Source organism: Leeuwenhoekiella sp. H156, assembly GCF_052218455.1.
Classification (GTDB): domain Bacteria; phylum Bacteroidota; class Bacteroidia; order Flavobacteriales; family Flavobacteriaceae; genus Leeuwenhoekiella; species Leeuwenhoekiella parthenopeia.
Genome location: NZ_CP197499.1, coordinates 1253187 through 1368529, shown reverse-complemented (window position 1 = coordinate 1368529; position 115343 = coordinate 1253187). Strand labels below are relative to the sequence as shown.

The window sequence follows — 115343 nt, the reverse complement described above, 5'->3', positions numbered from 1 at the left end:
AATAGAACTTAATGGTGTGCCCGGATCAAATCAACTTTTAAAACGGCTAATCCGGGCAAAAGCCTGGAAATAAGTCTCCCGGCTTTCCGTTTTACAGGTTGAAGTTTTAAATATAGTGGTAATTGTGTAAACAACACTTATTTTAAACCGGATGCGTAGTGCATCGCTTTTGGTTTTTATGTGCTAAGGTTTATCGAGTATAAACTTTTGACTAAAGCCGAAAGGATCAAAATCCCAAAGCAGCGGTAAAGCAAAATAAACCATTGCAGTAAGCAAAACGATTGAGATCAGATTCATCCACAATCCCGATTTTACCATGTCGGGGATGCGTAAGTATCCCGAGCCGAAAACCACCGCATTGGGCGGCGTTGCTACCGGAAGCATAAACGCACAGGAAGCCGCAACCGTGGTTGCAACCAGCAGCATATAGGGGTTTAAATCGAGTTTCAGGGCTATGGGGGCTAAAATAGGCAACAACATCGCCGTGGTCGCGAGATTTGAGGTGAGTTCGGTAATAAAGTTTACGCAGAAGATCACGATAAAAACCAGCAGTAAAAGCGGCAGGGTATCGAGCAGGGTGATTTTAACGCCAAACCATTCGGCGAGTCCGGTGACTTCAAATCCCGATGCAAGTGCCATCCCTCCGCCAAAAAGCAGAATGATACCCCAGGGCAATTTTACGGCCTCCTTCCAGTTAAGGATGCGTTTTCCCGGTTCGCCTGCACTTAGCGTAAACAGGGTAATCCCGGCAATCATTGCGATGATGGTGTCGTCAATTCCGGGCAGAAATTCTTCGAGTATAAACGAGCGGGAAACCCAGCAGAATGCGGTGATGATAAAAACCGAAAGCACCATTTTTTCCTCGCGTTTCATAGGGCCCAGTTCTGTGAGCAGGTTTTGAATTTCGGCCTTACCTCCCGGAAACTCCTTTTGCTCAAACCGGAACGCTATGTTTACCAGATAATACCAGGACACCAGAAGTAACATGATAGAAATAGGCAGACCGAAGCTAAGCCACTTTAAAAACGAGATTTCAATACCGTAAACCTCCTGAATATAGCCGGCAAAAACCAGATTGGGAGGCGTGCCAATCAGGGTTGCGATACCGCCTATGGAAGCGCTGTAAGCAATACTCAGCATCAGGGCTTTCCCAAAGATCTTATGCTCGTTTGCTATCGTAGCGGGGTTGTCTTTTAATTGCGAAACGATAGACATGCCTATGGGCAGCATCATCACCGAAGTGGCAGTGTTGGATATCCACATCGATAAAAAGGCTGTCGCAACCATAAAACCCAGAATGATTTTTTTAACGTTGGTCCCAATTAGCCTGATGATGTGCAGGGCGATGCGTTTGTGCAGGTTCCATTTTTCAATGGCGATGGCGAGCATAAACCCACCCATATACAGAAAGATGTATTTGTGACCGTAAGACGCGGTGGTGGTAGAGAGATCGAGAGCTCCCGTAAGCGGAAAGAGAACGATGGGCAGCAATGCGGTAACAGCAATAGGCACAGCCTCGGTCACCCACCATAAGGCGATCCAGATGGTGGCACACAAGACATCATAGGCAGCCTGCGGCATACCTTCGGGTGCTCCCAAAAGCTGAAGGATTACAAAAAGCAGCGGACCTGCGATTAAAAAAATACGCGTATCGAGTTTCACGAAATTCAGATTTTAGATGCTTGGGTTTTTGACAACTTCAGCATTTTTCAGATTTGAAAAATACTCATAATTATTAGGTTATGAACGTAGTAGCTTCAGTCCTGTGAAGTTGATTATTTTTTACGAAATCGATTTATTACGGGTTGAAATTCAGTTTTTTGCGAATTATTTAAACGTAAAACATACCTGTATCTGACTTCGCTTTTTTAAGAAATTGTTACCAAAATCCTTTCGCCCATTTAAAATAGGTTTAGTTAACATCAGATTTAAAATGCGCCAACAGACTTTCGGGTCTTTCTTCAGGGCTTTTAAACACTTGAATTTAAATCGTATGTATGTCCTACATAAAACACTTAAATCCTGTCATTCCACCTTCGTAAAAGGTTTTAGCAGCCTTATAAGTTTAACGCAGCGGTAACCTTCCCGTAAATTTCTTCTGTAAAGATTGTGATTATTTAGCGGTCAGAATCGTGGTCCTGTAAAATAATATGTCAAACAAATCCACAAAAAAAGCGCAGCTGCTACCAACAACTGCGCACTCAATTATTAAGCATTGTCCAATCAATAACTTAAACATGAATTTTAAAATTAAGACTATTCGGTCTAAAAGTATGGGTGTTTTCGCTTCACTTATACTTTTGTCCCCTACACTTGAAGCGAAATCCACTTTTGGAGCTTCGTTACCGGCAACACCTGCCTTCACTGCGACCGCACAACAGTCAATTTCCGGTACGGTGACAGACAATAACGGAGTACTGCTGCCCGGTGCTACCGTAAAAGTACAGGGCACGACGCGTGGCGTCACCACAGATTTTGACGGAAATTTTACGATTGACGCCCAGGAAGGCGAGGTTTTGGAAATTTCCTATGTAGGTTTTCAAACCCGAACGGTGACGGTGGGTGCGCAAACCCAATACAGCATTCAGCTAGAAGCAGACACCTCAGAGCTTGATGAGGTGGTGATCATTGGTTACGGGACTCAAAAACGATCTGACCTTACCGGCGCGGTGAGTTCGGTGACTTCTGAAGAGTTTAACCAGGGTGTGGTTTCTAACCCCGGTAACCTGTTACAGGGTAAAGTGGCCGGTCTTAATGTGACCAATGCCAGTGGTGAGCCCGGTGCCGGTCAGGATATCGTAATCAGAGGGGTGGGAACCCTGCGTTCCGGTACTTCCCCGCTTTATGTGATAGACGGTTTTGTACTGGATAACTCTTCAAACGGAGTGCCTACAAACCCGCTTAACTTCATCAACTCTCAGGATATCGAATCGATAAATGTGCTTAAGGACGCTTCGGCTTCTGCGATTTACGGTTCGCGTGCTGCAAACGGGGTGGTAGTCATCACGACCAAAAAAGGTAAGGAAGGCCGTACCCAGATGAATTTTTCGGCCAGTACGGCAATCGCTACTTTGGCCAATAAAATCAATGTGTTTTCGGCAGACGAGTTTAGACGCGTGGTACAGGAAATCGACGGCAGTCTTAACGATAACGGGGCAGATACCGACTGGCAGGATGAGCTTACCCGCACTGCGATAAGTAACGACATCAACTTCTCGATGAGCGGCGGTACTGCCAAAACTTCGTATTTCACCTCTTTAGGTGTTAACGATCAGGAAGGTATTTTAAACAACAGCGGCTTAAAGCGTTATTCGGCACGGGCCAATGTTTCTCAAAACGGACTTAACGACCGTCTTAAGGTAGACATCAATCTAAGCGCCACCCGTACCGAGTATAACCGCCCCAATATTAACAACGCGGTAAGCAATATGCTCAGCCTGAATCCAACTACACCGGCCTATACAGACGGGGAGCCTACGGTTTTTGGGACGGGTCTGAATCCGCTTACTTTTGAGCGCATCTACGGAGATTATGCTACCAATAACCGGATGATCGCAAACATTTCACCTTCGCTTGAGATCCTTGAAGGGCTTACCTACAAACTCAATCTGGGGGTTGATTACTCCAAGACCGATCGCGATGTACAGTACATTCCGTACGCCGAAGATCCTGATTTCCGTTTGGGTTCTGTCAATTCGACCTTTACCGTAAACGAAAACCAACTCGTTGAAAACACCTTAAATTACACTAAGGAGTTTGGAGATCACGGTTTGAGCCTTCTTGCCGGTCATTCCTATCAAAAATTCTTTATCCACGCCAAGGGGTATTATATTGAAGATTTCCCGGATAACGGCATCGAGCCCCGCTATCAGTTGGGCGAGGGTAAAGGCGAGCAAAGCCAGTATTCTAACGCGACCAAAAACGAACTGCAATCCTTCTTCGGAAGAATCAACTACGATTTTGCAGACAAGTATTTGGTTACTGCCACCCTGCGTTCAGACGGTTCTACCAAGTTTGGAGACAACAACAGGTATGCGATCTTTCCTTCGGTTGCTTTGGGATGGAATATCTTCAAAGAAGAGTTTATGGCAGACAGCGGCATCAACAATCTGAAGCTGCGTGCCAGCTGGGGTAAATCGGGGAATCAGGAAATCCCATCGAAACAAACGCGTTTGAGTTATGGCGAAAGCTTTGCAGATGATGATATCTACCCGCTTAACGATGGCGTGGTCAACCGCGACGACTACAACTACGGTCTTGTTTTTGCCCGTACCGCAAACCCCGATCTGCGCTGGGAAGAAACCGCACAGACGAATATCGGTTTAGACTTCGGCTTTCTAGACTATGCCCTTTCGGGATCGGTAGATTATTTCGCTAAAGAAACCACCGATGTATTGCTGTATTTCTCTACTCAGGATCCTATTGATGAAGTAGGCTTCAAGTGGCAAAACATCCCCGGAATGAAAATCAAAAACAGCGGTATCGAAGTAGCTTTAGACTACCAAAGTGACCGCAGCCGGGACTTTTCGTTCAATATTGGCGGAAACTTCTCGTATATCAAAAACAAGATCGAAGATTCGCCTTTTACCATCGTGACTACCGGTACTGCCAGCGGTTCGGGGCAAACGGGGGCTACCATTAACGGGTACATCAACGGTGAGCCTATAGGGAATTTCTATATGCGCGAGTTTTTGGGTATTGACGAAGACGGCTTTAATATTTTTAGAGATGTTAACGGTGACGGCCAGATTGATGACAGCGACCGCGTTTCTGCCGGAAGCTCTATACCAGACCTGATTTATGCGTTTTACTTCAAATTCAACTACAAGAATTTTGATTTGGCACTCAACTTCAACGGGGTGAGCGGGAATGAAGTGTATAACCATACCCGTATGAATCTGTTCAATAAAACCCAAATTTCAAATTCGCTGAACACGACAGATCAGGCTATAGAATTCCCTAACGAAGACCCGAATAATTCAAACACCGTGTCTACCCGTTATCTGGAAGATGGTAGTTTCTTAAGACTGAACAACGCCACCCTGGCTTACAATCTGCAACCGGAGGTTTTAGGTCTTGAAAACTGGTTTCAAAACCTGCGTCTTTCGGTGACCGGGCAAAACCTGTTTGTACTTACAGACTACACCGGCTTTGACCCCGAGATCAACACCGGTTCGTCTTCTGATGCCAAGTCTTTTGGTATTGATTACTTCACCTATCCCAGAGCACGCACGGTTGTGTTTGGGCTAAATGTTTCCTTCTAATTTTAAAACTGAATAGTTATGAATTTCCATATAAGAACCCTTTTTGTTGGTCTTAGCGCGCTACTGTTGTGGAATTGCACCGACCTTGAAGAAGAAATCATTGACGAATCCCTTACCGGAACAGACGGTCTTACCGAGCCCATCACCGGTTCGCTGTCTGCCGCTTACGGAATATTACCCAGCACCTTTAGACACACGCGGTATTTTGGGCTGCAGGAAATCGCTTCAGACGAGGCTATATTACCACCGCGTACCGGTTTGGGCGGTACCCAATGGGCAGATAACGATACCTATACCACCACACACCGCCACCTCATTTCGGCAGGAAATGATCTGGTAAGCAGCTCGTGGAGTTATCTTACCACGGCTTTGTTCAGAACCGTTGCAGCTATAGACGTGTTGAAGCCATTGGCTGAAGCCGGTGATGCCGAGGCTGTTCAGGCGCTGGCAGAAATGCGTGCGCTGCGTGCGTATGAGAATATGCTGTTTTTAGACAGCTGGGGGCTTGCCTTCCAAAAAGAAGCGACTTCAGAAACTTCTGTGGTCCTGCGCGGTGCAGATGCGGTTGACTATATAGAAGCCGAATTTTTAGCGTCTTTAGAACACATCAATACCGATAAAGCTCCGGGCCGAATGTCTCAGGCTGCGGTACACGGTTTTCTGGCAAAATTATACCTGAACGCTGCGGTTTACCGCGATCCCTACGGCACACCCAATTTTACCGATGCCGATATGAACAATGTGATTACCTATACCGATAAGGTGATCAACTCGGGCAGCTTTGCCTTATCTCCGGAATATTTTGACCTGTTTAATGATGAAAACCACGATAATGCCGAACTTATTTTTGCATTAGACCTTCGTGGTGTCCTGAGCAGTGATCACAACCGCTGGGCATACTGGTCTATGTCGGGTTCCTTATTCCCAAGACCGGGCGATAAATATCTGAGTATGGACGGTACCGACGGTCCTGCTGCCACGCCCGATTTCTACCAGACCTGGGTAGATGCTTACGGTTCGGTTGACCCTGCAGATGCTGATGCCCGTTTTTATCAAAAGAACGCGCAGGTACCGGCAGCGCTTGAAGATATTTCGGGTCTTACCCCGTATTTCAGAGATACCCTGGGCCTAAAAACCGATAAGGATCATTATTTCCTGGCAGGTTCCGATTTTGAAATCGACCGTGGAATCATTCGCGGTACGATGTGGGCGCCTCGTAAAGAGAAGTTCAGATCGGGCGATTTTATGACCGGTTCAGACGGTTCGGGAGAGACCAAATACCGTATTTATCCCCTGGCTGAAGCGCGTGAGAACGGTTCAGATCTTGAGGATATCGTGTATTATGTTGACCATACACTCGACATCAGCATTCAGAATACCAACAGCTACGCCGGTGGTTACCGCTTCGCGAAATGGCAGTTTTCAAAGACTTCTCCTGACGGAAACAACTACAGTGATGTAGATCTTGTGTTACTGCGTCTGGCAGATGTATATCTGATGCGTGCCGAAGCCAAATTGCGCAAGGGCGACAACGGCGGTGCGCTGGCCGATGTAAATTTTGTACGAGCTTCCCGTACGGCAAGACCTGATCAGACACCGAAACCCTGGACGTCGATCACGCTTGAAACGCTTTTTAGAGAACGCGGTTTTGAGTTTTACTGGGAAATGTCGAGACGTACAGACCAGATTCGTTTTGGTAAATACGAGGACACCTGGACCTCAAAAACCGATGCCGATGTAAAACACCGTCTGTTCCCAATTCCACAGACTGCGATTGACGGAGCTTCAAACACCCCCGGCTATCTGGAACAGAATGAAGGCTATTAACTAAATAATATGTAGTACATTTAGTTTTGAAGACGGCAGGGAGTGATCCTTGCCGTTTCAAATTTTAAAAAATACCGAATGATGAATTGTATTAAAAAAAGTATGGCTGTGCTGAGCGCAGTTTTGGTAAATGCCTGTGCAGTAACGGTTAGTGCCCAGGAAAAACAAACCGAAGAACCCCTGAGTGTGATTTTAATGATTGGCGACGGGATGGGAATTCCACAGGTGTCGAGCGCCTTTTATTTTGGTGAGGAGACTCCCAATTTTGAGCGTTTTGAAGAAATAGGCCTGCACAAATCCTATTCTACCAGTCATTTAATTACCGACTCGGCAGCCGGTGCAACGGCCTTTTCCACAGGGCAAAAAACTTACAAACGCGCGATTGGGGTTTCAAAAGACACGATTCCGCAGGAAACTATTTTAGAAAAACTGAAAAACGAAGGCTATCAAACCGGACTCATCTCCCTGACTTCGATTACGCACGCGACCCCGGCGTCTTTTTACGCACACGTAAAAGACCGGGATTTACACGAGGAAATCGCTGAGCAGCTCGCAACAGCAGATGTAGATTTTTTAGCGGGTGGAGGCCGCAAATTCTTCAGTCAGCGCGCCGATGGTAAAAACCTGTTCAATACGATATTGGAGCGTAATTACAATCTGGATACCCTTAAACTGGGCAATTCAAAAGCCGGAATGCGCAACGCCTTTATTATTGAAGATGAAGGGCTTCCATCTAAATTAGAGGGGCGTGGTGATTTCTTGAAAGAGGCCAGTCTTGAGGCACTGGAGTATTTTGGCAAAGCCGAAAAACCTTTTTTCCTCATGATTGAAGGTTCGTACATCGACTGGGGCGGTCACGATAGGAACCCCGAAATGATGATCAGCGAGGTGGCCGATTTTGATAAGACTCTGGGTGCGGTGCTCGATTATGTGGAAAGCCATCCCAATACCCTGCTTGTAGTCACTGCCGATCACGAGACCGGCGGAGCCAGCATTGGCAAGTACTATGAGCTGGATGCGGAAACCGGAAAGAAAACCGAAATCCCCGAAAAAGTAGCTGTGTATTTTATCACCGATCAGCACAGTGGCGAACTCATCCCTGTTTTTGCGAAAGGAAGGGGAGCCGAAAACTTTAAAGGGATCTATCAAAACTCCGCGATTTACCACAAAATTTTAAAAGCTATAAACGCTCGTTAAACCCATTGTCAGTCTGAGCTCGTCGAAGACGATTGGATTAGTCTGCATTTCGACAGGCTCAATGAAAACCTTAAAATTTATTTTTGTGAAAAAGCTATTTTTTCTGTGTGTGCTTTTCGTCTTTAGCGGAAGTTATGCACAGCGTGAAACCCCGTATCAGGTGCACGCGCACAACGATTATGCACAGGAGTTTCCGTTTTGGGGAGCTTATGTGGGTGGCGCGGCAAGCATCGAAGCAGATGTGTTCTTAAAGGAAAACAGGCTTTACGTTACGCACAGCGAGGCCGAAATTCTTCCGGAAAACACGCTGGAACGTTTGTATTTAGAACCTTTAGCCGAACTGGCACGCACCGGTGACCTGCGAAAGCTTCAGTTGCTTATCGATATCAAATCTGCTACCGAACCTACGCTGAAGGCTTTGGTACAACTCCTTGAAAATTACCCGGCGCTTACGCAGTCTGAAAATCTGGAGTTGGTGATTTCGGGAAATCGACCGCAACCGGAAGATTACGGGAAGTACCCTGATTTTATTCAGTTTGATCACCAAAATACAGATGATTTAAAAAGCATCGACCTGAGTAACGTCGCACTCGTGAGTGTAAATTTCAAAAACTATTCGGTGTGGAATGGTCTGGGGCGTATGGTCGCTGCAGATTTACAACGGGTAGAAGCCGTTATCAATACCGCGCACGCTGCCGGAAAACCGGTGCGCTTCTGGGCAAGTCCCGATACCAAAACAGCCTGGGCTACTTTGGCAAATCTGGGAGTAGACTACATCAATACCGACACACCCGCCCGGGCTACCGATTTTTTGAATCAGTTAAAGCCGAATACCTATACCAATACCGGACAGGTTGAGGTTTACAAACCTGCTTTTGATTTTGATTACAATGCCCGTCCCCAAAACGTGATTTTACTTATAGGGGATGGTAACGGGCTGACACAGATTACTTCGGCGCAAATCGCAAATGGAGGATCGCTGAGCTTAACCCAATTGACTGATATCGGGTTTTCAAAGACGGCCTCTGCAGATGATTTGGTAACCGATTCTGCCGCAGGTGGTACCGCGATGGCGACCGGTCAAAAAACACATAACCGCGCGATAGGCGTGGACTCCTATGACCAAGCCCTGCAAAACATCACCGAAATACTCTCACTTCGGGGCTTTAATACGGGTTTGATAAGTACAGATGCTATTGACGGCGCGACACCGGCATCTTTTTATGCGCATCGTGCTGAGCGGGATGACTCAGAGGGTATTTTAGCCGATTTGAAAGCGAGCAGGATCAACTTCTTTATGGCAGGCGGCAAGGCAAAAGCCGATCGTATTTCAGCGGCATTTACGATTAAAAGTCTCGACTCGTTTACTGATTTGACTGAAAAAACCGCCGTTTTTCTGGGCGAAAGCAAAGTACCCTCGATAGCCAACGGGCGTGGGGAGTTGTTTCCGCAGAGTTTGACCCGGGCACTTTCGGTACTCAAGGCTGCCGAAAAGCCCTTCTTCCTGATGGCCGAAGCTGCTCAAATAGACAGCAACGGGCATACCAATAACGCCGCCGGAATTATTCAGGAAATGCTTGATTTTGATGTTGCCATCGCAAGGGCATTACAATTTGCAGACACCCATAAAAACACGCTGGTGGTGATTACGGCAGATCACGAGACTTCAGGTTTTGGCATAATGGGGGGAGACCTCGATCAAAAAACCGTGCGTGGCGATTTCCTTTCAACAGATCACAGTGGAGTTATGGTACCGGTTTTCGCCTATGGTCCGGGCGCGCAATTATTCCGCGGGGTATATGAAAACGCCGAAATTTTTCAGCGTATTCTGGAAGCGCTTGAGCTAAAACCCTAAAAAAGGTGGCGGTCTAAAAAGCAGGGCGTGTCCTCTTGAGCCTGTCGAACTATTTTCAACTTACTGATTATTAAAATCGGTTTCGACAGGCTCAACCTGACAACTCAAGTTATTAAGACTTTTTAGACAGCCTCCTCTCATTTTTAAGAATTCCGGTTAAGCCATCACCGCTTGTTCCGGTTTTGAATTTTTAGCTGAAAGAGATTTTTCTACCGTTTTCCAGTCTAATCCTTTCGCGTAGCGGAAAACTTCCTCATTTTGCTGCGGATCAATTACCAGCAGGTGAATCCATTTGTTATCGAGCAGGCTCTTCAGCTGTGGGTTGTCGATAAGAATCTGCGATACCCGCGATACCGGCGCCTGTATCACTACCGAAAGCCGAAGGGGTAAGTGGTACAACTCATCATCTGAACTAAAGAGCGACTGCAGGGGTAAACCTACTTTCAGGTCGCCGCCGTTGCCCTGTACGACTCCAAATTTTCCGGTGATGTTGTGCGTGATTTTAGAACCGCCACCATACTGCTCGTTGTCTACCGCAGAGAAGTAGTAGTGGTTGTTGATCCACTGCGTTACCGTCATCGGGCCTTTCATAATAGCTTCAAGGGCTTTGCCTTCGGCATCGCTTTTCCAGTCGTAGGAGTGCAGGAAGCACTGCCCGTCCAGATCCATATTTTGGGTAAGTGCACGTGGTCCTACTATAAAGCCTGCATTTTTAGAGAGGCCCCATTCCGGGCGGGTCTCACTCCAGTTATTGGCTTTTTTGAATGCCTTGAGATTGGTATTGCCTGCAGTTTGAAAGCTTTCGGCATTGGCTGTTTGCTGCGCCTTTTTCAAACTCGCTTTTAAAGACTCCAGTTGAGCCTGCCGGGCTTTGGTGAAGGCACTGTCAAACAAGACAATCGCATTGGTGGTGGTGTTGTGCTCGGCACCTACAAACAGCGTGTCCTGTGGGATTTCAATCCCGTGCTGCTCTTTTAACTGCCGCTGTACCTCGGGCAGGTTGGCCAGAGCAGCCAGCATACGCGCGTTATGTCTGCCGGGGCTGGCTGCGCAGGCGCCACAATCAAGACTGGAGCTAAAGGGATTGTTGGCCGAGTGGCTTCCGTGACCGGCAAAAACAACCACTGGTGCAAAAGTCTTCCAGCCCATCAGGTCAAAGGCACCTTTAACAATCGCTGTTTTTTCAGCCAGACTGATGTTTAAAACAGGCTCATCTGCGTGTGCATTTTTGTGCATATCGGGTTCGCAGCAGGATTCCAGGTCATTTGCCCGTTGCTCCTTTCCTTTATAGATGCTCGCAGGAAACAAGGTGCGTCCCATTAGGGCGATTCCGTAGAAAACACCAGATCCTTCCACGAAACCAAAGGCAGAAGGCAGCATGTTTTTCATCCGTTTAAAGGCATAGTCTTTAAAGTTTTTCAAGCGGTTTTTCTGCTCGTATTTTTTGAAGGCCGCCTGTTCTTCTTCCCGGGGTTTTTCGGTAACCGTATAAGCCGATTCTACGATGGGAGGGCAGGCTTTACGGGTGATGCCGTCGCGGGTACTTTCATAATCCATCGCGATACCGAAGAAACCGGCGTAGCCAAAAGTCTCATAGTTACCCTGAGCCTCGATATTGCGGCGTATGGCTTCTGAGCGGGTGTCAATACAAAATACCAGTTGGGCATCGGGGCGTGCGTTTGCTTCTTTTCGCTCTGCGGAAATACCACTTTTTTCGAGCTTGCTCAGCAGATTTTTCTGCCAGCTTTCTTCCCAGGCTTTGAGCCACAGGTATTGCAGTTGCTGGGCTTCACTTTCTTTTTTTTGACGGGCAATATCCACAAAAAACGGAAGGTTTAAGCGGTCGCAGGTCCAGAGGCGTACCGCCAGATATTCTTCCAGACTTATGGGGTATTCCTGCTGCCAGTCGGTCGCTGCCTGCACCCGTTGTCTGATGTAGCCCGTCCAGCCGGGTAATGCGGCCAGATGACGTGTAAAAATCTCTTCCTGCTCTTCAGGGCTGTATTCCTGCAACAGGTTTTCAAGGGTTTCTTCCGGGGTTTTGGGAATGTCTTTGAGACTTACTCTTCCGATTTCGGTGTCGTAAATGGCGAGATACCTCCAGGCGGTATAAAAACCTTCGGTTTTAAAGGGCATAGACCATTCGGCCAGACCTTCATCCAGGAAGGCAGCAAGCCATTTTACCATAACCCGGTCCAGCTCCTGGTGTGCATTTGCTGAGATTTCGGGCTTTTGGGCTTCTAAAAAGTTCAGATAATGGTCCGGTGTTTCGGTAAAGCCTTCTTTTTTAAGAGCAGCTTTTAAAAGTTTCGCATCAATTGCTCCGTTTTTCCAGGCTTTACGTAGTGCTTTTACACCCGGAAATGCCTGTGCAGAGCGGTATTCTCCTGCTAAAAGTCCGGCTTTTCTAAAACTCATATCCTCATATCCCGTAAGCGGGTTTGAAGCTACAAAGGTGTAGAGCGGCCAGGTGTTGCCAACCGTGCGGGCGGCTTTAGTGATGGTATGGGCCAGTTGTGGATTCATAATTATTTTGATTTAGAAAGGAGAATTGTTTTTTTATAGGGCTGTGTGAGGTTGAGCAGCTTTACGTATAGCCAGGGCAATCTGTGGTACAGTCCCAGTTTCATCGCAAAAAAGCCAATGAGGAAAATAATACCAAAGATGATCTGTGGCCACGAAAGCGGCAGAGCCTGCTCGGGTCTGGGCAGATCGCGCATCAGGAAGGTGATGCCGTTATAGATGAGCGCGTAGGCCCCAATTCCAAGAAAAAACAGCACCGGCGGAATGAATGTTTTTTGAAGGGTGCTCAGGCTTTGTTCCTTAACAATATTGTAGGTTGCCTGGCCTACGGTGATGGCAACAATAAGGGTTAAGAACACGCTGCTGTTGAGGTTAAGACCTTTACCGGTGAGTACAGCAAAGAGCATAGCTCCCAGAATTCCGTAGATAGAGACCACGACGGCCTGCAACGGCTTGATGTGCAAATGTGCCGGTTTTTCGGGTTTGGTTTGCGCGATTTCTTCTCCTGAAGATAAAAACAGGTAGGCCTTGTAAAAACCGTGCAGGATGAGGTGGGCTATAGCCGCGTTGAAAAAACCGAGACCACACTGCATAATCATAAAGCCCATTTGCGCGATGGTAGAGCAGGCCAGTTTTTGTTTAACGTGTACCTGAAGCAGCTTGGCAAACTGCGCGATGATCGCGGTAAGACCGCCTATGATAAACAGGAGCGTAAGTGTGTTTGATGCGAAAAGTACTGTGGCAAAAAGTGTGAGTAAAATACCCGAACCGTTTACAAAACCCGCGTGCATCAACGCCGAAGCCGGTGTAGGCGCGGTCATCGCACTCATCAGCCAGCGGTGAAAAGGGTAAATCGCAGACTGTACCAAAGCGGCAAGAATGATAAGCAAAGCTGCCGGAAGGGTGACGTATTTAGGTAAGCTGGCCATACTGGCTGAAAGACCTGTAAGGCTTTGTTCACCGGTGTACAGCGCCAGTCCTACCACGGCAAGGCCCAAAAATAAGCTGCCCGTAAGAAAATAACTCAGGGTAAACCGGGAAGCTGCGCGAGCTTCTGCCCAGTCCCTGTCAATGCCTATTAAACGCGACATTAAAACCCCCATAAGCAGCCAGCTTGTCAGCAATAAGCCCAGGTGGTTAGAGACTACCAGAAGCATAACGGTTGCCGTAAAGACAAAAGTAAGCCCCATAAAGCGGCCGTGGTATCGGAAACCTTTGAGGTAGTTTGCGGCATAGGTGCTTACGACGGCTCCAAAAAACGTGACCGTAGTCCAGATCAGGAGGCTAAAATGGTTAAAGATGATAAAATCACCAGCTTTGAGCAGCAAAGGCTGGTTTGCCATAAAGATAAGGCCTGCTAGATTGGCGATAAATAACAGCCATAAAAGGATGCTTACCAGACGGCCAATCCCATTGCTTTTTACTGCAGCAGCACCGGAGTCCTGTTTAAGCGAGTGTGTATGTGTTGCGTATTGCGTATTCATCTTCAGGAGTTAATTGATTTTTGAGCAGTTTCACCGGTTGGGTTTGCTGATTTTGCAAATTTGATAAGTACAGCCAGTATCGTAATTCCGGTGGCGAGGGTAAGTTTTTCAAGGATAACCGGGTTTTTTATAAACTCATCTGCAAGGCTTGGGACAAGCAGCAGAAGTATAAAAATCACGGTCTGGAGGAAGGTTAAGATTTTCATCAAATCAATTTCGGGAGGCTGTTAAAGCAATGTAATTTTAATAGCGCCATCTACTTTAAGGCGGGTATTGGTCTGAGCAAGTTTTTTGAAGGTTTGCTGAGCTTTCGCTTTTTCGGCTTCCAAAGCCTCGATACGCGCATTGATTTTATCGGTATTGATGGTGTGATCTTTTTCCCAGATCTGTAGTTTTCTGATTTTGTGGAAGTTGATTTTTTCGTCAAGCAAATTCATAATCACGGTAGAAGCTTCAGCCGGACTAAATTCGCCGTCGATGAGCTGGAAGGTTTCGGTTTTGTTTGAAGTAAGGGCGTTGTTCTCGGTTTTCATAATGCAGTTGCGTTTAAATTCGGTTACAAAGTTGAAACATCTAAGGCATAAATTTTTATTTATATTTGTTATCGAATACATTAAAATTATTTATGAACTACACTTTGCATCAGCTTCAGATCTTTCAAAAAATCGCAGAATTGAAGAGTATTACCAAGGCTTCAGAAGAGTTGCATCTCACGCAACCCGCTGTGTCTATTCAGCTTAAGAATTTTCAGGAGCAATTTCCCATTCCGCTTACCGAGGTGGTGGGCAGGCAGTTGTACGTGACTGAATTTGGGATGGAAATTGCCCGGACGGCTTCAAAAATTTTAAGGGAAGTAGAGGCAATAAACTACAAAACGCGGGCATTTCAGGGCGAACTTTCGGGCAGATTGACCATTTCGGTGGCTTCTACGGGCAAGTATGTGATGCCTTATTTTCTGTCCGGCTTTCTGCGAAAGCATCCCGGTGTCGATTTGGTTATGGATGTGACCAATAAATCGCTGGTAGTTGAAAGTCTGGAGCGCAATGCGGTAGATTTTGCCCTGGTCTCGGTACTTCCTGAAAAACTGAAGGTAAATACGGTAAGGCTGATGCCAAACAGTCTGTATTATGTGGCGGGCAGCACGATGAACCTGAGCGTCACCACACCCAAAAAGGTGCTCTTCGAAAAGGTGCCGATTATCTCGCGGGAGGCGGGGTCGGCCACCCGGGCTGCGATGGAACATTTTATAGCCCAGCGCAAGTACACGGTAAAAAAGACGATGGAGCTTACCTCAAACGAGGCGGTCAAACAAGCGGTTCTTGCCGGTCTGGGCTGTTCGATTATGCCAATCATTGGATTGCGTAACGAACTGAAAAGCCAGAAACTGAAAATCATTCCGGTAAAGGGCTTACCCATCAACACCTATTGGAATCTGGTCTGGTTGCAGGCTAAAAACCTGTCGCCCATAGCCAAAGCTTTTGTGGAATATCTGGAAGCCGAAAAGGAGGGCATTATTGCAGAGCATTTTGAGTATCTGGAATAGGAGGGGCTAAAAACCCTACCACCGCAGCATAAACCCCGTTCCTCTTTCGGCAGTGCTCAGCAGCTGAGCTTTACCCTTATGCCAGGTCAGGATATGCTTGCTGATATTCAGGCCTATTCCCCTTCTTCAAAATAGAACCGGCGTTACATCTATTTAAAGGCAGAATTCCCAATCAAAAAAAGTATCTTGGAGTTGTTGGTTTTTTTCAAATGTACCTATGCAAAACAATATTAAATATTTAAAACTGCTTTCTGAGCAGTATCCCAATACAGCCGCGGTGGCAAAAGAGGTTGTCTTACTTGAGGCCCTGCTTTCGCTGCCCAAAAGCCCCGAATTGTTTATAAGCGACATACACGGGGAGCACGAGTCTTTTCGGCATATGCTTAAGAATGCATCCGGTCGTATTCGGCACGAACTTTTGACGCTTTTTGAGGACGAACTCACCGAAGATTCCCTGCGCAGTCTGGCTACCTTGATTTATTATCCGCAGGAAAAACTGGATATTTTGAAATCCAAAAATTCGGATCTCGAAGAATTTTACACAATCGCGGTAAAACGCCTGTTGAAAGTCGCGCATCGGTTTACCGCAATTTATACCACACGCAAACTGGATCTGTTGTTACCGGTAAATTATAAAGTAGTGATTCGTGAACTGCTTGACGGGGAATCTGCCCCGGAACAGAAATTTGCTTACCGTCAAAATTTGTTGCGCTCCATCATCGCGATTGGTGAGGGTGATCAATTGATTATTGCCCTTGCAGAATTCATACAGCGGCTGGCTATTGCAAAAATACACGTGATCGGTGATATCTATGACCGCGGTCCCGGTGCAGAACAGGTTATGGACAGTCTCATCGCATACCATTCGGTAGATATACAATGGGGCAATCACGACATTGTATGGATGGGTGCAGCATCGGGTTCCCGCGCCTGTATGGCAAACGTGATCAGGCTTTCGCTACGATATGGCAACACCCAAACTCTGGAGAATGGGTATGGCATCAATTTGTTGCCTCTGGCGTCGTTTGCACTTGAACATTACCGCGATGATAGCAGCCTGGCTTTTAATCCGAAAGTTGCTCCTGAGGATTTGCTTAACGAAAGTGAGGGCTGGCTCAATCGCATTATGCATAAAGCCATCAGTATTATTCAGTTTAAGCTGGAAGAGCAACTGATAAGCAGAAGACCGGAATTGCGGATGGAACACCGTAAAATGCTCGAATGTATAGATTTCTCTAAAAATGAACTCACAGTTGAAGGTGAAACCTATGCGATGAAAGATGATTTCTTTCCTACTATCGATCCGGAAAATCCTACCGGGCTTTCCAAGGGGGAGCAGGAGCTTATGCAGCAACTTGCCGAATCCTTTGAACAGAGTGTACGTCTTCAGGAACACGTACAGTTCTTATACGAAAAGGGAAGTATGTACCACATTGCAAATGATTGCCTGTTGTTTCACGGGTGCATTCCTATAGACAAAGACGGCAATCTGGCTGCAATAGAACTTTTGGGTAAAAAAAGAACTGGCCGGGAGTACATGGATTTTTTAGATAAACTTGCCCGCGAGGCCTATTCCGGGGTTTCAGGAACACGCGAAAACGAACTGGCAAAAGACATGATGTGGTATCTCTGGGCAGGACCGGACTCCCCTTTATTCGGGAAAGATAAAATGGCCACTTTTGAGCGGTATTTTGTGACCGATGAAAAGCTGCATAAAGAAACCAAGAGTCCGTATTACCAGTACAGGGATTTGCCTGAAACAGCCGATAAAATCCTTAAGAATTTTGGCCTTGATCCTGCAAACAGCCTCATCATAAACGGTCATGTGCCTGTGGCTGTCAAAAAAGGGGAGAGTCCGGTCAAAGCGGAAGGTAAATTACTGGTCATAGACGGGGGGTTTGCAAAAGCCTATCAGGAACAAACGGGTATCGCGGGTTATACGCTTATTTTTGATCATATCGGTAAAAAAATAATCGCGCATCTTCCTTTTGAATCTACGGAAAAGGCGATTACTGAGGAGCTGGATATTTTGGAAGCGGAAACCATCTATTCGTATGAAGACAAGCCCTTAAAGGTGGAAGATATCAGGGACGGTAACAAGATAAAGGAACAAATAGCAGACCTCAAAGACCTATTAAACTCGTACCGCCTTGGCTTACTTACCGAACGTTTTCCACGAACGAGCAGCTAGTGGATTTTAAAGGTATTGGTTTGAATGAAATTAGCGGATTTATTTAGTGCGTGTTGTGAGAAATTCGGTAAAATTTTCAACATTAATAGAGGGATAGTAAATTACAATTAACTCCGATTAAGGAATACAATGTGTTTTTATTTAAGTTTCAGAAAATCAGTTTATTAAGTTGATTTTTGACTGAGAATAGAAATATCAAAATCAAAAGTGTAATCAGATTTGTTTTGAATTTCACATACTCTAGTTTTTTATACTCTTTTACTATTCTTAAAATCAAAAATCCGCCAACAAGCAAAATCGGCAGGTAATTTAAAATGAGATCGATGTACCATAATTCCAAAATACGACTTGCAGTAGCACCTTCTCCATAAATTACCCAAAAAGCAAATATCTCAATCAAAATTAGAAGAAGCACAATTCCGAAAAATAGAATTGATCTTATTACGATTTCGAGATAATCTGTCTTTATTTCTAAAAACTCCCTTGTTTTCAATTCAGATTAATTATAGTATTTCTTGGTAAACATTTTGAACGCTATTCCGCCAAAAATTATTCAAAACTGAACTTGCCTGTCCTCATTCTTCAAAAATCAAAAGAAAAAATAGCAATTCAATGATACATAAGAATATTAATAGGACTAGCAGTCCGATTATTGTAAGTTCCATATATAAAGCTGTTTTCAAATTTGTGGTAGTTGTTTTTAACCCTAAAACTGAAGCGTAAACTCTGTTCCGGTTTCGGCAGCGCTCTGCAGTTGAATTTTACCTTTATGCAGGGTCATAATTTGCTTGCTGAGGCTGAGGCCGATGCCGCTTCCGGTTTTTTTGGTACTAAAAAACGGAATAAAAATACTCTCGCGTATTTCTTCAGGGATGCCGCTGCCGTTGTCGCGTACCTTGATTTGTACCCGGCCTTTGCTGTTTTGAGAGGCGGAGACCACAATCTTTGGCTTTTCGGCCCCCTGCGTAGCATCAATCGCATTCAGGATCAGGTTGATCAACACCTGCTCAATAAGGTAGCTGTCAATCTCGAAAGCCATTTCCGGGTTTTCGGTTTTAAAATGAAGCGCCACCGGCTTGTCTGCCAGTGAAGGCTGCATCAGGTCGCTGATGCTTTTAAAGAGTTCGCCCACCTTGACGGGCTCGAGGTTGAGATGCGTGACTTTGCTGAGGCTGCGGTAGGTTTTGGCAAATTTCATCAGACCTTCGCTGCGTTTTTTAATACTGCTGATGCCCGCGTTGAGGTCATCCAATTCCAGCGGATGTAATTCTGCATTTTGCTGGTTGTTTTGAATGTGGTTTTGTAGCGTTTCGGCGAGCGACGAGATGGGCGCGATGCTGTTCATAATCTCGTGGGTCATCACACTCAGGAGTTTTTTCCAGGCGTCAGACTCGTTTTGGTTGAGCGTATTTTCAATATTCTGAAGCACCACGAGCTTAAACGCATCTTCTTCCAGCTGAAAAACCGTTTCGGAAATCAGTACTTTTAACTGTTCGTTGCGCAGGCTGAGGTTAACCGATACCGCTTCGGTACGGTAGGTGTCAAACAATTCGGTGTACAATTGCGGTCTGCGCTTTTCGACAAAACCTATGTTTTTAAAAGTGGGCAAATCGAGCGTGTTAAGCAGCGACTCGTTGACCCAGAGCACTTCGCCGGTATCCAGATTGTAGGCGATGATGCCCACTTCAACCATTTCGAGAATTTTCTGCAGGTACACAAACTGCGCCTGACGCTCGTTGTTGATGGCTTTGATGGTCTTGTTGACGTTATTAAAGCCCCTGTGCAGGTTGCGTAAATCCTGCGGGCCGTGTTTTTCGGAAAACCAGCGGGAGAAATCCCGGTATTTTACAGCCTCAAAAAAGTCATCAATCGCGACAAAGCGCCGTATCAAATAGCGGTATAGGTCGTACAGAATGATCAGCGTAATACCGCCGCCAATCAGCGAAAAAAGCAGACTCGTGTTGACTATTCCCCAGGCGATGCCCGTAAGTGCGGCCAGTAAAAGCAACACCCGCAGCAAAAGGCCGGCGATGTAGCTTTTATAGATCATATTTATTGAGTCTGCGGTAGAGTGCGGTACGGGTAATGCCCAGTTCTTTAGCCGATTTGGAAATGTTGCCCTTATTCTTTTCAATCACCTTGAGGATGGTGTTTTTTTCTACCGCATCCAGATTGGTGGTCTTGAGTTTATGCTCGGTTTCCGATTGCTGTTCTATGGGCGAAAAGGCTAAATCTTCAGCGACTAGAATGGAACCTTCGGCCATAATCACAGCACGTTCCAGAGCATATTGCAGTTCGCGAACATTGCCCGGAAAGCTGTGTTCTTTCAATTTTTTGATGAAACCGGGATCCAGGCTGAAGCTTGCCTTGCCGTATTTTTCGGCATACAGCTTTACAAAATACTGGGCCAGCAGGCTCAGGTCTGTACCGCGATCCCGCAGCGGCGGAATCATCAGATCTACCGTGTTGATGCGGTAAATCAAATCTTTCCGGAATTTGCCTTCATCTGCCAGATCTTTCAGGCTTAGGTTGGTCGCGCAAATAAGCCGGATGTCTACGTTTACAGGCTCATTAGATCCTAGCGGTGTTACCTGGCGATTCTGTAAAACGGTGAGTAAACGCGCCTGTTGCCGCAGGCTGATGTTTCCTATTTCATCCAAAAACAGCGTGCCGCCATCTGCAGTTTCAAAACGACCTTTGCGGTCTTCACGCGCATCGGTAAAGGCCCCTTTTTTGTACCCGAAAAGTTCACTTTCAAAGAGACTTTCAGTCAGGGCACCTACATCTACTTTTACAAAAGGCTTGTTTTTACGCAGCGAATTTTCGTGAATAGAGCGTGCAATCAGGTCTTTCCCGGTTCCGTTTTCGCCCAAAATCAAAATATTGGCATCAGTAGGCGCCACTTTTTTCAGCTTTACAAAAACCTCCTGCATGGGTTCGCTATCGCCTATAATTCTGGTTTCCGAGTCGAGTTTGATTTTTGGACTTCCCGCTTTTTTCTTTTTGGCTAAAATTTCAGCGATAGACTCCAGCAGTTTTTCATTCTTCCAGGGTTTTACCAAAAAATCAGACGCTCCTTCTTTAAGCGAGCGAATGGCCAGATCGATATCGCCATAAGCCGTAATAAGCATCACGGCAATTTCAGGTTTTAGCGACTTGATTTTATTTAGCCAAAAAATCCCTTCGTTACCGGTATTTACGAGTCCGTTGTAATTCATATCGAGAATCACCACGTCAAAATCCTGTTTGCTCAGAATAGCCTGCAGGGCATTGGGATTTTTTTCAACCACAACCAGTTTTACCTGAGGCTTGAGCAAAAGACGAAGCGCGGTAAGTACATCTTCATCATCGTCAATGACCAGTATGTGGGCGTCTTTGAGTTGCATAGCTACAATATTACAATTTTCGGTTTTTGAGTAACGGCCAGAAAGCGGCTAATTTTTGGCTGTACCAAAAGTGTATCGGCAGCGTACATGAAGTGTATCAAAACCGAACACTTTTATTAAGTGTTTTATTTTTAAATAATTAATAATCAACAACTTATAGTTTTGGCACAATATTGCTTTGTAACTAAGTGCAAACAAAAATTTTTATGGACATCCCTTTAGAAAAGAAACGTTTTACCACACAGAAAATACTCATGATCGCAGGCGGTATTGCCCTTGCAGCTTTAATTGTTTTTGTGATTCTTTCCACCACCGGAACCTCAAAACTCAACGTTCAAAAAGAACGTCTGAGCATCGCAACAGTAAAACAAGATGTGTTTCAGGAAAACATTCCGGTAAACGGGGTAGTGATGCCCATTACCACCATTTACCTCGATGCGCTTGAGGGCGGAAGGGTTGAAGAAAAGTTTGTGGAAGACGGTGCGGTGATGAAAAAGGGCGAACCCATTTTACGCCTGTCCAACACCGATCTGGAGCTGAGTCTGGTGAATCAGGAAACGCAGGTGTACAATTTATTGACGCAAATGCAGATTTCGCAGAACGCCGCGCGCCAAAATACCATCGTAAAACTCAACCAGTACACCGATGTGGAAAACAGCCTCATCGAAGCGAAACGGGTGTACGAACTCAACAAAAAGCTTTACAACAAAGACGCGATTGCGCGTCAGGATCTGATTAAATCTGAAAATGATTACAATTATCAGAAAGAGCGTATGCAACTGGCAGAGCAAATTCTGGCTCAGGATTCAATTGCGGTGAAGCAGGAAAAAAATCAGGTTTCCAGTTCGTATGAGCGTACCCAGAATGCCTTAGAATTGATGCGTCGTAAAGTGGCAGACCTCGTGGTGCGGGCGCCGGTAGACGGGCAGCTTACTTCGCTTGATGCCGAAATTGGTCAGTCTAAAAACAAAGGCGAGCGCCTGGGGCAGATAGACGTGTTGAGCGGCTACAAAGTACGTGTGGATATTGACGAGCATTACATTTCCCGAATCTATACCGGTCAAAAAGGTTCGTTTGATTTCGACGGAAAAAGCTACACACTGGTCATCAAAAAGGTCTTTACTCAGGTGACAAACGGAAGATTTCAGGTAGATATGGAATTTGAATCGGATGTGCCCGAAGGGATACGCCGCGGTCAAACCCTGCAAATACGGGTAGCCCTGAGCCAGGAAAAGCAAGCCTTGCTCATCCCCAAAGGTGGATTCTTTCAGGAGACCGGCGGCAACTGGATTTTTAAAGTGAGCGAAGACGGAAACACCGCCTATAAAGCAGACATTTCGCTGGGCAGCCAAAATACGGAGTATTACGAGGTTTTAAGCGGGCTTGAGCCGGGAGACCGCGTGATCACCAGCAGTTACGATAATTATGATGAAGTGCAGGAACTGGTACTTCAGGATTAAAACAAAAATATGACAACACTACTCTTAGCATTAATAAACCTAATCCTTTCTTAGATGATCAAAATAACAGACTTAGAAAAGTATTACGCCACCGAAGAGGTGCGCACCATCGCCCTCAATAAACTGTCTTTTCAGGTGCAGGAAGGCGAATTTGTAGCCGTAATGGGACCTTCGGGCTGCGGTAAATCGACTTTGCTTAATATTCTTGGATTGCTTGACGACCCGGATGGCGGCAGCTTTATCTTCAACGGTATTGAAGTAGCCGGTTTTAACGAGCGCAAGCGGGCCGATCTGCGCAAGCACAACATCGGGTTTGTCTTTCAAAGCTTTAACCTGATTGACGAACTCACGGTTTTTGAAAACGTGGAGCTTCCGTTGATTTACACCGGCGTAAAACCAGCCGAACGTAAAAAGCGGGTAGACGAGGTGCTCGAAAAAATGCAAATCATGCACCGCCGCAAACACTTTCCGCAGCAATTATCGGGAGGGCAGCAGCAGCGTGTGGCCGTAGCCCGGGCCGTGGTTAACAATCCTAAACTCATCCTGGCCGATGAACCTACGGGTAACCTGGACAGCAGCAACGGTAACGAGGTAATGGATTTGCTTACCGAACTCAACGAAGCCGGCACGACCATCATTATGGTGACGCACAGCGAGCACGACGCCAAGTATAGCCACCGCATCATCAGGATGCTAGACGGTCAGAAGATCACCGAAAATGTACTTTCAGAATACAAAAGCAAAACCTTAGAGGTTTAAGATTTCAGGGGATTCATTCATCAATCGGCAGCAGCCGAAACAATCAATCAAAAACGGGACTTCATCACTCCCAACATCATATCAGCTATGCTTAAAAACTATTTCAAAATCGCCTTTAGAAACCTTTGGAAGAACAAGGGATACAGCGCACTCAATATTTTTGGCCTTGCCATAGGAATCACCTGTGCCAGCATCATTCTGCTTTGGGTTGAAGATGAGATGAGTTATGATACTGTAGTCGCAGATCAGGAACGGGTGTACAGTGTGCCTACCAATCAGGTCTATGAAGGACAGACACGTACGTTTTTTCAGGCGACACCTGGACCTTTAGGGGCCGATTTAAAGGCTGAGATCCCCGAAATAACCAGTGCAGCCCGCTTTCGTAATGCCGATTTTCTGTTTAGTGTAAATAACTCTTCGGTTGTCAGTAGCGGTTCCTACACTGATGCCGATTTTTTGGATATGTATAACCTGAAATTTATTGAGGGCAATGCATCTGAAGCGTTTAAGAGTAAAGACGGAATCGTCATTACGCAGGAGTTGGCTCAAATTCTTTTTGAAAATCCAAACAATCTATACGGACAGAGTGTTCAGATTAACCAGAAGGAACATTTTAAAATAACCGGAGTAATTGAAAATCTTCCAAAAAATACCACTTACGGTTTTAGCTGGCTTGTACCTTTTGAAAACTTTACTCAGGACAAACCCTGGACTCAGGACTATGGCAGCAATTTTACAGACACCTTTGTGATGCTGGCGCCGGGTGCTGATTTCAACACGGTTAATGCCAAAGTAAAGCAGGTTTTACCGGCAAAGACCGACGATGCAGATACCCAGGCCATTCTGCATGCAGCAAAAGACTGGCATCTCAGATCTGATTTTAAAAACGGAGAAGTGGTAGGCGGAAGAATAGAGTACGTGCGCTTATTCAGTTTTGTGGCCCTGATCATCTTAATAATTGCCTGCATCAATTTTATGAATTTATCAACTGCCCGAAGCGAGAAACGGGCAAACGAAGTAGGGGTGCGTAAAACTTTGGGTTCAGATAAAAAGCAGCTGATTCTTCAATTTATAACCGAGGCTATGCTTACCGCCCTATTGGCTGCGGTATTGAGTGTATTGGTACTGCTGCTCATCATTCCTGCTTTTAACGGACTTATAGGAAAGCAGCTTTCATTAGGTCTTACAGTACCCTCACATTTAATTTCATTATTAGGAATAACGCTTACCTGCGGAATATTGGCAGGCCTTTACCCTGCGTTTTACCTTTCTTCTTTTAAGCCCATAGCGGTTTTAAAAGGCAATCGTATACAGTCTAAAGGAGCCGGTTTTGTGCGGAAGGGACTCGTGATAACCCAGTTTGCGGTTTCTATTGTTTTCATTATCAGTACACTTTTGGTTTATCAGCAGGTGCAGCACGTAAAAAATCGGGATCTGGGTTTAAATAAAGAAAACCTGATTGAAATACCGGTAAATGGAGATTTGATTAAAGACAGGAATGCGATAGCAGAAAGCCTGAAGAATACCGGGATGGTAAGCAGTTTGGGTTTATCAAATTCAAACATAATGTCTGCCGGTAATAACGGTTCGGGTTTGAGATGGCAGGGTGGAACCGATACAGAAGATGTTTTGGTCTCTTTCAGGTATGTCACTGATGGCTATTTAGAAACGACCGGGATTAAGATTCTAGAAGGTCGGGGTTTCAGTACAAGCGTAGCACAAGACAGCACGCACGTGCTTATCACCGAATCATTTGCAAAACTAATGGGAGCAGGCAGTGCACTGGGTAAAACCATAGACTGGTTTGGCGATACGGTTACCGTTGTTGGAGTGACTAATGATTATTTATATGGTGATATGTATGGCACCAGTGATCCGGTTATGTTTTTCAACTTTCCGTCTGAGGCCCAATACATGTATCTGAGGACCAATCCCAACTACCCGGCAGATGAAATCCTGAGTACCATTGAGCAAACCCTCAAAACCTACAACCCGGGTTATCCCTTTGAATACGAGTTTGTAGATGCCGCGTTTGACCGGCGGTTTAAAAACGAACAGTTGATGGGTTCGTTATCCCAAATTTTTGCGGCGCTTTCCATCTTGATATCCTGCCTGGGTCTGTTTGGACTTTCGGCCTACACCGCACAGCAACGCCGTAAGGAAATAGGCGTACGCAAAGTGTTAGGCTCGAGTGTCGCCGGTATCGTGCGCTTACTGTCTAAAGATTTTATAGTACTGGTACTGGTTTCCATAGTAATTGCAGTTCCATTGGCCTGGTATATTATGTACAACTGGCTGCAGGGATTTGCGTACCGCATATCGATTAACGTCTGGGTATTTGTAGTTGCGGGTATTGCCGCTATAGGGATTGTCCTGTTAACCGTAAGCTTTCAGGCCATTAAAGCCGCAATCGCCAACCCCGTAAAATCCTTGAGAACCGAATAAGCCCCCGAGCCCCCGAGCCCCCGAGCCCCCTAACCCCCGAAGGGGGGATTAATGGAAAGGGGAAGGGGTTAAATGTTAATGGTTAATTGGGTTATTAGGTTACTGAGTTATTTAAAAGAATAACTCCAAATTCAATAAAGAATAACAATAGCAATAACAATAACGATAACACTAGACAATGTTAAAGAACTATATCAAAATCGCCTGGCGGAATATCAAAGCAAACCGCCTGTTTACGGGTTTAAACATCATTGGCCTGGTGGTTGGCCTATGTGTTTGTATTGTGCTGTTTTCCTTTGTAAATACCGAACTCAGCTTTGATAAAATGTATTCGCACGCTGAAGCCATTTACCGTGTGAATATGAAGACTTCCGAAGAATACAACTTTGAAACCTGGGCCGAACTACCCAACGCCGTTGGTCCGGCGATGGTCAAAGACATTCCGCAGGTTAAAAGAATGACGCGGCTCATTAAAGACGATTTTGGAGTCACTGCATCCTTAAAGATCGGCAATAAGAATTTCACCGAAGACGGACTTTACCTTGCAGATTCTACGGTGTTTGAGATGTTTGACTTTAAATTTTTAGAAGGAAACTCAAAAAATGCATTTGCCAACCCCAACTCGGTGGTACTGTCTCAGGCTGCTAAAGAACGGTTTTTTGGTACTAAATCTGCTCTGGGTGAATTTATCACGGTAAACAACCGCGATACGCTTCAGGTCTCCGGAGTCTACACAAACCTACCCCGTAACAGTGTGATAGACTGTGAGCTGATTTACAATGTTATGGACTCGTGGATGGGGCAAAATGAGTATTGGAGCAATGCCAGCTATGAGACCTATGTGCAAGTACAACCCGAAACTCCCGTGGCACAAATTGAAACTCAGGCAACCCGGTTGATCGATAAATACGTTGCTAAAGAAGGACAGTATTTCACCCGGTTTTACCTGCAACCCTTAACCAAAATACACCTGTACTCAGCAGGAATTGGCGACGGATATTCTTCAAAGCTGGGAAGTATTACCACTGTTAGAAGTTTGGTATTTCTGTCTGTACTGGTATTGCTAATCGCCTGCATCAACTATATGAACCTGGCGACAGCAAATTCGCAGAAGCGCAGAAAGAGCATCGGGGTTAATAAAGTTTTGGGCGCCAGCCGGAAGCATATGCTTTCCCTTTTTTATGTAGAAACCGCGATTCTGGTTTTTATAGCCGTGGTTCTCGCTTTTGGGATTTCATTTTTGGTACTGCCTCTGTTTAAAAATTTCACCGGTAATACGCTGCATTACAGTGATCTGTTAACCACACCTATTTTAATTGGGTTAGCTCTTATCTGGCTGCTGGTCACCCTCGTTGCGGGTAGCTATCCAGCGCTTTCTATGACCGGAATTTCGCCGCTTTCGCTGGTGAATAAATCCACAAAAAAGAATACTGCCTCAGAAGTTGTGCGAAAGGGTCTCGTGGTGTTTCAGTTTGCGGCTTCTATCATTTTAATTATTGCGGTTACCGTGATCGTGCAGCAAATGGATTTTATAAAAAATAAAGACCTGGGTTATAATCCCGATGGCGTGGTTGCGGTTTCGGTAAAATCTGCCGAAAACAGGCAGCAGGTTCAAAATCTGCAAAACGCTTTAAACCGAAAGACTTATGTAGCGGGTATTGCAGCTGTACAATCTATACCCGGGGCCGATGAAAGCGGCAGGTCTGTAAGCCGTTTAAGCACAGATCAAACGGGAATGCCCATCGCGAGTTGCCGTACCGAAGGTAATGTGGTTGAAACCTTAAAACTGAAGCTTCTTGCCGGTTCTGAGCTTCCGCAAAACATTCCCGAGGGAGATTCGCTTGTGTATTCGTTGATAAACGAAAAGATACTCCACTACCTGAATTATAAAACCCCTGAAGATGCGGTAAATAAGCCCATAAATACAGAGCTGGGCGGTAAAGCCATTATCACGGGCGTGGTGGCAAATTTCAACTTCAATTCACTTAAAGAAGACAGTGGTGGGTATATGTATTACAAAGCCAATGATGCCCCTGAAGGTATACGCACCCTACTGATACGCTACAATACCCAAAACCTGCAACAATTAATCAACGATTTAGAGCAAACCTTTAATGAAAATTTGCCCAATACAGCTTTTGACTACGCTTTTGTAGACAAGCATGTCGCACAGCTTTACGCTTCAGAAGAGCGCACAGCACGTACGGCAACCTTATTTTCGGTGCTGGCCATTTTTGTTGCCTGTTTGGGTCTTTTTGGTCTCGCAGCCTTTATGGCAGAACAACGCACCAAAGAGATCGGGGTGCGTAAAGTTTTAGGTGCCAGTGTTGCGGGAGTAACACGACTGCTCTCTAAAGACTTTTTAAAACTGGTAGGAGTGGCCTTTGTGCTGGCTTCTCCAGTGGCATACTGGCTTATGAGCGCGTGGTTACAGAATTTCAGCTACCGTACGCCTATACACTGGTGGGTGTTTGGTCTTGCAGGTCTGGGAGCAACACTCATCGCGTTTGTAACGGTAAGCTTTCAGGCTGTAAAAGCCGCAATCGCAAACCCGGTAAAATCCTTAAGAACCGAATAAGCCCCGAGCCCCCGATCCCCCTAACCCCCAAAGGTGGAATTAATGGCAAGGGGAAGCGTAAAGGGTTACGTGTTAATGGTTAATTGGGTTATTAGGTTACTGAGTTATTTAAAAGACTAACTCCAAATTCAATAAAGAATAACAATAGCAATAACAATAGCAATAACAATAGCAATAACAATAGCAATAACAATAGCAATAACAATAACAATAACAATAACAATAGATAATGTTAAAAAACTATATCAAAATCGCGTTTAGGAATCTGTGGAAAGACAAAAGCTTTACCCTGCTTAATCTGCTGGGACTGAGTGTCGCATTTGCGGCAGCGCTGCTGCTGGGGATGTATGCTTTTTTTGATTTGTCGTACGATCAATTTCACGAAAATAAGGAAGACCTTTTTCAGGTGTATTATAGCGAGCAGACCCCCGATGGTCAGGAACTGGCGACCTCTATGCCGGTGCCTTTTGCGCCTGCACTGGAGCAGGAACTGCCCAATATCAAGCACATTTCCCGCTACATCAGCGATCATGCACTCAATCTGGAGGAAGGTAAGGAGCTTGATTTGAGATTGATCTTTACAGATCCTGAATTTTTTGAGATGTTTAGTTTTGAAACGCTCAGAGGTCCGGTTGATGTTTTAAAAAACGATTCACAAATAAGCATTACCGAAGAGACCGCCCAACGTTTATTTGGCAAGACCGAAGTGCTGGGCGAACGCCTGAACCTGCTTGTAAACGGGCGCAACGAGGTGTTTACCGTAGGAAGTATTCTTAAAGATATTCCGGTAACCAGCGGGCTTCGGTTTGACGCGGCAGTTAATTTTACCCATTCTCCCAATTATGCCGAAAATGTTGACCGTTGGGATTCCCGAAATCATTCGGTATTTATTCAGCTTAGTGCAGATACCACCCCAGAGGCACTCACGCAAAGCGCGGTTTCCTTTAACAACCTGCATTATCAGGGAAACATTGAAGATCTTAAACGTGACGGCGCGCAACCCAATGCAAACGGCAATTATTTAGAACTTAATCTCCTTCCTTTTAAAGACATTCATTTTGCTGATTTTAAAGGAGATTACTTAAAAGTGAGTCGGGCTTATCCCTTTATGATTCTGGGGATTGGGTTACTCATTCTGTTTATTGCGGGGATCAATTTTGTGAATATGAGCATCGCGCGCAGTGCCCAGCGCCTGCGGGAAATAGGTATGCGTAAAACCCTGGGCGCGGCTAAAAAACAGTTGTTTTTTCAGTTTTGGAGCGAAAGCGTCTGGATCTTTTTAATTGCACTCCTGCTGGGGGTTGGTCTTAGTCTGGCTTTAGAATCTCCCTTTCGCCAGCTCTTCAACACCCCGGCGAGACTTACAGATATGAGTTCGTCAACTTTATTGATCACCCTTTTAATTTCATTTATCCTGATCACGTTTATTGCGGGCGGCTATCCGGCTTTGGTTTTGAGCAAACTGGGCACACTCAAAGCCTTAAAAGGAAAGCTTGATTTAGCCGGTAAAAACCGGGTGCGCAATGCGCTGATGGTGGTGCAGTTTAGTATTGCGATTGTGTTGATTTCGGGGACTTTGGTCCTGGGGAAGCAGCTTGATTATATGCGGAATAAAGACCTTGGGTTTAATAAAGAACAGGTGGTTGCTATTCCTTTAAACGGAAAGCGCACCAACCGCCAGAATGTGGCTTTGCTGCGCAACGAACTAGCCGGGAAACCGGGTATTCTTTCGGTTACGGCTTCAGACAACAACCTGGGTCTCGGGAGAGACGGAAGCACCTATTTTAGCCGGATGGGCTTTGATTATAAAGGCCGTGGCGTTTCTACCAATATGCTGGTAGTTGACTATGATTACCCGGAAACTTTAGGCCTTCAGTTGAAAGAGGGGCGTACGTTTAGCAGAAGTTATTCCGGCGACAGCCTTTCTATTGTAATTAATGAAGCGATGGCGCGCGAACTTCAGGAAGAAGATCCCCTAAACAAACAACTTATTATTGACGATTCCATCAAATATACCGTGGTGGGCGTCCTGAAGGATTACAACTTTCAGTCGCTCAACAAAAAAATCGAACCTATAAGTCTGTTTATGAAAGGCGATTGGGATTTGTATTATGCTTTTGTAAAGGTGGCTCCTCAAAATATGGCCCAGACTTTTGAAAGCATTCAAGATGCCTGGAAACGCATTGAGCCCAACGCCGAATTTCTCGGCTCTTTTTTAGATGAAAACATCGACCGCACTTTTAAGCGCGAGCGTACGATGACCACCATCATCAGCAGCGGTTCGCTGATTGCCATTATCCTAAGCTGTATCGGACTTTTTGCGATCTCGATGCTGGTAGTGACGCAACGAACCAAAGAAATCGGGGTGCGTAAAGTGGTAGGCGCCAGTGTCGCGCAAATCACATTTTTATTGACTAAAGATTTTCTGAAACTCGTAGGCGTCGCTTTTGTAATTGCCGCCCCGGTTGCCTGGTGGCTGTTATCACAATGGCTGCAGGATTATGAATACCGTATTGAATTGCATCTTTGGATTTTTCTGGCAGCTGGTCTGCTGGCCGTTTTTATAGCCCTGTTTACGATAAGTTTCAGGACCATACGGGCAGCGCTGAAGAATCCGGTGGAATCGCTGCGTACCGAATGAGCCCCGAGCCCCCTAACCCCCGAAGGGGGAATTAATGGAAATCGGTTAAATGTTAATGGTTAATTGGGTTATTAGGTTACTGAGTTATTTAAAAGACTAAATCCAAATTCAACAAAGAAGAGCAATAACAATAGCAATAACAATAACAATAACAATAGCAATAACAATAGCAATAACAATAGATCATGTTAAAGAACTACATCAAAATCGCCTGGCGGAATATTTGGAACAACAAATTGTTTTCATTCATAAACGTCATCAGTCTGGCCATCGGGTTTAGTGCATCTTTTGTAATAGGCCTTATGGTGTATTATGATTTTACCTTTGATACATTTCATAAAGACAGGGATCGTATTTACCGGGTGGTGACCGATTTTGAAACCCCCCAGGGAAATTTTAAGAATGGTGGAGTAACCCCGCCTATGCGTCTTGCTGCGCGTGAAGAATTAACAGGCATTGAACAATCGGCTTACTTTTTTAACTGGTGGATCAGCGAATCTAAAGCTGCTTCCGGCGAACAGATTTTTCGTGATCCCGAAAAAATCATACTTACCGAGGCCAGCTATTTTGACATTTTTGAGTATGACTGGATTGCCGGTTCTAAAGAAACTGCACTACAAAAACCCAATCAGGTTGTACTTACCCGCAAACGTGCTTTAGAATACTTTCCCAACCTGCCTTTGACCGCAGTAATGGGGCAGACCCTTGTGTATAATGCCGAGGTGCAGGGTGTGGTTTCGGGTATTGTTGAAGATTTTGATAAACGTTCTGACCTTTACTTTGATGAATTTGTTTCTTTAGAAACCGTCAGGCAAACCGATAGTAAAGATCAGGTATTCAGCGAGAGTTGGTCTATGACAAACAATGCTTCTCAGCTTTATATTAAACGTTCGGAGCATAGCACCGAAGCGCAGATTCAAAGCCAGTTAGCAGCATTAAGTAAGCAACACGTAGATGCAGATATGATGAAGTACAACAATAAGCGTACGTTTCATCTGCAGCCCCTTTCGGAGTTGCATTTTGATCAGGAGTATGGGATATACGATTATTCACGACCTGAAGCTGATAAGAATATATTGATCAGTCTTATTTTTGTAGCCATTTTTCTGCTGCTTTTAGGAAGTATCAATTTTATCAACCTCAATACAGCCCAGGCGACGCAGCGCGCAAAGGAAATTGGTATTCGTAAAACCCTGGGGAGTTCAAAAAGGCAATTGGTTATACAGTTTCTGGGAGAAACCTTTTTGCTTACCCTGCTGGCGGCTATTTCTTCGGTTTTGATAGCAATCCTCGCTTTAAGGTTGTTTAATGATTTCATCCCCGATGGAGTTGATGCGGGGCTTATGGCAAGTCCGTGGTTTGTTAGTCTCGTGCTTGGACTTGTAGTTATTCTTACGTTTTTATCGGGTTTTTACCCGGGAGTGGTTTTGTCGAGATTTAAACCGACTCGAGTTTTTAAAGGAACGATCACAAACACTGCAAATAAGGCTTCTTTACGAAAAGTATTAACCGTGTCGCAATTTGTCATTGCTCAGGTTTTTGTGATTGCCACTCTGCTTGTAAGCAAGCAATTGTATTTTATGATGCACAGTGATCTGGGTTTTAGAACCGATGCCGTGGCATATCTGCAAACTCCGTGGGAGGATCAAAACGTTAGCAAGCGACTCGTTTTGGAACAGGAAATCAGGAAACTACCGGGAATTTCTAATAGTAGTTTAGGGGGAATGCCTCCGGCCTCTCACAATATGGCAACCCGGATGGGAATCTACAAAACCGAAGATCAGGAAGTGATTCAGGAACTTCAGATTCTCAATGGAGACAGCGAATATTTAAATGTTTATAATATTGATCTTCTTGCGGGAAGAAAACCATTGAACGATACTATTGAAGAATATGTGATTAATGAAACCGGAATGAAGGCTTTTGGTTTTCAAAATCCAGAAGGCATAGTTGGAAAGTATATAGAGCTGAATAGCAATACGCGCTTGATCGTGGGCGTGATGAAAGACTTTAAGCAACGCTCTCTTAAAACCGAAGTTATACCCCTGGTGCTTACCGGAGATACCGGCAGAGAGCGCCGTACAAATTTCAGGACTGTCCATTTGGTATTGGATGATAAACCCGACGGCTGGAGTAGCACTATAGCTCAGGTCGAGCAGGTGTACAAAAAAGTATATCCGGGCGAAGATTTTAAAATGACCTTTATTGATGAGACAATTGCAAACTTCTACGAACAGGAGCAGCGCATCGCAAGCCTACTCAACTGGGCTACCGGACTGGCTGTATTGATAAGTTGTCTGGGACTTCTGGGGCTTGTGATTCATACGACCGAACGACGGGCCAAAGAAATAGGTATACGCAAGGTTCTTGGGGCGTCCCTGGCGCAACTTAATTTATTGTTGTGTACAGATTTTTTGAAGCTGGTGGTTTTGGCCTATCTCATTGCGGTGCCTTTTGCCTGGTGGGGCTTACACAATTGGCTTCAGGATTATGCCTATAAAACCGAAATGAGCTGGTGGGTCTTTGCCCTAAGCGGCATCGGAATGGTTGTGCTCGCTCTTGCAATTATGAGTTTTAAAACATTGAGGACCGCCTTAAAAAACCCCGTAAAATCTTTACGAACCGAATAAGCCCCGAGCCCCTAATACCTGAAGGGGGAATTAATGGAAAGGGGTTAAGTGTTAATGGTTAATTGGGTTATTAGGTTACTGAGTTATTTAAAAGACTAACTCCAAATTCAATAAAGAATAGCAATAACAATAACAATAGATAATGTTAAAGAACTACATCAAAATCGCCTGGCGGAATTTAGTAAAGAATAAACTCTCCGGTTTTATTACCATCGGTGGGCTGGCTGTAGGGCTTACCGCCTGTACGCTAATTCTTTTTTATGTGGCGCACGAGCGCAGCTATGACAGCTTTCATACAGATTCTGACCGTATTTATGCAGTGGAGGCTCAGGTAAATATGGGCGGAGATAGCATTTATATGAACTCGATGAATGCCACGGTTGGAGAGCTCACCGAAAATGCAAGTCCGGTGGTTTCTAGCAGCCTGCGTCTAAAGGAAGAATACAAGCCGGTGATCATCACAAATACGAGCCAGCCCGGCACGCGATTTTCGGAAAAGGACTTCAGCTATGCTGATGCGAATTTCTTTGACTTCTTTTCATTTAAGTTGAAAAATGGCAACACGGCAACTGTTTTAAGCAAGCCCTATTCGCTGGTGCTTAGCGAGGATATGGCCAAAAAGTATTTTGGTAATCAAAACCCTATTGGCGAAACACTATCAGTGCGAAAGGACAGCACCTACCTGTTTACCGTCACCGGTGTGATGGAAAATACACCCAGCAATTCGAGCTTACACCCCGACTTTTTAGCATCGCTGAGCAGTATGCCAACCATGAAAGAGTTTGAGAGGGATTTTGATTCGGAAGTCTTTAGATTGGGTGCTTTTCCTACCTATTTAAAACTGACTAATCCCACAGCTAAAAACGCGGTTGAAAACACGATGCAAAAACTCAGCATTCAGGGTAATGCAGAGGCTTCTGATGTTTACAGCCTGAGTTTGTTAACCGATAAACATTTAAACGGAAGAGACGCTTCAAACACCAGGTACATCCGTATTTTTCCGTTGATAGCGGTGCTAATTCTGTTGCTTGCCTTAGTCAATTATTTGAGTTTATCTACCGCACGGGCAACCCTGCGTTCTAAAGAAATCGGCGTGCGCAAAGTAAATGGTGCCAGCAGAAAAAGTGTGGCGTTTCAGTTTTATGTGGAATCTACCCTTTATGTAATCTTTGCATTTCTGCTTTCGGTAGCCCTTAGTGTAGTTTTAAAACCCTGGTTTTTTAGCCTTCTGGACATTGAGATTGACGCTTCCTTTTTCCTTAATAAAAACTTCCTCCTGATCCTTACATGTCTGTTAGGTTTTACCGTTTTGGCAACCGGTTTTTACCCGGCATTGGTGATGTCTGCCTTCAACCCTGTTGAGAACCTTAGAAGCAGCAGAGCTTCAAAAATGGGAGGAGAACGCTTACGTAAGGTTTGTACTACTGTCCAGTTTGTCATTGCGATAGCCCTTTTAATAAGCGGTATTATCATCCATCAGCAATTGGATTATGTGCGCGGGGTGGATACCGGTCTAAACCGTTCTGACGTAGTTATGGTAACACTGCAGAATACCATGGGGACTAACAGTACGCCTTTTAGAAATGAGATTGAAAAGCTCTCACAGGTAACCAGTACAGCAGTAGCTCAATATCCTATTTACAAAGGTTATAATATGTTTTTTGCGTCTTCAGAACAAGTGCCTGATGCTACGGGTCTGCCCATATTTTCGGTAGATGATGATTTCTTTAAAACCCTGGGTGTAACCTGGGAAACAAAGCCGGATGACGAAAATTTCTATTCTAAAAGCGATCCGGTAATCATCAACGAAGCGGCAATCAGTAAATTTAAACTGGGACCAAACCCTATAGGAGAAAGTCTGCTTTTTGGAAACAGTAAAAGAGAAATTGTTGGTGTAGTTAAGGATTTCCATTTTGAAAATCTGGATGCGCCCATAAATGCAGTGGCTTTGTTTGTGAATTCAAAAACTAAAGCAACCACAACCATTCTGGGCAAAAGTGGCGGCTGTTTATTTGTGCGTTTTCAACCGGAGAGTGATGTGCCCCAATTGCTTTCAAAAATGGAAACGATCTATACCCAATACGATTCTGCTACTCCTTTTGAATACCAGTTTCTGGATGATGCGTTTGACACGATGTTTCGTTCCGAAGAGCGCTTGTCACACGTGTTTAACCTGTTTATCATTCTGGCGATGCTGATTGCCGGTATGGGGCTTTTTGCCCTAGCAACCTTCAGCGCACAGCAGCGTATGAAAGAGCTCGGAGTTCGTAAAGTTCTGGGAGCATCGGTGTTGCAGCTTACCACCTTACTTTCTTTTGATTTCCTTAAACTGATTTTACTGGCTATTCTGATCGCCTCACCGCTGGCGTGGTATTTTATACACGAGTGGCTTCAGGATTTTAATTACAAAACAACCATACACTGGTGGGTCTTTTTAGGAGCAGGCGCAGGAGCTTTAGTCCTTGCCATTTTAACGGTAAGTTTTCAGGCCATTAAGGCGGCGCTGGCAAACCCCGTAAAATCTTTACGAACCGAATAACAATAACAATAACAATAACAATAACAATAGATCATGCTCTTACAACTCAATCATATTTACAAATGGGTCAAACAAGGCGGCAAACGCGTCTTTTTACTAAATGACATCAGTCTTGATGTCGAAGAAGGCGAGTTTATCTCGATTATGGGTCCGTCTGGTTCCGGGAAGTCCACTTTACTCAACGTCATTGGGATGCTTGACGAATTTCAGGAAGGGGAATACATTTTTGATGGCGAACCGGTGCATAGCCTCAAGGAAAAGCAGCGGTCTAAACTCTACAAAGAATACATCGGTTTTGTGTTTCAGGCGTATCACCTCATCGACGAACTGACCGTTTATGAAAACATCGAAACCCCGCTCTTGTACAAGAATATCAAGTCTTCCGAACGCAAAGCTTTGGTAGCCGATATGCTCGACCGCTTTAATATTGTGGGCAAAAAAGACCTGTTTCCGGCGCAGCTGAGTGGCGGGCAACAGCAACTGGTAGGTATCGCCCGGGCACTAATTGCAAAGCCCAAGCTCATTTTGGCCGATGAACCCACCGGAAATCTAAATTCGAAGCAGGGTGAAGAAATCATGGAACTTTTTAAAGAGCTCAATGCCGAAGGGGTGACCATCATTCAGGCGACGCACTCCGAGTCTAACGCGGCTTACGGCAATCGCATCATTCACCTGCTTGACGGGAGCAAACAGCTTCAACCCTATAATTAGAATGACACGCGGGACTCATCAACCCGATAGTTTAAAAACATACAAACACATCAATCAAAAGAATATGAAAATTCCATTCACAGGCTTGTTAGCGGCCTGTCTGTTTACAATCTGCACTATGCAGGCACAGGAAACGCTTACTCTGGAAGATTGCATCGAGATTGCTTTGGCCCAAAACTTTAGCGTACAACGTGCGGAAATCAATGCGCAGGGCGAAAGCATTGAGTATAAACAAAGCCGAAATGCGCTTTTGCCCAGAGTAAATGCCGATTACAATTATGGTGTGAGCAATGGCCGAAGCATTGACCCCTTTACCAATGCCTATGTGACCGAGCAGCTTAACTTCTCTAATGCAGGGCTCAGTCTAAGTGCCACCGTATTTAATGGCTTTAGATTGCTCAACAGCCTGAAACAAAGCAGCCTCAACAAGGCCGCTGCCGGGATGGAAGTGGAAGAAGCCCGCCAAAACCGAATGCTTGATGTCACGCTGAGTTTTTTGCAGGTTTTGAATGCCCGCGAACTCGTAAAACTGGCCGAAACCCGCTTACTTACCACCCGCGAACAGCTCAAACGGCTGGAGAAACTCAACGAAGAGGAGAGCGGCAATCCATCTGATTTTTATGATTTGAAAGGTCAGCTTGCATTGGATCAAAATGCCATTGTAGATGCCAAAAACAGTCTGAATAATGCCCTTGAAAACCTTAAATTTCTCCTGAATACCGAAGCCGAACTAGAGGCGGAAAGTCTGGTTTTAGTAACCGAATTTAAAAATCAGGAGCTGTCTGCCGAAGGAATTTACGAGCAGGCTTTGCAAAATCTGGCTGCGATCAAAGCCCGTGAACTCAGACTTGAAGCTGCCGAAAAAGGAGTGGCTGTCGCCCGCGCGCAGTACGTACCTGAAATCAGTTTATTTGCCAATCTGAATACCAACTACTCCAGCGCTGCGCGCCTTTTTGAAGAGACCGGAACAGCGCTTTTAGAAACTACCGATTTTGTAAGCATTTCGGGAACCGACTATAATGTGTTTACTCAGGAAACCCGGTTTGATTCCCGCGGGATATCGTATAGTGATCAGTTTAACAACAACCTCAATTCTACCATTGGGGTTTCGGTGAGTATTCCGCTGTTTAACGGGTTTCGAGCCAAAAATAATGTGCAATTGCAAAAAGTAGAACAGAGCAGGGCTGAGGTAGCATTGGCAGAAACCAAACGCGCGCTGAAGCAAAACATCACGCAGGCCTATAACGACTGGGATGCAGCGGCTACCAGCTATGAGTTGCTTGAGGAGCAGGTTGCGGCTTATGAAAAGTCGTTTGCGATCAACGAAGCTCGTTTTAACCTGGGTGTGGCCACCAGTGTTGAATACATCACCAGCAAAAACCGGCTCGACAATGCCCGAATCAATTTAACCAACACCCGCTATACCTACCTGCTTCGGGATAAGGTGCTGGATTTTTATAAGGGAAATGCAATTCGGTAACTGGGAATCCCAGAACTCTTTCCAGTTCTACTTCTATATAAGACAGTTTAAATTATGTTTTACGAAATCGATTGCATTAATTTATTATATTTGAAAAATTAAGTGTTTTTAATACATTTAATTAAGCGTTCTCGGAATACAAGTAGTCCTAAAAATCTGATCCGGAACGTAATAGGAAAGTAGTTGGTCATTCTAAGAATTTAAAAAATAAAGAAACGATGAGGAATACACAGGTTTTTACAACATTAATTTTTCTAATGCCATTTATACTTCATGAACCGATAGGTGCCCAGGAAACCGTGCCCCAGCGTCCCATCATCCAGACAAAATATACCGCAGACCCGGCTCCACTGGTATACAACGACACGGTGTTTTTGTACACCAGTCACGATGAAGATGATGCCATGGGTTTTAAAATGAAAGACTGGTTGCTGTATTCTTCTACCGATATGGTAAACTGGACCGATCATGGTGTAGTCGCCTCACTGGATAGTTTTGATTGGGTGCCTTACGAGAATGGGGCCTGGGCGGTGCAATGCATCGAACGCAACGGAAAGTTTTACCTGTACTGTCCAATGCCTGGCGGCGTGGGAATCGGGGTTTTGGTAGCCGATAGTCCGTATGGACCTTTTAAAGATCCTTTGGGTAAACCTCTTATTAAAAACAGCAATCACGATATAGATCCTACCATACTTATTGATGATGACGGGCAGGCATACATGTACTGGGGTAATCCAAAGGTCTATTATGTAAAGCTCAATGAGGATATGATTTCCTATTCCGGGGAAATTATGCAGGAAGCCACAACTCCCCAAAATTATCAGGAAGGGCCCTGGGTTTGGAAGCGCAATGCTAAATATTATCTGGCGTACGCCTCTACGTGCTGCCCGGAGGGAATAGGCTATGCTATGAGTGACTCGCCTAACGGACCCTGGGAATACAAAGGTATGATTGTAGACGCATCTGAAAAATCAAGAGGTAATCACCCGGGGATCATCGAGTTTAAGGGAAAATCCTATGTTTTTGGGCATACTTACGATTTATTAAAACAACGCACTCCCAAATTCTATGAACGCCGTGCGGTTGATATGGACGTTATGGAATATAATGCAGATGGTACTATAAAAAGTCTGGCTTATTTTTCTGTTGAAGGACCGGAACAGGTAGGAACCCTTAATCCTTTTAAACGGGTTGAAGCCGAGACCATGGCCTGGAGTGAGGGTTTAAAAACCCGCTTTGAAACCGAGTGGGAAGGTGATTTTGATTGGGACCGGGGTGAAAAAATCGCTGACCATTTATTTGTAAGCGACATTCATAACGGGGATTATCTAAAAGTAGCAGGCGTTGATTTTGCAGAGGGCGCGCAGTCTGTTGAAGTGAGTGTTTCGCCTATTTATGGTGGAACGATCGAATTACATGCCGATACCATTGACGGCCCTCTGGTATCAACAGTTGAGGTAACCAATATCAGACAAGAGGGATTATGGAGTACCCTTACGGCACCGGTAAATAAGACTATCACCGGAGTACACGATCTGTTTTTTGTTTTTAAAGGCGAAAAGGATTTGTTCTATTTTGACTGGTGGAAGTTTAATTAGGCAGTTTTAAATCTTTATAAAGTCCTTTTCCTTTATCACGCAGTGCGTTAGCCATTTCGCCATTTGTCTGCATTACTCACAAAAGAATTTTGATGATTTAGTTTGAGAAAATTTTTAGAATGAGCTAATGAAGCTAATTCAATATCCCCAATGACTATAGGGAGCATAAGGCTTTATTTCCGAGTAAATACGATCATGAATAGGAATAATTACTTTAGGAATAGGCCTTTTTTCATTTATTCAGAACGCAGTCCTCATAACCTATTTAAAAAAGTTTTCTATGCTAGCACTCCCTGCTCCTGTAAGTTTGGACTAATGCTGCTCTAAATGAAAATGAGACTTTATGCTTAAATTCGATTTAGAGCTTCAAATTCAACCGTATGCGTAAATCAAAGGCCATTATCGTACTGCTATTTATGCAGATATCCTGCAATACCACGACTCAAAAATCGGACGCCGACAATACGATTAAAGAGGTTGAGTCGCTTGCTCAAAAGAATTTTGACTGGTTGCTGGGCAAATGGGAGCAAACGGATGAAGATCCCGGAAAAGAAACCTTTGAAGAATGGAGTAAACCAAACGATTCAGAGTATCGCGGATTTGGTTATACCTTGCAAAAAGGCGACACCATTTGGCAGGAAGAAATGCTATTGATTCCTTCCGCGGAAAACTGGTTTTTAAAGATTAAAAGTCCCGATGATCCTGAAGCCGTAACCTTTACGTTAAAGGAATATAGCCCATATACATTCAGCTTTGAGAATGCCGAGGTCTCATTTCCCAATCTGATAACCTATCGTAAACAGGGTGAAATCTTACAGGCTGCTGTATCAGGAGGCGATACGGAAATCCGGTTTGCATTTAGACCGGTAAAAGAATAGTTTTTTGGTTTCACTAATTTCAGCCCCGGCCTATTTTTCAATGATTTAAGAGCTACACTTCTACTCACGAACAAATGAGGAAGGTTTATTCTGGTGAATGGGTACGTATTTTTCTACGATGTATTCGGTCACGGCTTTTAAAGTTTTTCCGTTTACGGGATGCAGACCGGGAGCGGTATAGTACTCAATTTCTCCCTGTTCATTTTTGTAATACCACAGGAGCGGCTTTTGATTCTGCTCCGAAAAGAAGGGGGTGGTAATATCAACCTCTACTCGTTTAAAATTTTCAAAACGCTTTTCATCATAGGGTTCAATAGTATTGCCATACGTGGAATAGGAACCTTTTGAGCAGGGAATTTTTTCATAGAGCCTTCCGGTCCAGGTCATACAGTTTTCAGAATCTGCTACTTCACTTGTTTTATTTTGAATTATCAGATAAAGCACAAGTAGTATCGCAAGCGTAAAGATTCCAAAAATAGAGGCAGAGCGCCAGATTTTTTGACCTGGTTTAGTTGCTGCACCTGTGGAGGAATCCTGGGTTTCATTTTTGTCTTTCAGACTTGAGGGAAGTGGGCCATTATCGGGCTCCTTTGCTTTATGTTTTTCAACGTATTCGGCATAATCCTGATAGCCGAGATACACACAGAACTCTTCTATAGTATTTGAAGACAGATTGTAGTCTTCATCTTTTCTTCTAATATACCTATCGTACGTCCTTTCAATGGTGCGGTAACTCAATCCTGTTGCTGCCTCAACTTCTTTGGCCAAGGCATATTTCTTATGTGAAGCCGACTTGTCTTTGGCTTTTTTAAATACTTCTTCCGTGATTTTCTTTACGTAGAATTCTTCCATCATCCTAAAAATACAAATTATCCCCAGACATTTTTTAGACAACTACTCTGTGAAGACTTGTGTTTAATGATGTCGAAAAGTTGTCTAAAACAAGTCTAATCACTGTCTGCAACCAGACTTCCATCTTCCCTTTACTTTGTCCCATAGGATGCTTGCTGCTGTGTCTTGCTAACATAGCTTTTCTAGAACAGGCATTCTAAAGGAAATCTGTAATGCAGTGGCAAAGGCCAAATTGGAAAGTAGCTTAAAGCTGCTGCATGAGATTTCCACTTTCCAAAAAAACAACGGAGTACTCCAAAACTCAATGGTGGCTGTAAAGCAATAAAACCGGGAAATCCCCGGACGGCCACCCCTTTGTTCAATCACAAAATTTTAAAACGATGAAAAAATTTATATTGGCCATAGCGATCGTGGCATTTAATGGGGTGCTGGCCTCGTGTAGCGCAAGCGCTTATGAAGAAAGTTTAATTAACGGAACCCAGGCAACTGAGGGAGATGACGGGAAGGTAACGCCCCCGCCACCTCCGCCGCCACCCCTTGATGAGGGTAATTAAGAGTTTTAAAAAGAAAAGGTTTGTGCTATTCGCATAAACCTTTTTTAGTAGTTTTAGAATAAAAACTGCCTTGTACCGCCCTAGCCTTGTTTTCCTTTTTGTTTTATTGCTTTGTTCCTGTAAGGAGCAGTTAAATTTTGATCGCGGGGCTTCTAAAGCTGCCGGCGATAGCATTTCATTTTATTATAAAAATGCTCAGGATAATAACCTCCCTTTAGACGATCGGCTAAGATTTACCAATCAGGCACTTCAATCCTTAGAGAACCAAAAATCCGATTCTCTGTACCCAAAGCTCCTGTATCAAAAGAGTTGGTTGCAGTTTTCATTGGGGCAATACGACAGCCTTATAAAAAGTGACCGGCTCCTTCACGATACCGCTAATCCCACTGAGGCAGCAGCAATTTTGGGTATGCAGAATTATCTCATGGGGTATTATTTTGAGCAGGTGGTTCAGAAACCGGATAGTGCTTTTAAGCGCTACAACAGATCCAGATTTTATTACAGAAAAAACAACGACAGCAGCTGGATTGGTAAAAGCCTGCTGAATATGGCTAATATTCAACAAACTCAAAGTGATTTTTTTGGAAGTAAAGAAACGCTTACCGAGGCCATTCAATATATAGAAGCAGGGGAGGATCCTAACACGATTGCTTCGGTTTACAATAGTCTTGGCACCAATCACCGCAAACTCTTTAACTATACTGATGCCCTTGATTACTACTTAAAGGCCATTAAAACTTCAGATGATAAAGCAGCCATTAGTACCTATAAAAATAACCTGGCTACGGTATATATAGATCTGAAATCCCTTGATAAAGCCCGGTCGATTTTAGAGGCGATTGCAGCTGATAGTCTGGACAGGGCAGATACCCGGGCGCGCGTTTTGGATAACCTGGCCTATGCAAATTGGTTGTCTGGCAGGCCTGTGTCTGCAAATGCTTTTTTAGAGCCCCTGAGGTTGCGCAAACAGGAGCAGGACAAACGCGGATTATTAGCAAGTTACACACATCTCGGCGAGTATTACAGCAAGACCCAACCGCAACGCGCGATGAGCTATTTAGATTCGGTTATTGATCTTTCTAAAGAGCTTAAAGCTCCCCGCGCAGAATATGACGCGCTTGGGTTTTTTATGAAACTCAAACCCAGCGATATGGGCATTCGGGACCGGTATATTCACCTGCAGGATAGTTTGTATAAGCAGGAGTTGAAGGTCAAAACCCAATTTGCCAAGTACAAGTATGACGACCGGCTTAAGGAAGAGTCTATACTAAGGCTTGAAAAGGAAAATGCCCAGGCCGAGCTTGAAGCAACCCGGGAGCGCAACTACAGGTATTGGCTTCTGGCAGGGGTTATGGGGCTTATTGCTTTAATAATACTGGGTTTTTATACGTATCAACAGCGCATTAAGCGCTTAAAAGCGCAAAATCGGGCAGATCGTCTGGAGGCATCCTATGCTAGCGAAGCGGCTTTATCCCAACGTTTGCACGATGATTTTGGGGCAGGTTTGCATCACGTAATGCTTCTGGTTCAAAGTAATGCCGATGCCGGGAAAGTACTTGACGAACTCGATAAACTCTATCAGCAAAGCCGCAATTTTTCGCGCGAAATCAATGCGGTTGACACCGGGGTAAACTTTAAAGAGGCCCTCTACGCTATGCTTGACCAGCATAAACCGGAAGAAACCCGCCTGCTTATTAGCGGGAGTAAAGAGGTTGCCTGGCAATCTTTGAGTAATGTGACCAAAATTACCTTGTATAAAATACTACGCGAGTTGTTTATCAATATGAGCAAACACAGCCGTGCCGGTCTGGTTACCTTAAACCTGAAACAGCACCCCGATAGACTTGAAATTTGGTACTCCGATAACGGTGTGGGAATTGATTCTTCTGTACGGTTTGAGAAAAACGGTCTTTTGATTACAGAAAAGCGTATGGAAGCCATAGGAGGAACTATTATTTTTGAATCAGATCAGGGCAAAGGATTTAAGGCAGTGATCAGTATTCCAAATTAGTAAAGGGTTCTTTTATGTTTAAAAAAGTATTGATTGCAGAGGATTTTCAGGGGGATAACAAGAGTATTGTAGACACGCTTAAGGCCGAATTAAATATACCTCAGGTTCAGGAAGAGTTTTACTGTGATAAAGCCTACAACCGCATTCAGCTCACCCACAACACCCCCGAAGCTTTTGAGTTGCTCATTACAGATCTTTCCTTTAAAGAAAATCACACACCCCGAACCTTTACATCCGGAGTTGAATTGATTGAAGCTGCACGAAAGCTTCAGCCCGACCTTAAGATCATCGTAAATTCGATGGAAGAGCAGGCGGTTAAGATAAAACCGCTTTTTGATACCTATCATATTAATGCCTATGTGTGTAAAGGCCGGCAAAGTCTTGACGAACTCGTAAAAGCGATTCAGGCAGTAGCTTCGGGTAACACCTATCTTTCACCACAAATTGACCTGAATACCGCCAGAAATGTTTTTGAACTGGATGAGGTTGATTTGTTTATTCTAAAACACCTTTCGGAAGGTTTTAACAAAAAGGAGATTCGCGACAAATTAAAATTGAAAGATTTAAGGCCCAACAGTGAAAGCTCTATTGATAAACGGGTGAGTAAATTATTTGATGAATTTGGCGCTAAAAATTCAACAGAACTGGTTGCCAAACTTATTCGGGAAGGGTTGATCTAAAACCCAATATCATTTTAGTTAAAAAAATCAATGCCTTACAGATATCTGTAAGGCATTGATTTTTAATAGCCTTAGGTTTGATTTTAATTTATTCAATATTAGCTTATGGAACTCAACAATCAACTTAAGGCACTCGCTGATAAGATAGATAGACTGAAAGATCAAATCGAAACAGAAGAGTCTACTAAACATGCTTTTGTCTTACCCTTTATTAATTTATTGGGCTATGATACCTTCAATCCCTTAGAAGTAGTACCCGAGTTTACAGCAGATCTTGGACTGAAAAAGGGCGAAAAAGTAGATTATGCGATTTTTCAGGACGGACAACCCATTATAATTATAGAATGTAAAAACTGGAAAGAGAAAATGGATCCACATAATTCTCAGTTGTTCCGTTATTTTCACGTTTCTAAAACCCGTTTTGCACTATTAACCAATGGCATCGAATATCGTTTTTACACTGATTTGGAGAACCCAAACAAAATGGATGAAAAGCCTTTTCTGGAATTTGATATTACCAGACTAAAGGAAAATGTGATTCCTGAGATAGCTAAATTTCATAAATCCAATTTTGATGTACATAAGATTGTAGATAACGCAAGCTCTTTAAAATACACAAAAGAAATACGAAAGCTAATCTCGAGAGAAATACAAACTCCGTCTTTCAATTTTGTAAAACTTTTCGCGAGTGAGGTTTATAGTGGGAGGTTAACGGAAAAAGTTATGACTGAATTTACCGGTTTAGTTGAGAAGGCTTTTAGTCAGACAATTAGTGATCGGGTGAATGATCGTCTCAATGCCGCATTAAACAAAGAAGCTGAAGGGCAACACGAGGTTACGCCAGAACCTCAGGAAATAAGTAAAGTTGTTACCACAGAAGAGGAAATGGAAGGATACAGAATTGTGGTGGCAATTTTACGTCGTAAGCTGGATGTAAGCCGAATCGTTCATCGGGACACTCAGTCTTATTTCGGAATTTTACTGGATGATAACAATCGTAAACCGCTATGCCGACTACATTTTAATGGAAGTACAAAATATTTGGGAATATTCGATGCAAAGAAAAATGAACATCGTCATGCCCTTGAATCTCTTGAAGATATATACCAATATGAAGAACAGCTTTTAGAAACCGCAGCTAATTATGAGTAATACCTTTTGTGATGGGATGGTTCATTAGAGTTTCTACTCTAAAAGAAAAGCTTACATTTTCATTTTACAGAAGAATTCAATTTAGGCTAAACCTGAAAAAAACCGGTAAGTGGTCTGAAAGTTTACGCGCCTTTTCCAGTTGATCACAGGTTAATACAAAGTCGAGCACTCCGCTTTTCAGATATTTTAGATCCTTAGAATAGAAAATATTGTCAATCGCATAATTAAGATAGTCCACACCGGTACAGGTTTTTTTAAGTGTGGTCTTTTGGTTGACCAAAGCGGGAGTAAAGCCATTACTTTTTAGTTCATTAAATACCGGGTCTTCATTGGTAACATTGAAATCTCCGGCAAAAATCACGGAACCCTTCATAGCTTTGACCAGATATTGGGATATGGCCTTTATCTCAGCCTGTGGATTTTGATTGTAAGGCCGGGAATGAAAGTTTACGATCTGTAAAACCTTTTGATCGAGATAAAAGTTAATTGCAAAGGGTTCACGATCTACTTTAGAATCCAGAGCGGCGATTAGCGCACCTCTGTTTTTTATTTTGATATTCGCGGTTTTCCAGATAAACGCATAACGCTCGGTCACGTATTTTGAACTATGGGTAGGATCGCTTATGACGTAGTCCCATTTAGAGCCTTTACGGTTTAGAATAGCAGCAAGTCTGGCCACGGCCTGAGCTCCCCCGTAACCCGCAACCACCTCCTGAATGGCGAGTATATCTGCGTCTCGTACAATTTCTGCAATTTGATCCAGTTCTTCGGCGCTTTTGGTCTTTCCAAAATCCCGAATATTCCAGGAAACCAGGGTGAGTTCGTGTTGTTGAGAAAAGCATGTTACGGCATAAAGCAGTAAAAACAGGCGTAAGTAGGTTTGCATAGTTAAGTTGTGAGCTTTTGAAATTAAAAATACAGATAATGGGTGTAGCCTGCCTTACAGAAATCTGTACTTCAGGAATGTTTCGGGTCTTATGGTCAAACAGCACGCAGGAGCGCTAGTTGGATACTCATGGCGGTAAATATAGGCTTGATCTGCAACACATCCGCTGAATCGGGGTATTTCAGATAGCATCAACAGCTTCCATGTTGCTGTATCTTAATATAAGCTATGAAAAAATTTTTACTCATCTTCTCCCTATTGGTAGTGTCTTATGTGGGTTTTTGTCAAAGCAGGCAACTCACAGGCGAAGTGAAGAGTTCATTTACCAATCATTCTTTACCCTATGTAAATATTGGAATTTCAAATAAAACAGTAGGTACCGTATCAAACGAGAAGGGTGAATTTAGGCTGGATTTAAACGAAAAAGTCAGCCCCGGCGACACAGTACTATTTTCCTGTATCGGCTTTAAAACAGAGAAGTATCTGGTGTCCGACTTAAGTAATCAGGAAAAAGTTATTTTTTTGATGCCTCAGAGCACAGTACTGGACGAGGTTGTTTTGAGTGCCCAAAAGCTTAAGTTAAAACCTAAAAGTATCGGCAGGTCGTCTAAAGGATTGGGTTTAATGCATTCCAATTTTTATTCTTACTACGAAAAAGATGTAGATGATCGCTTAAGCAAAGAGCGGGGAATGAAATTCAAGATCCGCCGTGCCTGTTATTTACAGGATTTAAATTTCAATATTACTTCTAACGACTTTAAATCTTTAAAATTCAGGGTCAACATATACAAAGTTGAAAATGGACTTCCAACAGATTTAATCATCAACCAAAACATCATTTTTGAAATCAAGGATACTTATTTGGGTTGGTTTAAAGTCGATCTGCAACCTTATGATATCTACATCAAAGACGGGATTGAAGAAATTGCGGTTACCATACAATGGCTTGAAAGTGTCAAGACCCGCGCGAACAGTAAATACTTTGCCCTGTCAACAGCCAGCTCGTTAACCCATACGGCTTACTTTAGAGATAAGGCAATGGATAGCTGGAAGGATAGCGGTCAAAATTTAAGTTTTTACCTGAATGCCATGTGTGAGTAAGTTTATAACCATAGACTTATGGAGCTTGGGGCGGTAAAAGTAAAATCCGTTACCAGCTATTCTTCGGTTGCATCTGGAAACAGAAACGTGTAGTTTTGAGAAAGTCTGCCGTAGCTAATAGCTAAAAGTCTAACGAAATCAATAGCTTGACAAGTATGCCGTAAACATGTCGTAAATAAACCGTTATCAAAAGGATAGTTTCAGAAGTAGTTTTGTTAAAACAATAAAGCAACATCCACTATGAACGAAATTGGAAAGAAAATTAGGGAAATACGAAAGAAAAAGGGACTATCTCAGGAGGAATTGGCTGAATCTGCAAAGGTGAATTTGCGAACAATTCAGCGAATCGAAAATAACGAAAGTGAACCTCGTGGAAGAACGTTGAATTTGATATGTGAAGTTCTCGCTACTAATACAGAAGAGCTTTTAGATTATGGAAAGGAACCGGATAAAAGTTACCTCACGATATTCCATCTTACGGTGCTAACTTTTTTGGCAATTCCTGTTGGAAACCTAATTATCCCGCTAATTATGTGGATGAATAAAAAGGATAAAATCGTGGGACTTAAAAAAGCAGGAGCAAATTTATTGAACTATCAGATAATCTGGTCTATTCTGGCTTTTACATCAATAAGTGCTTTTGCTTTTTTAAAAATTATGCATTACGGGCATTATCCCATTTTATTGTACTTATTCATTGCGCTTTATGCTTTGAATGTAATTTTACCAGTAGTTTTTGCGATTAAAACAAGTAAGGGAAAAACTCAAAACCTGTATCCGAATATAATAAAGCTGATAAAATAACTGCTGTCAATATAAGCCAGTGCGGTTGATGAAGGCTTTACGGTAATATATGGGGAATCGAACCTGAAGTCTGTGTTGACTCAGCCGATTCTTAAGCGCACCTTCAAAACAGATTAAACTTTAAATTAGATTAGGTTCAGAAACTGGCAATCAAGAACTGTTATTAAAAACCTCGGGCGTAAAATGAAAAGCATCTGTTTACTTCTACTGTTTCTTCCTTTAGGATCATTTGCACAGGAACAGCACGTGTTATTGAGAGATAAACAGTTGATTTATACTCAACTTGTCGAACGTGTAATTGGACCTAAGGAATATTTGGTAAATGAAACGATTGCGTATTTCAAAAATTACGACTTAGATGGTAATTATGATAACTGGTTTCGTGCAGAATTTCCAGGTAATTCTATAGTATGCGTAGAGCCCGTGCAATATGAAAGTAATCCTTTAGATTTTCTCTTATCGGTTGATCCGGAATTCAAAGTCAAAAATCTTTTGGAACAGATAGCGCTTCAAAGTTTAGACCAGCTGGGTCGGTATATTGAATCAGACAGAATTATTAGCTATACAAAAGCACCTTTCAGGAATTCTGAATTTGGAAATCTGTTCAAAAAGAAAGAAGCTTTCGTACTCAGTAGTATTTTAGGTGACTCCGATTTTGCTTTGGTGAAAATAGATAAAGTAGCAAAAGCCAAAAAGTTATCTGATAATAGTTCAAGAATAGTTATTCTCAAGCGTTTAAACTCAGATTGGGAAATTTTAAAAGTTATAGCTGCTAAAACTGGGGCATAGCATTAATCGAAATGCATATTTAGCATGTGCCCGGCTTCCTCTAATCTTTTAAAGATTAAGCGCAAAATAGATTCGATATAAAGGCTTAGGGAACTGGTTGTCTATATAACCCCTTAACCCCTCCTGGAATAGCTGTACAAAGCTAATATTATCTGATTAAGCCTATTTCAAGTGGTTTTTACATCTATACTCCGCCTCCAAAAAGACCATTCAAAAGCCCTGATACCGCTATATGCTTTCTTGTTCACACCATTATGAAACTATGCTCACCCACTAAAAGTGTGGTAAAGTGTGGTTGGAGTGTGGTTTCACTGTGGTAGCAGTGTGGTTTTACCCGGTCGTTTCTGAGAAGCCTGGTATCTCTGATCAGCTATCAAATCAGCACAATTCAGGTTTTCGGATTAAACTTAATCGGGTTCAGAAGAAAAGGATTTTACTTGTTCTGATTCCCTGACCACCTGCAGTCGGTTAAGTCTCTCCCTTGGTAAAAGGTAGATTAAAAATGAACGCTCAGGATGATAGGAATTGTGGAATCATCTATTCTAAGGATTAACTATTTGTGCATATAATTGGTTTTGGGGCTGACTTTTTAAAGAATTCTGTAAAAACGCCTCGATTGATTATGGGATTCTGTTAACTTCCTGTAAGACAAAAGCCTATTTTTATACGCGCAATGCTAACATGTTGATTTACTGATAATTTTGAGTAGGTCAGCAGTTGTTGAGTGTTGGATTAACGAGTTGGCACCAGGCTAAGCTTGCCTGCCGATTTATTTTGGAACACAACCTCAAATTAAACACCATAAAAGCGCTCTATGAAAACACCCTCTGAACCATTGCTCACGCTCGCTGTTTTAATATGGAGCATTTGGTATTCAAGGGCTCAGGAGTGTACCTGTGCCGAAACTTTCGAGCAGGTTGTTCAGGTTTATGAGCAAGATTATGCACTGTTTACTATAAAGGTTACCGAAGCTAATAGAGCACTTTATACGGCCAATAAAGACGTTTTCAGGAAAAAAGCGGCTAAGGTTTCCGATTTGGAAGAGTGTCTCCCGGTACTGGAACACTGGTTGCAGTTTTTCAGAGATGGCCATAATTATATACGTTTTACAGGCAATAGTGCCGGTAAAGAAACCCGAAAAAGTATCGCGATTGATAAAGAAAGGTTTCTTGATGAATTAGACAGCATTAACAAGATAGAAGATAATATTCAAAATGATCTTTTAGGGATCTGGAAATATGGGGAGTATCAAGTGGTTATTCTGCCCAAAAAAGGGGCGGCTGAGGGCGAATTTATAGGTGTCGTTTTAGACAGTAAGAATGTGGTTTGGAAGCCGGGAGACGTAAAATTTGAGCTTAGTCAGATTTATGGAAATGATTACGAGGTAGTTTATTACTTGAATGATAACACGAAGAGGAAGTTGAAGGGCAAACTTCAAAATGCTCAAAATTTAGAACTTGTAGATTTTAATAATTGGGTAAAGCTCTGGCCTTCTGATCCTAATGCAACAACTGCTACAGAAACAGATCTTTACGGCGATTTCCATATACGCCTGATAGATGAAAAAATACCCTACATACGTTTCCCGAATTTCTACGAAAAAGAACCTGCCTTTGTAGACAGCCTTATTAAATCGCATCATCAGGAATTGGTTAATGCAGAATTTTTTATTGTTGACGTAAGAGATAATAATGGGGGGAACGACGTGGTATACAAGCCTCTTTTCCCATATATACTCTCCGGTCCAATAGAAACACCTAATTATGGCCTCTGGATTTCTGAAGGAAATATTGATATTTTTCTGGAGGGCAGAAATCCGGAAGAGCTGGATGAGGAGAGCAAAGCGGAATACGATTACCTCTCTTCATTGAAAGGAGCCCTATTCTGGCCCGATGGTGATCAATATGCCAGTACTTCAGTTCCCGACACCCTTTTTGCGCCAAATCAAAAAGTAGCCGTTCTTATGAATGAAAAAACCATCAGCTCCGGAGAAACCTTTGTCTACAGGACCAGGCAAAGCGAAAAGGTAGTGCTCTACGGCCAGAATACTGCTGGTATAATCGATGGGTTTAATGTGCTTACCCGAAAGATAAACTGTTTTGAATTGCATTATCCTTCTTCGGTAAGAGCAAAGGATGTTGCTGAAAATCCTATAGATCCTTATGGGATGCCACCGGATGTGTACGTTGATGAAGATTTGGATGTGTTAAGATTCGCTATAGAACATATGACCCATCTGATCGATAACACCAAAAACTGAATACGTTCTTTTAAAACCCCGAATGGTAACAGCGTCTATTAGCACTGCTTATACAGGTTCTGGTCTTATTGATTCCCGGTCGTTCTAAGGATGCGTGATTTTTAGTTTAAGCCGGTACCTCGCTGGTCAACTATCAGGAGCATTAAAGTGGCTTGATGGTCTTGCTCCGGGACCTTTCTAACTAATATTGATTGGAGCATTCCTGATTCTTCCCCCTTTTACCTAGCCTTATACCTTATATAAGGTGCAACTAGATAATTTTCTTTTTCCACTCAAACCGGAATTTCCTTAGCTCATAAGCTTTTTTCCCTGACTCCGTGTTTTGTTGTTTAGTAGTGCGTGACCTTTAAATAGGTTTGCCTCATCAATAAGATAAATACTTAAAACCATGAAAAGAGAACTAATTTTTTTAAGAGCTTTTGCAGTAGCGACTGTAGCCGGAATGATTTTGATAAGCACTTCAGGTTTCCAGAAAAACGAGAATCAAAAATTCAGAGAAATTGATGTGGAAAGAATCAATATTGTAGAAGCAGATGGAACCGTAAAAATGATTATCACAAACGTGGAACGCTTTCCTAACGGAATGGATAAGATCAATGAAAGACCTACAAATGAAGAGCGCAAAAAACGTTCAGGCATGTTATTTTACAATGAAGATGGGATTGAATGTGGCGGATTTATTTATGATGGACACAAAAATGAAAATGGCCACAGCTCAGGACTATCGCTTACTTATGACCAGTATGATGGGGATCAGGTGATGCAATTGCTGACTCAGGATTACCAAAAAGGCGATGAACGATTTGTGAGTAGCAGCCTGGCATTTAACGACCGTCCGGGTAAAGAATCTCAAATCAAAACAGCGGCAATTATGAAGGAGTTACAAGAACTTCGTAAAAAAGACCCCGAGGCGATGCGTCAAAAACAAAAAGAATACGAAAATCAAGGTCTGATAGGGGGTGTTCCCCGAATAATGCTTGGAAAAACACGTAGTCAGAATAACGGTTTATTCCTTTTTGATGATAAGGGTATGCCCAGAGCGATGTTTTATGTTGATAAAGAAAACAATGCCAAACTCGATTTTTATGATGAGCAGGGAAACACGATTGCTTCGTTCCCGGAAAAAGAAAAATAATCAATCTCATAAAATAGCACTGTAGAGATATAGTGCTATTTTTAATTTTTGACGTGATGAAAAACCTGCTACATATTATGAGTGCTAACCGGTATTTTTTATTGTTTATTCTATTGTTTGCCTATTTTCAATCTATATACACGCGTATCGTAGGAAGAGGAGTTGTTGATGCCTATATTTTTACGCCAGAAGCGGCATTTGCAACGCTCATTTCAGTAAGTATCCTTTTTGTAATAATGCTTTTTTTTATCAGAAAATGGCACAAGTCTGTTGTTCTGGGGGTGCGTGAAATGTTTAAAATATTCAGTCTTTCGCTTCTTACATTTTTAACTGCTATGCATTTAATAGGCTTTTTGATAGCCTTCTCTTTTGATACTATTGAACGTAATTTTAATAATGAAACGCTTACGCTATCTACGTTTTCTAATTTGTTAGACGGGATCATTTACGGAAGCTTTTTTCTAACCTATTACTATCACAAACAAAACAGAACGAAACAGAAGCAGCTTATGAGTTACCATAAGGCCATATCAGAAAGTAAAATCAACCAGCTTAAAACGCAACTCAACCCTCATTTTCTTTTCAATAATCTGAATGTATTGGATCAACTGATCGAGGAAGACAAAAACAAAGCATCCGATTTTTTAAATGAATTTGCAGAAATGTACAGATATGTTTTACAGGTCTCGGATCAAAAATTCATTAGCCTTAGCGAAGAATTGATCTTTGCCAAAAACTACTTTAAATTGATAAAACATAAATACGGTGATGCATATCAATTGCAAATTGAAAATCATAAAAGTGACGGATATATTGTTCCGCTTACCTTACAATTACTTATTGAAAATGCCATTCAACATAATTTGGGAACTGTAAAAAAGCCTATTAAGATTCAGATTACTATCGATGAAAACATCAGGGTAATCAACACGTATATGCCCAAGCGAAATGCAAAATTGACTTCTGGAAGAGCTTTGAATAACTTAAAGGAGCAATATGAATTACTAACCAAAACTCCTATTAGCATTGAGCAAACTAACAGCATGTTTTCTGTAAAACTTCCTGTAATTAAAACATTAGACCCGTGGTGAAAATACTAATTATTGAAGACGAAATACCGGCGAGAAAAAAGCTGAAGCGTTTCTTACAGGATCTGGATATCAAAACGGAAGTCGTAGCAGAACTTGATACTGTAGCAGAAGCAATTGACTTTCTTGATACGGCTGGCGTAGATCTTATTTTTTCGGATATCGAATTATTAGACGGTAATGCTTTTGAGATCTACAGAGAGGTTCAGGTTTTTTGTCCAATTATTTTCACCACAGCTTACGATCAGTTTTTGATGAATGCTTTTGAAACTAACGGAATAGCCTATTTGCTGAAGCCGTTTTCGAAAGATCGATTTCAAAACGCCTGGGATAAATTTTTACGTTTAAAAAAATCAGCTTCCGAAGAAAACCAGCAACTGTATAGAATTACAAATCTTATCCAACAAACGTTTGCAAAAAAGGCTTATAAAGAGCAGTTTACCATTCACGCCCAACAGGGAATTTATTTTTTAAAAACAGAACTGATCAGTTACTTTGAGGCTGATGAGGGTGTTATTTTCGCTTTTGATACAATGGGAAAGAAACACGTATTAAACGAGTCTTCCTTAAAAAGTGTTGAAGCCTATCTCAATCCGGATGACTTTTTTAGAATCAACCGCAGCGTGCTGTTAAAAAAACACCACATTGAAAAAATAGAGCGCTACACCAAAAATACAGTAGCCATAAGCGTTAAAGGCACAAAAAACCACCTTAAAACCAGTCAAAGCAATACAGCCCCATTTATGCAGTGGATTGAAGTATAAAAGCAGGAACTTTTTTAGGAAGTATACCCCGACTGAAGTTAAGCAAGCAACTCTAATCTTACCCCGACCTACTTATTTTCCTGAGGCTTTTTTTATCGTCTTAGGTTTTCATTGTGTTGGATGGCGTGAAGCTTTACCTATTGCACAGGTGCTCATTTACCCGGTTAATCCTGGGGAAGATAGGCGTCGTAATGAGTATTGGGTTGCTCGATTTGCAATAAATTCAGGCCTATTATTTATTCTGATTCGATAGGGTTGGCCCCAGGCAGGATAGTCAACGATTAAAACTACGTGCTTACTTATCAAAGCAAGGTATGGTTCAATTAAAACTTAGAAGAACTCTTTGGAAATGGGTGATCACTTTTCTCTAAATCCATTCATTCGTTTTTAAAACGCCAAAACCTTTATAGTCGGAATTTTAAGGCATTTTAAAAACGATTTTAAAATTTAAAGTGCACTTGCCTTAATTTTGTGATTTAAAGCCTAAAATGGCTTTAAACATGAATTAGAGCCTCATCTTGTACACTTCTCGTTCCTGATATTTCAGAAAGAAAGCGCTATAAACGAAAAAAGCTCCTCAATTTCTTGAAGCGCTTTTTGCGGTCTGGACGGGACTCGAACTAATCTGGGAGTACCAGTGTTTTCAGGGGTTTAGAAATGGAGATTTTTAAGGACTCACCGAATCGCACACCGGATTTTAAACTTTAACATTTTTAACAATTCTTTAAAATTTAAATTATTGGAACATTAGAGCTTTTCCTTATTTCTATAATATCCCAATAATTAGGATTAATTTCTTTCAAATTTTTTTCAAACCTAGTCTTCTCTACTGCAAAAGCTAATAAGTGTGTAGGTCGAGAAAAACCTACATATACCATTTTAACAGATTGAATATATTTTAATTTGGCAGCATCTGTCAATCCTTTAATTGAATCTTCAATACAATTACCCAAAAATTGCTCTTTGAGTCTTTCAGATTCATATTTTCCATTCCAAAAAGTTTCGAGATAAAGACTAGCAGTGTGAGTTTGCCCTTTGATATTATGAACTGTACTTACCTTAATTTGAAAACCATCACGGTCAAAATAATTTTTAAATTCTTCGCCTTCTTTCTCACTTTTGTTTATAGAGGGAGCAAATAAAAATCTTTTTGAATATATCATTTTTGATTCAAACCAAGATAGCATTTCTGGTATAAAGTCTCTTATTTTCTTTAAAGTCAAATCCTGTTCGGACTTTGTGAGCTCCATACTCCATTGATAAATTTTACTTTTAAATTTTTCATATTCAGAAGGTCGTCTTCTTTTTATGGTTTGAAGGAAACGGTATGGTGATATATATCTATTATACTCATCTTTCAAATTCTCAAGACGTAAAATTTTTGTCAGTCCATTTAGAATTGCATCACGATTGGATTTTAGTGAACCATTGTTTTTTGGAAAAAAGATCAAATAATCTTCTAAGGTCTCAAATTCAATCGTGCTAGATTTTGGGCTGTTTTTTAGACTTGGGAGATAATTATTGAGACAGAGCTTATGACCCTCATTTGTCTCCTTTCGCCAGCCGTATGCATGATAGTTTTGATTTGAAATTGGTAAATAACCTTTTTTTCGATATTCACTAATTTTCTTAGAGAATTCAGGAATTACTCTATCAGCTTCAGAGCTTTCAAATACAAACATCAACGGCTTTAAATCGATTGCTTCCCCATTATCGTTTAAACCACGACCTTCGATTTTTGTTGGGGTTAGTGATAGATTCTGGACTATTCTCGCAATACGTTTACTTAATCGATGACTTCCATTAAAAAATAACTTTCCCTTTCTTTGATTCCAGATTTGATCGGTGCCGATGTTACTAGAATATATACTTTGATTTACATCTCCTAGGCGCTGTAATTTTGTAGAACTTCTGGTGCCAACAAATATTTTTTCAATCAAATTCATTTGGTGTATCTCCATATCCTGCATTTCGTCTACAAATACGTACTCAAACCTTTCTTGCAATAATTCATGATAGAAAGGAATATCATTTAAAATAACATCAGCTAAAAAATAGGCATCATCATAACAAAGTATTCCTGCTTCTAAAGTTTTTAACTTAGTAATCTTAATCCATTCAGTAATTCTATCTATTTCAAAAGAAGTGAACTTCACTTTTTTTGGCCCCGGTGTTTTAACTTCAAGTTTTTTACCATTCATTTCCTCAACGATAATAAAGCCGTCGGTTACTTTTTGAAAACGGTAACTATGTAGTATTTTAAAAACATTATTATAATAAACGGCATTATTTTTTTCTTGAATGGAAAAACCAGTCTTGTTCTGATTAAAGAATCTAGAAATTGTCTCATTATAGATGTCATTATCAATACGCATTGGTTTTTGTGCGTATTTCAAAAGGTAGGCTGGAGTAGCCAAAAACTTATCTACAAAACCTTGAATGGTACCAACGAAATTTGGATGGGAAAATAACTTAGGGCACAGGTGACCAATCCTATCTTTTATTTCATCTACAGCCGTATTGGTATGTGAGATTACGAGAATACCTTTATTTTGAGGTAAGGGCAATTTTTTCTCTAATATTAATAATTTAGCAAGTAAAGCTGTTGTTTTTCCGCTACCTGGAACTGCTTGAAGATCTATTGTGTTTAAGTTTTTAATAAAAGTAATACGTTCATTGTCGAATGATTGGCCATTTGCTAAAAGGATTTTTTCAGCATAAAGAATGTCTTCTTTAGTAATACTAAGCATTGCAAGCATGTTTTATAGCATCTATCAAATATTTAATACTCTCATCATCTTCTTCTATTGGCAAAACATTATTTAGTTCGATTCTAGATGCTAATTCGTATGCAATTTTGGTTTTGTGCAATCCTTTGTTAATTAACTTAGTGCCAAGTTCTTGTTCTATGTTATCTAAATCTATTTGTGGATGAGCTCTTTTAAATGCCTCTGAAAAAAGCTTTGATAATGATGAGGATTGAAAAATTGCATATTCTAATGTCCAATTTTTAGCTACAAATGTCTTTACATTTTGATGATTAAATTTTTTAATAATTTCTAAACTTTTCTTTTCAGATTTATCCTTTACAGAGTGAACATTTTCTTTAATATAATCCTTTGAGATTTCTCCGTGTTCATTTTTTCTGATTTCTAATTTATACGACCTAACGTCAACATCTGTAATGACAGACACCGGTATATCGATTATTTTAGTATCGTCATTGCGTAGATAGATTCTGGAATATTGTTGAAACGCTGTGTTCCCAACATTTACCACGGAAACACCTGCCTCTGTCAAATTTTTAGTTATAACTCCTTGTTCTTTGAGTCTTTGGGCAATAGCCGGTATTAAAATTTCTTCAGACCATCCTTCAACCATAATTATGCCATTCGCAAAAAATAAGTTGGCTTTGGTCGTATCTAAGAATCTTTCTAAAAATGAATATTCTTCTTTCTCTAGCTTTGTATATTCAGAGCCTAAAGGGAATGCTGAATTATTTGAGCAAATAATCAAATTCTTCAATTTTATCTTTGATCCTAAGTTAGGGCTGTGAGTAGTCAGAATAAGTTGGATTTTCTTTTGCATTTGCAACGCTTCAATAATCTGCATCTGTGCCTGAGGGTGAAGATGCGCTTCAAGTTCTTCTATTAACCCCAACCTTAATCCTGACCAATCTTTTTTTTGAAGATGAAGTAATTCCGAAGCCATAAAAAGTCGATTAAGTGTGCCTAGTCCTGGATTTACTTCATCTTTTATAGATAACTCTAATTTTTCAAGAATCGTTTTCAGATTGTTTCCTTTTACACCAAATTCAGACTCTTTAGTTTCATCATAAAACGATTTTATATAACCATCAATTTCAGATTTGAGTTCTTTTCCCTTTTGTTCTTCTATTGGAAGATCTTCATTTTCTATATTCTTACCTAGAAAATACTTTTCTACGGAATTGTTGAACTCTTTGAAGAGCCCAACTAATAAATGATCTAAATCCTTGTCTTTAAAAGCCTCATGTGCTTGAAGAATCTGTGTGAGTCTGGAGTTTTTCCTTGGTACAAGCTCAGATTTAGCATCCCTTAAGGGCCTGAGATAGGTTGTTTTCAGATACTCTTTGGCTTCTGCATCTAGTGCAAAACCTACAGGGTCTATTCCAGCTTTTACATCTGACGGAAATATTCTATTATTAACTAAATTTCTTCTAACATCTAGTGTAAGTCGTAAGTAGCTCTTTTTATTACCCTTTGAATTTATATACCATGCGAGCCATTCAGTAAAATGTTTGGCCTCTTCTACTTCAAGATCATCAAACGTTAATTCTATTCTTAAATGTTCTGAATTTATATGAAAATCATCGTGCTCTATTTTGTACCAATCATAACTATGAGTTTTTAATACAATCTTAATTGCATCAATTATGGCTGACTTACCAGAATCATTTTTTCCAACCAGTACATTGACTCCTTTATTAAAATTTAAATTTAAGTCTGGTTTGGAAAGATCAAGGGGTTCCTTGCATCCAAACTTTCTAAAATTCCAAAGCTTCAAATTTTTTAAAAACATACTTTTGTAAATTATTCCTTAAAAACATCATAAAGAACTAGCGGCCTTCTAACATACCAACCGTTACTCTTAAACATAGGGCTTTCTATGTTTTAATCTATTGACTCTATTTAGAAAGATGTCTGTATTGTGGGTTTCAAAAATATTGTTAGCCTAGAATAAGCTTCAAATTCTTTTATTTTCGAGTTCATTACGACATTGATTTGTTGCTAATAAATTTGCATTCCTTTATTTAGAAGCAAATGTTTATCAACTACCTAATTTGCTTTTAAGATCTTGTAAAAATGATATTTGATCTACCGCTGTACCGGAATATATGGCAGTATTGTATTTTTTATTTAATCCTAATTCTAAGATTTCAGATTTTCTTCTCTTATCTGTAAAGAGAAAATCGGATTTAGGCAGTCCAGTGGCTAATCTAGAGATATCAATTTGATCACCCGGAGTTTCCTTTTTATTATATAATGCTTTTATCGCTTCCAATGAAAACCTTATGTCTAGTGTAGGGATATTATTAAATCCATTGTTTTTCAAATCATTTCTGAAAAGCATCATTTCCTTTTTGCTGAATTTATGAACTTCCATTAATCTAAAAAGTATAGAATCAGGCCAATTTACTACCTCTTGTTCTTGATAGGTAAAACCTTTTAATATTATTCTACCTTGTTTAAAAAGATCGTTAATCCTTTCAATCATCTTATTGACTGTAATGGCTTTTAGAGCATTGTACATTGTATTTTTAAGTTTTGCATTGATTTTCGATTGTCCTGTAAGCTGTCTTATTTGATTGATGCCCTCAACCGTCCAACCCAGAAGTTCTTTGCTTTTATTGTTGTGCTCATTCATTTGCTTGTAAATACGTTTGTCATTAAACCTATTTGTGGCATTTGTATGAAAAAAAGTATTTAAAGTAAGGTTGTTCTTTCTTATTCTTGAAGAGATTAATTGGGTAACAACTAAGATTTCAGGCTTAAAGGATAATCCTTTTGAAAGCGAATAGAGAAAATCATCGTGTTCTGCAGCTTGCTTAAAATCTTTTGGTGCAGTTTCAAATAAATGTTCTGATGATAATGGACAAATCACCTGACCATTGTTTACATACTCAATCAAATGCGATTTAATTTTCGACCACGTCTCATCATTTTTAGCTTCGATCATTTCGCTAACAGCAAACTGATCGAGATAAACAATCAAGGGTTCTTTAATGTGGCTTTTCAAGTTAGATTTCTATTAATATTATAGCATAAACGTAGGACATGGCTGAGTCTGAAAGCAATTTACATTTGTTTAAAAGCCGAAGAAAATCCTTAAATCCTACTTACTTTAATGGTTTTTAATTTCTAAATAAATATAAGTGATCAACAGCAAATCATTTTACAGAATACTGTAAAAAACAGATGTTTAGTTAAATTTAGATTCAAAATCTATTACCCAAGACTCTACATTTAAACAGAGAAAATCTTCAAAAGGGATGAATTAGGAAGGGGAATAAACCCCATTTCCCTCCATTCCGCGAAAGGCTCCATTTCGGGAAAAAAGATTTATTCCAAAATCTTGAACCCAATCCTGATCCCGATAGCTATCGGGAGGATTGCGTTCGCTTGATTGAGATGCCTGGAAAATGCTTTGAGGCTTGCCACGAATTAAAAAATAGTATTTTCAAATATGCCCTGGCCTGAGCTAGTTTATTTAGCGCCTTTTTTTTTGCTAAATTTCACAGTATAATGTGAAATTTGACCTCAAAGTTTAATTATATTTGAAAAATACTCCAATAATCACACTGTAATGTGAAATATGGTGTGTTTTGTTTCTTATTAAGAGAAATAGGGTTAAAATCACAGTATGATGTGATTTTTAAAGGTTTAAACTATGTCTAAAAAAGCTATTGGAATTCAATTAAAAGAACGGCGGGATCATCTTAAGATTACGCAATCTGAAGTTGCCGATCTGGCAGGGATTAGCGTAAACACCTTATATAAAATCGAGCGCGGGCAGGCCAACCCCACATTGGAGTCTTTAGAGAAACTCACATCCGTTTTAGGTTTAGAAATTACGCTGCAACTCAAATCGATCAAGGTATGAGGATGGCAAAAGTCTTATATAAACAAGAAGAAGCTGGTTCTTTAATTCAACACGACGATGGAAGTTTTGAGTTTAATTATCTGGAAGATTGGCTGAATAACCCCGATAAACCTGCAATAAGTTTGACCCTGCCTAAATCACAACAGCAGTATCAATCGCCCTATTTATTTCCTTTTTTTTATAACATGTTGCCGGAAGGGACTAATCGGGATGTGGTGTGTAGCGAAATGCGTCTTGATACCGATGATTATTTCGGGATTTTACTCACTACTGCTTCTTACGATACTATTGGGGCTATAACCGTTAAACGAGTTTCTCAAAGCTAATGGTTATGCCTACGATTCAATACTGCCCCGGAACACTGGCTGAAGGTCATACTACCTACAGTAGGAATTGCTTAAAACGCATGTTCAATAACCGAAAAGTATCCCATATACTTTCTTATGATTCCCCGGGTTCCGGGTTACCCGAAAGCCGGATCTTTAGAGATAATCAAAAGCGTATTTCGATATCGGGTGTTCAGGAGAAATTTTCGGTTCTTTTAGAAAAGAATACGCTGCGATTGATTGATGAGGGGGAGCAGGGAGCCTATATTTTAAAGCCTATTCCGAACGCTGCAAAGCGCGGTGATCAAATGCCGGTAAATGAACATCTTACCATGCAAATAGCGCGGCAGGTTTATCAAATTGAAACCGCAGAAAATGCCCTGATATTTTTTAAAAATGGCGATCCTGCTTATTTAACTAAGCGCTTTGATGTCGCAGCGGACGGAAGCAAACTTGCCAAAGAGGATTTTGCCACACTCGCAGGTAAAACGCCACAAACCCATGGTGAACATTATAAATACGAAGGCAACTATCTGGAGCTTTTCGAATTGATGAAAAGGTACTTGCCAGCCTACAGACTGGAAATCCCTAAGCTGTATCAGGTACTGGTGTTTAATTATTTGTTTTCAAATGGAGATGCTCACCTCAAGAATTTCTCGATTTTGGAGACTCCTTTAGGAGATCATCGATTGAGTCCGGCTTATGATTTACTCAATACCCGGATGCACGTAGATGATGCGGTTTTTGCCTTAGACGGTTTGTTGCCCCGAAAAGACGCGCAGGGTACCATTCATAACCAGTTTACTACACTGGCAGATAAGATTGAGTTAACTGAAAAGCAATTCAATAAGATTATGTCAACCATGCTTGGTGGTGCAGAACAGGTAGAACAGTTGGTTCAGGCTTCTTTTTTAAATGAGCAATCTAAAAGAAATTATTTACAAGCGTATCGACGACGACTTAAAAGGTTTAAGCCTAAATCGTAATTCATTTATTTTCTTCTGCCAGTTAGGGATTTAAAAGCTCTTATAATTATAGTTCTCGTATGATGAATGAACCCCATTTCCCTCCATTCCGCGAAAGGCTTCATTTCGGGAAAAGAGGTTCATTCCAAAATCTTGAACCCAATCCGAAAAAGGATTGCGTTCGCCTGATCCTGCTGACTTCAAGTTTGCGTTTATTCAAGAAACCTTTTAATCAACTTCAAACCGGTAGCTCAACATCCTGCACAGCACCCGTTTCCTTTTCGTTTAAGAACTAAAATTTAGCCGGAGCCGCTTTGCATAATCAGGCTCCCTTGTCGCACTTTTTATAAAAGCTCTTCCTTGCTAAATTTTAAAAAGTGGTAGGGTCGAAAAGGAAACGCGATGGCGCTATGGGAAGTAAATGGAACTGTATTTGGGATTCCGTTTTCGTTGGCCTGATACTAATATACCCGGTAGTTGATGCGTTCTGCGCTGATACGTACAGCAAGAAAAACGCTCCGGATATAATAAGTAAATGGGTTTGCTTCTCATTTAATTTACAGGCATTTGCAATCAAAATTAATGGGAATTTTTTTAGCTAAATTGGAGTAGAAAAAGTAGCATTTTAGGGAGCGAAGCGAAGGAAAATGTATAGCAAGAGGGTAACACGCTGCGCGAGGTTACGGCATACATTTTCCAATATAAAAAACTGATTAACAGTCTTTTAAAAGGAGTGAAGCTTGGTGCATTTGAGTCTTAACGCCTGATTTTTTATGAAAAAAGCTGCTGCGCCCTGTGAAACCACTAAATTTTTTATGAAAAAATGGATAAGGGATATGAAAAAGAGGGATTTGAGGGTCTGAAAATCAAGGCCTCAGTTGCGCAACGATTTAGGGTGTTTTGCAAGCGTTTGTCAAAGTCCCAATCGATGACGTTAATGGCGATGATGGACTTTTTTGAAGTCAATGAAATCTCACCCGATGAACGTCTGGGGCCTTCCCATCGAACGCTGGAGCGAAAGCTTAATAAGCGTATGAATGCGATTATCGCAATTATCAAAAGCATCGAGAAAAGTCAAACCAAACCTACTCAGGCGATGCTCGAAGCGCTGTTTACCCAAACCGAAACCGAAGAAGCTAAACCGTTAATTATGAAACGGGATGACGAACTGGATGATGCTCGTTTTGAGGATTGGGATGGAAAGGATTTTTAATTCAGAAGGATTTGCTAGTCATTTACGGGGTTGCTATCTGGTAAAAAGCGTATTAAAGCGGCCATTGCGTATTTCAATAGCCGGTTTTTATAAAATCAAGAGCCCTTTGCAGCTGGCCATCATTAGTTCCACTTAAATCTTCAAATGATGGCTTAAAATAAATATCGGGCTTTATTCCTAATCGTTGGGTCTCCCTACCGTCCGGATAAAATACTCCGTTTCCGGTAAAGCTGAATTGATAATCGCCTGGGAGCGTTAACCGGCGTAAATCTCCATCAGCCCCAGCGGTTTGGCTACCAATCACAATTGCTCTACTATTAAATTGTCGAAGCATCATAGTAAACCATTCACCCATACTTTGGGTGTTTTCATTTACTAAGATAACTATCTGACCACTGTAAGGGTCGCCTATGGGCTGAGTGCCGTCTTTAGGAGCATACATATAGGTTTCTAATTCTTCCTTATATCTAAAAATACCTATTTGTCGCAGATCTGCAGTGTAATAGCGAGCAAATTTAAAAGGAGCTTTGCCCAAGAGTTTCGGAAGATAATAACTAAAAAAGCCAGGAGATTGTGGGTATTTTCGCATATCAAAAATTAGGGCCTTTTTACTTTTTAATTCGGCTGATAATTTTGGCAGGTCTTCATCATCAGGGATATCTTTATCAAACACATGTCCTGCCCTTACTAGGGTAATGCTATCCCCTATTGGTTCTATACCTTTGAATTCTTTTGCTTTAGTCTGCTCTTTATGTATGTGACGCTCAATAATCTTTATGCTATTCCGGTTTTTTCGATCCAGCATCCCTAAACTGAGGTTGATGTTCTTTTTTTGCCTTTTTACCGTTACACTCAAGACGCTATCCTGGATATTGCTAAATGCAAATGTGTCCCCTCTGAAATTATTGCGTGTACTCAGTTCTCTGTAGATAACCGCATCGTTTGATGCAGGTAACAGTCTGGAGCGGTTCTTTAACCACTGTTTTATTTTAATGCCATTAATGGCAACAAGTGCATCACCAACTTTAAGACTGCTTTGTTTTGCTAAAGAATCGCTTAGGAACTGGGTGATGATGAGTCCGGTTTTAGTTGCTTTGTAATCAAAAGGGGGATAATACCTTACCTTAAAAATAGCATTGGTCATTTGCATATTTTCGGGGGACATAAACCCACCGGCATGCGTGTCATTCAGGGCAGTTTCCAGCATAAGAATGGCTTTTTCGTAACCGGTTCTATCCTTGATTTCTTTAAAAACAGGCAGCATTTCTACCAGTACATCTTCCCAATCCTTATCCATGACATATTTATAGGGAAAGAGGTATTCAATTGCATTCCAGGCTTTGGCAAAGGCCAACAAATTCATTGGTTCTGCATTGAAGGTGTAATCGGGGTAAGCAGGCTCGTTGGGTAAATCGCCTTCATAAAACACCTCCGGAACATACTGATGTGTTCCGGTATTATTGATTTGGTTAGTCAAATCGGTCAATTGTTTTTTTAATAAGGGCGTATGTCTTTTGTTCTTTATCCAGCTATAATCAACATTATTTAACAGATAGGCTCCGTCAATTCGCTTCGACTTTTGATAAACCTGTTTGGATAAGGTGGGTTTAGGACCCTTATCTTGGGTTAACCTGCACATCAATTGGTTGAATTGATGAGTATCTGCTGTTTTCACGGAATCGATGAGTTCTAAAAACACCTGATCGGCATCAAATTGACCGGCTATGCTTTTTTGCGATCTGTACTTAACCAAGCCCCATATCTGTATAAACTGTCTGATGTTTTGATTTTCATTTTTGGAGTTGAACTTTTGGGCTAATCCCGCAGGGATATGGAGGCATAAAAAAAGTGCCAGGACTAAAAATTTGAGCGTTGTAGTTTTCATATATTCTTCTTATTGGGATCAAATGTCGAATTCAAAAAGTAATTTTGATAAGCCGATTGATGTAGTGCTTGAATTTATTGACAACCCGGAATTTTGCCGAAAACCTTCTTATAAGCTCATAGTACCCTTTCGTCATTAAAATTAACAGGTAGATGTATTCTATTTCAGTCAGGGATGGTATTGTACTATTTTTGAAGCTATGAACAACCGGGTACTCCTTTCTTTACACATTGGATATTGGCTTCTAATCCTTACTCAAAAATTGCTTGAGGCACTAGGTACCGGGGTTTTGGGAACGCAGACTGACTGGTTTTTATTTTTTTCGATAGTAGTCCCTGTTCATTTTTTACAGATCTGCTGTCTGGCTTTATTCTTTTATGCCAACTATTTGGTGTTGATTCCCTATGTTCTTAAAAAGAGAAACGTGGTCAGCTATTTAATTGCTCTGGTCGGATGTACGCTTATCTTTACTCCGCTCTATTACCTGATGGAACAAATCGTCTATCCTGTAATAGGATGGAAAACCTATACACAAAACCTCGATTTCATATTTGCATTTATTGTGACCCTGAGTGCCAATTTTGTCAATATATTTTTGGGATTGCTTTTGAGTTATTTGATGGACTGGCGTTCACTACGTGCAGAAAAAGAATTGATAGAGAAGGAAAAGCTAAAAACAGAATTAGCCTTTTTAAAATCTCAGGTAAATCCACACTATTTATTCAATACTATAAATGATATTTATGCGCTTACCCAACAGCAATCTGAAGAAGCACCAGAGGCCCTGCTGAAGCTCTCTGAACTATTGCGCTATATGTTAAGGGAGAGCGATGATCCCTACGTGCTTCTTTCCAGCGAAATCAATTACCTTGAAAACGTAATAACCTTACAGAAAATTGGGCAAAAGGGAGATGCTTATATCAATTTTGAGGTTAAGGGAAGTTTAGATAAACAAATGATTGCCCCCTTGATTTTGATTAATTTTGTAGAGAATGCGTTTAAACATGGTGTTTTTAATGACCGTAAAAATCCTATCCAAATTTTAATATTTGTCGACCAGAAGACACTTATGCTACACCTTCGTAATGCTATCAATACTGCAAAGAAAGATAAAACCGGCGGCATAGGTCTTAATAATGTTAAGAGGCGCCTTTCTTTATTGTATCCCAACAGGCACGAACTTTCCATTGATCATCAGCATGATTTCTTTAGTGTTGATTTAAAAATTAGCTTTTATGATTAGATGCATGGTTGTTGATGATAAGCCGTTAGCTATTGATGTTTTAACGCACTATATCTCAAAGATGCCGGATCTTACTTTGAGTTTTAGTACCCAAAACCCGATAGAGGCTTTAAATAAAGTAATGGAAGGAGGCATTGATCTGGTTTTTCTCGACATACAAATGCCCGAGCTTAGTGGTCTACAGTTTTTGAAGATCGTAAAAGGCAAGTGTTTGGTGGTTTTGACCACCGCTTATGCAGAATATGCCTTAGAGGGGTTTGACCATGATGCCATTGATTATTTGTTAAAACCCGTTTCTTTTGAGCGGTTCTATAAAGCCGTAGAAAAAGTACAGGTTATAATGAAAGGCCTGAATGAAAAGGAATTACAGAACGCTTCGGTACCCAAAAAGGAAATGGGAATACAAACAATTTTTGTAAAAACAGAATATAAGCTGGTTAGAATAAATGTAGAAGATATACTCTACGTGAAGGGCTTACAGAATTATGTAAGCATACATACAACTGGTGAAAAGATCACGAGCCTTCAAACGATGAAAAAAATTGAAGAGCAATTGCCTGCTGACCGGTTTATCAGAGTTCATAAATCATATATCGTATCAATTAACAAAATAGACAGTATTGAACGAAACCGAATCCGGATAGGTCGCGACAGCATTGCAGTAGGCGAGGTGTATCGTAAAGCTTTCTATAATGCCATAGCTGCCAACTAACAGGTCGTGCTCTAACAGTACAAAAGTTAGCTACAGGTTGCTAAAGTATATGGCCTATTTTTTTACAAACACTTTAAAACGATTAATACCTACAGTTTAATTCAAACATCTGGCTGTACATTGGATTTCAAATAAATACTCTTTGATTTTCTTTCATCTGCAATAACATCTGTAAAAAGTTTCGCTCACGTCCGCTGTATATGAGTTTGCATTTAGCGAGTGTTTTATAACCTCACCTTACGGGTGTACAGGCACCCTCTCTTTTAGTTTAAATTTCTGAGTTCAATAACGGTCAGTCAGGTATTACAATAGAATGAACCTTCGCGCTGTATGTGTCCGTAGCACTTGGTGAGTATCTGTGATCTCACTGTATGGGTGTACAGGCACCCTCCAATCAAATTCAATATTCAAGGTTTTTTATTCATAATGCTATAGCCAAAAGCTTCAAACCTTTGTACTACTCGTATCCGGTTTTAAATAAGTAAGCTCACGCGTTGTATGTGCCCGTTGCACTTAGTGAGTATTAGTAAATCTCACCTTAGGGATGTACAAGCACCCCTTATTTAGTTTAAAGTTTTGAGTCAGGAGTTCAGAGTCAATATAGATTCAATTAATTTACATGGCCTTGTTTTTTCTTTCATCAGCCTATATTCATTTTAAAGCGGATGGTCACGCGCTGTATATGCCTTTCGACATTCAGTGAGTATACCTGATCTCACCTTGTGGGTGTACAGGCACCCTTCTATTTAGTTCAATATTTTGAGTTATGAGTTCAGATGTAAGGCGTAAGTCAGGAATTACTATACGATTTGCCCGCGCTTTGTATGTGCCCATTGCACTTAGTGAGTATCTGTGATCTCACCTTTTGGATGTACAAGCATCCTCCTTATAAATTCAATATTCAATGTTTCGGATTCAAAGTCATTTTTTTAAGTCAGATGTCACGCGCTGTATATGCCTTTCGACACTCAGTGAGTATACCTATCTCACCTTGTGGGTGTACAGGCACCCTCTATTTAAGTTTAAAGTTCAAAAGTTTTGAGTTCAAAGTTGTCTTCCAGATTAAAAACAAACACCTATCCTATCACTAGCTCAATACCCGCTTTTTCTGCTTTGTATTTGATTTTGGTCATGAGTTCGTAATAATTCCAGTTTCGGAGTACAAACTCGTTTTCCTGTGCGGCTTCTATTTTGGCTTCCTGATTGACCAGGATCAGGGTACCGGCCTGATGCTTAACACAAAAGTCTATGAGCTTGCGGCTGTACACGTGCAGACGCTGATTGACATAATTGGCTTCCTTCTTCTTGAACTTTTCGACGGCTTTCAGCTTGCGCTTACGCCCGTGACCACCCCGGGAATGCACCGATCCGGCCATCGCCCGTTTACGCGCAGCCTGAATCGCCAACCTGCGGTATAAAAACTCCTCTTTGGTGCCGATATGAAGCCGGTTACTGCCCAGTTTAACCGTTATGGGATATTCTAAAGACAGGGAAGCCTCTGCCACCACACTAGGCTTTAAGGCGTGTTGCTCCTGCTCGATGTCAAAGACCGCCAGCCAGAAGATCTTACCGTCTTTTAATTTGATCTGAGAGGTGCGCAAGCGGGTTTCGCCTTTGAGTACCCGGTGCAATAAAACCCGTTTATCGGAGAAGTCCCGGCCCAGATAGGTGCAAAATGGAATTTTAAAGAGCCGGAAACAAAAACAATTTCGTTCTTCATCGTATTTAAAGCAATACATACTGTAAGGGCCAAAGGGAAAGCCGATATCCCGTTTGAAGTTTTGAAGGGAGCGCTCCCCGCTCCAATACTCCGGTGCATTCTTTTTAAATGCGCTTTCCAGGTTCCGGTTAAGGCTCGATAAGATCTCGGTGGGGATTTTACCTTTAAACCGGTCTGAGATCACCCGGTAGGTGGTATTGATACGCGAGCGGTTTAGAATGCCGTTTTCGTCTTTCTTATGATCTGCCAGTTTATACTGAATGTCCTCGGTAAGGTAGAAGAACTCTTTGATCATTTCCTGCACGTAGAGGTGGGAGACGATAATATTGGAAGCTTTAAAGCAGCAGTATTGCCAGTCGTATAGTTTGGCCATAGCGGCTTTACGCTCCTCGTAATCGGGCAGGTCTATATTGAGTTGGATTTTACGGGTAAGGCTGAGGGTTTTGGTTTTCATAATCAGGCAGATTGTAATTGATTATCGTGTTGCTCCTGTAAAAACTGATAGGCCGTGGTAAAGGCGCGATGCACTTCTTTTTGAGAAAGCTTGAGTTCGTTTGCAATCTGAGCAAAGGAGTACTGCTGTTCGCAGCGCAGGGCCAGTACCCGGGCTTCCTGCTCGGTCAGCGCTTTAGGTTGAGAGGCATTCTCTGAAACCGAATTTGTATTCATAACCAGAGTTCCCTGTTGCAGGATGTTTCTGATCTGCTCGATGGAATCTTTCATCAGGTTGCTGGCTTCCTTGATGCTGATGCCCAGCTGCTCTGAAATGCTTTTGTATTTAAAACCGTGCTCCAAAGCCAGTTCAATAAGGCGTTTGGACTGATTTCCCAGCAGGGGTAATATGGTGATCACCTGCTCGTAGTCTTTTTGCCTGTTTTGCTGCTCTTTTAGATGCGTATCGACTTCTTCAGGATCAAAGCCCCATCGGTAGTCGGGATAGTTGGGATAATCATCAAAGGAATATAAACTACGCTGAAACTGATTCCCCGGTCGTACATAAAACCATTTGCAGTCGTTGTTAATGACCGCATAGAGGAAATTAACCAGGTGTTGAGGCGACTCAATGGTGTCGCGTTTGTGCCAAAGCCTTAAAAAGGCATCCTGTACCAGGGTCTCTACTACAAACACATCTTTGATTAAGGTTCTGCCCGTCCAATAAATAGGCCGGTAATAGTGTTTGTAGAGGGCATTAAATGCCTGGCTGCAGCCCGCTTTAAAAGACTCAAAATGGATTTCACTGGGATAGTGCTTCATAACCGTACCCGTTTTATTCATAGTTAATGAAGGTTTTAACCATAGCTAAATGAGGTGCTCAATGCAAGGTGAACTACTAAAATGCTTATGGTTAAGTGTTTAAAAATCAAATATACTAAAATTGACTTAACAATGGTACAGGTACCTTTGTTAAGTCGTAAGATATTTTACTTCTTGTACGGTAGTAGAAGAGATCGTGAAGAGTAAAATTGAAGCTTATATTATCGACAAAGTGCGGGAAAAAAGAAAAGAGAAAAACTTTTCTCAAGTTGTTTTGTCTCAAAAACTGGGTTTAAGTGAAAGCTTTGTTTCGCACGTTGAATCAGAAAACAGAAGGGCAAAGTATAATGTTAATCACCTTAATGAAATAGCAATTATCTTAGAATGCTCTCCCAAGGATTTTTGGCCTGATACTCCCATTGCCGATTAGTATTCTTTCTTTAGTATTATCTATTCCCATTTAGCTAATATTTTTTAGTTTAATAATACTAAGCAGAGCTCGCATAGAGCAATAGCATTTTTCCTAAAACAAAATTTACTCGTCTAGAATAGCAATACAGATTTCCAAGTAAATCCTATCATAACTATAAAAGCTAATTTTTAATTCTAAATGAACTATGCATTTTAAAATTTACATAGCTTTTGTAACGCTAGATAGATGAAAAATCGAAAAGCCACTGTAATTGAAGCACATGGCTAGTCTAACCCTCAATAGCAAGGAAGTTTTCCCTCCCACAATTATCCAAACATAACGGTTATTTTAATACTCATTACGTGAGATATTCAAAATATAGTTTTTATTTTGCTTTCTGCATTAAAAGATTCAAAGATGAACCGAATAAAAGAGGTTTTAGAAAAAAAGGGAATAAAACAAATTTGGCTATCCGAACAATTAGGAAAAAGTTACAACATGGTTAATTCTTACGCTCAGAATAGAAGGCAACCTAGTCTAGAAGACTTATATAAAATTGCCGAAATCCTTAATGTAAATCCAAAAGAGTTATTATACGACCAAATATTAAATAAGGATGAATAGTAAGATTCAAAAAATATATAATTCGCCTATTAAAAGTACGCGAAGTGGCTCATTGTTTATGGCATTTTCTTACCCAACTAAAATTTCTCCAGAAACAATTGCTGTTTATATTTTAGTTCACACAAAACCCGGAGATACTGTATTAGATGTTTTTGGAGGCAGTGGGACAACTGGGCTAGCAGCATTATTATGCGATAAACCAAACAAAAGACTATATGAGTTAGTTAAAGATTCCAATATCGATGTTGAATACGGCCCGAGAACTGCATATATAAGTGAAATTAGCGGTCTTGGGTCTTTTGTATCAGAAGTAATGACGTCAAAAATAGATTCAAAAAAATTTCAAAATGAAGCCCAAAAAATATTAAGAAGAGTACAAAAAAGAGCAGAGGACTTATACAGTGTAGAAGATCCTAATGGTAATAGTGGGATTATTCGACATGTCATTTATACAGAGTTTTTAATCTGTAAGTATTGTAATCATGAAACATCATTTAGTGATGCTTGTGTAATAGAAAATCCAATTAACATTCAGCTTTCTTGGAAATGTTCCAAATGCAATTCAAAAAATTTAAATAATGATTCTAAAAGAGTTCTTGAAAAGGTATATGATCCTATTCTCCAAACTAAAAGAGAGGTAAGAAAAAGAAGACCTTATAAAATATATGGACAAACTGGAAATTTTAAGTGGAAAAGGCCAGCTCAAGAAAATGATAAACCTAAGGAAGAATGGATTAATAAGGCAGATATCAAATCAATTCCTTTAAATAAAATTGAATGGGGTGATCTATATAGATCAGGCTATCATAACGGAATTGATTATATCCATGACTTTTATACTATAAGAAATGCAACTGTTCTATCTATTTTTTGGGATGAATTGAAAAACTTTAAAGGAATATATAGAGAAGCTTTAAAACTGTGGATTCTAAGTTACAATTCTTCACATTCCACTCTAATGACTCGGGTGGTATTAAAAAAGAATCAATCTGATTTTGTGCTTACGGGTGCGCAACCTGGTGTATTATATATAAGTAGCCTTCCAGTTGAAAAAAACATAATATTAGGATTACAAAGAAAAATTAAAACTTTTGCAAGTGCGTTTGAAATAGTCGAAAATAGTAATTCTATTGTGAAGACTTTTTGGGGTTCAAGTAGCTTTTTAGCCATTCCTGATAAGACTATTGATTATGTTTTTACCGACCCTCCTTTTGGTGATTATATTCCATATTCAGAATTGAATTTTATTAATGAAGCGTGGCTAAATAGAATCACCGAAAAAGAAGAAGAGGCTATAATTTCAAAATCCCAGGAAAAAAATGCTATTGATTATGAATTATTGTTAACCTCTGTTTTTAATGAGGTTAATCGAGTACTAAAAGATAATTCAAACGCTTCCGTAGTATTCCATTCTGCCAGTGCTAAAGTATGGAATGCCTTAAAATCTACATTTAAGAATTCAAATTTTGAAGTAATTAACAACTCAGTCCTTCAAAAGGAACAGGCAAGTTTTAAACAAACCAATTCAAAAATAAGTGTAAAAGGAGATGCCGTATTATTATTAGCTAAAGGACAAACTAGGACAAACAATCAATTTACTAATGTGTCAAATATTTTAACAGAACTTGTTAGATTGGCTAAGGTTGAAAACAATCCATCTGAATTAGAAAATAAAAGACTCTATTCAAGATACGTAGGGTACTGTATGTCTAATGGTATGGAAGTTGAGCTTGACGCTAAAGACTTTTATTCTCAGGTTTCTGAACTTATTGCTGAATGAACAATCAGGAACGAAATAAAAGATTGGGACAATATTTCACTGGCCAAGAGCTTGCAAAGGTTTTATGTGCAATTGCGTTTAAAATAAATCCTAAAATTTGTTCAGCAATAGACCCTATGATGGGAAAGGGTGATATGCTGACAGCTGTGAACGAGATTGATAATTCTGTTTCAACTTATGGAGTAGAACTCGACAAACAACTCGATTGTAAGTTAAACCCAAATGTCGCAACAAAATCTAACATTGTTTATGGTAGTTCATTTGAAAAAAAAACTCATAAAATTCTAAAAAATAGACTTTTCGATCTTGTTATCACCAACCCTCCTTACGTTAGACATCTTAACCAAAAGTTTGAATATCAGTTTGAAGATTTCACCGCTGGTTCTAATCTTCAAATACGAAATCAACTCATAGAAAGCTTAATAGAAAATCCAGAAATCAAAAAATATGAGAAAGCATTTCTTCTTGACATAGCAAAAAAATATTCTGGCCTATCTGACTTAACAGTCCCATCAATAATACAGTGCGCTGCCTTTACAAAAGAGAATGGAGTATTAGCTCTTGTTTTACCTGAATCCTGTATTACGCGTGAATATAGTATTGCAACTTTGCTGGTTCTTTTTAAATTATTTAATATCAAGTTTATTGTAAAAGATGAAGGAAGGAAATGGTTCGAAAATGCTCAAGTCAAAACTGTACTTTTAATAGGTCAAAAACTTAAGGAACCAAGAAAATTAATTGAATCCCACCCCAAAATATCAATTGTTGAAATTTACGATGGTACAAAAAGTGACCCATTAGGTAAAAATTCTTTCACCAGTAATTACGATTTATTTGCGTCCACTTTAGTAGACTCGGAAGATGATCTCAATAATTATAATAATGTTACACAATATTTCAGTACTGTAAACTCTTACCTTTCTCCTCTTGCGAGTAAAAACTTGTTGAAAAAATACCCTGAACTAAAAACTATTGCTTTAGGTATAAAGAATAGCAAATCAAAACTTGACACAAGACTAAGGTCTTCCGTTGATTACAATAATTTTATAAAGCTTTCAGACCTATCAATTGAGATTAATCAAGGTCTTAGAACAGGAGCAAATAATTTTTTCTATTATGATTTTATATCTGAGAAAAACAACAAGAGTAAGGTATACTTCAACTATAAGAGTATTTCCAAAATTCTTAAGATTAATAGTAACTGTCTAAAAACAGTTCTCAGAAAACAAAAAGAAATTTCAGATGGATATTTTATACCTTCAGCGAGTCTTAAGGGAAGATTGTTAGTTTTAAATAATCACTATACAGCATTTGACATTGAAAAATACAATCTTAAAAATGAAACAGTTACTAAACTATCGATTGAGGTTTCTAAACATATTTACTATTGTGAAACATTAAATATTGGTAATATAAATTCACCTAAATACTTTCCAGAGTTATCTGCTGTAAGAACAAACATTTCTGAGAGAGATGGTGAAATAAAAACATGGTATCAGCTTCCTAAATTAAAAAATAGACATGTTCCTGATATTTGTATACCAAGGGTAAATACAAAATCGGTAAAGTCGTATTTAGTTGAAGAGAATGTTGTAGTCGATGCTAATTTTTTGACAATTAATATAAAGCAAGATTCAAACCTTTCAGTTCACGGATTAATAGCAATACTTAATTCAGATTGGATTAAGGTGCAGCTTGAACTGCGTGGAAATGTATTAGGTGGTGGTGCTTTGAAACTCGATCGCAACCACCTTCTCAATATATTAATACCGAAGTTTACAAATGAGGAAATTATAGAGCTTGATGAACTCGGAAAAGAGCTTGTAAAGTCGTTGAACAACGAACAAGTACTCGTAAAAATAAACAAGTTTGTTAATTTAATTTTGAAAATTTCCGACAATGCTATTTTAAAAAAATTAATTGAAAAGCGTTTTAAATCAAGATCTAAAAATGGCTGATTTATATTCAGAAAAACAATTACAGAGCAGTAAGGAATGTATAGATAGCTGCACAGAAATGAGAAGAGAAGGTGCTTTAGAAGATGTTCTTCGTCATAATTTATCTTCTTTTCTAAGGCTTATGTTCAGCAATAATCCAAAATGGGTTGAATTACATGTAAGGGGGTCTGAAGCTCAAGTTGAATTCTCAAGAAATCAGAATGAACATAGAGGTTTTGTAGACAATTTAGTTGGAGCAACAGCAATAGAATACGAGGGGAATCTTCAAAATAGAACTAAGTTTAGGACTGGTTACTTACAGGTAAAGGAATACTGTGCAGGGTTACTAAATCTTGGATATCCTATCGACAATGTAAGGGGTGTTCTATCAGATACGGTTCAGTGGTATGCTTATAATGTTAACATTTTATCTCACGATAAATCTTCCAATTTTAGTGCCGAGGACATAGAATTAATTGATATTGAAAGTGTTAACTGCGAAGTTGAGACAAATTCAAATTTTATTTTATTAGATTTTCTAAATAAACATTTGGGTAGAATTGGCTCAAGGGTATTAGATGCAGATTCAATTAATTCTGACCTAGGATTTAAATCAAAGATAGCTTCGGAATACATCCCTCTATTAGAAAATGCTCTTAATGAAATCTCTACTTCTAAACCGGAGTACGCTGAACTTATAAAAATTGTATGGAATAGTTTCGTGAATTCAGTTCGAGAAAATGAAACCGCTGACTCATTTGACATTGCGTTCTACGTGGATGAATTTTTTTTAACAACTATCGCTAAATTCCTTTGTGCAAATGTACTCTGTGAAAGGGCTCTTATTTCAGACGAGGAAGAACTTAAAAGCATACTAAATGGTGATTTTTTTAAGTTGAAAGGTTATGATAATGTTGTGGAATATGATTTTTTCGGATGGCTAAATAATTTACCTGTACATGCTACAATAATTGAGTTAACTAAAAAAATTCAACTTGATCTCAGGGCATATGATTACTCGATAGGAATAGATGAGGATCTATTTAGTAATTTGTTCTCCGAGTTAGCAAACAAATCGAAACGATTGCTTCTTGGTCAAGCTATGACCCCAACTTGGTTGGCAAACTCAATTGCCAGAGAAGTTATAAGTAATATTGAAGAAGACCCAAAATTAATTGACATGTGCTGTGGATCGGGCACATTTATAGTAGAAACAATAAAAATTGTAACTGAGGAACTAGCAGATTTATCAGAAAGTCAGAAGCGAGCTAGAATTATTTCATGCATCACAGGTTTTGATATAGATCCACTTGCAGTCATTTTGGCTAAAATAAACTGGTTAATGGTAGCTAAACCATTTATCTCAGTCACACGTTTTGATAAGATTACAATTCCAATTTACAATGCTGATTCATTATTTGCGGTTACTCCTGTTTCAACCAATGAAGACGCAGAAGATTTTTATTCATTAAGCTTACTTGATGAACAAGTTAACTTACCTAAAATATTACTAATACCAGACAATGAAATACTGTTTGAGAAGATTTTAGATGTTGGCTATTCTTTAATCATTCAGCTTTCAGAAATTCCTGAAAAGGATTTTTATTTCAATACTCTGAGCACTATTCAAACACAAATTGGTAGAACTCTTATGGATGAAGATAAAGATCTAATCCTAGGATTTATGCAAGAATATTACAGAGCCATTTTCAAGCTTCATTCTCAAGGTAAAAATGGAATATGGAATTTTCTTCTTTTAAATAGTTTTAGGCCTGCCTTAATGGAAAAAAGTTTTAATGGACTAGTATCAAATCCTCCATGGTTAACTTTAAGCAGGATTGCTGACAACCCATATAAAGTATTTCTCCAAAATCTTGCAAATCAACTGAGTATTAAACCATCAGGATCATCGTTTTTGCATATAGAATTAGCAACCATTTTCTTACTAAGTTCAATAGAACGTTACCTAACAAATTATGCTGAAATTGGTTGCATTTTACCAGGAACTATTTTATCGGGAGACCATCATCATCCATTTCGAAATAAGGAATATGATAATTCTGAAATAGAATTTAGAATCTCGAAAATTTGGAATTTAGATAAAGCTATATTTAATAATAAGGGTATTGTCATATTTGGGAATAAGTCTGAGGGAGAGAATTCTATACCTATCCCTTATCACTTCGAAAGTCAAGATCAACAAGTTGAAGAGAGTCAATTATACTACTCTACATTGGATTCTAAAAGTGCTTGGACACAATATAACATCAATAGAACTAGCGAAAATTCCTATGTAAGTTGTTTTACCCAAGGTGCTGATGTTATGCCTCGTTCAATTTACTTTCATGAAATTATTAATTACGAATCAACAAGTAATACTACTTATGTCCAACCAATCAATAAACAAGTTTCTGACTTTGGATACTTATTGAAAGATTCAAAAAAATTCTCGGATTTTAGAATTGAGCCGTGTGTTGTAGAGACGGCAAATATATACCCAGTAATGATATCAAATGCATTGCTACCATTCCACATTACTGATCTACCACTAGCAATCTTACCCATTGAAAAATATCAAGGAACATGGAGAAGTATAGCTATTACTTCTCTTATTACTATGTCAATTGGTTTTCAACGTTGGGTTAACCGAGCTTCAGCAAAGTATGGACAAGGGGGAAATTTAGAAACTTTATGGAGTTCCTTAAACACCAGATCAAAATTAAGCAATCAATTTATTCCTCAAACAGGATATGTAGTTTGTTCAGGTACGGGTGGTGAATATGTTTGTGCGCATTATTTAAAAGACGATGAAGTTGATTTTAGTAGAGTAGTTATTGATCAAACAGTCAATTTTTATCACACTACTAATGAAAATGAAGCTAAGTATCTTGTTGGCTTATTAAATAGCCCTTCTATTTCCAATGCTATTCGAGGGTTTCAGTCTGAGGGGAATTATGGTGCAAGACACATTCATTCTTTACCATATAGAATAATAGAGCCATTTGAAGAAACTAATGAATCCCACATTTCAATAGTGACTTCAACAACAAATCTAATTCTAGAGTTAGATGAATTTTTCAATAATTCAACCAATCCTAAAGTTTTACGGTTAAGAAATCCTAATGAAAGTAGTATTGCATATAAGCGAAGAGAAATTAGGTCGATTATAGGTACACTTCCTTCTTTTAATGAATATTTAAAAGCCTGTGAAATGGTATTAAATAGCTAATTTCGGTCCAGAGAATTAATTTCGATTGCGAAGTCAATCAAAAGCCGCCATAAGAGCACTACAACTTTTAGTTGCCTAATGCTAAATAGGATACTAATAAAAAGATGCTTAAAAATGATTCCATAAAAGGACTTTGTTAAGGTAAATGAAATAACTTCTTTATTTCATAAAGTGAAATGTGATTTATAATTCCAATAGTTTAAATTTTTTCACTCACCTTAATGGTAAGTTCAGGACTAAGTTGACCCCTCTCAAGCTTTAATTATAGGTATTTGTTATTTATAGGAATACTGACTCCGTTTTAAAAATAAAAGCTGGAGGTGAAAATATTCTGGAGCATATTCACTCATCTGTGGTTTTTCAGTAGCATAATGACCTCCACTGTAATATTCACTCTATTATAAACCAACACTCACCCACGAAAAGTGTGGCAAAGTGTGGTTGCAGTGTGGGTTCACTGTGGACTCAGTGTGGGTTCACCCTACTTTATTTGATGAGTTAAGAAGCTTTAATTAGCTATCAAAGGATCAGGATGCGTTCATTTTACCCGTCTAATACCGTACTGGGCAGCGACTTTAATACACCTGATTGGTATTCAAGCTGGTGCCCAAATAGCTCTGATAGGGTCTGTAATGGTACTTCCTGAAGCATCGCCTGGATGGCAAAGCTGTGTCGGGCAACGTATGACGTGAGTGCCTGTTAGAATCGGGTATTTTTCCTCAATTTACGACAGCCTAATCTGTTGACGCTCTCTCACTGATTTTAACTAGTCCTTTTAGGTTATCTGGTAACTCCTGTAACAAGGAGCGGAGTGAGTCGTCATAAGGATAGTACGAACAAAAAAAGAACTTATGTCATTATGGACACCAGTAATCTGGTTAAGCATTATCATCCCTTTACTACTTGTTGCACAACTCACAACAAAACAAACCCAACCTAAATATATTTTACTCTTTTGTGGGTACTTTCTTCTGGACTCCTACACCCGCATATTGGGATATAAATGGATAAAACTCGATGCCTGGGGTTTAACCGGAAATTGGAGCGGTATGTTGTTAAGTCTGATTATTGCCTTGATGTTTATAGGATATCATTCGAAATCCATCAGAAAGGATATAGGGTTTACAGCCGTTTTTAATAAAAGGACGCTTAAGCTTGGGATTTTTATTTTTCTGGGATTTCTCGTTTTTGATTTTGTCTTTAAAATGATACTCTTCCCTAAGGGAGGGGCGTTTGATCTGGAGCAGTTTGTATTTCAAGCCACCTTACCGGGGTTGACGGAGGAAATCGTTTACAGAGGGATTCTTTTATGGTTGTTAAGTAAGGCCTTTGTTCCCGCAAAACAAGTGAAAGGTATATTTTTTGGCTGGGGATTTATAATCGTAACCTTTCTGTTTGCTATGATTCATGGTGTTGTGTTAACCGAAGCGATGGAGTTTAAAGTAGATTATATTACGATTGTCTACATTACCCTAATTACCTCGTTGAGTTTGGGCATTCTGAGAAAATTCTCTGGAAATTTGATTTTACCAACTGTAGGACATAATATGGTTAATTTAATGAATTTTTGTATTCGGTTACTATAGTCCTAATTTTAGAAATGCCTGCTAAATCATTACAATCCGTTAACTATACCCGTCTAAAACCGTCCTAAAATGGCTATGCCAATTAATAGTATTGAACTACAAATACTATTAAATGACGAATTGATTTTATCTATAAACTCGTGTCGAGGCCTAATTGTAGTCAGCCCATTTTGCATTAAAACATCTCAAACTTTATTAAAAACGGCTAAACGTTTGTAGTCGGAATTTTAAGGCGTTTTAAAAAACGATTTAAAGGCCCAAAGTATACTTGCCTCAATTTTGTGATTTGAAGCCTAAAATGGCTTTAAAAATGAATCAGAGCCTAATCTAAATTTCTTTTTGCCAAAGCCCAATTGCTTAATATATATTTTTATCCTATTGGCTTTTTAATGTTTGTGTTTTAAATGTTTATATGTTTATAGAAAGTACCAGTATTGGGACACTAGTGTACCAGAACTTGTCCAAAATTGAGTACGCTGTGTCCCATCAGAAGTCTACATCAGGTCCATTTATGGGACCAGTACTGGGACTAGTACTGGGACGCAAAACGCATCAAATTTTAGGAGGCTATTTTCAATTATTTTGAGGGTATTTGAATGAGGGGTTCCTGTTGTTGTAAAGCCTCCATATCTGCTCCAATCTTAGAATCGATTACCTGTGCATAAATCTGTGTAGTCTTTAGAGAGGTATGGCCTAACATCTTACTTACCGTTTCCATAGGTACGCCCCGAGATAAGGTTACGGTGGTGGCAAAGGTATGCCGGGCCAGGTGTGTAGTGAGGCTTTTGGTGATTCCACATAAATCGGCTATTTCTTTGAGGTAAGCATTAGACTTCTGATTGCTCAAAACCGGGAGCAGTTTGTTATTCTGAGTTCTGCATGCGTGGGTTTCGTATTTCTTTAATATTCCGGCAGCGGTGGGCAGGAGGGGAATGCTGCTGAGGGTATTCGTTTTTTGACGTCTGGTTTTGATCCAGGTTTCGCCATTAAGACCCGGTACCAAATCGTTTTTAGTGAGTTTGTTTACATCAGCATAGGCCAGACCGGTAAAGCAACAAAACAAAAAGATGTCGCGTACCTGCTCCAGACGTCCGATAGAAAATTCTTTTTGGGACAAGGCATTGAGTTCGTCCCGGGTTAAAAATTCCCGTTCCTTGGTTTTCCAATTGGACTTCCAGTGAAAGAAGGGATCTTTCTCAATGAATTGGTTTGCTAAAGCGATGCGCATGATCTTCTTAAAGTTTACGATGTATTTGGTGGCCGTATTATGTGCGCAGTTTTTCTCCGATTTCAGATAATGTTCAAAACCGGAAATAAATTCATAGTCTATTTCGCCAAGTGGAATATCGGCTCTCTTTTTGGTAAACTGCAGGTAATGCTCCAGATGGGTGCGAGCGGCATTATAGCGTTGCAGGGTGCCGCTGGAATAGCCTTTGCCAATGAGACTCTCGATTTTGTCGTTGTGTTCCTTAAAAAGCTCCAGGAGCATTTTATGTTCCTTGTCTTTGCCCTGATAGATATCCCGAATGATTTGCGCAGAAACCGGTTTTTCTTCCCGAAGTAACCTGTCGTAGATCTCGTAGATTTTGGTTCGTACATCGTCCAGGTGGCGGTTAACCATTCGGGCTTCTGCACTCGAACCCGCCATTTTTCCAAGTTTAGAATCCCACTTATTGGTGGCCTTATGTTGGGTTGAAAACTCGCTACGCTTTGAATCTACTGTGATGCGCGCGTAAATGGTTGCGGGTTTGGTCGTTTTTGAAGCGGTGCTTTTTTGATAGAAAAGAATTGAAATAGAATGTGCCATCAGAATTGCCTTTAAATTTGAGGGATTTAAAGTACAAAAGTCTGTTTTAAAAAGTGTTAAAGGAATCGTGTAACGCCTTTAATTTTAACACTTTACAAGCTTTCCCGGTGAGTGTTTTTTCGATTCCAAAACACTCACCGAATCAGACACCTTTTATTTGCAATTAAAGGCCATTATTTGACATCAACTAAAACAAAAAAGCCTGTAAATCATATGATTTACAGGCTTTTAGAGGAATTTGGAATAACTCCTAGCGGTCTGGACGGGACTCGAACCCGCGACCCCATGCGTGACAGGCATGTATTCTAACCAACTGAACTACCAGACCAATATTTTATGAACTTTTGCAAGCGTGAAGTGCTTATCATTTCCTTTCTTGCGGGTGCAAATATACACCCATTTTTAAAGTACGCAAACAAATTTTAAAAGTTTTTTTAAATCCTATAAAAACTGTCTGCGTTCCACCAGAAAACTGCTCAGGATCGGAGCGAAGCCGCGCTGTATATCTGCCGGAACATAACTGATGCGGTATTGGGCACAGCGCAGTTTAACCGCCTCAAAATAAGCGGTGACCGCATCCTTATAGCTTTCTTTTACTGTATCTGAAAACACATCAATGCGTTTGCCGGTCTCCACATCTTCAAAACGCTTGGGCGCATTATCAAAATCAAAATTTAATTCGGTAGCGCTGTCGTAGGTGTGAAAGAGTACAACTTCGTGCTTGTTGTATTTTAAATGCTGAAGCGCTTCAAACGTCTTTTCCTGCTGCACTTCATTTTGAAACAGATCACTGAATAAAAATACCAGCGAACGCCGTTTCAGCTTTTCGGCAATAAAATGCAGATTGGCGTAGGTATCGGTCTTAACCGATTTGTTTGCATTTTTCAATACTCCATTGAGCTGATCAAGCAGCATATGATGATGCCGCTCGCTGCCTTTTTCCGGAGCGTAATACTCAAAATGTTCAGCGTAAATACTCAGGCCTACCGCATCACGCTGTTTTTTCATCAACTGCATAATCGCAGCCGACGCGAGTACCGCAAAAGCAATCTTATTGGGCTTGTTAAGGTCCGTCTGCTTTAGCGCCGGGTAGTGCATGCTGCTGCTGTTATCGAGTATCAGATGACAGCGCAGATTGGTCTCCTCCTCATAGCGTTTGGTATACAGCTTATCGGTGCGGGCATAGAGCTTCCAGTCTATGTGTTTGGTGCTTTCACCACTGTTGTACACCTTATGCTCTGCAAACTCAGCCGAAAACCCGTGAAACGGACTCTTGTGCATACCACTAATAAACCCCTCAACAACCTGACCTGCGAGCAGCTCCAGATTATTAAATCCGGCAATACTGTTTAAATGGGTTTGAATGTCTAGCACTTTTTTAGTTTAGAGTTCGGTTTTCAGTTTTCAGTTCACAGTCTCAGTCGGCAGTAATTTTAATCACACTTTGTATCTTCAAACTGCCCATTGCTACTGCCTACTGTTTTGTGGTATCAAGCCGTTCCCTTCGATACACCGCTCCTTGGGTCGCGGCACTCAGTGACCGGTTTTCAGTTCACAGTTCACAGTCTCAGTCGGCAGTAATTTTAATCACACTTTGTATCTTCAAACTGCCCACTGCTACTGCCAACTGTTTTGTGGTATCAAGCCATTCCCTTCGATACACCGCTTTTCAGTTTTCAGTTTACAGTCTCAGTCGGCAGTAATTTTAATCACAATTTGTATTTCAAACTGCCCACTGCTACTGCCTGCTGTTTTGTGGTATCAAGCCGTCCCCTTCGATACACCGCTCCTTGGGTCGCGGCACTCAGTGACCGGTTTTCAGTTCACAGTTCACAGTCTCAGTCGGCAGTAATTTTAATCACACTTTGTATCTTCAAACTGCCCACTGCTACTGCCTGCTGTTTTGTGGTATCAAGCCGTCCCCTTCGATACACCGCTCCTTAGGTCGCGGCACTCAGTGACCGGTTTTCAGTTCACAGTTCACAGTCTCAGTGGGCAGTAATTTTAATCACACTTTGTATTTCAAACTGCCCACTGCTACTGCCTGCTGTTTTGTGGTATCAAGCCGTTCCCTTCGATACACCGCTCCTTGGGTCGCGGCACTCAGTGACCGGTTTTCAGTTTTCAGTTTTCAGTCTCAGTCGGCAGTAATTGTCATCACAATTTGTATTTCAAACTGCCCACTGCTACTGCCCACTGTCTTGTGGTATCAAGCCGTTCCCTTCGATACACCGCTCCTTTAGTCGCAGCACTCAGTGACCGGTTTTCAGTTCACAGTTCACAGTTCACATTTTACAGTCTCAGTCGGCAGAGATTTGTTTTCAATCTGCCAACTGAGACTGCCCGCTGTCTTGTGGTATCAAGCCGTCCCTTTCGATACACCGCTCCTTGGGTCGCGGCACTCGGTTTTCAGTTCACAGTTCACAGTTCACATTTTACAGTCTCAGTCGGCAGAGATTTGTTTTCAATCTGCCAACTGAGACTGCCCGCTGCCTACTGATTAAAGTATTCCGTCTACGATTCCGTATTCTACAGACTCTTCAGCACCCATCCAGTGGTCGCGGTTAAAGTCTTTCATCACTTTATCATAGTCCTGACCGCAGTTTTCGGCAAGAATACGCGCGCTTAATTCTTTGGTTTTTAAAATTTCCTGAGCGGTAATTTCGATATCACTCGCCTGGCCGCGTGCACCGCCGCTGGGCTGGTGAATCATCACACGGGCGTGAGGCTGTATAAAACGACGCCCTTTTTCGCCCACACTCAATAAAATACTACCCATACTGGCAGCCAGACCGGTGCAAATGGTAGAAACCGGACTCTTGATAGACTTTATTGTATCGTAGATTGAAAATCCCGAAGTCACATAACCTCCCGGACTGTTGATGTAAAACTGAATTTCGTCATTGCTAATTGCATCCAGGTACAGCAGGCGGTCTACAACGTGCCTGGCACTTTTGTCGTCAACCTGTCCCCATAAAAAGACTTTGCGCTCTTCAAGCAATTTGGCATCAATAATATCTTGTGGTTTTCCTTTTTTGGTTTCCATTGTTCTTTTTTATTTTCTAATTAAAGCTGTTTGGGCTTCGGCTTTAGGGCCCGTACCCCAGGGTTTCCCGGTTTTTGAGATATGCCGGGCAGCAATTTTACTAACCCAGTAAATTTCGGAACATTTTTTCAGCCCCCCAACAAGTATACAGAATATGTTTGGGAAAAGCTTGTAAAAACATTCCGCTCCCGGCGGGATAAAAATACCACCAAAACCCAATAAAAAAGGCCTGACCCTGCGGTCAAACCTTCTTTATCTTTTTCAAATGCTTTGCGGGTTATAGTAAACCGTCTATAGCTTCTGTATATACATTTTTAGGAGCAACACCTACCTGGCGGCCTACAACTTCACCACCTTTAAACATCAATACCGTTGGGATGTTACGCACGCCGTATTTCGCTGCAAATTCCTGATTGGCATCTACATCAAGCTTACCTACAACCGCTTTGCCTTCGTATTCTTTGCTTATTTCTTCAATTACGGGTCCTACCATTCTGCAGGGACCACACCAGGCTGCCCAAAAGTCAACCAATACCGGCTTGTCTGATTGCAATACCGCTTCTTCAAAATTTGCGTCTGTTATTTCTAGTGCCATTTTTCGTTATTTTAGTGGATTAAAACACAAAATTAGTCATTTATTTTTCCAAAGCTTACAAAAGCCAAATCAGATTTGGCTATCCGTTTATCACTTTAATTGATTTTTAAGGCTTTATCAGGCTGGCTTTGGGCGTGCCCCCGCAAAAGGCGGGGTCGGGCTGTACGCTATATCTTTTTTACGGCAACAGGAATCTTTTTGCTCAATTTAAGCATCTTGTAATTGCCGTAAAAAAGGATGCCGCTGCCATCCCTCACGCGGGCATTAGCCTTCCGTTTTTGATACCGTATAAATCAGGGCACCATAACTGGGGATGTTAAATACTCCCGTAAAAGGCTTCCCGTCTGTCTCGCGCTCCTCTTTAACCAGATCCCGTACCTCCAGATCTGAAAGTGCTTCGTCATAACCTTTCCAGTCTGCGTTGATGCGTAGTTTCCAGTTTTTATGGGTGTCGATGCCTATTCCATAGTCGGTATAATCCTGGTTCCTGAAATTCAAAATTACCAGCACCTGTTCTTCTTCAGCCCCGCCGCGCTTATAGGCCAGTACTTTGGTTTCCGTATTAAAATGGATGATTTGCAGATGTTGCCCGTTAAGTCCGTTTGCACCTTCCAGCGCTCCGGTTCTGAGTCTGATGATATCGCCCAGCAATTGGGCAATGCCCTGATGTCTGTCGTGTTTGTCCCAATCCAGCGCTTCGGTATCCTGAAAATACTCGTCCTCAATAAACTCCTGCCCCTGAAACAGCATCGGGATTCCCGGTGCCGTCAGCGTAAGTACCATGCCCAAAATCGCACGGCGTTTGGCAAATTCGCTCTCCGCATCCCCCGGCTGAATTTCCTCAGGCACGCGGGCTTTTCCGTTGGCTACCTCGTCGTGCGATTCGGTATAGACCACCCGTTTAAACACGTTTCCGCTGTACGTGTATTCCAGCGCATCTACAATCTTCTGAAGATCACGACCGTCATCGCTGGTATTCTGCAAAACTTCACGCACCGGGTGTACAAAATGCATATCCCATTGCGCACCGTAGCCTATTCCGCCGTAGGCGATACCGTTGGTGACAAACTCGTCGCCCTTTAAATCCTCGGCAATGGTGAGCACTTTAGGATATTTGGCTTGTAATTCCTGATTGATATCGCGCATCATCTGGTTGCCTTCGTCAATCGCGGTATCTGCCCCCAGACCGCCGCCTTCATAGCGAATGTAGGAGGTCGCATCCATACGCAGGCCGTCACAATGGTATTTTTCAATCCACATCAAGGCGTTATCGCGCAAATACTGGCGTACTTCGGGTCTGCCGTAATCGGGTCGCGTGTCTCCCCAGGGTGTTGTGCTGCGGTGGTCGTTGTAAAAGTAAATACCACCCTTTTCATTATCGCTCCAGCCGTCAAACTGCCACAAATCCACATCGCTGGGGCCAAAATGGTTGTACACCACATCCATAATCACGGCGATACCATGTTGGTGCGCTTCGTTAACCAGCTTCGCAAAACCATCGGGACCTCCATAATCGGTTTCAACGGCAAAGGGCTGCGCGGGATTATAACCCCACGAAATACCCCCGGCAAATTCCGCCACCGGTAGCAATTCAATACAGTTGATGCCTAGTTCCTGAAGATACGGTAATTTTTCAATCACATCTTCAAAGGTGCCTACACGATCCGGGTCTTTGCGGTTAAAGGTGCCCACGTGCAGTTCATAGATCACGAGTTTATTCCAGTCGTCGATTTCAAAAGCCTCATCATTCCATTCAAAATCGAGACTTCTGATGATGCTGTTGCCGTTACTGTTAGTCATTTCAAACGCATAGGGATCGTTGCGAAACAGCTTTTGCTCCCCATTGTGAATGATGTATTTGTATTCATCGCCTTCCTGCGCATCTGCAGAGGCACCTGCCCAGTAGCCGTTTTCTTCGGCTTCGAGGGCAAAATCAGTTTCCTGCCAGTTATTAAAATCCCCGGTAACGTAGACTTTATCGGCGTTGGGCGCCCAAACGCGAAAGGTAGTTACCCCGTCAAGCAAAACGGCTCCCATTCCGGCCGATTTTTCAATTGTAGTTTGCATAATTTACAGCTTTATCCTGTCGAAATTACTAAAGCATCCCGGCTGTAACCGCTTTGTTGTGATATGCTTAACTGCCAAATAAAGCATAAAAAAACCACCTGGTGTGGGTGGTTCTCTTTTCTTATTGTCAGTCTGCCCCGAGGCTTCGGGGGTCGAAGACAATACAATACAAACAAGAGTCTAAACTTCGACCCCCGACCTTTCGGGGCAGTTTGACATCCTCTTCATGGTAGATGGAAACAATAAACTCAATTATTCTGATAAATGCTTACCGTTCCGGAAGCTTCGTGCGCTGCGATGATGAGGTCTTTACCGTTAGGACTGTCTTCTCGTGATACCGTGATCAGTCCTTCAGGAGCCACATCGGTGTTGCGTTGCAGCCATTGCAGGAATACCGGTGCAGCCGGGTTGGTTACATCATATACCATCAATGCACTTACGCGCTCCAGGCCTATGATTGCGATCTGGCGCTCGCCGGCTATATCCAATATTGCAGTTGACTCCGGCTCGGCACCCTTATCGTCGCTTCTGCCGTCTTTTTCACCGTCCTGAAGATTGGTTGCGTTGTCTTCATTGTCCAGGTTAAAATACTGGGGTGCAAACTCCAGGTTTTTACGGGCGATGTCATCGCCGCTGTCGTAAACCAAAGTTCCGTTGGTATCCCAGATTGAGAACGAGCGCGCACCGTAGCTGTATAAAGCATCAAAATTCCCGTCGCCATTGGTATCTCCGTTTGCCGTTGTGATTTTTAGACGGCCCAGGTTTTCATTTTCCTGTAGCATCGCAATATCAAAAGCAGCAAAGGCATTAGGATCAAGGGTGATGTCTTTAATGCGCTCTTCTTCGCTGTATCCGTCGTAATCGCGGGAGTCGCCCTCGTTAGCGGTGATCAGATAGCTCATTCCGTTTGCGGTGAAATGTGATATCGCATCGGGCATATAAATCCCGAACACCGGCCAGTTTTTGAGTTCGTCAACATCATCGCGGTTGCTGGCATCGAGCATGTTTTCGCTTTGCGAAAAGTCTTTAAAGCCTAACGGATAAATGTCTGTAATGCTTGCCGTGGCGATATCGAGTTTGGCTATGCCGTTGTTTTCCTGAAGCGTGATCCAGGCGGTAGCCGAGTCGTCTGAGACTGCGATGTATTCAGGTTCTATGTCCTGCGTAAAAGACGCGCCCGGGCCAAAAATACGGAAGCCTTCTGCTTCCAGACTGGCTTGTTGCCCGCTAAATGCGCTAAAACCGGCATTACGCACCGTACCTGTCGCCAGGTCGATCACGCTTACCGAACCTTCCGGATCTACGGTATAGGCATCGTTGGGTTCGCCTTCATTGGCTACCAGAATGTAGTTGCCGTCTGGCGTAAAGGTCACCATATCGGGCAGGGCGCCCACGGTATATTCGGCATCCAGGCTGAGGTCAGAAGTGTTGTATACGGCAACTTTCCCGTTGTTTTGTTTTACCGCATTTTCAATGGCAATGGCCAGTTTGCCGTCTTTTACGGCTACGCTGTTTACCGTTCCCACGGCTAAAAAGGAAGCTTCCAAAAGTACCGGATTTGCAGGGTCTGAAAGATCAACCACCGAAACGCCGTTTTTCTCGGAGTTGGTTACAAATAAACGCTGGGTTTGCGGGTCGTAGGCACTGATTTCGGCAGCGGCCTCGCCACCCAGATCCACAGAAGCGAGGTAGGTAAAATTAACTGTGGTATCTACCACCGGTTGTGTGGTGTCATCGTCATTTTCACAGCCTGTAAATGCCAGTGCCGCCACGACTAAAGCGGAAAGTATTCTTTTTTTCATGTCTTGTTTGGTTTGAGGACGTGAAAATAGCGCGGTCGCAGGCAAGTATGGGTTTATACAGGATTACGGCTTTGCTAAATAATCGTTACGCCGGGGTGTAAGAGCCGGTTGGGATAAAGTTTTGGTAACCTTTGGGTAAAGAAGGAGGGGAGTTGGGGATTTTGTTTGTTTTTTGGGCGTGACCCCGCAAAAGGCGGGGTCGGGCCTGCCTGCCGGCAAAGGCAGGCTTTCTGTTTCAGGTCCTCGTCCCGATAAAAATCGGGACTGTGGGCTTTTCACTACAATCCCTCACGCGGGTTATTAATGACCTTTTTAATTACGGCACTACTAAGCTCTTTCCAGTTTTCGTTAGAGCTAAGAATTACTCTAACTTCTTCGTTTTGGAGATTTGATACCAAATTCATAACAGGATCGGCATTACTTAAATCTGAGTGAAATTGAAAAACCAAATCGCTCGTAAAAATGGTATATATATTTTCTGATGTTTGATAGGCAGTCAGTCCGCCTATGAAATGCCTGTCATTAAATTCTGGTTTAAAAACAACAAAATGATAATTGGGAGTGTTTTCAATTTTAGATAATTCTTCGACAAGCTCTTTATGTTTTTCTTTTAAATTCCTACTTAAAAAAAGTCTTAACTCTTCTTCAATTAAATCTGGGAGTTTAAATTTTTCATATAAAATGGATTGAGAAATAGAAGTTCGCCAAAATAAAGAGAGCGAAAATAATTTAAAGAATATTGGGTTGATGTTATTTGGAATCAATAATCTATTAGAATATACTTGAATCAATCGGAAATCATTTTTTCGATTTCTAAAGTCATTTATTGATACTAATTTTCTTGCGAAATAGGTCTCAAGTATTGCGAATTTTTGTTCGCAACCCGAGCAAAACAAAAAATCTTCTTTCGGAATATCTTGAATTTTTCGATTCCCACCGCCCTTCTTAATTTCTAACGCCTCCCTGTGTATGTGACTATTGAAAAGCGGTTTCCCAAGAAATTTTGGTATTATATGTGAATTCTCTTTATCAGCATTTCGAACTTTACAAAGCTTACATAAATTCATTCTTATTTAGTTTATAAGTAAGTCTTTTTAAAAACTAGCCATTGATATAACTCTGCGTTAGGGATTGCAGCGTAAATCCTGTCCCGATCCCGATATTTATCGGGACGGGACAGATTGCAGCGAATGACCCGACCCCATCTTAAGAGGGGGGAACGCCCAAATTATCTTTACAGTTAATTCAATTTAAAACTAAAGCGTTGCGCATTTAGCTCGTGCAATAGGGCGCTGCTTATTTTTACCTTTTTCTTTCGACTGGGCATTTGCAAGGCGATTTTTTCGTCGCTTTCAAACACGTAAAAATGCAAATTATGATCGCCGCGGTGGTTAAACAGGGTTTCCCGAAGCTGCTCTATACGGGCACTTTGCACTTCCTTCAAATCAAGGTTGATCGTGAGTTTTTTGCTAAACGTCTCCATCACGTCCTGCAACTGCATAAAGTTGTTGAACTGCAAACGCGGTTCGCCTTTTTTGCCGGTATCGCGGTTCGTCCATCCCTCGCGTACAAACACACGCATATGCACAAAGGAGTTGGGTATTAGAAAATGCCTGAACTTGAGGTACTCCTCGCCAAACATCCTAAACTCAAAAGACTCGTCAAAATCTTCTACCGTAAAGGCGGCCCAGCCTTTACCGTTTTTGGAAACCCGGTGCTGCACGTCGCTAATGACCCCGCCAATCGTGAGTTCGCGGTTGAGGTGCTGCTCCAGATTGTTAAAATCACTGATTTTACCGTTGCAAAAGTTTTCCATTTCCAGTTTAAAATCATCGAGCGGATGGCCCGAAATGTAGATACCCACCACTTCCTTCTCGCGGCGCAGTTTTTCCATCGTGCCCCATTCTTCGCAGGGCGGCACAAGGGGCTCGGGGATCTGCACTTCGCTGGCTTCGCCAAAAAGACTTACCTGAGCCGAGTTTTCATTTTCCTGAAACTTGGCACCGTATTTTACCGCTTTCTCCAAAAAGGTGATACCGTCGCCCTCATCTTTAAAATACTGGGCGCGGTGGGTCGCGGTAAAGCTGTCAAAGCCCCCGGCAAGCGCGAGGCTTTCAAAGGCTTTTTTATTGGCTGCCCGCAGATCGATGCGTTTCGCAAGGTCAAAAACCGAGCGATACGGACCGTCTTTCCGGTTTTCAACAATGGTTTGTACGGCATTACCGCCCACACCTTTAACGGCTCCCATCCCAAAACGGATGGCGCCGCGGTCGTTTACGGTAAATTTTCTAAAGGATTCATTGACATCAGGACCCAAAACCTCGAGCCCCATACGCTTACACTCTTCCATAAAGAAGGTGACCTGCTTGATGTCGTTCATATTGTTTGACAGTACCGCCGCCATATATTCGGCAGGGTAGTGGGCCTTGCAATAGGCGGTCTGGTAGGCAATCCACGCGTAGCAGGTAGAGTGCGACTTGTTAAAAGCGTAGGCTGCAAAAGCTTCCCAGTCTTTCCAGATTTTCTCGAGGATTTCACGCGGATGCCCGTTTTTCTCCCCGCCATCGAGAAACTGGGGTTTTAATTTTTCGAGCAGGGCGAAAATCTTTTTACCCATCGCCTTCCGCAACACGTCGGCATCACCTTTACTGAAGCCTGCCAGACTCTGCGACAGGAGCATCACCTGCTCCTGATACACGGTAATCCCGTAGGTTTCTTCCAGGTATTCCTGCATCGCCGGCAGGTCGTACTGAATCTCTTCTTCCCCGTGTTTCCGCGCGATAAAGCTGGGGATGTATTCCATTGGTCCCGGGCGGTACAGCGCGTTCATCGCAATAAGATCTTCAAACACGGTGGGCTTTAAGGCCTGCATATGTTTCTGCATTCCTGGCGATTCGTATTGGAATATCCCTACCGTATCCCCGCGTTGAAAGAGTTCGTAGGTCTTTTGATCATCAAGCGGGAAGTTATCGGGATCGAGGTCGATGCCGTGCTTGTGCTTCACCAGTTTTACGGTGTCTTTAATCAGCGTAAGGGTCTTCAGACCCAGGAAGTCCATTTTCAGGAGCCCTGCTTCTTCCACGACCGAGTTGTCAAACTGGGTGACGTAGAGGTCGGAATCTTTTGCTGTAGAAACGGGAACGAAATTGGTAATATCATCGGGTGTGATGATCACCCCACAGGCGTGAATCCCCGTGTTACGCACCGAACCTTCCAGTTGGCGCGCCTGGCGCAGGGTTTGCCCCTCCAGGTCATCACCTTCGGCCAGATTAAGCAGTTCGTTAACCTTTACCAGATCGTCTGAGCGGAATTTTTTCTTGAGATCAGCCTCGCTTTGCCCGAATATTTTCGCCAGCTTAGACATATTGGGGATTAGCTTGGCGATGCGGTCTGCATCACCCAGTGGCAGATCGAGTACCCGCGCGGTATCGCGAATAGACGACTTGGCCGCCATCGTACCGTAGGTGATGATCTGCGCCACCTGATTGGCCCCGTATTTATTGATTACATAATCCATAACCCGGCTGCGGCCCTCATCATCAAAATCGATATCAATATCGGGCATACTCACCCGGTCCGGATTGAGGAAACGCTCAAACAGCAGGTCGTACTTGATCGGGTCAATGTTTGTAATCCCCAGACAGTAGGCCACGGCAGAACCGGCAGCCGAACCCCGGCCGGGACCTACCGATACATCCATATTACGCGCCTCGCGGATAAAGTCTTCCACGATAAGGAAATACCCGGGATAACCCGTGTTTTCGATAACGCTCAGCTCAAAGTCAAGGCGCTCCTTGATTTCGGGGGTGATTTCTTTATAGCGTTTTTTGGCACCTTCGTAGGTGATGTGCGCCAGGTATTTGTTTTCCCCGCGCTTGCCGCCATCCAGTTTATCTTCTTCAAACTGAAATTCTTCGGGAATCTTAAAGGCAGGTAAGAGTACATCTCGTGCCAGTTCAAAGGCTTCGATCTTATCAACCACTTCCGAAACATTGCTGATGGCTTCGGGCAAATCGGTAAACAGGGCTTTCATCTCGTCTGCCGATTTGAAGTAATATTCTTCATTATCAAGCCCAAAACGATAGCCGCGCCCACGACCTTTTGGTGTTGCCACCTTTTCACCATCCTTTACGCAAAGCAGAATATCGTGCGCCGTAGCGTCTTCCTTACTGATGTAGAAGGTGTTGTTTGTAGCAACCAGTTTGACGTTGTGTTTTTTGGAAAACTCCACCAAAGTCAGATTTACCCGGTCTTCATCTTCCTGACCATGGCGCATCACCTCGATGTAGAGGTCGTCGCCAAAGGTTTCCTTCCACCAAAGCAGGGCTTCTTCGGCTTGTTTTTCGCCCACATTCAGCACTTTGCCCGGTACTTCCCCATAAAGGTTACCGGTAAGTACGATGAGGTCCTCTTTATAACGCTCTACAATGCTTCGGTCTATACGCGGCACGTAGTAAAACCCGTCTGTGTAGGCGATAGAGGCCATTTTGGCCAGATTGTGATAGCCTTTTTTGTTTTTGGCCAAAAACACAATCTGATAGCCGTTGTCTTTTTGACTTTTATTGGTGTGGTCTTCGCAGACGTTAAGCTCAATCCCTACAATGGGTTTGATGATGGTTTCGGTGGGCGTTTCGCCCGCTTCTTCCAGTTGTTTGTTTTTTGCAGCAGCCGCCTTGTTATGGGCGCTTAGTGCTTTCACAAAGTGGAAAGCCCCCATCATATTGCCCATATCGCTCAGGGCAACTGCAGGCATTTTTTGGCTTTTGGCAGCTGCCACCAGGTCGTGAACGCTGGAGGTAGACTGTAGGATGGAAAACTGGGAGTGGTTATGCAGGTGTACAAAATCTACCTTGGCCAGTTGCTCCTTGTTTTCCTTGATTTCTTCCCTTGAAATATCGGCCTGATCTGCTTTTTGCAGGGTTTTGCGTATTTCTTTGGAAGCTTTTTTCAGGTTGATGTGCTTCAGCCCGATGAATTCTATAGGCTGTGGATTCTCCCTGTCAAACTTCTCAAAGTATCCCGCAGGAACATCAAGTTGTTCCTGGGTGAAAATGCGACGGCGTACCAGTTCAAAGAAGCAACGCGTGGTTGCCTCAACGTCTGCGGTGGCATTGTGCGCTTCAGCAAAAGGCTGATTAAACAGGTACTGGTGCAATTCGGTTAGGGTAGGGAGTTTAAAACGCCCCCCACGCCCGCCGGGAATCTGGCAGAGTTGTGCGGTGGTTTCGGTACAGGTGTCGAGAACCGGCAATTCCTGCAGCTGGTTAGCCACGTCAAGCCGGTGAAACTCTGCACCCATGATATTCACGTCAAAGCCTACATTCTGACCTACAACAAATTTGGTTTTCGCTAAAGCCGTTTTAAATTTCCCTAGGACTTCTCCTAAAGGCAAACCGTCACGCTGGGCCAGCTCAGTAGAAATACCGTGTATACGCTCGGCATCAAAGGGAATGTCAAAACCATCGGGACGAATTAAGTAATCCTGATGCTCGATACAGTTACCCATATCGTCGTGCAGTTGCCATGCGATCTGTATGGCGCGGGGCCAGTTATCAGAATCGGTGATGGGCGCATTCCAGTCTTTGGGTAAGCCGGTGGTTTCAGTATCAAATATGAGGTACATCGCTGATTGTGTTTGAGTTGTCCCGATGTTTCGGGGATGAAATTTTTTCGCGAAAGCGAAAACTGCTAAATGTTTAAAATTATAGAAATGCCTTCGCTTTATAAAGGAATCTTCTCAGCAGTTATTAACGGATTTAGACGAAACAAAAAAACAGCCCTGACAAAACTGTCAGAGCTGTTTTTCTGGCGAATTAATCGCCGGCTAATTCAAATATTGGGGCTTTTACGCCATAATCTCAAATGCTTTTACTTCTTCTAAAGCACTCTTGATGTGATCGCGCTGCACCTTTAAAATGGACTCAGTCGTGGGCGGTAAGTTTGGCTCTTCGAGGATATTGTTATATTCTTCGATCGCCATTTTCTCACCTCTGATAGTTTCTTCTAAAATAGCTTCTTCACTATCATTAGATAAGGTCGACTTTACATTCATCCATACGCGGTGCGCATCGCCGACTAAGCTGGTTCCCTTATCGGGAGTTTCGCCATATACTTTGATTTCATTTTTCAGCTGATGGCCAAAATCATAACGTTCTTTGGCTCTCGCATTAAAATATTCTTTCAAAGTATTATTCTTTACGTTTTCGGAAGCTAATTTATATCCGGCTTCTGAATCGTAATTCTTGGTTAATAATTCATTTAGTTTATTCGAAATTTTCTCGGTATACTTCATCTTCAATCTTCTTTTAAATTATCGAAACATTTTTGGTTAGTAGTGAACGTGTTTCGTTAACGTTCATAAATAATATAAGGGATTAAGTGTCTGATTCCAAATTAATTAAGAAGCTTTAACGTTATAGCTGAAGCTTTAACATCAATTGGGAAAACACACCTGAAAGTTCTTATTATGCAGTTGCTTCCAGAGCTTTGGCTTCGTTTAGTGCCATTTTCACACTGTTACGTTGAGTAGCCAAAATGGTAGCAGTAGAAGTTGGTAAATCGGTATCTTCAATGATCTCGTTGTATTCTTCCAATGCTGCTTTTTCGCCTCTAATGGCTTCTTCCAAAACAGCTTCATCCTTATCTGAAGAAAGTGCGGTCTTTAGGTCCATCCATAAGCGATGGGCATCACCGGCAAGACTGGTACCCTTATCCGGTTCCTGACCAAAACCTTTGAGTTCTGCTTTTAGTTCGTGTCCAAAATCGTAACGATCCTGTGCGCGGCTCAGGAGGTAGGATTTAAGCGCTGCGTTTTTTACTTTTTCGGCCGCTTTCTTATATCCGGCTTCTGCATCGTAATTTTTTTCTAACAATTCGTTGAGCTTTTTGCCCATTTCTTCTGAATAACTCATAGCTTGATTTTTTAAATTTCTTCGCCCGATTCTTTCGAACTTTTCATCAAGTTACATTTGATTGGGATTGCTATGATCATCATTAACAGGATTTAACCCGTTTTAAGGGGAATTAACAGCAGGTTTAAGAGTATTTCTGTTAAAAAAATAACGCGCTGCAAAAGCTGCAGCGCGTTAGCTTTAGTATACTTGATATTTTGGTATAAATCCTGTCCTAAAATAAATGCATTAGTCCTAAGAATTTCTTTTCTAATATCTATTTGAATTGTACAGGGAAATCCATTGCGTTAGAATACGAATGGTTATTGATAATTTTCTTTACTTTTCTTTGCTTGTCCAAAGAAAAGTAACAAAAGAAAGGACACTTTTTCTTAGGCATTTTTGCCTTATCAGGCAAAACCGCAAGAAGCCTCCTAAATTTTCTCCAGGGCTTCGAAAATTTTCAACGGAGACTTCTTGCTATGCTGAAGAAAAAGAATGCTAAAGAAGAAAATTAGCCCATCGATTCAAATTTAATTACCAGCATTAGTATTTACAGGTGCTAGCCAGGCAAATCCAAAATTTAGAATGTCATTGATTTTGTTTTAATTATTCTCAAAAGCCAGATCGATACGGGCGATTAAATCTTCATAATGCAGGCGGGTCATCCCGTCTGAAGTCGCGTTTTTGCGATTTCTTAAATCATTTCGCAGTCGCGAAAGCGTACCGCGCATCAGGGCGCTTACATCTGATTTCAGGATTTCATCATCATTAGCTCTTTCTTTATTGATATAGTCTGTAGCGATATCGATAAAATTGCGTTGCAGGTTTCGTCGGTAGGCGTCGGTCTTTTGACCACGGTATAGCTCGCTGAAAATTCCTGTACGCAAATCGGTCATCAACTCTAATGGAGTATAAGCAACAGCGCCGTTGTTTTCGGTGTTTTCAGCCATACGGTTTAGGCGGCTTGTGCTCAACAGACCACTAAGTGCCCGCGATTGAAGACTTTCTACTCGCTCAATGGCACCGGTTGATTCAATTCGGTTTAAAAGTTCTTCGTGTAATAGCCATTCCGGAGTGCTAAATGCGTGATCGTTTAAAAAACGCACGGCTCGCTCCTGAATTTCTTTAGGAACCGGCTCGTAAACCGCTCCATCCTGATCTGCCGTTTTGATGGTCTCATAGTAACCGCCCACATTGGTAATGACGTGAAAGATATATCCGCGCCATAAGCCGGTGAGTTCGCCATAGACTTCATCAAGGCTGTCGTAGCCGTAGCCGTCTTTAGTTGTCCAGTCAATCAGGTTAGGCACCACTTTTTTGAGATTAGCCAGGCCGTATTCGCTGGCTTTGATGTTGTCGTCGCCCAGACTTTCGGTTTGGGAGCGCGGGTCAATACCGTCTGCACTGCCAAACTGATACCAGGGGTTGTCTGCCTTGTCCAGAATCCATTGGTCCAGAGTTTCTTTTTCTGCTTCGGGTGAATCCGCTGCGGGTAAGTAGCGGTATCCCCAGTTTACGGCATACATATCGTAAGGTCCCATCATACGGATGTAGCGCACACCGTCGTCACCGGGTTGTGCCACGTAGTTCACCCGGGCATAATCCATAATAGAAGGGGTGAGGCCGTACTTTTGAGTAAACGAAGCCACACGCAATGAATCGGTAGGATAGGCCGAGCTGGCTTTCATATTGTGCGGAAGGCCAATGGCATGCCCTACTTCATGAGCGATCACCATACGCATCATTTCGCCAATTTCCTCTTCGGGAGTGTTTAGCGTGCGGGCATCGGGATTTTGAGCGCCGGCTTCTATCATAAAACGGTTGCGATAGGAGCGCAGGTGATTGTGGTACCAGATTACATCGCTTTCCAGAATTTCACCCGTTCGCGGGTCTGCTACAGAAGGCCCCACGGCATTACGTGTGGTGCTGGCTACATAACGTATAACCGAGTAGCGCACGTCTTCCGGACTAAACTCAGGGTCTTCTTCAGTAGTTGGCGGATCTTTGGCAATGATGGCATTCTTAAAGCCGGCACCTTCAAAGGCTTTATTCCAGTCTTCAATACCCTGCTTAAAATAGGGGCGCCACTTCATCGGAGTTGCAGGATCCAGATAATATACAATAGGTTTTACGGGTTCAACGAGTTCGCCGCGCTTATAGGCCTCTATATCTTTTGGGACCAGCCTCCAGCGTTTCAGGATGCGGTAATCGTCAGATTTGAGTTCGTCTGAATCGTAATCGTATTTTCTAAGGGTAAACCAGCCTACGCGGGGATCTGCAAGTCGCGGTTGCATTTTGTCTTCGGGAAGAAGAATCATCGACTGATTCATTAAAAAGGTCAAAGTTCCGGCCTGATCGCGCGATGGTGGTTCATCGGCCTCGTAAGTCATGACGTGTTTAACCTCGATATTTTGAGGATATGCATTTGCCGATTCGATATATGAACGGTCGCTGTCCAGCCTTTTGATGCCGTATTGTTTGCGGCTTCGGGAAGATACCGGGTTGATCGCACTGATATCTTTGCTGAAAAAATCGGTGATGTCTACTACGGCAGAAGAATCTTTGGAAAAGGTTTTAATATCGGCACTAAACAAAATAGGGTAGAAGTTGTTAGCCAAAACCGATTTGGTAATGGGGCTTTCGGCATCGCTTTCATTTTCAAAACTGATGACTTTTATATCAACTTTGTTGCCTCTGCGTTCCCAGCGAACAACCTGCTCATTTACTTTAGAACCGGCATTCACATAACCGCCGCCATATTCTGAAGGCACCTTGGCAATGCGGCTTACAAGCAGCATATCTTTATTGAGGAGCGAGTCGGGAATCTCGAAGTACAACTTCTCATCTACACGATGGGTGGTAAAGAGTCCGGCATCAGAAACTGCCTCTTTGGTAATTACCTCATTATAAGGTTTAAATTTTGCGTCTTTTGCTTTAGGCTTTGCGGCATCGGCAGATGCAGCGGCTTTTTGTTGTGTTTTGCAGCCAAAGGTAAGCATGGCGGCAAAACCTATAAGAGTAATACGTTTCAGCATAAATTAATTTTTGCTGCTGAAGTTACTCAATTCGTGTTTAAAATGCCCTTAAAATAAAGGCTAAAGGAGTAATTAGTAGTAGTGTCTCAGGCAAAATGCGTAAGTCTGGGAAAGTTCTCTCAGCTTTCGGCTGAAGTCTTTGTCTAATTCGGACTCGCCCAATTCTTTACCATCACTCTTTTTCGCGCTGTAGCTGTGGACTAGTCGGCTTTTAAAAAGTTCAACTTCTTCCGGTGAGATTTGCGCACGCAGGTTGCAGGCGTATTTTTTGGATTCACCGAAATTTTCAGAGGGTAACTCCAGTTTTAGATCGAGCTCCTCTTCATTTTTAAAGCTGAAAGTGATCTGGTCTCCGGGTTGAAGAGCTGTAAGTTCCTGCCGCAGGCCAAAAATGATATAGTGCTGGTCTTTGATCGATTGAAACCCGATATGAATTTGGTTATCGGTTTCGGGGGTAAATTTATTTGATTTTGAAGTGCGGCTGCGTACAAAGTAAAGTCCCTTTCCTTCTGATGTTTCTTCGATAACAAGTATAGAATGCCCTCCAAAAATATAGCGCTTTGCCCTGGTAAGTTCTTCGGTGGTGATCAGATAATTAGGAGCAAACAGGAGATGGCGCTCCATGTTTTTATCTAAGGTATCATTTCGTTTAAACAGTTTTGAAAAAAACATAAAAGGAGATTGGATTTAGGATATGCAATTAGAGACTTTTAAAGTTCTACAGTGCCGGCAATTGAAATTGAATGACATGTCTAAATCCGGAATTTGGCAGGGGCGATCCGGTCTTTAAATTAATTTTTCTCAGTTTTAAGCATTTATTTTTACAAATATACAAAAGCTAGATTTCACACTAAGTTGTAAACTTTTACATATTTGATAATTTTTAAAACATTAACAAATAGAACGACAAAAAAACCCTCACAATCAGATGATTAAGAGGGTTTTAAGTACTCGGGACGGGACTTGAACCCGTACGAACTAATGTTCATTGGATTTTAAGTCCAACGTGTCTACCAATTCCACCACCCGAGCCGGGCTTTTAAAAAAAAACTCCATTTCAAATGGAGTTTCTACTGGAGCGAAAGACGGGATTTGAACCCGCGACCCTCACCTTGGCAAGGTGATGCTCTACCCCTGAGCTACTTTCGCATATGTGCTAGACCAATTGTCTAATGCGGATGCAAATTTACAAGATTTCTTCAATCTGCAAAGCAAAATTCCTAAAAAAATAAAATTGATTACGAAACCTTGTTTTTTGAATTGCGCACGAGCATACGTTTGATCTCATTGAGTTTCATCAGGGCCTCAACCGGGGTGAGCGTATCTATATCAGTATGAAGTATTTCGTCTTTTATTTCCTCCAAAAGCGGATCGTCAAGATTGAAGAAGCTCAGTTGCATTTCATCATCGGCTGCTTTTTGAAGCGCAGATTTTTGATCTTCTTTCCGGTTTGAATTCTCGAGCTGAAGGAGCATTTTATTGGCGCGGTGTAAAACCTGCTGGGGCATTCCGGCCATTTTGGCCACGTGAATCCCAAAGCTGTGCGCGCTGCCTCCCGGAACAAGTTTTCGCAGAAAGAGCACGTTGTCTTTAAGCTCTTTTACCGAAACATTGAAGTTTTTGATGCGCTCAAAGGTCTTGCACATGTCATTGAGTTCATGATAATGCGTGGCAAAAAGGGTCTTTGGTCTTCCCGGATGCTCGTGCAGGTACTCACTTATCGCCCAGGCAATGGAAATTCCGTCATAGGTGCTGGTACCCCGGCCAATCTCATCAAGCAGAACCAGGCTGCGCTCGGAAAGGTTGTTTAGAATACTGGCTGTCTCGTTCATTTCTACCATAAAGGTAGATTCGCCCATAGAGATGTTGTCGCTGGCTCCCACCCGGGTAAATATGCGGTCTACCACGCCTATGCGTGCAGATTGTGCGGGAACAAAGCTTCCCATCTGAGCCAGGAGTACGATCAATGCCGTTTGCCTCAGGATAGCCGATTTACCGGACATGTTTGGTCCTGTAATCATAATCATCTGCTGCTCCTTACGGTCTAAGAAGGTGTCGTTTGCAATATAGGGTTCTCCCAGTGGGAGCTGCTTTTCGATAACCGGATGACGGCCTTCCTTGATTTCCAGATCAAACGATTCGTCAATTTCGGGTCTGACATAGTTGTTTTCTTTTGCCAGACATGCATAGGAACGCAGGCAATCCAGGCGGGCGATGGTATTGGCATTGGTTTGTACCGGCTCTATAAACTGGGTAATCCAGGATACGAGCTGCCCAAAAAGTTGTTGTTCTATGCTAAGAATGCGCTCTTCGGCTCCCAGAATTTTAGCTTCATATTCCTTGAGTTCTTCGGTGATGTAGCGCTCGGCATTTACTAAGGTCTGCTTGCGGATCCATTCTTCGGGAACCTTGTCTTTATGGGTGTTGCGAACTTCGATATAATAACCAAATACGTTGTTTGATGCGATTTTTAACGAAGTAATTCCGGTGCGTTCGGTTTCGCGCTGAAGCATTTGATCCAGGTAATCCTTTCCGCTGGTGGCAAGACCGCGTAATTCATCAAGTTCCTCGTGAAATCCGGTGGCAATGGTATCTCCTTTAAGCACATTTACGGGCGCTTCTTCATTAAGGGTTTCCTTGATTTTAGAGCGCAAATGCTCCAGATTGTTTATTTTGTCTCCAAGTGTTTTAAGCGCATCATTTTGAGCCTGAGACGCCAGAGCTTTGATGGGGACCATAGCTTCAAGCGAATTCTTAAGCTGTATCACTTCTCTGGGCGACACTTTCGCAGTAGCAACTTTTGAAATAAGCCGTTCGACATCGCCTATCTTTTTAATGTGCTGCGAAAGCTTTTCGTAGAAATCGGGCTGCTTCAGCATATAGTCTACTACTTCGAGGCGCTCTTCTATTGCGGGTATCGATTTAAGCGGAAGGGCCAGCCAGCGTTTGAGCAGGCGTGATCCCATAGGAGAGATGGTCTTGTCAATAACATCCAGCAGGGTAATGGCTTTTGCCGAAGTGCCCTGATAGAGCTCCAGGTTTCTTATCGTAAACCGGTCCATCCAGATGTAGGCGTCTTCTGCAATACGGCTTATGCGGGCAATATGCTGCAGTTTGTGATGCTGGGTTTCACTCAGGTAATGCAGTGCAGCCCCTGCTGCGATAATACCTTCCTCAAGATGCTCTATGCCAAAACCTTTAAGTGTTTTGGTATTGAAGTGCTTGTTGAGGCTTTCGTAAGCAAAATCAGATTGAAAAACCCAGTCTTCCTGATAAAACAAATGGTAATCTGTGCCAAAATCTTCTTTAAAATCTGCTTTACGCTTTTTGCTGATGAGCAATTCGCTGGGGTTGAAATTTTGAAGCAGTTTATCAATATAGGCTATGTCCCCCTGAGTCGTTAAAAATTCACCGGTTGAGACATCCAGAAACGATAATCCCAGCAGTCTTTTGCCGTAATGAAGGGCGCCCAGGAAATTGTTGCTTTTGGCCTGAAGTACCTCGTCGTTTAAAGCAACTCCGGGCGTTACGAGTTCGGTAACGCCCCGTTTTACGATGGTTTTAGTGGTTTTTGGGTCTTCAAGCTGGTCGCATATGGCAACCCGGCAACCGGCTTTTACCAGTTTGGGTAAATAGGTGTTGAGCGAATGATGCGGAAAACCGGCCAGTTCGGTGCGTTCACTGCCGTTATTTCTGTTGGTAAGTATGATGCCTAAAATTCCGGCAGCTTTAACTGCATCTTCACCAAAGGTCTCGTAAAAATCACCTACTCTAAACAAAAGCAAGGCATCCGGGTATTTTTGTTTTATCCCGTTGTATTGTTTCATCAAAGGCGTTACCCCTTTGTCTTTGCTTTTTTTAGCCATAAAAACTGCGTGTTTTGCCCGTTAGCGAATGTGCTAAAATTAAAAAATCAGCTTGTTACAACAGGCTTAAGTAGACGTGAGTTATTGTTTTTTTTCAACAATGTAAAGGCTTTAAGCTGTTCTTCTTTTCACTCCTGTATTGTAAACGCGAATAGCTATTTTTGCAGCATGAATCGAAAATTAAAAAACAGCGAACTCGAGCGCAAAACGGTTGCCGAGTTTAAGTCTTCGCGAAAAAGTCCGGTAGTGGTGGTTCTTGACAATATTCGAAGCCTCAATAATATAGGTTCGGTATTTAGAACCGCAGATGCCTTTTTGATCGAAGCCATTTACTTATGCGGTATTTGTGCACAGCCGCCGCATAAGGATATTTCTAAAACCGCTTTGGGAGCTACCGAATCTGTAGCGTGGAAGTATTTTAAAACCACGGCAGAGGCTGTAGCGGAACTCAAAGAGCAGGCTTATACTGTGATTTCGGTCGAGCAGGCTGAAGAAGCCGTTATGCTGAATGAATTTAAGATTGAGCCCGAAAAGCACTATGCTATTATTTTTGGTAATGAGGTAAAAGGTGTTGGGCAGGAGGTCGTAAATCAATCTGATTATGTCATTGAAATACCGCAATCAGGGACTAAACACTCACTCAATATCGCGGTAAGCGCAGGGATAGTGCTGTGGGATTTTTACGTTAACACCGTGCTGAAAGAATAGAGAATAGGTAAATTATTGTTAATAATCATAAAGCTTTGCTAAAGTTTCTTTAAAAACCGTGTAAGTCACAATTTTAAGCCTAAGATTTGCGTTACCAACTTAAATACCCGACTTATGAAAGCTAATGATTTTCACTATGCCTCCTACCAAAGAGGCAGCAAGGATGGCCGCAAGCTGGGCATTGCTGTGGGCGTGCTTATCGCAACTGCGGTAATGATCGTTTTATTGGCCATATTGTATTACAAATAGCAGCTAAATAAGTTGCTTCAGGACGCTGAGATAGTCCGCGCGATTTTTTACAAAATCAAGTTCAGAAATGTCAATGATTCTAACGTTGTTTTGAGCTTTGTTTTTTATCCAGTTTAGATAGCCCTGATTTATTTTGAGGAGGTAGTCTTCAGAGATGTTCTGTTCGTAATCTCTTCCTCTTTTTTTAATGTTTTCCAGAAGGCGTTCTGTGTTTTGGTACAGATACACATACAGATCTGGTTTTACCAGTTCTTTATACATGATCTGGTGCAGCTTTTTATAAAGTGCATACTCTTCTTCCCCAAGGGTTACCCGTGCAAAGATGAGTGACTTATAGCTGTCATAATCGGCGATCATAAAATCTTTAAACAAATCGTATTGGCCTATATCGTCAAGCAATTGCTGATAGCGGTCTGCTAGGAATGACATTTCGAGTGGAAATGCATAACGTGCCTGATCTTCATAGAATTTGGGTAAAAAGGGATTGTCTTTAAAGCGCTCCAGAATCAATTTGGCATTAAAATCCTGAGCAATCATCGTAGACAGTGTGGTTTTCCCTGCGCCGATATTTCCTTCTATGGTTATGTAATTAAAAGTATTTAGGCTGTAGTCATCCTGCGGATTTTTGAGCCTTCGGGATTGCTTCTCAGGGTGAGCGGGGTCTGGCGATGCTTTAAGCAAGTCTTCCATACTTTGGCCCAAAACAGGATGTTTCAGTTCTTTGTCTATGTCGCAAAGCGGAAGTAAAACAAAATTACGTAAATGCATTCGGGGATGCGGAAGAATCAGCGAGGGAGTATTGAGTTGCTGGTCTTCGTAAAAAATAAGATCAATATCTATACTGCGATCTGCGTAGCCCGAGTTTTTTTCGCGTTCGCGTCCCAATTCCTTTTCAATTTTAAGACAGGTGTTGATTACTTCTGCTGCTGTAAGGCGGGTTCCCAGATGAAGTGCGCAGTTGAGGTAATCTGCCCCATCATAGCCCCAGGATTGCGATTGGTAAACCGGTGAAATCTGTTTTATGCTGCCTATTTCCGCAAATAGAGCATCAACGGCTTTTTGAAGGTTTTCAAAGGGATCTCCCTGATTGCTTCCCAGCGATAAATAGATGTTTTGTAGTGAGTTAATAGGAATGGGTGCTTAATATATTTTAAGAGCAATTTAAGTAAAAGCCCTTTACATTCTGCTAATTTTGAACAGAACCAATACGCAAATACGAAGAGATTCATGCAAGAGACCTTAAACCAGCGCGATGCACTTGCAGCTTATCGAATCTATTTTATACTGGGAGCTTTATTTATTTGTTCTCTGGTAGTTTCTAACCTCATATTTCAAAAGTTTTTTTACTGGGATTTTTTCGGCCTGTATACCTTCGAAATATCTGTAGGCATCCTGCCTTATCCCATTACTTTTCTAATAACCGATCTCATAAGTGAAATCTACGGTCAGAAAAAGGCTAATCAGGTCGTGACAGCCGGGATTTTTGCTTCAGTCTTTTCGCTGCTTATCGTGTATACCTCTGCAATAGTGCCCGCAACCGAGTGGTCGCCTGTAGACAATGCGTTGTTTGATAAAGTTTTTGGTGCTACGGTTGTCGCTGTACTGGCTTCTATGATGGCTTATCTTTTTGCTCAGTACATTGACATACAGCTGTTTCACTTCTGGAAAAAGCTTACTAAAGGTAAGCACCTGTGGTTGCGAAATAATTTTTCAACCTTCTTCAGTCAATTTATCGATACGGCTACGGTATTACTCTTGTTGTGTAGCTTTGGTAAAATAGACTGGGCTCTTTTTGGGACATTGCTGCTTAGCGGTTTTCTGTTTAAAGTGCTGATAGCCGTTTGTGATACACCCTTTTTATATCTGGGTGTTTATTTATTCAGAAAGCGGTTTAAACTGGCGCCCGGTGAGGAGATAGGAAATGATATAAAATACCATCAGCAGATCGAAAACCTTTAAGGCAGAGCCTGGCAAAGGGAGTGTAGATCGTGCAATTTTAATTTAAAACTTATGAAAAAAATACTGAAAATAGTGGCCATTGTTTTGGGTGTGCTTATTATCGCTCTTATTGCCGCTCCGTTTTTGTTTAGAAGTCAGCTTGAAGACTTATTAAAACGGGCTATCAATCAAAACCTCAATGCGACGGTTGACTGGGAAGAGTTTGATCTCACTTTGTTTAGCAGTTTTCCCGATGCGACGGTGCAGGTAAAAAACTTTACGGTAATCAACAGGGAGCCTTTTGCAGGCGATACGCTGGCAGCGGGCGAGTTGCTTGAGCTGGAAATGGGCGTAAAGCAACTGTTTAAGACTTCAACCGATAAGCCTATTGCGGTAGATGCGATTGCGCTGGAGCGCGCTTTTATAAATATCAAAATCGACAGTCTGGGTAATGCAAATTATGATATTGCCAAAGAGAACCCTAATGCGGTTAATGATACCCTTTCAGATCAATCTGGGGCTTTTACTTTTGAAGTGCAGGAATATGCAATCACCAACTCGCGTATAAATTATCTCGACGAAAGCACAAAAACCTACCTGCGGCTTAGCGAAGTGAACCACGAGGGGAGTGGTGATTTTTCGGCTGATGTTTCTAATTTGAACACTACAACCAATGCTTTGGCGTCCTTCGATTTTGACGGCGTAAATTATTTAAACCAAAACAAGATCGCCTTAGATGCTGTGATCGAAATGAATTTGCCTCAGCAGCGTTACACGTTTAAAGAAAATGAAGCTTTGGTCAATCAGCTTCCTTTAGTATTTGAAGGCTGGGTGCAGGTAAATGAGAACAACAATGAACTTGACCTGTCGTTTAAAACCCCCTCAAGTGATTTTAAAAACTTCTTACAAGTCATTCCGGAGGTCTACGCAAAAAACCTGGATGGGGTTACTACTACCGGAGATTTTGTGGTAAATGGCCGTATTAATGGAATTGTTGATGAAGAACGTATCCCGATGCTTAATATTGAGATTCAGTCAAACAACGCCTCGTTTAAATATCCTAACCTGCCCAAAACCGTTCAGGACATCATCATCGACGCCCGCATTGTCAATGAGACCGGTAACGTTGACGATACCTATTTAGGCCTTAATAATCTTAATTTCAGAATAGATCAGGATGTTTTTAATGCTAAGGGAACCATTAAACGGCTCACCACAAATCCGCTTATAGACCTTGCTCTTAAAGGCAAACTCAATCTTGCCAATCTGGAACAGGCCTATCCGTTGGAATTGGAGCAGGATATTAATGGGTTACTCACTGTAGATATGACCACGTCTTTTGATATGGAAAGTGTAGATAAAGAGCAGTACCAAAACATCAAGAGCAACGGGACAGCCAGTCTGAAGGATTTTAGATATGTTTCTCCAGAGTTGCCCAATGCGCTTAATGTAGCCGAGGCTAACCTGAGTTTTAATCCCGGGACTATAAGCCTTCAGAATTTGGAAGCACAAACAGGTAAAACCGATCTCAAAGCTAAGGGTAGCATAGAAAACCTGATACCTTTTTTACTGTCTAAGCAGAAGCTTAAAGGCCGTTTTACGGTTAATTCAAACACCGTTGATCTGGCTGATTTCAGCGTGGTTGAAACATCTCCTGCAAACGCTGAAAAGCCTGCTGCAACAACCGCGGCTTCGGCACAGACGGCTATCAAAATCCCATCCTTTTTAGATGCAGGAATTGATTTTTCGGCGGGTAAAGTGATTTACGATAACATTACGCTTAGCAATGTTAAGGGAAATATATCGGTCGCTGATGAAACCGCCCGTTTGAATAACATTCAGTCAGATCTTTTTGGCGGAAGAATTGCACTTACCGGAAATGTAAGTACAAAAACTACAACCCCAACTTTTGGGATGGATTTGAGCCTGAACAGTGTAAATATCAGTGAATCTTTTGAAGGTTTAGAGATGTTTCAGCAACTGGCGCCTATAGCAAGGGCGCTTCAGGGCGCTTTGAATACTAACATAACCTTAAATGGAAACCTGAATGATGACCTGACCCCGGTTCTATCGAGTCTTGCAGGTAACGCTTTGGCGCAATTGCTAACGGTAGAAGTTGATCCGGATAAGATGAAACTGCTGCAAATGCTTGATACCAATCTCGAATTTATAAATCTCGACAGGCTTGATCTCAGCAATTTAAAAACACAATTCAGCTTTAAGGATGGTCTGGTGACCGTTAAGCCTTTCGATTTTAATATTAAAGGTATACGGGTTGGGGTGAGCGGTACCCATAGTTTAGAAAATACGATGAATTATACCTTAGATCTTGGAGTGCCCGGTACGTATCTGGGCTCAAAACTGGGAGGCGCCCTGGCTGGACTTAGCAATCAAAATCTGGAGCAATACACGGTAGATTTGCCTGTAAAACTCACCGGAACCTTTACAAACCCGCAGGTGGGGATTAACACTCAGCAAGCCGTATCCAGTCTTACGCAACAAATTGTTGCGACCCAAAAAGATAAATTGGGGCGGCAGGCCGAATCTAAAATCAAAGATGTTTTAGGCGGAGTATTGGGCGGTGCTGTAAAACCGGGAGACACAACCCGGAACACCGGTAAAACCACAACGCAAAGGGATTCGGTAATTCAAAATGCAACTTCCAAAGCGGTTAAAGACGTGCTGGGTGGTTTGTTTGGAAAAAAGAAAACAGCACAGGACACTACAAAATCAAACAATTAAGCCGCAAGGTTTTAGTTGAAGTAAAAAACGCTTCAGGTTTTATAGCCTGAAGCGTTTTTTTTAATAATCGATTACGATAAATTCTGAGCGTCTGTTGAGTTGATGTTCTTCTTCGGTACATTCGACGCCGTTAGAACATTCATTTTTAAGTTGTGTTTCACCGAAGCCCTGTCCGCTAATCCGTGAAGGATCAATCCCCCTGCTTACGATATAATTTGCAGTAGCTTTAGCCCGCTTATCTGAAAGAGTCAGGTTATAGGCATCGGGGCCACGACTGTCTGTATGTGCCCGTACTTCGACCACAAGAGTAGGGTTAGATTCCATCACAGCTAAAACCTTCACCAGTTCGAGAGCGGCATCAGGTCTGATGTTGAAGCGGTCAAAATCAAAATAAATAGGATTTAGTTTAAGCAATTTTGCCAGGTCATCACCAGGGTTGATGCGCGTTATGCGCGGCTCCAGATTGAGATCAACCGTTATGCTTTTATTTTCCATTGGAGAGGTGACCAGTTCTTCAGCAGAGTAATACTCAGGCTCCTCGGCTCTGATTAAGATTTCGGTATTGCACAGTGGGTTTAGCTCGTATTTGCCGTTTTTATCTACCTCGGTAGTTTGCAGAACATTGCCATCCAGATCAAGCGCACTCACTGTAGCTGTGGGGATTGGTAAAAGCGTCTGTGCATCACGAATGGTACCCACGATGCTTGTACGGCATTCAGGTATCGGTTTTATAGTGCGGGTGAATCTGAAAATATCATCGCCTCCCATACCAAAATAACGGTTGGTAGAAAAATACCCCACGTTATTAAACTCGTCTACGATAAAGGCAAAATCATCCTGCGGACTGTTTATGGGCTTTCCAAGGTTGATAATGTAAGCGATATCTCCGTTTTTACGGGTTGCTGCAACGTAAATGTCAAGTCCGCCAAGACCCGGTCTTCCGTCAGAAGAAAAGTATAAATTTCCTTTTTTACTGATATAGGGGAAGTTCTCACGACCTTCGGTATTTACTTTAGGACCCAGATTACGGGGTTCACTGTAGTTGTTGTCTCCCAAAATGTCAACCACCCAAAGGTCAGAAAATCCGGTAGTTCCGGGCATATCTGATGCGAAATAAAGCTTCTTGTTATCGGGGCTTAAGGCCGGGTGAGAAACCGAGTAATTGTCACTGTTGAAGGGTAGTTCTACAGGATCAGACCAGCTGTCGCCACGCTTTTCAGACCTGTAGACTTTAAGTCTAATAGTACCGTTTTTATCGGTACGCTTAACGCCCTGGGCATAGTTGTTTCGGGTAAAGTAAATGGTTCTTCCGTCACTGGTAAATGTGGGTGAAGACTCGTGATAGCGTGTATTGAGTTTTTCCGCAAATTTTTCGACCGTACCCAGATCTCCGGTTTCCACATCAATAGGAGCCTGGTAGAAATCTAAAAAAGGCTCGTTATTCCATTTATGTACATATTTTTTGGTAGTTCCGGTATCTCTGGATGATGCAAAAATGAGCTTGTTCTCATAGAACATAGGGCCAAAATCAGAATATCTGGAGTTGGTTCTTCGTAGATTTTCAACATCATAATCACTGTCTGAATAACTGATGTCCTCCAGATAATCGGGTTCTTCCTCAAAAAGCTCAGCGCGGCTGTCGCCTCCTTTTGCAATTCTGAAGGCCTCCATGATCTCGTCTGATTTACTGTAATTCTGTAATGCCTTTAGAGCCTGTGCATATCTGAATAAATGTTCGGGAGAGACGGCTTCAGGAAATTTGCTAACCAGTTTGCCGTACCATTGGGCACTTTCTTCGTATTTGGCATTGAAATAATAGGAATCGCCTAACTTTTGAAAAAGTTCGGGAGATTCATAGCCTTCGCCTGCAAGACGTAAATAAATCTTCTGTGCGTCTATAAAGGCGTAGCTTTCGAATTTTTTATCTGCTTTACTTAATTCTTTCTCTTGCGCACTAAGAGTATGTAATCCGCTGAAAATTAACAGCGTAATCAGCAGTATTTTGAAGTTGACCTGCATAGCATTTAAATAGATTCAATTTTAGATTTAGGGGCTGTAAATATCACGAAATTAATGGAATTAATGAGATTTTACACGTAAAAAACGTCTATATGTTAAGGGGGTTTTTCCTGTTTATCATTGTTTTAGACTGAAACAGGAAGACTTTAGAAGCTTTGAATGTAGCATTTAGTAATTTTGACCTAATTATTTAAACCTTTTGAATATTGAAACTTTCTGAGACAATTAAAAATCGCCGTTCTGTTTTTCCAAACCAATTTACGGGCCAAACTGTAAGCAAAGAGCAAATAATAGAGTTGCTCGAGGCTGCAAACTGGGCACCCAGTCATCGCCAGACCAATCCCTGGCGTTTTAAGGTTTTTCAAGATGAGTCTTTAGGGCTTTTTGCGGAAAAAATGAGCGCTGCCTATACCAGAACTACTCCAGAAAAGGCATACTCTGCTTTTAAACTGAAAAAAAGTGTTGAAAAAGTGATGAGCAGCGGTGCTGTAATCGCCATTTGTATGCAGCGTGATCTCAAAGATCGGGTGCCGGAATGGGAAGAGATCGCCGCAACGGCCATGGCAGTACAAAATATGTGGCTGATGACCGGCCAGTTAGGTCTGGGTGGGTATTGGAGTTCACCGGGCTACATCAGCGATATGAAAGAAGAATTGCAGTTGGCCGAAGGAGAACGCTGCCTTGGTTTTTTCTATTTAGGTGCCTACGATGCGCCGATGCCCGATGGGGACCGGGAACCGGTTGAAGAGAAAATCACCTGGTTTTAAAAGGATTATTGTTTTACAACCTCTCCGTTTTTCATCACAAAGCTTATCTCGTTAAGCGTATTGATGTCCTCCAGCGGGTTTGATTTAACAGCAATCAGATCTGCTTTAAAGCCCGGGGCTATTTGTCCTAAATCATTTTCAGCCTGCAACACCAGCGCGCTGATGGTGGTTGCACTTTGAATAGCTTCCAGCGGAGTCATCCCGGCCTCGACCATATAGCCAAATTCCTTAGCATTTTCCCCGTGAGGGAAAACTCCGGCATCGGTACCAAAGGCAATAGGGACTCCTTTTTTATAGGCCATCGCAAATGTTTTCTGAAGTTGCGGGCCTATTTCAAGAGCTTTTGGAACGATCACTTCCGGGTAATAGCCTTTTATGAGCGCTTTGTCTGCGACAAATTTACCTGCGCTTAACGTAGGGACATAATAGGTGTTGTATTTGATCATCAGGTCGGCCGTTTCTTCACTCATAAGGGTACCGTGCTCAATAGTTTTAACACCGGCTTTAATGGCGCGCTGCATACCTTCGTCACCGTGCGCATGCGCAGCAACCTGAAGACCATAATCTTTCCCGGTTTGTACTATGGTTTCAATTTCTTCTAGGGTAAACTGAGGGTTTTGCCCATTTTTAGCGACACTGAGTACCCCTCCGGTAGCCATAATTTTGATCCAGTCTGCTCCGTTTTTATAGCGTTGGCGCACAGCCTTGCGGGCATCGTCTGCATTATTAACCACGCCTTCCTTCGGGCCGGGATCACTCATCAGCTCTTTTTTATAGCCATTTGTAGGATCTGCATGGCCACCGGTAGTGCCTAGTGCTTTTTCGGCAGTAAAAATGCGCGGCCCAATCACTTTACCCATATTAATCGCGTTACGAAGCGAAACATTAACACCGCTGCCACCCAAATCTCTAACCGATGTAAAACCGGCCATTAAGGTCTTTTGTGCATAGAGCTGCGCATTGTAAGCCACATCGGCATCGTTAAGGGTAAAGGTTTCCAGATATTTTGTGGGGCTGGTTTCGCTTTCAATATGCACGTGCATATCGATAAGACCGGGCAAAAGTGTTTGATTCTGAAGATTTACAACTCTGCCCTCCCCAGACCTGTAACCGTCAAGTATTTGTACAATCGTATCTGCTGTTACTACAATCGTTTTTTCGCTCAGCATTTTACCGGATTTTACATCCAGAATGTTGCCGGCCTGAATGTAAGTGGTTTGTGCCAAAGCATTCAAGCAGACTAATAGAAGAGCTGAAAAAACAAGTACGTTGCGCATCATTTCAGATGTTAGGCATTGAGGTATTCGAGGATGCTGTCGCAGATGTATGCAATCTGATCATCGTCCAGTTCGGTATGCATCGGCAATGAAATAACTTCTTTTGCAAGCTGGTTGGTCACACTAAAATCGGCTTCATTATAACGCGGGTCTGTGTATGCCTTTTGCCTGTGCAGCGGTATGGGATAGTACACACCGCAAGGGATGTCTTTTGAATTCAGATGCTTTACAAGACCATCGCGGTCGCAATCCTTCAGTCTAAGGGTGTATTGATGAAAAACATGGCAATCACAGATCTCACAAATAAGCGGAGTTGTTATTTTGGCGTGATCCCTTAGCCTTTCGGTATATTTTCGCGCAGCTGCACGACGTTTGGTATTATAGGTATCCAGATGCGGCAATTTAGCCCGAAGCACTGCAGCTTGAATTGAATCTAATCGTGAGTTAACGCCTACCACATCATGATGGTAGCGCTCGTACATGCCGTGATTTACAATACCTCTAAGTGTATGGGCCAAATCATCGTCGTTTGTAAATATTGCCCCACCGTCGCCGTAGCATCCCAGATTTTTTGAGGGGAAGAACGAAGTGCTGCCTACGTGACCTATGGTTCCTGTTTTTACTTTTGAACCATCTCTGCGGGTGTAATTGGCGCCAATACCCTGAGCGTTATCTTCAATAACAAAAAGGTTGTGCTCGTTTGCAATTTCCATAATGGCGTCCATATCGGCAACCTGACCAAAAAGATGAACCGGTACAATAGCTTTTGTTTTGGGTGTGATCGCTCGTTTAATAGCTTCGACATCAATATTAAAACCGTAAGGATTCACATCAACGAGTACGGGTGTAAGTTGCAAAAGGGCAATAACCTCTACCGTGGCGGCAAACGTAAAGTCGGCCGTGATTACCTCGTCGCCGGGTTTAAGCCCCAGACCCATCATCGCAATCTGCAGCGCATCGGTACCGTTTGCGCAGGGGATGACGTGTTTCACATTTAAATACTCCTCAAGTTCTTTTTGAAAACCGTGAACCTCAGGGCCATTTATAAATGCGGTGGTATCAATAACTTCTTGAATAGAGCGGTTTACCTGCTCTTTTATGGGTTCGTACTGACCTTTAAGGTCAACCATTTGAATTTTTTTCATCGAGTCAAAATTTTGCCATCCCCTTTAAAAGCATAAGCTGATTCGGGCTGGTCTTGGTCAATAATTTAGAGGCCTTTTAGAGGCTGGTATAGATTTATTTGGTGCCGAAAAAATAGTATTCAGAATAGCAATTATGCCTGTAAGTAAGAAAATCTTCGGTTTACGAAAGTACGAAATCTGCACCCTATACCCAACGGCTTTTTTTGTGGAAATGGCTACTTTTACACCGGTATGCGACAGCTCTATTCTTTTTTTATACAGGTCTTTGAATGGCTTTTGCCGGTTTTGGGATTATTTAGTGCTAAGCTGAAGGAATTCAGGCAGGTGCGCCGGAATGTTTTTTATAAACTGAGGTCAGATCTTCCTGCCGATGATCAGGTGATATGGGTTCACGCCGCGTCCCTCGGGGAATATGAACAGGCGGTGCCCGTACTTGAGGGATTGCACGAAAACTATCCTGCAGCGAAGATCGTTCTTACCTTTTTCTCCCCATCGGGATATAGCGTGCGCAAAAACACTCCTTTGGCCGATGTGGTGACCTATCTGCCTCTGGATACGCTTGCAAATGCCCGGGAATTTGTAGGTCTCGTTAAGCCCATACTTGCGATTTTTGTCAAATATGAGTTTTGGCCTAATTACCTTCACGCCCTGCAAAGACAAAAGGTGCAAACGCTATTGATTTCAGGAGTTTTTAGAGAAAGTCAGCCGTTTTTCAAATGGTACGGCAGCTGGATGAAATCATCTTTAAGCGCATTTAACTATTTTTTTCTGCAAAATGAAGAATCGCTAAGGGC

79 protein-coding genes and 3 tRNA genes (1 of these 82 only partly in view) are annotated in these 115343 nt (G+C 41.9%); 46 read left to right on the top strand and 36 right to left on the bottom strand.

Annotated elements, in window-relative coordinates; all coding sequences use genetic code 11:
- Nucleotides 1-183: 183 nt before the first annotated feature.
- Entirely contained in the window at nt 184-1662 is a 1479-nt protein-coding gene (locus ACSSS3_RS05735) for an SLC13 family permease (RefSeq protein WP_442846778.1), read from the bottom strand.
- A 575-nt stretch (nt 1663-2237) separates the two neighbouring features.
- Between ACSSS3_RS05735 and ACSSS3_RS05730 the strand changes: the two genes are divergently transcribed.
- The 4 genes from ACSSS3_RS05730 to ACSSS3_RS05715 all read left to right on the top strand — a co-directional run bounded on the left by ACSSS3_RS05730 (nt 2238) and on the right by ACSSS3_RS05715 (nt 10143).
- Nucleotides 2238-5264 carry a SusC/RagA family TonB-linked outer membrane protein gene (locus tag ACSSS3_RS05730; RefSeq protein ID WP_442846777.1) on the top strand — a complete coding sequence of 1009 codons (3027 nt, stop codon included), beginning with the start codon at nt 2238-2240 and terminating at the stop codon, nt 5262-5264.
- An 18-nt stretch (nt 5265-5282) separates the two neighbouring features.
- Nucleotides 5283-7091: a RagB/SusD family nutrient uptake outer membrane protein gene (locus tag ACSSS3_RS05725; protein WP_442846776.1), complete on the top strand. Its 1809-nt coding sequence runs from the start codon at nt 5283-5285 to the stop codon at nt 7089-7091.
- Nucleotides 7092-7169: 78 nt separating this feature from the next.
- Nucleotides 7170-8288, top strand: coding sequence for an alkaline phosphatase (locus ACSSS3_RS05720; protein ID WP_442846775.1), 1119 nt, complete (start codon nt 7170-7172; stop codon nt 8286-8288).
- Nucleotides 8289-8373: 85 nt separating this feature from the next.
- On the top strand, nt 8374-10143 hold the full coding sequence (locus ACSSS3_RS05715; protein WP_442846774.1) for an alkaline phosphatase: 1770 nt from the start codon (nt 8374-8376) through the stop codon (nt 10141-10143).
- Nucleotides 10144-10299: 156 nt separating this feature from the next.
- Here ACSSS3_RS05715 and ACSSS3_RS05710 read toward each other — a convergent pair whose 3' ends face one another.
- The 4 genes from ACSSS3_RS05710 to ACSSS3_RS05695 are packed head-to-tail and all read right to left on the bottom strand — an operon-like array spanning nt 10300 to nt 14683.
- Nucleotides 10300-12669 carry a DUF2309 domain-containing protein gene (locus tag ACSSS3_RS05710; RefSeq protein ID WP_442846773.1) on the bottom strand — a complete coding sequence of 790 codons (2370 nt, stop codon included), beginning with the start codon at nt 12667-12669 and terminating at the stop codon, nt 10300-10302.
- A 2-nt stretch (nt 12670-12671) separates the two neighbouring features.
- Nucleotides 12672-14150: a proton-conducting transporter transmembrane domain-containing protein gene (locus tag ACSSS3_RS05705; protein WP_442846772.1), complete on the bottom strand. Its 1479-nt coding sequence runs from the start codon at nt 14148-14150 to the stop codon at nt 12672-12674.
- Nucleotides 14151-14152: 2 nt separating this feature from the next.
- Entirely contained in the window at nt 14153-14356 is a 204-nt protein-coding gene (locus ACSSS3_RS05700; RefSeq protein ID WP_442846771.1) for a hypothetical protein, read from the bottom strand.
- Between the two features lie 21 nt (nt 14357-14377).
- Nucleotides 14378-14683, bottom strand: a complete 306-nt coding sequence (locus tag ACSSS3_RS05695; RefSeq protein WP_228229143.1) for a hypothetical protein — start codon at nt 14681-14683, stop codon at nt 14378-14380.
- A gap of 92 nt (nt 14684-14775) precedes the next feature.
- Here ACSSS3_RS05695 and ACSSS3_RS05690 point away from each other — a divergent pair, with 92 nt between their 5' ends.
- Complete coding sequence (locus tag ACSSS3_RS05690; RefSeq protein WP_442846770.1) at nt 14776-15693, top strand: LysR family transcriptional regulator; 918 nt, start codon at nt 14776-14778, stop codon at nt 15691-15693.
- A gap of 217 nt (nt 15694-15910) precedes the next feature.
- Entirely contained in the window at nt 15911-17884 is a 1974-nt protein-coding gene (locus ACSSS3_RS05685; RefSeq protein WP_442846769.1) for a fructose-1,6-bisphosphatase, read from the top strand.
- Nucleotides 17885-18032: 148 nt separating this feature from the next.
- Here ACSSS3_RS05685 and ACSSS3_RS05680 read toward each other — a convergent pair whose 3' ends face one another.
- The 3 genes from ACSSS3_RS05680 to ACSSS3_RS05670 form a co-directional block, all read right to left on the bottom strand.
- Nucleotides 18033-18377: a hypothetical protein gene (locus ACSSS3_RS05680; RefSeq protein ID WP_442846768.1), complete on the bottom strand. Its 345-nt coding sequence runs from the start codon at nt 18375-18377 to the stop codon at nt 18033-18035.
- 213 nt (nt 18378-18590) lie between these two features.
- Nucleotides 18591-19934: a sensor histidine kinase gene (locus ACSSS3_RS05675; protein WP_442846767.1), complete on the bottom strand. Its 1344-nt coding sequence runs from the start codon at nt 19932-19934 to the stop codon at nt 18591-18593.
- Nucleotides 19924-21270, bottom strand: coding sequence for a sigma-54-dependent transcriptional regulator (locus ACSSS3_RS05670; protein ID WP_442846766.1), 1347 nt, complete (start codon nt 21268-21270; stop codon nt 19924-19926). Before ACSSS3_RS05670 ends, ACSSS3_RS05675 begins: the two co-directional genes overlap by 11 nt.
- 206 nt (nt 21271-21476) lie before the next feature.
- Between ACSSS3_RS05670 and ACSSS3_RS05665 the strand changes: the two genes are divergently transcribed.
- From ACSSS3_RS05665 to ACSSS3_RS05615, 11 genes are all read left to right on the top strand, one after another.
- Nucleotides 21477-22730, top strand: a complete 1254-nt coding sequence (locus ACSSS3_RS05665) for an efflux RND transporter periplasmic adaptor subunit (RefSeq protein ID WP_442846765.1) — start codon at nt 21477-21479, stop codon at nt 22728-22730.
- A gap of 54 nt (nt 22731-22784) precedes the next feature.
- Nucleotides 22785-23489 carry an ABC transporter ATP-binding protein gene (locus tag ACSSS3_RS05660; protein WP_442846764.1) on the top strand — a complete coding sequence of 235 codons (705 nt, stop codon included), beginning with the start codon at nt 22785-22787 and terminating at the stop codon, nt 23487-23489.
- An 87-nt stretch (nt 23490-23576) separates the two neighbouring features.
- Entirely contained in the window at nt 23577-25934 is a 2358-nt protein-coding gene (locus ACSSS3_RS05655) for an ABC transporter permease (RefSeq protein ID WP_442846763.1), read from the top strand.
- 178 nt (nt 25935-26112) lie between these two features.
- A complete protein-coding gene (locus ACSSS3_RS05650; protein ID WP_442846762.1) occupies nt 26113-28512 on the top strand; it encodes an ABC transporter permease in 2400 nt (799 codons plus the stop codon).
- A gap of 229 nt (nt 28513-28741) precedes the next feature.
- Complete coding sequence (locus ACSSS3_RS05645) at nt 28742-31153, top strand: ABC transporter permease (protein ID WP_442846761.1); 2412 nt, start codon at nt 28742-28744, stop codon at nt 31151-31153.
- A 185-nt stretch (nt 31154-31338) separates the two neighbouring features.
- Entirely contained in the window at nt 31339-33783 is a 2445-nt protein-coding gene (locus ACSSS3_RS05640) for an ABC transporter permease (protein ID WP_442846760.1), read from the top strand.
- Between the two features lie 142 nt (nt 33784-33925).
- A complete protein-coding gene (locus tag ACSSS3_RS05635; RefSeq protein WP_442846759.1) occupies nt 33926-36322 on the top strand; it encodes an ABC transporter permease in 2397 nt (798 codons plus the stop codon).
- Between the two features lie 33 nt (nt 36323-36355).
- Complete coding sequence (locus ACSSS3_RS05630; protein WP_442846758.1) at nt 36356-37033, top strand: ABC transporter ATP-binding protein; 678 nt, start codon at nt 36356-36358, stop codon at nt 37031-37033.
- A 64-nt stretch (nt 37034-37097) separates the two neighbouring features.
- Nucleotides 37098-38513 carry a TolC family protein gene (locus ACSSS3_RS05625; RefSeq protein ID WP_442846757.1) on the top strand — a complete coding sequence of 472 codons (1416 nt, stop codon included), beginning with the start codon at nt 37098-37100 and terminating at the stop codon, nt 38511-38513.
- A gap of 257 nt (nt 38514-38770) precedes the next feature.
- Entirely contained in the window at nt 38771-40111 is a 1341-nt protein-coding gene (locus ACSSS3_RS05620) for a glycoside hydrolase family 43 protein (RefSeq protein ID WP_442846756.1), read from the top strand.
- Nucleotides 40112-40491: 380 nt separating this feature from the next.
- Nucleotides 40492-40989, top strand: a complete 498-nt coding sequence (locus ACSSS3_RS05615; RefSeq protein ID WP_442846755.1) for a DUF6265 family protein — start codon at nt 40492-40494, stop codon at nt 40987-40989.
- Between the two features lie 60 nt (nt 40990-41049).
- Here the strand turns inward: ACSSS3_RS05615 and ACSSS3_RS05610 are convergent, their stop codons facing one another.
- Nucleotides 41050-41844 carry a hypothetical protein gene (locus ACSSS3_RS05610; RefSeq protein WP_442846754.1) on the bottom strand — a complete coding sequence of 265 codons (795 nt, stop codon included), beginning with the start codon at nt 41842-41844 and terminating at the stop codon, nt 41050-41052.
- 377 nt (nt 41845-42221) lie between these two features.
- Here ACSSS3_RS05610 and ACSSS3_RS05605 point away from each other — a divergent pair, with 377 nt between their 5' ends.
- The 4 genes from ACSSS3_RS05605 to ACSSS3_RS05590 all read left to right on the top strand — a co-directional run bounded on the left by ACSSS3_RS05605 (nt 42222) and on the right by ACSSS3_RS05590 (nt 46238).
- Nucleotides 42222-42395 carry a hypothetical protein gene (locus ACSSS3_RS05605; protein ID WP_442846753.1) on the top strand — a complete coding sequence of 58 codons (174 nt, stop codon included), beginning with the start codon at nt 42222-42224 and terminating at the stop codon, nt 42393-42395.
- A 313-nt stretch (nt 42396-42708) separates the two neighbouring features.
- Nucleotides 42709-44406 carry a tetratricopeptide repeat-containing sensor histidine kinase gene (locus tag ACSSS3_RS05600; RefSeq protein ID WP_442846752.1) on the top strand — a complete coding sequence of 566 codons (1698 nt, stop codon included), beginning with the start codon at nt 42709-42711 and terminating at the stop codon, nt 44404-44406.
- Between the two features lie 14 nt (nt 44407-44420).
- The gene (locus ACSSS3_RS05595; protein ID WP_228229118.1) at nt 44421-45086 is read left to right on the top strand and encodes a response regulator transcription factor; all 666 of its coding nucleotides are present in this window, start codon (nt 44421-44423) and stop codon (nt 45084-45086) included.
- 105 nt (nt 45087-45191) lie between these two features.
- Nucleotides 45192-46238 carry a type I restriction endonuclease gene (locus ACSSS3_RS05590; protein WP_442846751.1) on the top strand — a complete coding sequence of 349 codons (1047 nt, stop codon included), beginning with the start codon at nt 45192-45194 and terminating at the stop codon, nt 46236-46238.
- A 76-nt stretch (nt 46239-46314) separates the two neighbouring features.
- Here ACSSS3_RS05590 and ACSSS3_RS05585 read toward each other — a convergent pair whose 3' ends face one another.
- Nucleotides 46315-47124, bottom strand: a complete 810-nt coding sequence (locus tag ACSSS3_RS05585) for an endonuclease/exonuclease/phosphatase family protein (RefSeq protein ID WP_442846750.1) — start codon at nt 47122-47124, stop codon at nt 46315-46317.
- 228 nt (nt 47125-47352) lie between these two features.
- Between ACSSS3_RS05585 and ACSSS3_RS05580 the strand changes: the two genes are divergently transcribed.
- The 7 genes from ACSSS3_RS05580 (at nt 47353) to ACSSS3_RS05550 (ending at nt 55065) form a co-directional block, all read left to right on the top strand.
- Nucleotides 47353-48225 carry a carboxypeptidase-like regulatory domain-containing protein gene (locus tag ACSSS3_RS05580; protein ID WP_442846749.1) on the top strand — a complete coding sequence of 291 codons (873 nt, stop codon included), beginning with the start codon at nt 47353-47355 and terminating at the stop codon, nt 48223-48225.
- Between the two features lie 240 nt (nt 48226-48465).
- Entirely contained in the window at nt 48466-49029 is a 564-nt protein-coding gene (locus ACSSS3_RS05575) for a DUF4870 domain-containing protein (protein WP_442846748.1), read from the top strand.
- A gap of 183 nt (nt 49030-49212) precedes the next feature.
- Nucleotides 49213-49818: a hypothetical protein gene (locus ACSSS3_RS05570; RefSeq protein ID WP_442846747.1), complete on the top strand. Its 606-nt coding sequence runs from the start codon at nt 49213-49215 to the stop codon at nt 49816-49818.
- 814 nt (nt 49819-50632) lie between these two features.
- Complete coding sequence (locus ACSSS3_RS05565) at nt 50633-52078, top strand: S41 family peptidase (RefSeq protein ID WP_442846746.1); 1446 nt, start codon at nt 50633-50635, stop codon at nt 52076-52078.
- A gap of 388 nt (nt 52079-52466) precedes the next feature.
- The gene (locus ACSSS3_RS05560) at nt 52467-53213 is read left to right on the top strand and encodes a hypothetical protein (protein WP_442846745.1); all 747 of its coding nucleotides are present in this window, start codon (nt 52467-52469) and stop codon (nt 53211-53213) included.
- A 56-nt stretch (nt 53214-53269) separates the two neighbouring features.
- Entirely contained in the window at nt 53270-54304 is a 1035-nt protein-coding gene (locus tag ACSSS3_RS05555) for a sensor histidine kinase (RefSeq protein ID WP_442846744.1), read from the top strand.
- Entirely contained in the window at nt 54301-55065 is a 765-nt protein-coding gene (locus tag ACSSS3_RS05550) for a LytR/AlgR family response regulator transcription factor (RefSeq protein ID WP_442846743.1), read from the top strand. The genes ACSSS3_RS05555 and ACSSS3_RS05550 overlap by 4 nt, the downstream gene beginning before the upstream one ends.
- 731 nt (nt 55066-55796) lie before the next feature.
- On the opposite strand, the gene ACSSS3_RS05545 is transcribed toward ACSSS3_RS05550, so the two are convergent.
- The 3 genes from ACSSS3_RS05545 to ACSSS3_RS05535 form a co-directional block, all read right to left on the bottom strand.
- Nucleotides 55797-57815 (bottom strand): UvrD-helicase domain-containing protein, encoded by a 2019-nt coding sequence (locus ACSSS3_RS05545; protein ID WP_442846742.1) that lies wholly within the window; start codon nt 57813-57815, stop codon nt 55797-55799.
- Entirely contained in the window at nt 57808-59625 is a 1818-nt protein-coding gene (locus tag ACSSS3_RS05540; protein WP_442846741.1) for an ATP-dependent nuclease, read from the bottom strand. The genes ACSSS3_RS05545 and ACSSS3_RS05540 overlap by 8 nt, the downstream gene beginning before the upstream one ends.
- Before the next feature lie 249 nt (nt 59626-59874).
- Nucleotides 59875-60843, bottom strand: a complete 969-nt coding sequence (locus tag ACSSS3_RS05535; RefSeq protein WP_442846740.1) for a hypothetical protein — start codon at nt 60841-60843, stop codon at nt 59875-59877.
- A gap of 651 nt (nt 60844-61494) precedes the next feature.
- Between ACSSS3_RS05535 and ACSSS3_RS05530 the strand changes: the two genes are divergently transcribed.
- The 4 genes from ACSSS3_RS05530 (at nt 61495) to ACSSS3_RS05515 (ending at nt 64211) form a co-directional block, all read left to right on the top strand.
- On the top strand, nt 61495-61707 hold the full coding sequence (locus ACSSS3_RS05530) for a helix-turn-helix domain-containing protein (protein WP_442846739.1): 213 nt from the start codon (nt 61495-61497) through the stop codon (nt 61705-61707).
- Nucleotides 61708-61709: 2 nt separating this feature from the next.
- Nucleotides 61710-62033, top strand: a complete 324-nt coding sequence (locus tag ACSSS3_RS05525) for a HipA N-terminal domain-containing protein (RefSeq protein ID WP_442846738.1) — start codon at nt 61710-61712, stop codon at nt 62031-62033.
- Nucleotides 62034-62038: 5 nt separating this feature from the next.
- Nucleotides 62039-63019 (top strand): HipA domain-containing protein, encoded by a 981-nt coding sequence (locus ACSSS3_RS05520; protein WP_442846737.1) that lies wholly within the window; start codon nt 62039-62041, stop codon nt 63017-63019.
- An 802-nt stretch (nt 63020-63821) separates the two neighbouring features.
- The gene (locus ACSSS3_RS05515) at nt 63822-64211 is read left to right on the top strand and encodes a BfmA/BtgA family mobilization protein (RefSeq protein ID WP_442846736.1); all 390 of its coding nucleotides are present in this window, start codon (nt 63822-63824) and stop codon (nt 64209-64211) included.
- A gap of 73 nt (nt 64212-64284) precedes the next feature.
- Here the strand turns inward: ACSSS3_RS05515 and ACSSS3_RS05510 are convergent, their stop codons facing one another.
- Nucleotides 64285-66096, bottom strand: coding sequence for a S41 family peptidase (locus ACSSS3_RS05510; protein ID WP_442846735.1), 1812 nt, complete (start codon nt 66094-66096; stop codon nt 64285-64287).
- A gap of 199 nt (nt 66097-66295) precedes the next feature.
- Between ACSSS3_RS05510 and ACSSS3_RS05505 the strand changes: the two genes are divergently transcribed.
- Both ACSSS3_RS05505 and ACSSS3_RS05500 read left to right on the top strand, forming a co-directional pair.
- Entirely contained in the window at nt 66296-67339 is a 1044-nt protein-coding gene (locus ACSSS3_RS05505; RefSeq protein ID WP_442846734.1) for a sensor histidine kinase, read from the top strand.
- Nucleotides 67332-68051, top strand: coding sequence for a LytR/AlgR family response regulator transcription factor (locus tag ACSSS3_RS05500; protein ID WP_442846733.1), 720 nt, complete (start codon nt 67332-67334; stop codon nt 68049-68051). Before ACSSS3_RS05505 ends, ACSSS3_RS05500 begins: the two co-directional genes overlap by 8 nt.
- 1076 nt (nt 68052-69127) lie before the next feature.
- On the opposite strand, the gene ACSSS3_RS05495 is transcribed toward ACSSS3_RS05500, so the two are convergent.
- Nucleotides 69128-70225, bottom strand: a complete 1098-nt coding sequence (locus tag ACSSS3_RS05495; RefSeq protein WP_442846732.1) for a hypothetical protein — start codon at nt 70223-70225, stop codon at nt 69128-69130.
- A 2-nt stretch (nt 70226-70227) separates the two neighbouring features.
- Complete coding sequence (locus ACSSS3_RS05490) at nt 70228-71046, bottom strand: sigma-70 family RNA polymerase sigma factor (RefSeq protein ID WP_442846731.1); 819 nt, start codon at nt 71044-71046, stop codon at nt 70228-70230.
- Between the two features lie 175 nt (nt 71047-71221).
- Between ACSSS3_RS05490 and ACSSS3_RS05485 the strand changes: the two genes are divergently transcribed.
- The 6 genes from ACSSS3_RS05485 (at nt 71222) to ACSSS3_RS05460 (ending at nt 80593) form a co-directional block, all read left to right on the top strand.
- Complete coding sequence (locus ACSSS3_RS05485) at nt 71222-71455, top strand: helix-turn-helix domain-containing protein (RefSeq protein ID WP_442846730.1); 234 nt, start codon at nt 71222-71224, stop codon at nt 71453-71455.
- 399 nt (nt 71456-71854) lie between these two features.
- Entirely contained in the window at nt 71855-72061 is a 207-nt protein-coding gene (locus ACSSS3_RS05480) for a helix-turn-helix domain-containing protein (protein WP_442846729.1), read from the top strand.
- Nucleotides 72054-73841 carry a DNA methyltransferase gene (locus ACSSS3_RS05475; protein WP_442846728.1) on the top strand — a complete coding sequence of 596 codons (1788 nt, stop codon included), beginning with the start codon at nt 72054-72056 and terminating at the stop codon, nt 73839-73841. Before ACSSS3_RS05480 ends, ACSSS3_RS05475 begins: the two co-directional genes overlap by 8 nt.
- Entirely contained in the window at nt 73838-75799 is a 1962-nt protein-coding gene (locus ACSSS3_RS05470) for an N-6 DNA methylase (RefSeq protein ID WP_442846727.1), read from the top strand. The genes ACSSS3_RS05475 and ACSSS3_RS05470 overlap by 4 nt, the downstream gene beginning before the upstream one ends.
- The gene (locus ACSSS3_RS05465) at nt 75762-79007 is read left to right on the top strand and encodes an N-6 DNA methylase (RefSeq protein ID WP_442846726.1); all 3246 of its coding nucleotides are present in this window, start codon (nt 75762-75764) and stop codon (nt 79005-79007) included. Before ACSSS3_RS05470 ends, ACSSS3_RS05465 begins: the two co-directional genes overlap by 38 nt.
- Nucleotides 79008-79858: 851 nt before the next feature.
- Nucleotides 79859-80593: a CPBP family glutamic-type intramembrane protease gene (locus ACSSS3_RS05460; RefSeq protein WP_442846725.1), complete on the top strand. Its 735-nt coding sequence runs from the start codon at nt 79859-79861 to the stop codon at nt 80591-80593.
- 577 nt (nt 80594-81170) lie between these two features.
- Here ACSSS3_RS05460 and ACSSS3_RS05455 read toward each other — a convergent pair.
- The 16 genes from ACSSS3_RS05455 to mutS form a co-directional block, all read right to left on the bottom strand.
- Entirely contained in the window at nt 81171-82400 is a 1230-nt protein-coding gene (locus tag ACSSS3_RS05455) for a site-specific integrase (protein WP_442846724.1), read from the bottom strand.
- A 254-nt stretch (nt 82401-82654) separates the two neighbouring features.
- Nucleotides 82655-82728: transfer RNA gene (locus ACSSS3_RS05450), tRNA-Asp, on the bottom strand.
- Nucleotides 82729-82841: 113 nt separating this feature from the next.
- Entirely contained in the window at nt 82842-83774 is a 933-nt protein-coding gene (locus tag ACSSS3_RS05445; RefSeq protein ID WP_442846723.1) for a DUF58 domain-containing protein, read from the bottom strand.
- A gap of 1126 nt (nt 83775-84900) precedes the next feature.
- Nucleotides 84901-85446, bottom strand: a complete 546-nt coding sequence (locus tag ACSSS3_RS05440) for a ClpP family protease (protein ID WP_442846722.1) — start codon at nt 85444-85446, stop codon at nt 84901-84903.
- A gap of 277 nt (nt 85447-85723) precedes the next feature.
- Nucleotides 85724-86041, bottom strand: a complete 318-nt coding sequence (gene trxA, locus ACSSS3_RS05435) for a thioredoxin (RefSeq protein WP_099645772.1) — start codon at nt 86039-86041, stop codon at nt 85724-85726.
- 264 nt (nt 86042-86305) lie between these two features.
- Nucleotides 86306-88108, bottom strand: coding sequence for an alpha-amylase family glycosyl hydrolase (locus ACSSS3_RS05430; RefSeq protein WP_442846721.1), 1803 nt, complete (start codon nt 88106-88108; stop codon nt 86306-86308).
- 248 nt (nt 88109-88356) lie between these two features.
- A complete protein-coding gene (locus tag ACSSS3_RS05425) occupies nt 88357-89910 on the bottom strand; it encodes a choice-of-anchor I family protein (protein ID WP_442846720.1) in 1554 nt (517 codons plus the stop codon).
- A 278-nt stretch (nt 89911-90188) separates the two neighbouring features.
- Complete coding sequence (locus tag ACSSS3_RS05420; RefSeq protein ID WP_442846719.1) at nt 90189-90977, bottom strand: hypothetical protein; 789 nt, start codon at nt 90975-90977, stop codon at nt 90189-90191.
- A 173-nt stretch (nt 90978-91150) separates the two neighbouring features.
- Entirely contained in the window at nt 91151-95533 is a 4383-nt protein-coding gene (dnaE, locus tag ACSSS3_RS05415; RefSeq protein WP_442846718.1) for a DNA polymerase III subunit alpha, read from the bottom strand.
- A 222-nt stretch (nt 95534-95755) separates the two neighbouring features.
- Entirely contained in the window at nt 95756-96202 is a 447-nt protein-coding gene (locus ACSSS3_RS05410) for a ferritin-like domain-containing protein (RefSeq protein WP_442846717.1), read from the bottom strand.
- 172 nt (nt 96203-96374) lie between these two features.
- Nucleotides 96375-96821, bottom strand: a complete 447-nt coding sequence (locus tag ACSSS3_RS05405) for a ferritin-like domain-containing protein (RefSeq protein WP_442846716.1) — start codon at nt 96819-96821, stop codon at nt 96375-96377.
- A 584-nt stretch (nt 96822-97405) separates the two neighbouring features.
- Nucleotides 97406-99838, bottom strand: a complete 2433-nt coding sequence (locus ACSSS3_RS05400) for a zinc-dependent metalloprotease (protein WP_442846715.1) — start codon at nt 99836-99838, stop codon at nt 97406-97408.
- 72 nt (nt 99839-99910) lie between these two features.
- The gene (locus tag ACSSS3_RS05395; RefSeq protein ID WP_442846714.1) at nt 99911-100510 is read right to left on the bottom strand and encodes a hypothetical protein; all 600 of its coding nucleotides are present in this window, start codon (nt 100508-100510) and stop codon (nt 99911-99913) included.
- A gap of 276 nt (nt 100511-100786) precedes the next feature.
- A tRNA-Leu gene (locus tag ACSSS3_RS05390) sits at nt 100787-100870 on the bottom strand.
- Nucleotides 100871-100912: 42 nt separating this feature from the next.
- Nucleotides 100913-100987, bottom strand: a tRNA-Gly gene (locus ACSSS3_RS05385).
- An 89-nt stretch (nt 100988-101076) separates the two neighbouring features.
- Nucleotides 101077-103704, bottom strand: coding sequence for a DNA mismatch repair protein MutS (gene mutS, locus ACSSS3_RS05380; RefSeq protein ID WP_442846713.1), 2628 nt, complete (start codon nt 103702-103704; stop codon nt 101077-101079).
- A 168-nt stretch (nt 103705-103872) separates the two neighbouring features.
- Between mutS and ACSSS3_RS05375 the strand changes: the two genes are divergently transcribed.
- Nucleotides 103873-104412, top strand: coding sequence for an RNA methyltransferase (locus tag ACSSS3_RS05375; RefSeq protein ID WP_442846712.1), 540 nt, complete (start codon nt 103873-103875; stop codon nt 104410-104412).
- 114 nt (nt 104413-104526) lie between these two features.
- Nucleotides 104527-104661 carry a hypothetical protein gene (locus tag ACSSS3_RS05370; protein WP_262908928.1) on the top strand — a complete coding sequence of 45 codons (135 nt, stop codon included), beginning with the start codon at nt 104527-104529 and terminating at the stop codon, nt 104659-104661.
- Between the two features lie 3 nt (nt 104662-104664).
- Here ACSSS3_RS05370 and folK read toward each other — a convergent pair whose 3' ends face one another.
- Nucleotides 104665-105759 carry a 2-amino-4-hydroxy-6-hydroxymethyldihydropteridine diphosphokinase gene (folK, locus tag ACSSS3_RS05365; RefSeq protein ID WP_442847404.1) on the bottom strand — a complete coding sequence of 365 codons (1095 nt, stop codon included), beginning with the start codon at nt 105757-105759 and terminating at the stop codon, nt 104665-104667.
- A 129-nt stretch (nt 105760-105888) separates the two neighbouring features.
- Between folK and ACSSS3_RS05360 the strand changes: the two genes are divergently transcribed.
- Both ACSSS3_RS05360 and ACSSS3_RS05355 read left to right on the top strand, forming a co-directional pair.
- A complete protein-coding gene (locus tag ACSSS3_RS05360; protein WP_442846711.1) occupies nt 105889-106620 on the top strand; it encodes a queuosine precursor transporter in 732 nt (243 codons plus the stop codon).
- 51 nt (nt 106621-106671) lie between these two features.
- Nucleotides 106672-109341: an AsmA family protein gene (locus tag ACSSS3_RS05355; protein ID WP_442846710.1), complete on the top strand. Its 2670-nt coding sequence runs from the start codon at nt 106672-106674 to the stop codon at nt 109339-109341.
- A 60-nt stretch (nt 109342-109401) separates the two neighbouring features.
- On the opposite strand, the gene ACSSS3_RS05350 is transcribed toward ACSSS3_RS05355, so the two are convergent.
- The gene (locus ACSSS3_RS05350; RefSeq protein WP_228229075.1) at nt 109402-111360 is read right to left on the bottom strand and encodes an OmpA family protein; all 1959 of its coding nucleotides are present in this window, start codon (nt 111358-111360) and stop codon (nt 109402-109404) included.
- A 206-nt stretch (nt 111361-111566) separates the two neighbouring features.
- On the opposite strand from ACSSS3_RS05350, the gene ACSSS3_RS05345 reads away from it, so the two are divergent.
- Nucleotides 111567-112127 (top strand): nitroreductase family protein, encoded by a 561-nt coding sequence (locus tag ACSSS3_RS05345; protein WP_442846709.1) that lies wholly within the window; start codon nt 111567-111569, stop codon nt 112125-112127.
- Nucleotides 112128-112132: 5 nt separating this feature from the next.
- On the opposite strand, the gene ACSSS3_RS05340 is transcribed toward ACSSS3_RS05345, so the two are convergent.
- Nucleotides 112133-113404, bottom strand: a complete 1272-nt coding sequence (locus ACSSS3_RS05340) for an amidohydrolase family protein (protein WP_442847403.1) — start codon at nt 113402-113404, stop codon at nt 112133-112135.
- An 11-nt stretch (nt 113405-113415) separates the two neighbouring features.
- Nucleotides 113416-114549 carry a DegT/DnrJ/EryC1/StrS family aminotransferase gene (locus ACSSS3_RS05335; RefSeq protein WP_442846708.1) on the bottom strand — a complete coding sequence of 378 codons (1134 nt, stop codon included), beginning with the start codon at nt 114547-114549 and terminating at the stop codon, nt 113416-113418.
- A 231-nt stretch (nt 114550-114780) separates the two neighbouring features.
- Between ACSSS3_RS05335 and ACSSS3_RS05330 the strand changes: the two genes are divergently transcribed.
- Nucleotides 114781-115343, top strand: the 5' end (the start) of a protein-coding gene (locus ACSSS3_RS05330; protein ID WP_442846707.1) for a 3-deoxy-D-manno-octulosonic acid transferase. It continues 679 nt past the right edge of the window; 563 of the gene's 1242 nt are visible here — the first part of the coding sequence; its start codon is at nt 114781-114783; its stop codon lies off the right edge, out of view.

What these genes read in the sequence shown, in the direction of transcription:
- ACSSS3_RS05350 (WP_228229075.1), bottom strand. Translation starts at nt 111,360, where the DNA reads ATGCAGGTCAACTTCAAAATACTGCTGATTACGCTGTTAATTTTCAGC.
- ACSSS3_RS05700 (WP_442846771.1), bottom strand. Translation starts at nt 14,356, where the DNA reads ATGAAAATCTTAACCTTCCTCCAGACCGTGATTTTTATACTTCTGCTG.
- ACSSS3_RS05490 (WP_442846731.1), bottom strand. Translation starts at nt 71,046, where the DNA reads ATGAATAAAACGGGTACGGTTATGAAGCACTATCCCAGTGAAATCCAT.
- ACSSS3_RS05670 (WP_442846766.1), bottom strand. Translation starts at nt 21,270, where the DNA reads ATGCAACTCAAAGACGCCCACATACTGGTCATTGACGATGATGAAGAT.
- ACSSS3_RS05375 (WP_442846712.1), top strand. Translation starts at nt 103,873, where the DNA reads ATGAATCGAAAATTAAAAAACAGCGAACTCGAGCGCAAAACGGTTGCC.
- ACSSS3_RS05425 (WP_442846720.1), bottom strand. Translation starts at nt 89,910, where the DNA reads ATGAAAAAAAGAATACTTTCCGCTTTAGTCGTGGCGGCACTGGCATTT.
- ACSSS3_RS05595 (WP_228229118.1), top strand. Translation starts at nt 44,421, where the DNA reads ATGTTTAAAAAAGTATTGATTGCAGAGGATTTTCAGGGGGATAACAAG.
- ACSSS3_RS05610 (WP_442846754.1), bottom strand. Translation starts at nt 41,844, where the DNA reads ATGATGGAAGAATTCTACGTAAAGAAAATCACGGAAGAAGTATTTAAA.
- ACSSS3_RS05495 (WP_442846732.1), bottom strand. Translation starts at nt 70,225, where the DNA reads ATGAAAACCAAAACCCTCAGCCTTACCCGTAAAATCCAACTCAATATA.
- ACSSS3_RS05675 (WP_442846767.1), bottom strand. Translation starts at nt 19,934, where the DNA reads ATGATCTATAAAAGCTACATCGCCGGCCTTTTGCTGCGGGTGTTGCTT.
- ACSSS3_RS05410 (WP_442846717.1), bottom strand. Translation starts at nt 96,202, where the DNA reads ATGAAGTATACCGAGAAAATTTCGAATAAACTAAATGAATTATTAACC.
- ACSSS3_RS05405 (WP_442846716.1), bottom strand. Translation starts at nt 96,821, where the DNA reads ATGAGTTATTCAGAAGAAATGGGCAAAAAGCTCAACGAATTGTTAGAA.
- ACSSS3_RS05460 (WP_442846725.1), top strand. Translation starts at nt 79,859, where the DNA reads ATGTCATTATGGACACCAGTAATCTGGTTAAGCATTATCATCCCTTTA.
- ACSSS3_RS05640 (WP_442846760.1), top strand. Translation starts at nt 31,339, where the DNA reads ATGTTAAAGAACTACATCAAAATCGCCTGGCGGAATATTTGGAACAAC.
- ACSSS3_RS05690 (WP_442846770.1), top strand. Translation starts at nt 14,776, where the DNA reads ATGAACTACACTTTGCATCAGCTTCAGATCTTTCAAAAAATCGCAGAA.
- ACSSS3_RS05645 (WP_442846761.1), top strand. Translation starts at nt 28,742, where the DNA reads ATGTTAAAAAACTATATCAAAATCGCGTTTAGGAATCTGTGGAAAGAC.
- ACSSS3_RS05480 (WP_442846729.1), top strand. Translation starts at nt 71,855, where the DNA reads ATGAACCGAATAAAAGAGGTTTTAGAAAAAAAGGGAATAAAACAAATT.
- ACSSS3_RS05475 (WP_442846728.1), top strand. Translation starts at nt 72,054, where the DNA reads ATGAATAGTAAGATTCAAAAAATATATAATTCGCCTATTAAAAGTACG.
- trxA (WP_099645772.1), bottom strand. Translation starts at nt 86,041, where the DNA reads ATGGCACTAGAAATAACAGACGCAAATTTTGAAGAAGCGGTATTGCAA.
- ACSSS3_RS05510 (WP_442846735.1), bottom strand. Translation starts at nt 66,096, where the DNA reads ATGAAAACTACAACGCTCAAATTTTTAGTCCTGGCACTTTTTTTATGC.
- ACSSS3_RS05730 (WP_442846777.1), top strand. Translation starts at nt 2,238, where the DNA reads ATGAATTTTAAAATTAAGACTATTCGGTCTAAAAGTATGGGTGTTTTC.
- ACSSS3_RS05455 (WP_442846724.1), bottom strand. Translation starts at nt 82,400, where the DNA reads ATGGCACATTCTATTTCAATTCTTTTCTATCAAAAAAGCACCGCTTCA.
- ACSSS3_RS05470 (WP_442846727.1), top strand. Translation starts at nt 73,838, where the DNA reads ATGAACAATCAGGAACGAAATAAAAGATTGGGACAATATTTCACTGGC.
- ACSSS3_RS05540 (WP_442846741.1), bottom strand. Translation starts at nt 59,625, where the DNA reads ATGTTTTTAAAAAATTTGAAGCTTTGGAATTTTAGAAAGTTTGGATGC.
- ACSSS3_RS05440 (WP_442846722.1), bottom strand. Translation starts at nt 85,446, where the DNA reads ATGGAAACCAAAAAAGGAAAACCACAAGATATTATTGATGCCAAATTG.
- ACSSS3_RS05655 (WP_442846763.1), top strand. Translation starts at nt 23,577, where the DNA reads ATGCTTAAAAACTATTTCAAAATCGCCTTTAGAAACCTTTGGAAGAAC.
- ACSSS3_RS05395 (WP_442846714.1), bottom strand. Translation starts at nt 100,510, where the DNA reads ATGTTTTTTTCAAAACTGTTTAAACGAAATGATACCTTAGATAAAAAC.
- ACSSS3_RS05355 (WP_442846710.1), top strand. Translation starts at nt 106,672, where the DNA reads ATGAAAAAAATACTGAAAATAGTGGCCATTGTTTTGGGTGTGCTTATT.
- ACSSS3_RS05530 (WP_442846739.1), top strand. Translation starts at nt 61,495, where the DNA reads ATGTCTAAAAAAGCTATTGGAATTCAATTAAAAGAACGGCGGGATCAT.
- ACSSS3_RS05710 (WP_442846773.1), bottom strand. Translation starts at nt 12,669, where the DNA reads ATGAATCCACAACTGGCCCATACCATCACTAAAGCCGCCCGCACGGTT.
- ACSSS3_RS05565 (WP_442846746.1), top strand. Translation starts at nt 50,633, where the DNA reads ATGAAAACACCCTCTGAACCATTGCTCACGCTCGCTGTTTTAATATGG.
- ACSSS3_RS05720 (WP_442846775.1), top strand. Translation starts at nt 7,170, where the DNA reads ATGATGAATTGTATTAAAAAAAGTATGGCTGTGCTGAGCGCAGTTTTG.
- ACSSS3_RS05420 (WP_442846719.1), bottom strand. Translation starts at nt 90,977, where the DNA reads ATGAATTTATGTAAGCTTTGTAAAGTTCGAAATGCTGATAAAGAGAAT.
- ACSSS3_RS05370 (WP_262908928.1), top strand. Translation starts at nt 104,527, where the DNA reads ATGAAAGCTAATGATTTTCACTATGCCTCCTACCAAAGAGGCAGCAAG.
- ACSSS3_RS05430 (WP_442846721.1), bottom strand. Translation starts at nt 88,108, where the DNA reads ATGCAAACTACAATTGAAAAATCGGCCGGAATGGGAGCCGTTTTGCTT.
- ACSSS3_RS05685 (WP_442846769.1), top strand. Translation starts at nt 15,911, where the DNA reads ATGCAAAACAATATTAAATATTTAAAACTGCTTTCTGAGCAGTATCCC.
- ACSSS3_RS05340 (WP_442847403.1), bottom strand. Translation starts at nt 113,404, where the DNA reads ATGCGCAACGTACTTGTTTTTTCAGCTCTTCTATTAGTCTGCTTGAAT.
- ACSSS3_RS05525 (WP_442846738.1), top strand. Translation starts at nt 61,710, where the DNA reads ATGGCAAAAGTCTTATATAAACAAGAAGAAGCTGGTTCTTTAATTCAA.
- ACSSS3_RS05705 (WP_442846772.1), bottom strand. Translation starts at nt 14,150, where the DNA reads ATGAATACGCAATACGCAACACATACACACTCGCTTAAACAGGACTCC.
- ACSSS3_RS05605 (WP_442846753.1), top strand. Translation starts at nt 42,222, where the DNA reads ATGAAAAAATTTATATTGGCCATAGCGATCGTGGCATTTAATGGGGTG.
- ACSSS3_RS05520 (WP_442846737.1), top strand. Translation starts at nt 62,039, where the DNA reads ATGCCTACGATTCAATACTGCCCCGGAACACTGGCTGAAGGTCATACT.
- ACSSS3_RS05555 (WP_442846744.1), top strand. Translation starts at nt 53,270, where the DNA reads ATGAAAAACCTGCTACATATTATGAGTGCTAACCGGTATTTTTTATTG.
- ACSSS3_RS05620 (WP_442846756.1), top strand. Translation starts at nt 38,771, where the DNA reads ATGCCATTTATACTTCATGAACCGATAGGTGCCCAGGAAACCGTGCCC.
- ACSSS3_RS05545 (WP_442846742.1), bottom strand. Translation starts at nt 57,815, where the DNA reads ATGCTTAGTATTACTAAAGAAGACATTCTTTATGCTGAAAAAATCCTT.
- ACSSS3_RS05665 (WP_442846765.1), top strand. Translation starts at nt 21,477, where the DNA reads ATGGACATCCCTTTAGAAAAGAAACGTTTTACCACACAGAAAATACTC.
- ACSSS3_RS05570 (WP_442846747.1), top strand. Translation starts at nt 49,213, where the DNA reads ATGAAAAGCATCTGTTTACTTCTACTGTTTCTTCCTTTAGGATCATTT.
- ACSSS3_RS05500 (WP_442846733.1), top strand. Translation starts at nt 67,332, where the DNA reads ATGATTAGATGCATGGTTGTTGATGATAAGCCGTTAGCTATTGATGTT.
- ACSSS3_RS05590 (WP_442846751.1), top strand. Translation starts at nt 45,192, where the DNA reads ATGGAACTCAACAATCAACTTAAGGCACTCGCTGATAAGATAGATAGA.
- ACSSS3_RS05625 (WP_442846757.1), top strand. Translation starts at nt 37,098, where the DNA reads ATGAAAATTCCATTCACAGGCTTGTTAGCGGCCTGTCTGTTTACAATC.
- ACSSS3_RS05335 (WP_442846708.1), bottom strand. Translation starts at nt 114,549, where the DNA reads ATGAAAAAAATTCAAATGGTTGACCTTAAAGGTCAGTACGAACCCATA.
- dnaE (WP_442846718.1), bottom strand. Translation starts at nt 95,533, where the DNA reads ATGTACCTCATATTTGATACTGAAACCACCGGCTTACCCAAAGACTGG.
- ACSSS3_RS05615 (WP_442846755.1), top strand. Translation starts at nt 40,492, where the DNA reads ATGCGTAAATCAAAGGCCATTATCGTACTGCTATTTATGCAGATATCC.
- ACSSS3_RS05630 (WP_442846758.1), top strand. Translation starts at nt 36,356, where the DNA reads ATGCTCTTACAACTCAATCATATTTACAAATGGGTCAAACAAGGCGGC.
- ACSSS3_RS05515 (WP_442846736.1), top strand. Translation starts at nt 63,822, where the DNA reads ATGGATAAGGGATATGAAAAAGAGGGATTTGAGGGTCTGAAAATCAAG.
- ACSSS3_RS05400 (WP_442846715.1), bottom strand. Translation starts at nt 99,838, where the DNA reads ATGCTGAAACGTATTACTCTTATAGGTTTTGCCGCCATGCTTACCTTT.
- ACSSS3_RS05695 (WP_228229143.1), bottom strand. Translation starts at nt 14,683, where the DNA reads ATGAAAACCGAGAACAACGCCCTTACTTCAAACAAAACCGAAACCTTC.
- ACSSS3_RS05660 (WP_442846764.1), top strand. Translation starts at nt 22,785, where the DNA reads ATGATCAAAATAACAGACTTAGAAAAGTATTACGCCACCGAAGAGGTG.
- ACSSS3_RS05560 (WP_442846745.1), top strand. Translation starts at nt 52,467, where the DNA reads ATGAAAAGAGAACTAATTTTTTTAAGAGCTTTTGCAGTAGCGACTGTA.
- ACSSS3_RS05505 (WP_442846734.1), top strand. Translation starts at nt 66,296, where the DNA reads ATGAACAACCGGGTACTCCTTTCTTTACACATTGGATATTGGCTTCTA.
- mutS (WP_442846713.1), bottom strand. Translation starts at nt 103,704, where the DNA reads ATGGCTAAAAAAAGCAAAGACAAAGGGGTAACGCCTTTGATGAAACAA.
- ACSSS3_RS05725 (WP_442846776.1), top strand. Translation starts at nt 5,283, where the DNA reads ATGAATTTCCATATAAGAACCCTTTTTGTTGGTCTTAGCGCGCTACTG.
- ACSSS3_RS05360 (WP_442846711.1), top strand. Translation starts at nt 105,889, where the DNA reads ATGCAAGAGACCTTAAACCAGCGCGATGCACTTGCAGCTTATCGAATC.
- ACSSS3_RS05575 (WP_442846748.1), top strand. Translation starts at nt 48,466, where the DNA reads ATGAACGAAATTGGAAAGAAAATTAGGGAAATACGAAAGAAAAAGGGA.
- ACSSS3_RS05650 (WP_442846762.1), top strand. Translation starts at nt 26,113, where the DNA reads ATGTTAAAGAACTATATCAAAATCGCCTGGCGGAATATCAAAGCAAAC.
- ACSSS3_RS05635 (WP_442846759.1), top strand. Translation starts at nt 33,926, where the DNA reads ATGTTAAAGAACTACATCAAAATCGCCTGGCGGAATTTAGTAAAGAAT.
- ACSSS3_RS05580 (WP_442846749.1), top strand. Translation starts at nt 47,353, where the DNA reads ATGAAAAAATTTTTACTCATCTTCTCCCTATTGGTAGTGTCTTATGTG.
- ACSSS3_RS05585 (WP_442846750.1), bottom strand. Translation starts at nt 47,124, where the DNA reads ATGCAAACCTACTTACGCCTGTTTTTACTGCTTTATGCCGTAACATGC.